The sequence below is a fragment of the Pseudomonas fluorescens genome (genome assembly GCF_003732425.1).
GTDB lineage: Bacteria > Pseudomonadota > Gammaproteobacteria > Pseudomonadales > Pseudomonadaceae > Aquipseudomonas > Aquipseudomonas fluorescens_BE.
The window spans coordinates 870,026-982,345 of sequence record NZ_MOBX01000013.1 but is presented as its reverse complement, the minus strand read 5'-3'; the positions used below and the strand labels follow the sequence as shown (position 1 = coordinate 982,345).

108 protein-coding genes and 3 pseudogenes (2 of these 111 only partly in view) are annotated in these 112,320 nt (G+C 60.2%); 46 read left to right on the top strand and 65 right to left on the bottom strand.

Annotated elements, in window-relative coordinates; translation table 11 throughout:
- Positions 1-689, bottom strand: the 5' portion of a protein-coding gene (locus BK670_RS14820) for a hypothetical protein (protein ID WP_123450634.1). It extends 88 nt beyond the left edge of the window; only the first 689 of its 777 coding nucleotides appear in the window; it begins with the start codon at positions 687-689; its stop codon lies off the left edge, out of view.
- A gap of 147 nt (positions 690-836) precedes the next feature.
- On the opposite strand from BK670_RS14820, the gene BK670_RS14815 reads away from it, so the two are divergent.
- Positions 837-1,373, top strand: a complete 537-nt coding sequence (locus tag BK670_RS14815; protein ID WP_123450632.1) for a chalcone isomerase family protein — start codon at positions 837-839, stop codon at positions 1,371-1,373.
- Positions 1,374-1,517: 144 nt separating this feature from the next.
- Complete coding sequence (locus BK670_RS14810; protein ID WP_077573596.1) at positions 1,518-2,837, top strand: Nramp family divalent metal transporter; 1,320 nt, start codon at positions 1,518-1,520, stop codon at positions 2,835-2,837.
- Positions 2,838-2,965: 128 nt separating this feature from the next.
- Here BK670_RS14810 and BK670_RS14805 read toward each other — a convergent pair whose 3' ends face one another.
- The gene (locus tag BK670_RS14805) at positions 2,966-4,069 is read right to left on the bottom strand and encodes a cytochrome P450 (protein WP_123450630.1); all 1,104 of its coding nucleotides are present in this window, start codon (positions 4,067-4,069) and stop codon (positions 2,966-2,968) included.
- Between the two features lie 79 nt (positions 4,070-4,148).
- On the opposite strand from BK670_RS14805, the gene BK670_RS14800 reads away from it, so the two are divergent.
- The 3 genes from BK670_RS14800 to BK670_RS14790 all read left to right on the top strand — a co-directional run bounded on the left by BK670_RS14800 (position 4,149) and on the right by BK670_RS14790 (position 7,103).
- Complete coding sequence (locus BK670_RS14800) at positions 4,149-4,898, top strand: ArsR/SmtB family transcription factor (RefSeq protein ID WP_123450627.1); 750 nt, start codon at positions 4,149-4,151, stop codon at positions 4,896-4,898.
- A gap of 154 nt (positions 4,899-5,052) precedes the next feature.
- The gene (locus BK670_RS14795; protein WP_123450625.1) at positions 5,053-6,273 is read left to right on the top strand and encodes a putative DNA modification/repair radical SAM protein; all 1,221 of its coding nucleotides are present in this window, start codon (positions 5,053-5,055) and stop codon (positions 6,271-6,273) included.
- The gene (locus tag BK670_RS14790; RefSeq protein ID WP_123450623.1) at positions 6,270-7,103 is read left to right on the top strand and encodes a TIGR03915 family putative DNA repair protein; all 834 of its coding nucleotides are present in this window, start codon (positions 6,270-6,272) and stop codon (positions 7,101-7,103) included. Before BK670_RS14795 ends, BK670_RS14790 begins: the two co-directional genes overlap by 4 nt.
- 263 nt (positions 7,104-7,366) lie before the next feature.
- On the opposite strand, the gene BK670_RS14785 is transcribed toward BK670_RS14790, so the two are convergent.
- The 5 genes from BK670_RS14785 to BK670_RS14765 form a co-directional block, all read right to left on the bottom strand.
- Positions 7,367-8,386: a branched-chain amino acid aminotransferase gene (locus BK670_RS14785; RefSeq protein WP_123450621.1), complete on the bottom strand. Its 1,020-nt coding sequence runs from the start codon at positions 8,384-8,386 to the stop codon at positions 7,367-7,369.
- Between the two features lie 316 nt (positions 8,387-8,702).
- Complete coding sequence (gene lpdA, locus BK670_RS14780; RefSeq protein WP_123450619.1) at positions 8,703-10,076, bottom strand: dihydrolipoyl dehydrogenase; 1,374 nt, start codon at positions 10,074-10,076, stop codon at positions 8,703-8,705.
- A gap of 7 nt (positions 10,077-10,083) precedes the next feature.
- Positions 10,084-11,358 carry a dihydrolipoamide acetyltransferase family protein gene (locus BK670_RS14775; protein WP_123450617.1) on the bottom strand — a complete coding sequence of 425 codons (1,275 nt, stop codon included), beginning with the start codon at positions 11,356-11,358 and terminating at the stop codon, positions 10,084-10,086.
- Positions 11,359-12,417 (bottom strand): alpha-ketoacid dehydrogenase subunit beta, encoded by a 1,059-nt coding sequence (locus BK670_RS14770; protein WP_003224000.1) that lies wholly within the window; start codon positions 12,415-12,417, stop codon positions 11,359-11,361.
- Between the two features lies 1 nt (position 12,418).
- The gene (locus BK670_RS14765) at positions 12,419-13,654 is read right to left on the bottom strand and encodes a 3-methyl-2-oxobutanoate dehydrogenase (2-methylpropanoyl-transferring) subunit alpha (protein WP_003224001.1); all 1,236 of its coding nucleotides are present in this window, start codon (positions 13,652-13,654) and stop codon (positions 12,419-12,421) included.
- 185 nt (positions 13,655-13,839) lie between these two features.
- Here BK670_RS14765 and bkdR point away from each other — a divergent pair, with 185 nt between their 5' ends.
- Positions 13,840-14,328, top strand: a complete 489-nt coding sequence (gene bkdR, locus BK670_RS14760) for a Bkd operon transcriptional regulator BkdR (RefSeq protein WP_007915088.1) — start codon at positions 13,840-13,842, stop codon at positions 14,326-14,328.
- 3 nt (positions 14,329-14,331) lie between these two features.
- Here the strand turns inward: bkdR and BK670_RS14755 are convergent, their stop codons facing one another.
- A complete protein-coding gene (locus tag BK670_RS14755) occupies positions 14,332-15,189 on the bottom strand; it encodes a tyrosinase family protein (protein WP_123450615.1) in 858 nt (285 codons plus the stop codon).
- A gap of 125 nt (positions 15,190-15,314) precedes the next feature.
- Positions 15,315-16,178, bottom strand: a complete 864-nt coding sequence (locus BK670_RS14750) for an MBL fold metallo-hydrolase (RefSeq protein ID WP_123450613.1) — start codon at positions 16,176-16,178, stop codon at positions 15,315-15,317.
- Positions 16,179-16,269: 91 nt separating this feature from the next.
- Here BK670_RS14750 and BK670_RS14745 point away from each other — a divergent pair, with 91 nt between their 5' ends.
- From BK670_RS14745 to BK670_RS14735, 3 genes are all read left to right on the top strand, one after another.
- Entirely contained in the window at positions 16,270-16,611 is a 342-nt protein-coding gene (locus BK670_RS14745) for an ArsR/SmtB family transcription factor (RefSeq protein ID WP_007915092.1), read from the top strand.
- 169 nt (positions 16,612-16,780) lie between these two features.
- Positions 16,781-18,025: an NAD(P)/FAD-dependent oxidoreductase gene (locus tag BK670_RS14740; protein WP_123450611.1), complete on the top strand. Its 1,245-nt coding sequence runs from the start codon at positions 16,781-16,783 to the stop codon at positions 18,023-18,025.
- Between the two features lie 9 nt (positions 18,026-18,034).
- Entirely contained in the window at positions 18,035-18,835 is an 801-nt protein-coding gene (locus tag BK670_RS14735) for a sulfite exporter TauE/SafE family protein (protein ID WP_123450609.1), read from the top strand.
- Positions 18,836-18,949: 114 nt separating this feature from the next.
- Here the strand turns inward: BK670_RS14735 and BK670_RS14730 are convergent, their stop codons facing one another.
- The 6 genes from BK670_RS14730 to BK670_RS14705 form a co-directional block, all read right to left on the bottom strand.
- Positions 18,950-20,230, bottom strand: coding sequence for a TRAP transporter large permease (locus BK670_RS14730; protein WP_123450607.1), 1,281 nt, complete (start codon positions 20,228-20,230; stop codon positions 18,950-18,952).
- Entirely contained in the window at positions 20,230-20,757 is a 528-nt protein-coding gene (locus BK670_RS14725) for a TRAP transporter small permease (RefSeq protein ID WP_123450605.1), read from the bottom strand. The genes BK670_RS14730 and BK670_RS14725 overlap by 1 nt, the downstream gene beginning before the upstream one ends.
- A 76-nt stretch (positions 20,758-20,833) precedes the next feature.
- Positions 20,834-21,805 (bottom strand): TRAP transporter substrate-binding protein, encoded by a 972-nt coding sequence (locus BK670_RS14720; RefSeq protein ID WP_123450603.1) that lies wholly within the window; start codon positions 21,803-21,805, stop codon positions 20,834-20,836.
- Positions 21,806-21,869: 64 nt separating this feature from the next.
- Positions 21,870-22,763, bottom strand: a complete 894-nt coding sequence (locus tag BK670_RS14715; RefSeq protein ID WP_123450601.1) for an SMP-30/gluconolactonase/LRE family protein — start codon at positions 22,761-22,763, stop codon at positions 21,870-21,872.
- A gap of 30 nt (positions 22,764-22,793) precedes the next feature.
- Positions 22,794-23,618: an NAD-dependent epimerase/dehydratase family protein gene (locus BK670_RS14710; protein WP_123450599.1), complete on the bottom strand. Its 825-nt coding sequence runs from the start codon at positions 23,616-23,618 to the stop codon at positions 22,794-22,796.
- A 294-nt stretch (positions 23,619-23,912) separates the two neighbouring features.
- Entirely contained in the window at positions 23,913-25,208 is a 1,296-nt protein-coding gene (locus tag BK670_RS14705) for an OprD family porin (RefSeq protein ID WP_123450597.1), read from the bottom strand.
- A 315-nt stretch (positions 25,209-25,523) separates the two neighbouring features.
- Between BK670_RS14705 and BK670_RS14700 the strand changes: the two genes are divergently transcribed.
- Together BK670_RS14700 and BK670_RS14695 are read left to right on the top strand one after the other, a co-directional pair.
- Positions 25,524-27,179 (top strand): MFS transporter, encoded by a 1,656-nt coding sequence (locus tag BK670_RS14700; protein ID WP_123450595.1) that lies wholly within the window; start codon positions 25,524-25,526, stop codon positions 27,177-27,179.
- Positions 27,176-28,318, top strand: a complete 1,143-nt coding sequence (locus BK670_RS14695; RefSeq protein ID WP_123450593.1) for an HlyD family secretion protein — start codon at positions 27,176-27,178, stop codon at positions 28,316-28,318. Before BK670_RS14700 ends, BK670_RS14695 begins: the two co-directional genes overlap by 4 nt.
- Positions 28,319-28,433: 115 nt before the next feature.
- Here BK670_RS14695 and copD read toward each other — a convergent pair whose 3' ends face one another.
- Positions 28,434-29,291 (bottom strand): copper homeostasis membrane protein CopD, encoded by an 858-nt coding sequence (copD, locus tag BK670_RS14690; protein WP_123450591.1) that lies wholly within the window; start codon positions 29,289-29,291, stop codon positions 28,434-28,436.
- A 3-nt stretch (positions 29,292-29,294) separates the two neighbouring features.
- Positions 29,295-29,657: a copper homeostasis periplasmic binding protein CopC gene (gene copC / locus BK670_RS14685; RefSeq protein WP_123450589.1), complete on the bottom strand. Its 363-nt coding sequence runs from the start codon at positions 29,655-29,657 to the stop codon at positions 29,295-29,297.
- A 139-nt stretch (positions 29,658-29,796) separates the two neighbouring features.
- Between copC and BK670_RS14680 the strand changes: the two genes are divergently transcribed.
- Positions 29,797-30,417 carry a TetR/AcrR family transcriptional regulator gene (locus tag BK670_RS14680; RefSeq protein WP_123450587.1) on the top strand — a complete coding sequence of 207 codons (621 nt, stop codon included), beginning with the start codon at positions 29,797-29,799 and terminating at the stop codon, positions 30,415-30,417.
- A 99-nt stretch (positions 30,418-30,516) separates the two neighbouring features.
- On the opposite strand, the gene preA is transcribed toward BK670_RS14680, so the two are convergent.
- The 3 genes from preA to hydA all read right to left on the bottom strand — a co-directional run bounded on the left by preA (position 30,517) and on the right by hydA (position 34,803).
- A complete protein-coding gene (gene preA / locus BK670_RS14675; RefSeq protein ID WP_027613200.1) occupies positions 30,517-31,791 on the bottom strand; it encodes an NAD-dependent dihydropyrimidine dehydrogenase subunit PreA in 1,275 nt (424 codons plus the stop codon).
- Entirely contained in the window at positions 31,792-33,159 is a 1,368-nt protein-coding gene (locus BK670_RS14670; protein WP_123450584.1) for an NAD(P)-dependent oxidoreductase, read from the bottom strand.
- Positions 33,160-33,363: 204 nt separating this feature from the next.
- Complete coding sequence (hydA, locus tag BK670_RS14665) at positions 33,364-34,803, bottom strand: dihydropyrimidinase (RefSeq protein ID WP_077573435.1); 1,440 nt, start codon at positions 34,801-34,803, stop codon at positions 33,364-33,366.
- A 624-nt stretch (positions 34,804-35,427) separates the two neighbouring features.
- Between hydA and BK670_RS14660 the strand changes: the two genes are divergently transcribed.
- From BK670_RS14660 to BK670_RS14650, 3 genes are all read left to right on the top strand, one after another.
- On the top strand, positions 35,428-36,912 hold the full coding sequence (locus BK670_RS14660) for an NCS1 family nucleobase:cation symporter-1 (RefSeq protein ID WP_123450582.1): 1,485 nt from the start codon (positions 35,428-35,430) through the stop codon (positions 36,910-36,912).
- A gap of 159 nt (positions 36,913-37,071) precedes the next feature.
- Positions 37,072-38,355 (top strand): Zn-dependent hydrolase, encoded by a 1,284-nt coding sequence (locus BK670_RS14655; RefSeq protein ID WP_123450580.1) that lies wholly within the window; start codon positions 37,072-37,074, stop codon positions 38,353-38,355.
- Between the two features lie 101 nt (positions 38,356-38,456).
- Positions 38,457-39,398: a DHH family phosphoesterase gene (locus BK670_RS14650; protein WP_123450578.1), complete on the top strand. Its 942-nt coding sequence runs from the start codon at positions 38,457-38,459 to the stop codon at positions 39,396-39,398.
- On the opposite strand, the gene BK670_RS14645 is transcribed toward BK670_RS14650, so the two are convergent.
- Entirely contained in the window at positions 39,368-40,234 is an 867-nt protein-coding gene (locus tag BK670_RS14645; protein WP_123450576.1) for a CAP domain-containing protein, read from the bottom strand. The two genes, BK670_RS14650 and BK670_RS14645, sit on opposite strands and share 31 nt — an antisense overlap.
- A 209-nt stretch (positions 40,235-40,443) precedes the next feature.
- Positions 40,444-41,214: an alpha/beta hydrolase gene (locus BK670_RS14640; RefSeq protein ID WP_123450574.1), complete on the bottom strand. Its 771-nt coding sequence runs from the start codon at positions 41,212-41,214 to the stop codon at positions 40,444-40,446.
- 111 nt (positions 41,215-41,325) lie between these two features.
- Here BK670_RS14640 and BK670_RS14635 point away from each other — a divergent pair, with 111 nt between their 5' ends.
- Positions 41,326-42,270, top strand: coding sequence for an aldo/keto reductase (locus tag BK670_RS14635; RefSeq protein WP_185036773.1), 945 nt, complete (start codon positions 41,326-41,328; stop codon positions 42,268-42,270).
- A 19-nt stretch (positions 42,271-42,289) separates the two neighbouring features.
- Here BK670_RS14635 and BK670_RS14630 read toward each other — a convergent pair whose 3' ends face one another.
- Positions 42,290-43,183: a LysR family transcriptional regulator gene (locus BK670_RS14630; RefSeq protein WP_123450572.1), complete on the bottom strand. Its 894-nt coding sequence runs from the start codon at positions 43,181-43,183 to the stop codon at positions 42,290-42,292.
- A 183-nt stretch (positions 43,184-43,366) separates the two neighbouring features.
- Between BK670_RS14630 and BK670_RS14625 the strand changes: the two genes are divergently transcribed.
- Positions 43,367-43,843 (top strand): (R)-mandelonitrile lyase, encoded by a 477-nt coding sequence (locus tag BK670_RS14625; RefSeq protein ID WP_123450570.1) that lies wholly within the window; start codon positions 43,367-43,369, stop codon positions 43,841-43,843.
- Between the two features lie 249 nt (positions 43,844-44,092).
- Here the strand turns inward: BK670_RS14625 and paoC are convergent, their stop codons facing one another.
- The 4 genes from paoC to BK670_RS14600 all read right to left on the bottom strand — a co-directional run bounded on the left by paoC (position 44,093) and on the right by BK670_RS14600 (position 49,910).
- On the bottom strand, positions 44,093-46,291 hold the full coding sequence (gene paoC, locus BK670_RS14620) for an aldehyde oxidoreductase molybdenum-binding subunit PaoC (RefSeq protein ID WP_123450568.1): 2,199 nt from the start codon (positions 46,289-46,291) through the stop codon (positions 44,093-44,095).
- Positions 46,288-47,244, bottom strand: coding sequence for an FAD binding domain-containing protein (locus tag BK670_RS14615; protein WP_123450566.1), 957 nt, complete (start codon positions 47,242-47,244; stop codon positions 46,288-46,290). The genes paoC and BK670_RS14615 overlap by 4 nt, the downstream gene beginning before the upstream one ends.
- A complete protein-coding gene (gene paoA / locus BK670_RS14610; RefSeq protein WP_123450564.1) occupies positions 47,241-47,864 on the bottom strand; it encodes an aldehyde dehydrogenase iron-sulfur subunit PaoA in 624 nt (207 codons plus the stop codon). The genes BK670_RS14615 and paoA overlap by 4 nt, the downstream gene beginning before the upstream one ends.
- Before the next feature lie 291 nt (positions 47,865-48,155).
- Positions 48,156-49,910: an L-lactate permease gene (locus tag BK670_RS14600; RefSeq protein ID WP_123450560.1), complete on the bottom strand. Its 1,755-nt coding sequence runs from the start codon at positions 49,908-49,910 to the stop codon at positions 48,156-48,158.
- Positions 49,911-50,153: 243 nt separating this feature from the next.
- On the opposite strand from BK670_RS14600, the gene BK670_RS14595 reads away from it, so the two are divergent.
- Both BK670_RS14595 and BK670_RS14590 read left to right on the top strand, forming a co-directional pair.
- Positions 50,154-50,357, top strand: coding sequence for a hypothetical protein (locus BK670_RS14595; RefSeq protein ID WP_123450559.1), 204 nt, complete (start codon positions 50,154-50,156; stop codon positions 50,355-50,357).
- Between the two features lie 110 nt (positions 50,358-50,467).
- Complete coding sequence (locus BK670_RS14590) at positions 50,468-51,535, top strand: hypothetical protein (protein ID WP_259697567.1); 1,068 nt, start codon at positions 50,468-50,470, stop codon at positions 51,533-51,535.
- Positions 51,536-51,631: 96 nt separating this feature from the next.
- Here the strand turns inward: BK670_RS14590 and BK670_RS14585 are convergent, their stop codons facing one another.
- Positions 51,632-51,907 (bottom strand): hypothetical protein, encoded by a 276-nt coding sequence (locus BK670_RS14585; protein ID WP_123450555.1) that lies wholly within the window; start codon positions 51,905-51,907, stop codon positions 51,632-51,634.
- A 287-nt stretch (positions 51,908-52,194) separates the two neighbouring features.
- Here BK670_RS14585 and BK670_RS14580 point away from each other — a divergent pair, with 287 nt between their 5' ends.
- Positions 52,195-53,277, top strand: coding sequence for a hypothetical protein (locus BK670_RS14580; protein ID WP_123450553.1), 1,083 nt, complete (start codon positions 52,195-52,197; stop codon positions 53,275-53,277).
- A gap of 2 nt (positions 53,278-53,279) precedes the next feature.
- The gene (locus BK670_RS14575) at positions 53,280-53,633 is read left to right on the top strand and encodes a DUF1428 domain-containing protein (RefSeq protein ID WP_123450551.1); all 354 of its coding nucleotides are present in this window, start codon (positions 53,280-53,282) and stop codon (positions 53,631-53,633) included.
- A 110-nt stretch (positions 53,634-53,743) separates the two neighbouring features.
- Here BK670_RS14575 and BK670_RS14570 read toward each other — a convergent pair whose 3' ends face one another.
- Positions 53,744-53,938, bottom strand: a complete 195-nt coding sequence (locus BK670_RS14570; protein WP_123450549.1) for a PIN domain-containing protein — start codon at positions 53,936-53,938, stop codon at positions 53,744-53,746.
- A 107-nt stretch (positions 53,939-54,045) separates the two neighbouring features.
- Here BK670_RS14570 and thpR point away from each other — a divergent pair, with 107 nt between their 5' ends.
- Positions 54,046-54,585, top strand: coding sequence for an RNA 2',3'-cyclic phosphodiesterase (gene thpR / locus BK670_RS14565; RefSeq protein ID WP_123450547.1), 540 nt, complete (start codon positions 54,046-54,048; stop codon positions 54,583-54,585).
- Between the two features lie 244 nt (positions 54,586-54,829).
- Here thpR and BK670_RS14555 read toward each other — a convergent pair whose 3' ends face one another.
- The 5 genes from BK670_RS14555 to BK670_RS14535 form a co-directional block, all read right to left on the bottom strand.
- Positions 54,830-55,927, bottom strand: coding sequence for a polyamine ABC transporter substrate-binding protein (locus tag BK670_RS14555; protein ID WP_034155530.1), 1,098 nt, complete (start codon positions 55,925-55,927; stop codon positions 54,830-54,832).
- A gap of 169 nt (positions 55,928-56,096) precedes the next feature.
- Positions 56,097-56,972, bottom strand: a complete 876-nt coding sequence (locus BK670_RS14550) for an ABC transporter permease subunit (protein WP_038365610.1) — start codon at positions 56,970-56,972, stop codon at positions 56,097-56,099.
- Entirely contained in the window at positions 56,969-57,883 is a 915-nt protein-coding gene (locus BK670_RS14545; RefSeq protein WP_123450543.1) for an ABC transporter permease subunit, read from the bottom strand. The genes BK670_RS14550 and BK670_RS14545 overlap by 4 nt, the downstream gene beginning before the upstream one ends.
- Entirely contained in the window at positions 57,880-59,022 is a 1,143-nt protein-coding gene (locus BK670_RS14540) for an ABC transporter ATP-binding protein (RefSeq protein WP_007919249.1), read from the bottom strand. The genes BK670_RS14545 and BK670_RS14540 overlap by 4 nt, the downstream gene beginning before the upstream one ends.
- A gap of 349 nt (positions 59,023-59,371) precedes the next feature.
- Positions 59,372-60,133: a gamma-glutamyl-gamma-aminobutyrate hydrolase family protein gene (locus BK670_RS14535; protein WP_123450541.1), complete on the bottom strand. Its 762-nt coding sequence runs from the start codon at positions 60,131-60,133 to the stop codon at positions 59,372-59,374.
- A gap of 282 nt (positions 60,134-60,415) precedes the next feature.
- On the opposite strand from BK670_RS14535, the gene BK670_RS14530 reads away from it, so the two are divergent.
- The 7 genes and pseudogenes from BK670_RS14530 (at position 60,416) to BK670_RS29505 (ending at position 67,443) form a co-directional block, all read left to right on the top strand.
- A complete protein-coding gene (locus tag BK670_RS14530; RefSeq protein ID WP_123450539.1) occupies positions 60,416-61,792 on the top strand; it encodes a glutamine synthetase family protein in 1,377 nt (458 codons plus the stop codon).
- 221 nt (positions 61,793-62,013) lie between these two features.
- Positions 62,014-63,504: an aldehyde dehydrogenase gene (locus tag BK670_RS14525; RefSeq protein WP_123450537.1), complete on the top strand. Its 1,491-nt coding sequence runs from the start codon at positions 62,014-62,016 to the stop codon at positions 63,502-63,504.
- Positions 63,505-63,555: 51 nt separating this feature from the next.
- Entirely contained in the window at positions 63,556-64,839 is a 1,284-nt protein-coding gene (locus BK670_RS14520; protein ID WP_123450535.1) for an NAD(P)/FAD-dependent oxidoreductase, read from the top strand.
- Between the two features lie 490 nt (positions 64,840-65,329).
- Positions 65,330-65,878: a cupin domain-containing protein gene (locus BK670_RS14515; RefSeq protein WP_042558757.1), complete on the top strand. Its 549-nt coding sequence runs from the start codon at positions 65,330-65,332 to the stop codon at positions 65,876-65,878.
- A 279-nt stretch (positions 65,879-66,157) separates the two neighbouring features.
- Positions 66,158-66,583, top strand: coding sequence for a hypothetical protein (locus tag BK670_RS14510; protein ID WP_123450533.1), 426 nt, complete (start codon positions 66,158-66,160; stop codon positions 66,581-66,583).
- A 93-nt stretch (positions 66,584-66,676) separates the two neighbouring features.
- A pseudogene (locus BK670_RS14505) lies at positions 66,677-66,751 on the top strand (XRE family transcriptional regulator); the annotation flags it as partial.
- Between the two features lie 260 nt (positions 66,752-67,011).
- Entirely contained in the window at positions 67,012-67,443 is a 432-nt protein-coding gene (locus BK670_RS29505; RefSeq protein ID WP_148047030.1) for a hypothetical protein, read from the top strand.
- A 16-nt stretch (positions 67,444-67,459) separates the two neighbouring features.
- On the opposite strand, the gene BK670_RS14500 is transcribed toward BK670_RS29505, so the two are convergent.
- From BK670_RS14500 to BK670_RS14490, 3 genes are all read right to left on the bottom strand, one after another.
- A complete protein-coding gene (locus tag BK670_RS14500; protein ID WP_123450531.1) occupies positions 67,460-68,143 on the bottom strand; it encodes a DUF4225 domain-containing protein in 684 nt (227 codons plus the stop codon).
- Positions 68,136-68,636: an Hcp family type VI secretion system effector gene (locus tag BK670_RS14495; protein ID WP_123450529.1), complete on the bottom strand. Its 501-nt coding sequence runs from the start codon at positions 68,634-68,636 to the stop codon at positions 68,136-68,138. Before BK670_RS14495 ends, BK670_RS14500 begins: the two co-directional genes overlap by 8 nt.
- A gap of 217 nt (positions 68,637-68,853) precedes the next feature.
- Entirely contained in the window at positions 68,854-69,141 is a 288-nt protein-coding gene (locus tag BK670_RS14490) for a fructose-bisphosphate aldolase (protein WP_123450527.1), read from the bottom strand.
- Between the two features lie 603 nt (positions 69,142-69,744).
- Here BK670_RS14490 and BK670_RS14485 point away from each other — a divergent pair.
- Entirely contained in the window at positions 69,745-70,158 is a 414-nt protein-coding gene (locus BK670_RS14485) for a hypothetical protein (RefSeq protein WP_123450525.1), read from the top strand.
- Between the two features lie 113 nt (positions 70,159-70,271).
- Here BK670_RS14485 and BK670_RS14480 read toward each other — a convergent pair whose 3' ends face one another.
- A complete protein-coding gene (locus BK670_RS14480; protein ID WP_123451393.1) occupies positions 70,272-70,703 on the bottom strand; it encodes a hypothetical protein in 432 nt (143 codons plus the stop codon).
- A 164-nt stretch (positions 70,704-70,867) separates the two neighbouring features.
- Here BK670_RS14480 and BK670_RS14475 point away from each other — a divergent pair, with 164 nt between their 5' ends.
- From BK670_RS14475 to BK670_RS14455, 4 genes are all read left to right on the top strand, one after another.
- Positions 70,868-71,257 (top strand): hypothetical protein, encoded by a 390-nt coding sequence (locus BK670_RS14475; RefSeq protein WP_123450523.1) that lies wholly within the window; start codon positions 70,868-70,870, stop codon positions 71,255-71,257.
- Positions 71,258-71,272: 15 nt separating this feature from the next.
- Positions 71,273-71,695 (top strand): HD domain-containing protein, encoded by a 423-nt coding sequence (locus tag BK670_RS14470; RefSeq protein ID WP_123450521.1) that lies wholly within the window; start codon positions 71,273-71,275, stop codon positions 71,693-71,695.
- A 141-nt stretch (positions 71,696-71,836) separates the two neighbouring features.
- Positions 71,837-72,853, top strand: a complete 1,017-nt coding sequence (locus BK670_RS14460; RefSeq protein WP_123450519.1) for an AbrB family transcriptional regulator — start codon at positions 71,837-71,839, stop codon at positions 72,851-72,853.
- 87 nt (positions 72,854-72,940) lie between these two features.
- The gene (locus BK670_RS14455) at positions 72,941-73,387 is read left to right on the top strand and encodes a YMGG-like glycine zipper-containing protein (protein WP_123450517.1); all 447 of its coding nucleotides are present in this window, start codon (positions 72,941-72,943) and stop codon (positions 73,385-73,387) included.
- Here BK670_RS14455 and BK670_RS14450 read toward each other — a convergent pair.
- The 3 genes from BK670_RS14450 to BK670_RS14440 are packed head-to-tail and all read right to left on the bottom strand — an operon-like array spanning position 73,372 to position 77,060.
- The gene (locus tag BK670_RS14450) at positions 73,372-74,397 is read right to left on the bottom strand and encodes a DUF2955 domain-containing protein (protein ID WP_123450515.1); all 1,026 of its coding nucleotides are present in this window, start codon (positions 74,395-74,397) and stop codon (positions 73,372-73,374) included. The genes BK670_RS14455 and BK670_RS14450 overlap by 16 nt on opposite strands.
- Positions 74,387-75,514 carry an HlyD family secretion protein gene (locus BK670_RS14445; protein ID WP_123450513.1) on the bottom strand — a complete coding sequence of 376 codons (1,128 nt, stop codon included), beginning with the start codon at positions 75,512-75,514 and terminating at the stop codon, positions 74,387-74,389. The genes BK670_RS14450 and BK670_RS14445 overlap by 11 nt, the downstream gene beginning before the upstream one ends.
- A complete protein-coding gene (locus BK670_RS14440) occupies positions 75,507-77,060 on the bottom strand; it encodes an efflux transporter outer membrane subunit (RefSeq protein WP_259697566.1) in 1,554 nt (517 codons plus the stop codon). Before BK670_RS14440 ends, BK670_RS14445 begins: the two co-directional genes overlap by 8 nt.
- A gap of 121 nt (positions 77,061-77,181) precedes the next feature.
- Between BK670_RS14440 and BK670_RS14435 the strand changes: the two genes are divergently transcribed.
- The gene (locus BK670_RS14435; RefSeq protein ID WP_123450511.1) at positions 77,182-77,700 is read left to right on the top strand and encodes a transporter suffix domain-containing protein; all 519 of its coding nucleotides are present in this window, start codon (positions 77,182-77,184) and stop codon (positions 77,698-77,700) included.
- A 593-nt stretch (positions 77,701-78,293) separates the two neighbouring features.
- Here BK670_RS14435 and BK670_RS29640 read toward each other — a convergent pair.
- Entirely contained in the window at positions 78,294-78,452 is a 159-nt protein-coding gene (locus tag BK670_RS29640) for a hypothetical protein (RefSeq protein WP_185036791.1), read from the bottom strand.
- A 14-nt stretch (positions 78,453-78,466) separates the two neighbouring features.
- On the opposite strand from BK670_RS29640, the gene BK670_RS14430 reads away from it, so the two are divergent.
- Positions 78,467-79,252, top strand: a complete 786-nt coding sequence (locus BK670_RS14430; RefSeq protein ID WP_123450510.1) for a DeoR/GlpR family DNA-binding transcription regulator — start codon at positions 78,467-78,469, stop codon at positions 79,250-79,252.
- A gap of 174 nt (positions 79,253-79,426) precedes the next feature.
- On the opposite strand, the gene BK670_RS14420 is transcribed toward BK670_RS14430, so the two are convergent.
- The 5 genes and pseudogenes from BK670_RS14420 to BK670_RS14400 form a co-directional block, all read right to left on the bottom strand.
- Positions 79,427-80,710 (bottom strand): NAD(P)/FAD-dependent oxidoreductase, encoded by a 1,284-nt coding sequence (locus tag BK670_RS14420; protein ID WP_123450508.1) that lies wholly within the window; start codon positions 80,708-80,710, stop codon positions 79,427-79,429.
- Between the two features lie 156 nt (positions 80,711-80,866).
- On the bottom strand, positions 80,867-82,231 hold the full coding sequence (locus tag BK670_RS14415; protein WP_123450505.1) for a glutamine synthetase family protein: 1,365 nt from the start codon (positions 82,229-82,231) through the stop codon (positions 80,867-80,869).
- Positions 82,232-82,746: 515 nt separating this feature from the next.
- On the bottom strand, positions 82,747-84,090 hold the full coding sequence (gene chrA / locus BK670_RS14410; protein ID WP_123450494.1) for a chromate efflux transporter: 1,344 nt from the start codon (positions 84,088-84,090) through the stop codon (positions 82,747-82,749).
- 83 nt (positions 84,091-84,173) lie between these two features.
- Positions 84,174-84,272, bottom strand: a pseudogene (locus BK670_RS29950) (molybdenum cofactor biosynthesis protein MoaE); the annotation flags it as partial.
- A gap of 17 nt (positions 84,273-84,289) precedes the next feature.
- Positions 84,290-85,189: a LysR family transcriptional regulator gene (locus BK670_RS14400; protein WP_123450492.1), complete on the bottom strand. Its 900-nt coding sequence runs from the start codon at positions 85,187-85,189 to the stop codon at positions 84,290-84,292.
- A 289-nt stretch (positions 85,190-85,478) separates the two neighbouring features.
- On the opposite strand from BK670_RS14400, the gene moaB reads away from it, so the two are divergent.
- Together moaB and BK670_RS14390 are read left to right on the top strand one after the other, a co-directional pair.
- Positions 85,479-86,018, top strand: coding sequence for a molybdenum cofactor biosynthesis protein B (moaB, locus tag BK670_RS14395; RefSeq protein WP_123450490.1), 540 nt, complete (start codon positions 85,479-85,481; stop codon positions 86,016-86,018).
- A complete protein-coding gene (locus BK670_RS14390; RefSeq protein ID WP_123450488.1) occupies positions 86,015-87,220 on the top strand; it encodes a molybdopterin molybdotransferase MoeA in 1,206 nt (401 codons plus the stop codon). The genes moaB and BK670_RS14390 overlap by 4 nt, the downstream gene beginning before the upstream one ends.
- A gap of 1,078 nt (positions 87,221-88,298) precedes the next feature.
- On the opposite strand, the gene BK670_RS14365 is transcribed toward BK670_RS14390, so the two are convergent.
- The 3 genes from BK670_RS14365 to BK670_RS14355 form a co-directional block, all read right to left on the bottom strand.
- On the bottom strand, positions 88,299-89,195 hold the full coding sequence (locus tag BK670_RS14365; protein WP_123450482.1) for a bestrophin family protein: 897 nt from the start codon (positions 89,193-89,195) through the stop codon (positions 88,299-88,301).
- Positions 89,196-89,230: 35 nt separating this feature from the next.
- Positions 89,231-90,229 (bottom strand): GTP 3',8-cyclase MoaA, encoded by a 999-nt coding sequence (moaA, locus tag BK670_RS14360; protein ID WP_123450480.1) that lies wholly within the window; start codon positions 90,227-90,229, stop codon positions 89,231-89,233.
- A gap of 197 nt (positions 90,230-90,426) precedes the next feature.
- The gene (locus tag BK670_RS14355) at positions 90,427-91,278 is read right to left on the bottom strand and encodes a CAP domain-containing protein (RefSeq protein ID WP_123450478.1); all 852 of its coding nucleotides are present in this window, start codon (positions 91,276-91,278) and stop codon (positions 90,427-90,429) included.
- A gap of 199 nt (positions 91,279-91,477) precedes the next feature.
- On the opposite strand from BK670_RS14355, the gene BK670_RS14350 reads away from it, so the two are divergent.
- Positions 91,478-92,098 (top strand): cell wall hydrolase, encoded by a 621-nt coding sequence (locus BK670_RS14350; RefSeq protein ID WP_123450476.1) that lies wholly within the window; start codon positions 91,478-91,480, stop codon positions 92,096-92,098.
- On the opposite strand, the gene BK670_RS14345 is transcribed toward BK670_RS14350, so the two are convergent.
- A complete protein-coding gene (locus BK670_RS14345) occupies positions 92,095-92,982 on the bottom strand; it encodes a LysR family transcriptional regulator (RefSeq protein ID WP_123450474.1) in 888 nt (295 codons plus the stop codon). The genes BK670_RS14350 and BK670_RS14345 overlap by 4 nt on opposite strands.
- Before the next feature lie 103 nt (positions 92,983-93,085).
- On the opposite strand from BK670_RS14345, the gene BK670_RS14340 reads away from it, so the two are divergent.
- Positions 93,086-94,498 (top strand): MFS transporter, encoded by a 1,413-nt coding sequence (locus BK670_RS14340; RefSeq protein WP_123450472.1) that lies wholly within the window; start codon positions 93,086-93,088, stop codon positions 94,496-94,498.
- 185 nt (positions 94,499-94,683) lie between these two features.
- Here the strand turns inward: BK670_RS14340 and BK670_RS14330 are convergent, their stop codons facing one another.
- The 4 genes from BK670_RS14330 to BK670_RS14310 all read right to left on the bottom strand — a co-directional run bounded on the left by BK670_RS14330 (position 94,684) and on the right by BK670_RS14310 (position 97,967).
- Positions 94,684-96,090, bottom strand: coding sequence for a heavy metal sensor histidine kinase (locus BK670_RS14330; protein WP_123450470.1), 1,407 nt, complete (start codon positions 96,088-96,090; stop codon positions 94,684-94,686).
- Positions 96,087-96,758, bottom strand: coding sequence for a heavy metal response regulator transcription factor (locus BK670_RS14325; protein ID WP_016985270.1), 672 nt, complete (start codon positions 96,756-96,758; stop codon positions 96,087-96,089). The genes BK670_RS14330 and BK670_RS14325 overlap by 4 nt, the downstream gene beginning before the upstream one ends.
- A 9-nt stretch (positions 96,759-96,767) precedes the next feature.
- Positions 96,768-97,025, bottom strand: coding sequence for a DUF2790 domain-containing protein (locus BK670_RS14320; RefSeq protein ID WP_123450468.1), 258 nt, complete (start codon positions 97,023-97,025; stop codon positions 96,768-96,770).
- A gap of 231 nt (positions 97,026-97,256) precedes the next feature.
- The gene (locus BK670_RS14310; RefSeq protein WP_123450466.1) at positions 97,257-97,967 is read right to left on the bottom strand and encodes a murein L,D-transpeptidase catalytic domain family protein; all 711 of its coding nucleotides are present in this window, start codon (positions 97,965-97,967) and stop codon (positions 97,257-97,259) included.
- A gap of 150 nt (positions 97,968-98,117) precedes the next feature.
- Between BK670_RS14310 and BK670_RS14305 the strand changes: the two genes are divergently transcribed.
- Positions 98,118-99,734 carry a L,D-transpeptidase family protein gene (locus tag BK670_RS14305; protein ID WP_123450464.1) on the top strand — a complete coding sequence of 539 codons (1,617 nt, stop codon included), beginning with the start codon at positions 98,118-98,120 and terminating at the stop codon, positions 99,732-99,734.
- A gap of 3 nt (positions 99,735-99,737) precedes the next feature.
- Here BK670_RS14305 and BK670_RS14300 read toward each other — a convergent pair whose 3' ends face one another.
- The 4 genes from BK670_RS14300 to BK670_RS14285 all read right to left on the bottom strand — a co-directional run bounded on the left by BK670_RS14300 (position 99,738) and on the right by BK670_RS14285 (position 103,117).
- Positions 99,738-100,253, bottom strand: coding sequence for an HvfX family Cu-binding RiPP maturation protein (locus BK670_RS14300; RefSeq protein ID WP_123450462.1), 516 nt, complete (start codon positions 100,251-100,253; stop codon positions 99,738-99,740).
- 320 nt (positions 100,254-100,573) lie between these two features.
- Positions 100,574-101,203, bottom strand: coding sequence for a DNA-3-methyladenine glycosylase family protein (locus tag BK670_RS14295; RefSeq protein ID WP_123450460.1), 630 nt, complete (start codon positions 101,201-101,203; stop codon positions 100,574-100,576).
- A gap of 1 nt (position 101,204) precedes the next feature.
- Positions 101,205-102,002: an isocitrate lyase/PEP mutase family protein gene (locus tag BK670_RS14290; RefSeq protein ID WP_123450458.1), complete on the bottom strand. Its 798-nt coding sequence runs from the start codon at positions 102,000-102,002 to the stop codon at positions 101,205-101,207.
- 32 nt (positions 102,003-102,034) lie between these two features.
- The gene (locus BK670_RS14285; RefSeq protein WP_123450456.1) at positions 102,035-103,117 is read right to left on the bottom strand and encodes a bifunctional transcriptional activator/DNA repair enzyme AdaA; all 1,083 of its coding nucleotides are present in this window, start codon (positions 103,115-103,117) and stop codon (positions 102,035-102,037) included.
- A 181-nt stretch (positions 103,118-103,298) separates the two neighbouring features.
- Here BK670_RS14285 and BK670_RS14280 point away from each other — a divergent pair, with 181 nt between their 5' ends.
- On the top strand, positions 103,299-103,712 hold the full coding sequence (locus BK670_RS14280; protein ID WP_123450454.1) for a VOC family protein: 414 nt from the start codon (positions 103,299-103,301) through the stop codon (positions 103,710-103,712).
- On the opposite strand, the gene BK670_RS14275 is transcribed toward BK670_RS14280, so the two are convergent.
- Complete coding sequence (locus BK670_RS14275; RefSeq protein ID WP_123450452.1) at positions 103,709-104,329, bottom strand: LysE family translocator; 621 nt, start codon at positions 104,327-104,329, stop codon at positions 103,709-103,711. The two genes, BK670_RS14280 and BK670_RS14275, sit on opposite strands and share 4 nt — an antisense overlap.
- A 275-nt stretch (positions 104,330-104,604) precedes the next feature.
- On the opposite strand from BK670_RS14275, the gene BK670_RS14270 reads away from it, so the two are divergent.
- The 3 genes from BK670_RS14270 (at position 104,605) to BK670_RS14260 (ending at position 108,240) form a co-directional block, all read left to right on the top strand.
- Entirely contained in the window at positions 104,605-105,219 is a 615-nt protein-coding gene (locus BK670_RS14270) for a biliverdin-producing heme oxygenase (protein ID WP_123450450.1), read from the top strand.
- On the top strand, positions 105,216-107,453 hold the full coding sequence (locus BK670_RS14265) for an ATP-binding protein (protein ID WP_123450448.1): 2,238 nt from the start codon (positions 105,216-105,218) through the stop codon (positions 107,451-107,453). Before BK670_RS14270 ends, BK670_RS14265 begins: the two co-directional genes overlap by 4 nt.
- Positions 107,454-107,652: 199 nt before the next feature.
- The gene (locus BK670_RS14260) at positions 107,653-108,240 is read left to right on the top strand and encodes a LysE family translocator (RefSeq protein WP_123450446.1); all 588 of its coding nucleotides are present in this window, start codon (positions 107,653-107,655) and stop codon (positions 108,238-108,240) included.
- Between the two features lie 168 nt (positions 108,241-108,408).
- Here the strand turns inward: BK670_RS14260 and BK670_RS14255 are convergent, their stop codons facing one another.
- The 4 genes and pseudogenes from BK670_RS14255 to BK670_RS14240 all read right to left on the bottom strand — a co-directional run.
- Positions 108,409-109,242: a helix-turn-helix transcriptional regulator gene (locus tag BK670_RS14255; protein ID WP_123450444.1), complete on the bottom strand. Its 834-nt coding sequence runs from the start codon at positions 109,240-109,242 to the stop codon at positions 108,409-108,411.
- A 35-nt stretch (positions 109,243-109,277) separates the two neighbouring features.
- A complete protein-coding gene (locus tag BK670_RS14250) occupies positions 109,278-109,781 on the bottom strand; it encodes a VOC family protein (protein WP_038366082.1) in 504 nt (167 codons plus the stop codon).
- 267 nt (positions 109,782-110,048) lie between these two features.
- Positions 110,049-110,717: a class I SAM-dependent methyltransferase gene (locus BK670_RS14245; protein WP_123450442.1), complete on the bottom strand. Its 669-nt coding sequence runs from the start codon at positions 110,715-110,717 to the stop codon at positions 110,049-110,051.
- A 58-nt stretch (positions 110,718-110,775) separates the two neighbouring features.
- Positions 110,776-110,868, bottom strand: a pseudogene (locus BK670_RS14240) (LysR family transcriptional regulator); the annotation flags it as partial.
- Positions 110,869-110,971: 103 nt separating this feature from the next.
- Between BK670_RS14240 and BK670_RS14235 the strand changes: the two are divergent.
- Complete coding sequence (locus BK670_RS14235; protein ID WP_123450440.1) at positions 110,972-111,364, top strand: GFA family protein; 393 nt, start codon at positions 110,972-110,974, stop codon at positions 111,362-111,364.
- A gap of 143 nt (positions 111,365-111,507) precedes the next feature.
- Here BK670_RS14235 and BK670_RS14230 read toward each other — a convergent pair whose 3' ends face one another.
- On the bottom strand, positions 111,508-112,320 hold the 3' portion of the coding sequence (locus BK670_RS14230; protein WP_123450438.1) for an alpha/beta fold hydrolase. The gene runs 21 nt beyond the window's last position; 813 of the gene's 834 nt are visible here — the last part of the coding sequence; its start codon lies off the right edge, out of view; its stop codon occupies positions 111,508-111,510.

Sequence of the window (112,320 nt, the reverse complement as noted above, 5' to 3'; positions counted from 1 at the left end):
GCAAATCCGCTCAGACCCATGGTCGGCAAGGTCAGTGCCGACACCAGACAAAACGCCGAAAACGAATACATCCCGGTTGCCGTCGCCCGCAACAATGCGGCGGTAAACGCCGGGCCGCGGGTCTGTTGCGAGAACACCGCCATCACACTGCCGAGCACCGGGAACACCGCGAGCAAACCGCTCCAGCGCTCGCCGACGGTGCTGGCGAGCATGGTCACCACCAGCGTCAACGCGGCGCCGGCGATCATCCGCCAGATCAGCTTGTCCGACTTCGGCGCCGGGCCGCTGAGCACCGGTTGCACCGTGGGAAACAGGTACGGCGATGCCAACAGCGCAACCGCCGCTGCTGCCACCGAGAACGGCAGCGACGCCGGGATCAGCGACAACACCCAAGCGATCACGGCCCACACTGACAGCGACACCGTCAGCGCCAACGGCCAGTTCGCCCGCTGCGCCATCTGCGCGTAGGTGATGCAGAACGCAATCATCGCGAACATCGCCGATAACGCGGCCACCGCCGATTGTGCGGCAAACGCGGGACCCTGCTCGATGGCGAGGAAAAACAGAATCGGCCCGACCACCACCGGCAATCCAGACAGCCATCCGGCCACGCTTGGTCCCCAGCGTTTGCCCGCCAGGGAAATCAGCAGCAGAAATCCGGGAATCAGCAGCAGTTTGAGGATCAGCACGCAGGTGTCTCCGTCCGTTGAGGGTAGGCCACGTTAGCATTGTCGATCGGCGATTGCTGCCTATGTACGCAGTTTTTGTATACAAAGTATCGAGAGCGATACCCGGCTATGATGTGTGTATCAGGGTTTACCGGAGTCGATGCTGCGATGAGAAGAACACCGAAGCTGTTGCGGGGATGCTGCGGTATCGGCTTGTGGGCGCTGTTGCTGACGCCGACCTGGGCCAACTGGCAGGATGCAGTGCCCGGCGCGCAGATCATTGGCACCGGTGATTTCAGCGTGTTCGGGTTCGATGTCTACAACGCGCGGCTGTGGAGCGCCGCGCGTCCCCTGGTCGACGGTCAGCCGTTTGCGCTGGAGCTGATCTACCGTCGCAACATCTCCCGCGACGACCTGGTCAAGGCCAGTGTCGACGAAATCAAACGTCTGGCTGGTGCCCGCGTCAGCCCGGCGCAATTGGCCGGCTGGCAGGCACAGATGCAGCAATCGTTCGTCGATGTGCAGGCCGGCACGCGGATTACCGGCGTGTATCTGCCGGGGCAGGGCGCGCGTTTTTTTGTTGGTCAGCAATTGCAGCACGAGATCAATGACCCGCTGTTTGCCCGGGCGTTTTTTGATATCTGGCTCGATCCGCGCACGCGCAATCCCGCTTTGCGCGAACAGTTGTTGGGGGTAAATCGATAAGAGCAAAAGATCGCAGCCTTCGGCAGCTCCTACATTGGAACGCATTCTCCTGTAGGAGCTGCCGAAGGCTGCGATCTTTTGCGCTTCAAGGCTGTGGCGGAAACCTCTAAGCTGCGTCTTTCCGACTTGTTTCTGGATGTGTGCGTGAAATTCAGTTTGCCCAAAATCGCCACCGCGCCGTTTTGCCCGCCGGAAGTGGCCGGCAGTGTTGCGGTGGATCCCAATGCCTCGTTCTTCAAACGCGTGCTGCGTTTCGCCGGCCCCGGCTTGCTGGTGTCGATCGGCTACATGGACCCGGGCAACTGGGCCACCGCCATTGAGGCCGGTTCACGCTTTGGCTACAGCCTGTTGTTTGTGGTGTTGCTGGCGAGTCTGGCGGGGATGGTCGTGCAGTGCCTGTGCTCGCGGCTGGGCATCGCCACCGGACGCGATCTGGCGCAACTGTCCCGCGAGCGCTACAGCACGCCGACCGCGCGCCTACAGTGGGTGCTGGCGGAAATCTCGATCATCGCCACCGATCTGGCCGAAGTGCTCGGCTGCGCGCTGGCGTTTCACTTGCTGCTCGGCTGTTCGCTGACCTTCGGCATTGCCCTGACGGCGTTCGACACCTTGCTCGTGCTGGCCTTGCAGAATCGAGGCTTCCGCCGTTTGGAAGCGATCATGCTGGTGCTGGTTGCGACCATCGGTGTGTGTTTCTTCGTTGAACTGCTGCTGATCAAACCCTATTGGCCGGACGTCGCCCAAGGTTTCAAACCGTCGCTGGCGGCGATTGGCGAAGCGGCGCCGTTGTACCTGGCCATCGGTATTCTCGGCGCGACGGTGATGCCGCATAACCTCTATCTGCACACCTCGATCGTGCAGACGCGGATGATCGGCAAGGACCTCGCGAGCAAGCAGGACGCGGTGAAACTGGCGCGCATCGACACCATCGGTTCGCTGGCGCTGGCGTTGCTGGTCAACGCGGCAATCCTGATCCTCGCCGCTGCGGCGTTTCACCAGTCCGGGCACACCGACGTGGTGGACATTCAGGATGCCTACCACTTGCTCGATCCGCTGGTGGGCGGCGCGCTGGCCAGTGTGTTGTTCGGCGTCGCGCTGCTGGCGTCGGGGCAGAGCTCGACTTTCACCGGCACCATCGCCGGCCAGGTGATCATGGAGGGCTATCTGAACCTGCGGATTCCGTGCTGGCAGCGGCGCTTGATTACTCGCGGACTGGCGTTGATTCCGGCGTTTATCGGCGTGTGGCTGATGGGCGATAACGCGATCGGCAAATTGCTGGTGTTGAGTCAGGTGGTGTTGAGTCTGCAATTGCCGTTTGCCTTGTATCCATTGATCCGCATGACCAATGATAAAAAGCTGATGGGGCCGTTTGTGAACCGTTGGCCAACCCGGGTGTTGGCGTGGGGCTTGTTTGTGGTGATCAGCGGCGCCAACAGCTGGTTGATTTTGCAGTGGGCGGCTTGAGCCATATTTTGCAGTGACTGGGCTGGCCTCTTCGCGAGCAGGCTCGCTCCCACAGTTTTCAAGGTGATTTCAACAGTCTGTACACCCCGTAATCCTGTGGGAGCGAGCCTGCTCGCGAAGACGGATTATCAGGTGCCAACGTCGCTGAACACGGGAATGCGCCCGTTGAGCGAAGGCTTGTAGTGCCAGTTCAGGCGATTCAGGTCGATGTCATGCCTGATTATTTCCCTGACCGTTGCGCTGGCAATACTCATCGCCAGCGCTTGCCCCGGACACTGATGCCGGCCACTGCCAAAACTGAAACTGCGACGGTTGGCGCGCTGTGGCAGAAACTGCTCCGGCCGTTCGTTGAGCGCCGGATCACGATTGGCCGAGGCCAACAAAACCAGAATCACATCGCCTGCTTCGACCCGCACACCGGCAATCTCGCACGGCGTGGCGACAAAGCGCCGGCTGTTCTGCACGGGCGGATCGAAGCGCTGCACTTCGCTGAGCAGCGCTTCGACAGATTCGCCGCGCAACGCCGGCTGCCGACGTAGCGCCAACAGCGTGTTGCCGATCAGTCCGGCGCAGGCTTCGAATGTCTGCGAGCAGAGGCCGATCAGGTTGGCGATCAGGGGTTCCTCGTCGCTGGTGAAGCGCTGCTGGATTGCACTGAGCAACGGGCTGGCCGGCTCGGCGAGCAGTTCGATGAAGTCGCCGCGCAGTTGTTCGGCTGCCGCATCGGCTGCGGCCAATTGCAGGTCATTGCTCAACGGCGAAAGGCAGGCGACGAAGTCCGCCGTCAGCTCACTGATGACCCGCGCCTGCGCCGGGGTGAAGCCCAGCAGCGCCGCGACCACGCACACCGGGCCACGAAACATCGCCTTATACACACCGTCGGCGTCCGCTGTGATCAGCCGCGCGGCGACCAGTCTGTCGACGGCCCCAAGTTCGAGCGCGGCCAACTCAGGCTCAATCGCAGAACGCGGACAGCGCTGGCGCTCACCGTCATTCATGCGCATCAGTTGGCCGAAGACTTTGCCGGCCATGCCCCCGGCAATCGCCGTGGGCACTGGCTCCTGCGCCGGACGCACCCGGCAATCGGCGTGGGCCAACACCGCACACACCGCCCGGGCGCTGCTGGCGACCCACAATTTCAGCTCGGGATGAAACGTCAGTCCACCTTCTGTGCGCAATTGGGCGTAGTAGGGATAAGGATCGGCGTGCGTTGCTGCGCTGATCGGGTTCATGGTTTGCATCCTTGTCGGAGGGGAAAGTGTTGCTACTATCTCCACTGCGCAACGACGACGATTCGTCCGGGAGCGAACTATGCACGCAGAACATCAAGACATCGGCGTTTCCCAAGTGGCCGCCGCCATCGCCGAGCCGGCGCGAACGAAAATCCTTTGTTCGCTGATGGACGGCCACGCCCGCACCAGCACCGAGTTGGCAACGATTGCCGAAGTCAGCGCCTCGACCGCCAGTGTGCACCTGGCGAAACTCAAGGACCTGGCCCTGGTGCGCCTGCATGTGCAGGGCCGTCATCGCTATTACAGCCTCGCCGATCAGCGGGTGGCGCAAGCGCTGGAAGCGCTGATGGTGATTGGCCAGAACGCCGCGCCGACGTTCAAGGCGCACACCCCGGATCGCCTGCAATTCGCGCGCACCTGCTATGACCACATGGCCGGGACGCTGGCGGTGTTGCTGCACGACCGTTTGCTCGAGGCCGGTTGGCTGGTGGCAACCGACGAGCAGGCGTATCGCTTGAGCGACAGTGGCGAGGCGTTGTTTCTCGCGCTGGGCATCGACGTGCAGGACTTGACGACCCTGCGCCGCAAGTTTGCCTGCCCATGCCTGGACTGGAGCATGCGCCGGCCGCATCTCGGAGGTTCGCTGGGCGCGGCGCTGTTGCGAACGGCGTTGCAGCGCAAGTGGGTGACGCAGGATCTGGACAGTCGGGCACTGGCGTTGACGGCGACGGGGCGCAAGGAGATCGGTGTGCGGTTTGGCGTTGAGTGGCCGGTCGACGGGCAGATCAAAAGATCGCAGCCTTCGGCAGCTCCTACATGGATTGGGTAAGGCTGAAATTTATTGGGTGTACGCGACTCCTGTAGGAGCTGCCGAAGGCTGCGATCTTTTGATCTATGCCTTGCCCCGACGAGGGGTCATTGCCGATCTTGTGCACGCGCGCCTGACTCTATACTGTATATGCAAACAGTATAGAGCCCGCGCCATGCAAATCATCGACAAGCTGAGCATCCTCGCCGACGCCGCCAAGTACGACGCCTCGTGCGCGAGCAGCGGTGCGCCCAAGCGCAGCTCCGAAGGCAAGAGCGGTTTGGGCTCGACCGATGGCATGGGCATCTGCCACAGCTACACGCCGGACGGGCGCTGCGTGTCGTTGTTGAAGATTCTGCTGACCAACTTCTGTCTTTACGATTGCCAGTACTGCGTCAACCGTCGCTCCAGCGATGTCCCGCGTGCCCGCTTTACGCCTGAAGAGGTCGTGGCGCTGACCATGGACTTCTACCGGCGCAACTGCGTCAGCGGGCTGTTTCTCAGTTCCGGCATCATTCGCTCGGCGGACTACACCATGGAGCAACTGGTGCGGGTGGCGAAGCTGCTGCGCGAAGAGCATGAATTTCGTGGGTACATCCATCTCAAGACCATTCCCGAAGCCGATCCGGCATTAATTGAAGAAGCGGGGCGCTACGCCGATCGCCTGAGCGTCAACATCGAACTGCCCACCGATGCCAGCCTGCAAGTGCTGGCGCCGGAGAAAGACATCACATCGATCAAGCAGGCGATGAACACCATCTACACCGGCGTGCAGACTGTTTTAAACGAACCGCGCTCGGCGAAGTTCGCCCCGGCCGGGCAGAGCACGCAATTGATTGTCGGCGCCGACGACACCGACGACAGCACCATCCTCCACAGCGCTCAGGCCTTGTATGGCAACTTTCGTTTGCGCCGGGTCTATTACTCGGCCTTCAGTCCGATCCCCGACAGCCCGAAAAGCGTGCCGCTGGCCGCGCCGCCGCTGATGCGCGAACACCGTTTGTATCAGGCCGATTTTCTCCTGCGCAGCTACGGCTACAGCGCCGATGAATTGCTTAAGGGGCCGGGTAATCTGGCGCTGGACATCGACCCGAAACTGGCCTGGGCGCTGCAGAATCGCGAGGTGTTCCCGCTGGATCTGAACCGTGCCGAAGCGTCGTTGATTGCGCGTATTCCCGGCATTGGTTTGCGCACCACCGAACGTCTGGTCGAGCTGCGCCGCCAGCGGCGCATCCGTTACGAAGACGTCGCGCGCATGCGCTGCGTGCTGGCCAAGGCCAAGCCGTTCATCATCACCAGCGACTATCACCCGCAGCAGGCCGAGGTCACCAGCCATATGCTCTATCAGCAATTGCGCGACCGGCCGATACCGCAGCAGATGGGACTGTGGGGATGATCAATCTTGATTGCGACGACCTGTTCGACACGTGGCGCCAGCAGGCGCGCTGGCTGCTGAGCCATGAGGTCGATCCGAGTCTGGTGAGCTGGGCTTCGCAAGGTGTGGGTGATCTATTTGCCAATGATGATCCGGTGCCTGAAGGGCAGGGGCCGTTTCAGGCACGTATTCCGCGAGCGCTGCTCGACACCCTGGAACAGGCCTCGCGTTATCGCGGTGATCAGCGCTGGAGTTTGCTGTATGAAGTGTTGTGGCGCGTCAGCCACGGTGACCGTACGGCGATGATGGCCGGTGACAAACTCGGTAGCGAGTTGCAGCGACGGATCAAACAAGTGCATCGGGAAGCCCATCATCTGCATGCGTTTGTGCGTTTCATCGAGCGCCCGTCCTCCAGCGCGGGTCCGCAGTATGTGGCGTGGCACGAACCGGCCCACGACATCCTGCACAGCGCCAGCGAGCATTTCATCGGGCGGATGGGCCGCCATCGCTGGTTGATCGCCACCCCGCGTGACGGGGTCTATTACGATGGCGAGCAACTGATCCATCAGCGGCAATGCCCGCTGGAATGGCAGCAACTGGCACAGAACGTCGATGATCCCCACGGCGATCTGTGGCTGACCTATTACAGCCACATTTTCAATCCGGCTCGGTTGAACCCGAAGGTCATGCAGGGGCATTTACCGGCGCGGTTCTGGAAGAACCTGCCGGAGGGGGAGTTGATTCCCGGGCTGATTACGCAGGCGCGGATGGGTAAGCAGCAGAATGGGCAGGCGAGCGGGATTGCCGGACGACTTGGTAAACGGATAACGCTGAAAAGCCCCTCACCCTAACCCTCTCCCAGAGGGAGAGGGGACTGACCGAGGTGTTCGGACTTGATCCATCGACCTGAAAGCCCGAGTCGACCCCAGGTTTTGAATAGCACAAAGATCGTCCCCCTTTTCCCCTCGCTCCCCTGGGGCGGTCCGACGTTTCGGGAGGGCTGGGATGAGGGGGCGAGGATCTCCAGCACGACATAAAAATCCAGATCCAGCACAATAAAAAGCCCCCCACCAATCACTCGGTGGAGGGCTTTTATGCATCAGCAGCCGTCAGATCAAACCTTGACGATCCAGCCCGCTGGCGCTTCGATGTCGCCGGTTTGCACGCCGGTCAGCTCTTTGTAGAGCTTCTGGGTGACCGGGCCGACTTCGGTTTCGCTGTGGAATACGTGCAGGTGGTCGTTGTAGCTGATGCCACCGATCGGGGTGATCACGGCTGCTGTGCCGCAAGCACCGGCTTCCTTGAAGTCCGACAGTTTGTCGATCAGCACGTCGCCTTCCACCACTTCCAGGCCCAGGCGGGTCTTGGCCAGTTCGATCAGCGACAGGCGGGTGATGCCTGGCAGGACCGACGGCGAGTTCGGGGTGATGAACTTGTTGTCGTGGGTGATCCCGAAGAAGTTGGCCGAACCGACTTCCTCGATCTTCTTGTGGGTCAGCGGATCCAGGTAGATGGCGTCAGCGAAGTGCGCTTTCTTGGCCTGGGAGCCCGGCATCAGGCTGGCGGCGTAGTTGCCACCGACCTTGGCCGCACCGGTGCCTTGTGGGGCGGCGCGGTCGAAGCTGGAAATCTGGAAGTTGTGCGGGGTCAGGCCGCCCTTGAAGTAGGCGCCAACCGGGATCGCGAACACCGAGAAGATGAACTCCGGCGCGGTACGCACGCCGATGTTGTCACCCACGCCGATCACGAACGGACGCAGGTACAGCGCGCCACCGGTGCCGTATGGCGGGATGAAGCGCTCGTTGGCGCGAACCACTTGCTTGCACGCTTCGATGAACTGCTCGGTGGACACGTGCGGCATCAGCAGGCGGGCGCAGCTGCGTTGCATGCGCGCGGCGTTCTGATCCGGGCGGAACAGGTTGATCGAGCCGTCCTTGCAACGATAGGCCTTCAGGCCTTCGAAGCACTGCTGGCCATAGTGAAGGGCCGTCGAGCCTTCGCTGATGTGCAGCACGTTATCTTCGGTCAGGGTGCCTTTGTCCCACTCGCCATCGCGAAAGTACGACAGATAGCGTTTGTCGGTCTTGATGTAGTCAAAACCCAGCTTGTCCCAATTGATGCTTTCGTTACCCATGACACCCTCTATCACTGAACAACCGCCGAAACGGTTCAAGGCTTCTGACGTTTTTTGGATGGGCACAACAATACTTCATTCTTGAGCGGTTTCGCAGCCCGGACGATGGAGGGATGGCAAAAATAGTAGCCTGCTTACTAAATCCCCATCATTCCTGCATGTTTCACCTCTTTTGTGGCGAGGGAGCTTGCTCCCGCTCCAGTGCGCAGCACTGGTACAACCGGACACCGCGGTGCTTCAGGTGCACAGAGGTGGCTGGGTTTGGGGCCGCTTCGCAGCCCAGCGGGAGCAAGCTCCCTCGCCACAGGGTTTTGCTTTACAGGTGGAGTGCGTGGCCGAGGGCACGCAACGCCGCTTCCTGCACCGCTTCACCCAAGGTCGGGTGTGCATGAATGGTGCCGCCGATGTCTTCCAGTCGCGCGCCCATTTCCAGGCTTTGCGCGAATGCCGTGGACAACTCCGAAACACCCACGCCCACCGCTTGCCAGCCGACAATCACATGGTTATCCCGACGAGCGACCACACGAACGAAGCCGCTTTTCGATTCCAGGGTCATCGCCCGGCCGTTGGCGGCGAACGGGAAGCTTGCAACGATGCAGTCCAGTCCCGCAGCCTTGGCTTCGTCCGGGGTCTGGCCGACCACCACCAGTTCCGGGTCGGTGAAGCACACGGCGGCGATGGCGGTCGGGTTGAACTCGCGGGTTTTGCCGCTAATCAGCTCGGCGACCATTTCGCCTTGGGCCATGGCGCGGTGGGCGAGCATCGGCTCTCCGCTCAGGTCACCGATGGCGTAAACGTTGCGCATGCTGGTCTGGCAGCGGCTGTCGATTTTGATCGCCGAACCGTTCATGTCCAGATTCAGCACTTCGAGGTTCCAGCCCTGGGTATTCGGTTTGCGACCGACGGCGACCAGCACCTGATCGGTTTCCAGATTCAAGGTTTCGCCCTCGGGATCGCGCACCTGCAAAGTGCCGTCGAAACCCTGCACGCTGTGCTTGAGGTACAGCTTCACGCCCAGTTGCTTCAACGCGTCATGCACCGGTTGCGTCAGCTCGGCATCGTAGGCCGGCAAGATACGATCCTGCGCCTCGACCACGCTGACCTCGGCGCCGAGCTTGCGGTAAGCAATGCCCAGTTCCAGACCGATGTAACCGCCGCCGACTACCACCAGACGTTTTGGCACGGATTTCGGTGCCAGCGCTTCGGTGGAGGAGATGATCGGCCCGCCAATCGGCAGGATCGGCAAGTTGACGCTGGTCGAACCGGTGGCCAAAACCAAGTGCTCGCACTGGATTCGCGTGTCGCCGACATCGACGGTTTTGCCGTCGATGACTTTGGCCCAGCCATTGATGACCTGAACCTTGTTCTTTTTCAGCAGCGCCGCGACGCCAGTGGTCAGGCGATCAACGATGCCGTCCTTCCACTCGACGCTTTTAGTAATGTCGAGGGTTGGCGCGGAAACGCTGATGCCCAACGCCGAGTGCTGGTTGTGATGCTGGGTCTGGTGAAACTGTTCAGCCACATGAATCAGCGCTTTCGACGGGATGCAGCCGATGTTCAGGCAGGTGCCGCCCAGCGACTGGCCTTCGACCAGAATGGTCGGGATGCCCAGTTGCCCGGCGCGAATTGCCGTGACATAACCGCCGGGGCCGCCGCCGATGATCAGCAGCGTAGTGTTCAGAGATTGCATGCGCGCCTTACTCCACAAACAAAGTGGCGGGTTGTTCGATCAAGCCACGAATGGCCTGGATGAAGAGCGCCGCGTCCATGCCGTCGACCACGCGGTGATCGAACGAGCTGGAGAGGTTCATCATCTTGCGGATCACCACCTGGCCTTTGACGACCATCGGCCGTTCGACGATTTTGTTCACACCGACGATGGCCACTTCCGGCAGGTTCAGCACTGGCGTGCTGACGATGCCGCCCAGCGCACCGAGGCTGGTCAGGGTGATGGTCGAGCCGGACAGTTCATCGCGACTGGCCTTGCCATTGCGCGCGGCGTTGGCCAGGCGCGAGATCTCCGCGGCGCTGTCCCACAGGCTGCGCGCCTCGGCGTGACGCACCACCGGCACCATCAGGCCGACATCGCTTTGCGTGGCGACGCCGACATGCACCGCGCCGAGACGGGTAATCACCTGGGCTTCGTCGTCGTAACGGGCGTTCATCTGCGGGAAGTCGCGCAGAGCGACAACCAAGGCGCGGACGAGGAACGGCAGCAAGGTCAACTTGCCACGGCTGGCGCCGTGTTTTTCATTCAGATGCGCGCGCAGCTCTTCAATCGCTGTGACGTCGATTTCCTCGACGTAGCTGAAGTGCGCGGCGCGCTGGGTGGCGTCCTGCATGCGCTGGGCGATCTTGCGACGCATGCCGATGACTTGAATCTGTTCTTCGTCGTTACGCTGGGCGTACGCGGCGGCAATCGGTGCCGAAGCGTTCGACTGACCTTGCGCCAGATAGGCCTCGAGGTCTTCGTGCAGCACGCGACCGGCCGGACCAGTGCCGCGCACCAGACGCAATTGAATACCCAGATCCAGTGCATGTTTGCGCACGGCCGGTGAGGCCAGCGGACGCTCATCGGCTTCACGGGCAACCATCGGGCCTTGGCAAGCAGCAGCCGGACGCGGGGCGGCGGCTGCCGCGGGTTTGCTTTCGACGGCTGCTTCAACTTTCGGCGCAACCGGTGCTTCTTTGACCGGGGCTGGTGCGGCGGACTCTTTCAAGTTACCGGCACCTTCCACCTCGATGCTGATCAACACACTGCCAACGGCCATGACTTCACCCGGCTGACCGCCGAGGGCAATCACCTTGCCGTGCACCGGCGAGGGAATATCGACCATGGCCTTGTCGGTCATCACGTCCGCCAGCACCTGGTCTTCAACCACCAGATCGCCAACCTTGACGTGCCACTGCGACAGTTCGACTTCTGCGATGCCTTCGCCGATGTCCGGCATCTTGATAACGTGCGTGCCCATTCAGACCTCCATGACCCGTTTCAACGCTGCGCCCACTCGGGACGGCCCAGGGAAATACGCCCACTCTTGCGCGTGCGGGTAGGGGGTGTCCCAACCGGTGACGCGTTCGATCGGCGCTTCCAGGTGATGGAAGCAATGCTCTTGCACCAGCGACACCAGTTCGGCGCCGAACCCGCAGGTGCGGGTGGCCTCGTGAACCACCACGCAACGGCCGGTTTTCTTCACCGATTTGACGATGGTTTCCAGGTCCAGCGGCCACAGGCTGCGCAGGTCGATGACTTCGGCATCGACGCCGGATTCTTCAGCCGCAACTTGCGAGACGTACACGGTGGTGCCGTAGGTCAGCACGGTGACGTCCTTGCCCGGACGGGTGATCGCGGCGACGTCCAGCGGCACGGTGTAGTAACCGTCCGGCACCTGGGCTTGCGGGTGTTTCGACCACGGCGTTACCGGGCGGTCGTGGTGGCCGTCGAACGGGCCGTTGTACAGGCGTTTCGGCTCAAGGAAGATCACCGGGTCATCGTTTTCAATGGAGGCGATCAGCAGGCCTTTGGCGTCATACGGGTTGGACGGCATGACCGTGCGCAAACCACAGACCTGAGTGAACATCGCCTCGATGCTCTGGCTGTGGGTCTGGCCGCCATAGATGCCGCCGCCGCATGGCATGCGCAGGGTCATTGGCGCGGTGAACTCGCCGGCCGAGCGATAACGCAGGCGCGCCGCTTCGGAAATGATCTGGTCAGAGGCCGGGTAGACGTAGTCGGCGAACTGGATCTCGGCGACCGGACGCAGGCCGTAGGCGCCCATGCCGACGGCGACGCCGACGATGCCGCTTTCAGAAATCGGTGCGTCGAAGACGCGCGAGGTGCCGTATTTGGTCTGCAGGCCTTCGGTGCAGCGGAATACGCCGCCGAAGTAGCCGACGTCCTGACCGAACACCACGACATTGTCATCACGCTCAAGCATCACATCCATGGCCGAGCGCAGGGCCTGGATCATGGTCATGGTGGTCGTGGTCATGGCGGTTTCCAACTGAATATTGTTGTTGTGGTCGTTCATGTCAGATCCCCAACTGCTGACGCTGGCGCTTCAAGTGCTCCGGCATCTCTTTGTAGACGTCTTCGAACATGGTCGCGGCGCTCGGAATCTGACCGCCGGCGAGGGTGCCGTACTGTTCGGCCTGTTTCTGTGCGGCAATCACTTCAGCCTCAAGCTCGGCGCTGACTGCGGCGTGCTCTTCTTCCGACCAGTGGCCGACTTTGATCAGGTGCTGTTTGAGACGGGCAATCGGGTCGCCGAGCGGGAAGTGGCTCCAGTCATCGGCAGGGCGGTATTTCGATGGATCGTCGGAGGTCGAGTGCGGGCCGGCGCGGTAGGTGACCCATTCGATCATGGTCGGGCCGAGGTTGCGGCGGGCGCGTTCGGCAGCCCAGGCAGATGCCGCATAAACCGCATAGAAGTCGTTGCCATCCACGCGCAGCGAGGCGATGCCGCAACCGACGCCGCGTCCGGCGAAGGTGGTGGCTTCACCACCGGCGATGGCCTGGAAGGTCGAAATCGCCCACTGGTTGTTCACGACGTTGAGGATTACCGGCGCGCGGTAAACGTGGGCGAAGGTGAGGGCGGTGTGGAAGTCCGATTCGGCGGTGGCGCCGTCGCCAATCCATGCCGAAGCGATTTTCGTGTCGCCCTTGATCGCCGAGGCCATGCCCCAGCCGACGGCCTGAATGAACTGGGTGGCGAGGTTGCCGGAAATGGTGAAGAAACCAGCGTCCTTGACCGAGTACATGATCGGCAACTGGCGGCCCTTGAGCGGATCGCGCTCGTTGGACAGCAACTGGCAGATCAGGTCGACCAGCGGCACTTCGCGGGCCATCAGAATGCTTTGCTGGCGATAAGTCGGGAAGCACATGTCGTCGATGTTCAAGGCCAGGGCCTGAGCACTGCCGATGGCTTCTTCGCCGAGGCTCTGCATGTAGAACGACATTTTTTTCTGGCGCTGGGCGACCACCATGCGGTTGTCGTAGATCCGCGTCTTGAGCATGGCGCGCATGCCCTTGCGCAGGATCTCGACCGGCACGTTTTCAGCCCATGGGCCAAGTGCGTTGCCCTGATCGTCGAGCACGCGAATCAGCCCGCGCGCCAGGTCGGCGGTGTCGGCAGGTTCGACGTCGATGGAAGGTTTGCGCACCGTACCGGCATCGGTCAGATGCAGGTAGGAAAAGTCGGTTTTACAGCCGGGACGGCCCGAGGGTTCAGGGACGTGCAGGCGCAGCGGTTCATACGCTTGGGTCATGGCTTCTACGCTCGATCTTGTGAATTTCTTGTAGTGAGCTGGCAGTCGTTCTTCGGTAGAAGAAATCTTGTCCTACAACAATCATAGGCCCGGGCAAGAAGAATATTTATCTCTGTTTCGTTGCGCTGGAGACGATTTGCAGATAGAAATTCTGCATAAACATAAAAAACAGGTGGTTTTGTCTCATGCGCAAACTGGACCGTACCGACATCGGCATTCTCAACAGCCTTCAGGAGAATGCGCGCATCACCAACGCCGACCTCGCACGCTCGGTCAATCTGTCGCCGACGCCGTGCTTCAACCGGGTCAAGGCGATGGAGGAATTGGGCCTGATTCGCGAACAGGTCACGTTGCTGGATGCCGACCTGCTGGGGCTGCATGTGAACGTGTTCATCCATGTCAGCCTGGAGAAACAGGTCGAGGAGGCGTTGCAGCATTTCGAAGAGGCGATTTCCGATCGCCCGGAAGTAATGGAGTGTTACCTGATGGCCGGAGACCCGGATTACCTCATCCGGGTCCTGGTGCCGACGATTCAGTCGCTGGAACGCTTCATGATGGACTTCCTCACCAAGGTTCCCGGTGTGGCGAATATCCGATCCAGCTTTGCGCTCAAGCAGGTGCGCTACAAGACTGCGTTGCCGTTGCCAGCGAACGGCTTGACGCTAGGTAACTGAACGTCAGATGTAGTCATACCGGTAATCGAGTTCTGCGGTATAGAGGGTTTGTTGGACGGTAAAGCTTTGCTCCCAGGGCGCCGGTTCATTGGCGGGATGAAAGATCAGCACGGTGTCGTTCATGGCTTCCGAGCCGGCCTCGTCGGTAAAGCCCGGAATATCACGATGCTGATGCTTCCAGCGCTCCCACAACAGATCGAGGTGGCAGTGGTGCAGAAAGAATATCGGGTCATTGGGTGAGGCGGCTTGCGCCATGCTCCCGCCCATCCAGGCATGTACCGGATTGTGCAGAAGGGTTTCCGAGACGTTCTCCCAACCGCTTTCATCCCCCCAGTAAGGCGTTCTGTTCAGGGCCGAAATAACATCCAGCGGCGTGGGCAGTGCGCCGCTTGCCCCCAGATTTCGACGAATGCCGGTGTTGCCGATGCTTTCGTCCCAGACCCTGACATCAAATTGTGACTGCTCTCTGGAAAACGGGCCGTTGGTGACGCGTTGATCCTGCAGATTGTCGCCGTTTGAACCCATGAAATCCGAGGTGAAGGGGTTGTCTGCTCCGGTCAGTTGCCAGTTCCAATAGGGCAGAGTGATGGTCGGATCATTGCTGGCGGACTGCAGGGCCAGTTCGAACTGGCGAATCAGAATCCGATGCCACGGATAGAACAAAGGGCTGCGATGCGGATTGGGTACCAGCGGATTGCCCCGGCCCATCGAATTTTTGTGGATCTGCACAAAGTCATCGTAGCGACTTTGCTGCCCGGGGCGCAGGACGCTGTCGACGTTGTTTTTAAGTCTCAGGATGGCGTCGATGAATGCGGCTTTCTGTTGCGTGGTCATGTCACGGTGATTACGGCGAATATCCATATTGCGAAAACTCCATTGAATGTTTGCCCAATGGAGTCTGATCGCTGAGGGGATTTTCACCAGTTCATCACTATCGCCAGCGTCCGTAGGAAAAATAATCCGGCGATGTTTCGAACGACTTTTTCCTATAGAGAGTTGAGCGGAATCTTCAGGTACACGACACCGTTTTCCTCAGCGGGTGGCAGATTCCCCGCCCGCACATTGACCTGAATCGCCGGCAGCAACAGCGTCGGCATGCCCAGCCCGGCATCACGCTTGGTACGCATCTCGACGAACGCCGCCTCATCAATGCCGTCATGCACATGGATATTGCTTTTGCGCTGTTCACCGACGGTGGTCTGGCACTGCGAGGCGCGCCCTTCGGGTGGATAGTCGTGACAAACGTAAAGTTTCACGCTGGCCGGGAAGGCCAGCAGTTTATGAATCGAGTTGAACAACTGATGGGCGTTGCCGCCGGGAAAATCGCAGCGCGCGGTGCCGACGTCGGGCATGAACAGCGTGTCACCGACCAGAATCTGTTCGCCGTCGATCAAGTAGGCCATGTCCGCCGGGGTATGCCCGGGGACGTGCAGGGCGGTGGCTTTGAGGTTGCCGATGCGGAATGACTCGTTCGGCGCGAACAGGTGATCGAACTGCGAGCCGTCGACGCAGAACTCCGACTCCAGATTGAACAGCGCCTTGAATACGTTCTGCACTTTGCTGATCGATTCGCCGATGGCGATTTTCCCACCCAGTTCCCGGCGCAAGTACGGCGCGGCGGACAGGTGATCGGCGTGGGCGTGGGTTTCCAGCAGCCACTGCACTTGCAGGTGGTGCGCGCGGACGAAGGCGATGATTTTGTCGGCCTGGGCGGTGCAGGTGCGGCCGGCGGCGCCGTCGTAATCGAGCACCGGATCAACGATCGCACATTGCCCGCCATTGGTTTCATAGACCACATAGCTGTAGGTCGAGGAGGCGGGGTCGAGGAAAGCTTCAATCTGCGCGGGCATGGACACCAACCTGTACAAGGAAAATGGGTTGCAACACTTTATCTAAAAACATAATGTTCGCAGCTTAAGTGACCTTGAAGGCATCGTGCAAATGCAATCCAGTCTGACCGAATGTGAAGTCGCCCAACTGCGCGCCTCGGCCTCCAAGGCCTGCGCCTTGCTCAAGGCCATGGCCAATGAGGATCGCCTGTTGATCCTGTGTCAACTGACCCAGGGCGAACGCAACGTTGGCGAACTGGAAAAGATGACCGGCGTACGCCAGCCGACGCTGTCGCAGCAACTGGGCATCTTGCGGGATGAAGGGCTGGTCGCGACCCGTCGTGAAGGCAAGTACATTTTTTATGGCCTCGCCAGTCCGGAAGTGATTCAGGTGATGAAAACCCTGTCCGGACTGTATTGCGGGGCCGTGCTGAAAAGTCTCGGCCATCAATAAATGCCAGCCATGACACTGGTTCAATGTGGGAGCGAGCCTGCTCGCGAAAGCGCTAGGTCAGGCAATACTTGCATCGACTGATACGCCGCCTTCGCGAGCAGGCTCGCTCCCACATTGGGATTTGTGGTTTGGCTCGAACAATCCTTGCGTGCAGCAAAAGGAACAAGCAATGAACGATCAACACTGGGGCCCATCCATCAGTGCAGACATCGTGGTCATCGGCGGCGGTACGGCCGGTATCGGTTTTGTCGCCAGTCTGCTCAAGCGTGATCCGGCGCTGAACATCACCGTGATCGAACCCGGCGCCCAGCATTACTACCAACCCGCGTGGACGCTGGTCGGCGGTGGCGCCTACGACGTTAAAGACACCGCCCGGCCGATGAACAAGGTCATGCCCCGGCAAGCGAACTGGCTGCAAGCGGCGGTCACCGCGATCGACCCGGACAAACGCCAACTCACCCTCAACGATCAACGCACGGTCAGCTATCAGAACCTGATCGTCTGCCCCGGCCTGCGTCTGGCCTGGGAAAAGATCGAAGGCTTGCAAGAGAGCCTTGGCCAACACGGCGTCACTTCCAATTACAGCTATCAGCACGCGCAGTACACCTGGGATCAGGTGCAGAAACTGCGCGGCGGCAAGGCGCTGTTTACGCAGCCGGCGATGCCGATCAAATGCGCTGGAGCACCGCAAAAAGCGCTGTATCTGTCTTGCGATCACTGGCGTAAAAGCGCTGTGCTGAACAACATCAATGTCGAATTCAACCTGGCCGGCGCCGCGCTGTTCGGCGTGGCGACGTTTGTGCCGCCGTTGATGAAGTACATCGAGAAATACAACGCACGGTTGGCGTTCAACTCGAATCTGGTCAAGGTCGACGGCCCGGCGAAAACCGCGTGGTTCGAGGTCAAGGGTGCTGACGGCAATGTCAGCCTCGAGGCGAAAACCTTCGATCTGCTCCACGTCGTGCCACCGCAGGTATCGCCGGATTTCATCGCGCAAAGTCCTCTGGCTGACGCGGCTGGCTGGTGTGAAGTCAACCCACACAGCCTGCAGCACCCGCGGTATCCCGAGGTGTTCGCACTCGGTGACATCTGCGGCACCAGCAACGCGAAAACCGCCGCAGCGGTGCGCAAACAAATCGTTGTGGTCGCGGAAAACCTGCTGGCCCTGCGCAAGCAGCAACCGCTGCCGCTGAAGTACGACGGTTATGGTTCCTGCCCGCTGACGGTGGAGAAGGGCAAGGTGATTCTTGCCGAGTTCGGCTATGCCGGTAAGTTGCTGCCGACCTTCCCGATGGACCCGACCGTGGCGCGGCGTTCGGCGTGGTTTCTCAAGGCGACGCTGCTGCCGTGGTTCTACTGGAACGGCATGCTCAAGGGCCGCGAGTGGCTGACACGTCTGTCCAAGGTCGACTGAGAAAACCCTATGTTGCTGGCAAGCCTGTTTGGTGTGGTGATGGGGTTGGTCCTCGGTTTGACCGGGGCCGGCGGTGGGATTCTCGCGGTGCCAGCGTTGGTTCTCGGCCTCGGCTGGACGATGACCCAAGCAGCGCCGGTGGCGTTGTTTGCGGTGGGCAGTGCGGCGGCGGTCGGCGCTATCGATGGCCTGCGTCATGGCCTGGTGCGTTATCGCGCGGCGTTATTGATTGCCGCGTTGGGTGCGGTGTTTTCTCCGTTGGGCATTTACTTCGCGCATCAGTTGCCGGAGAAAATCCTGATGATCCTGTTCAGTCTGCTGATGGTCATGGTGGCCTGGCGCATGCTGCGCCGCGAGCGTCAGCAAGAAGGGCCGAGCGACCATGGTCACGCCAGTTGGGGCCAGAAGAATTGCATGCTCAATGCCGAAACCGGGCGCTTCGACTGGACTGCCAAGTGCACCGCGACGTTGGCGGCATTGGGTGCGATTACCGGCGTGGTGTCCGGTTTGCTCGGCGTCGGTGGCGGCTTCTTGATCGTGCCGGCGTTCAAGCAACTGACCGATGTGCAGATGCGCGGGATTGTCGCCACGTCGTTGATGGTGATCAGTCTGATTTCGGCGATTGGCGTGGCTGGATCGTTTCACGCAGGCGTGCGGATTGATGCGCAGGGTGCGGCGTTTATCGTTGCCAGCATTGTCGGCATGATCATCGGGCGCAAGCTCTGTACGCGAGTGCCGGCGCGGGCGTTGCAGGTGGGGTTTGCCAGTGTGTGCCTGGTGGTGGCGGGGTATATGTTACTTCGGGCTTGAGGCAACCCTGTGGCGAGGGAGCTTGCTCCCGCTCGGGCGCGCAGCGGCCGTTCTTTTAAAAAGGGCCTGCTGCGCAGTCCAGCGGGAGCAAGCTCCCTCGCCACAGAGATGGGTTTACAACACCAGATGCGGCAACCACAGCGAAATTGCCGGAACGTAGGTGACCAGCATCAGCACCAGAAACAGCACCGCGTAAAACGGCAGCAGCGCTTTCACAGTGCTTTCGATACTGACCTTGCCCACCGCCGAACCGACAAACAGCACCGCGCCCACCGGCGGTGTTATCAGTCCGATCCCGAGGTTGACCAGCATGATCATGCCGAACTGCACCGGATCCACGCCGATGCCGAGAATCACCGGCATCAGGATCGGCGTCAGAATCAGGATCAGCGGCGCCATGTCCATCACCGTGCCGAGCAACAGCAGCATGACGTTGATGCACATCAGGATTACGTAGCGGTTGTCCGACAGGGTCAGGAACAGCGTAGTGATCTTCGCCGGGATCTGCATCAGGGTCATGATGTAGCCGAAGCTCGCGGCAAAACCGATCAGGATCATCACGATCGAAATCGTCCGCACGGTGCGGTGCATCAGTTTCGGCAGTTCGCTCCACTTGTAGTCGCGGTAGATGAACATGGTGACGAAGAACGACCACAGCACGGCGATGGCCGCCGACTCTGTAGCCGTGAAGATCCCCGAGAGAATGCCGCCGAGGATGATCACCATCGCCATCATGCCCCAGAGGGCTTCGCCGACGATTTTCAACGCCTGGCGCATCGGGATCACTTCACCCTTGGGGTAGTTGCGCTTTTTCGCGAAGATCAGGCACAGCACCATCAGGCAGGCGCTCATCATCAGGCCCGGGACGATGCCGGCCATGAACAGCGAGGCAATCGAAACCGTACCACCGGCAGCCAGCGAGTAGAGCACCGAGTTATGGCTTGGCGGGGTCAGCAGGGCCTGCACCGAACCGCTGACGGTTACGGCGGTGGAGAAATCCCGTGGATAGCCCTTGCGTTCCATTTCCGGAATCAGCACCGAACCCACCGACGCGGTGTCGGCCACCGACGATCCGGAGATCGCGCCGAAAAAGGTCGAGGCGACAATGTTGACCAGTGACAGGCCGCCGCGGACAAAGCCCACCAGCACCCCGGCACAGGCCACCAACCGACGGGACATGCCGCCCTCGGCCATGATTGCACCGGCCAGCACGAAGAACGGAATGGCCAGCAGCGAGAATTTGTTCACCCCCGAAGCGACCTGAATCATCACCGCCTGGAAAGGAATGTCGATCCACCATGCACCGATCAGGGCGGCGGCGCCCAGCGCGTAGGCGACCGGCATGCCGATCAGGATCAATACGATAAAACTGCCCAGCAGTATCAGAGCGTCCATTAGGCGGCACCTTCACTTTCTTCAACCAGGTCGAACTGCACGACCCGTCGTTTGCTCTGGTCACCGAGCAAGAGTTTTTCCAGGACAAAAATCAGCGTCAGCAAGCCGCCCACGGGAATCGGCAGATAGGTCACGCCAACTCGCAGATCGGGCAGGGCGGCCATGAACTGGTTCCAGGTGGACATGCACAGCTTGGCGCCCCAGATCGTCATGAAAATGCAGATCGCGGCCATGAGCAGTTGCGAAAAAATCGCCGCCGCGGATCTCAGCTGCGGCGGCATGCGATCGGTGAGCATGGCCACGGCCATGTGCGCGCCGGCGCGGTAACTGGCGGCGGCGCCAATGAAGGTAAAAACCATCATCAGCAGGATCGCCGTGGGCTCGGGCCAGCTCGAGCCGGTGCCCAGCACGTAGCGGGCGAACACCCCCCAGGGAATCATCAGGGAAATCGCCAGGACTGAAAGGCCGGCGACCCAGATACACGTCATGTAGATCTTGTCGTTGATACGCAGCACTAGATTCTTCATCGGGTTCCACCGTAACCGGGCGCGCCTGAGTCATCAGGTGCGCCGGGCCTTTTTCAAAATTACGGAGCGGGAGGCGTTACTGAACGGCTTCGATTTTCTTGATCAGGTCGGCATATTTCGCGCCGTACTTTTCCCGCACCGGTGCGGTGGCGTCGTAGAAGGGCTTTTTATCGACCTGGATGAACTCGACGCCGGCGGCCTTGAGTTTTTCTTCACTGGCAGCGGACTTCTTGTCCCACAGCACACGCTCTTCAGCCTGGGCAGCCTTGGCGGCGGTCTTGACCAGCGCCTGTTGATCCGGAGTCAGTTTTTCCCAGGTGATTTTCGACATCACGATCGGCTCTGGCAGGATCAGGTGTCCGGTGAGGCTGTAGTACTTCGCGTTCTGGAAGTGGTTATGTTCGAGCAGGGTCGGCGGGTTGTTTTCCGCGCCGTCGATCACGCCGGTCTGCAGGGCACTGAAGATTTCGCCGGTGTCCATGGCGATACCGTTGCCGCCCATGGCGTTCATCATGTCGATGAACATTGGGTTGCCTTGCACGCGGATTTTCATGCCCTTGAGGTCTTCGAGCTTGCGGACCGGTTTCTTGGTGTAGACGTTTCGCGTGCCGCCATCCATCCAGGCCAGGGCCACCAGGCCGAATTCGGAGTGGGTGATTTTGTCGAGGATTTCGTCGCCCACCGGGCCGTCGATGACGTTACGCATGTGTTGATGGTCGCGGAAGATGAACGGCATGTTGAACACGTTCACGTCCGGTACCACCGGGCCGACGATACCCAGGCTGACGCGAGACAGCTGTACTGCGCCGACCTGCATCTGCTCGATGACTTCCTTTTCGGAACCCAGCACACCGCCGGGGAAGTACTGAAAGGTCAGCTCGCCGTTGGTTTCCTTGGTCAGGGTCTTGCCCATGTTTTCTTCGGCCACCACGGTTGGATAACCGGCGGGATGGATGTCAGCGAATTTGAGTTGCAGTGCCTGAGCGGCGCCAGTGAAGGTGAACATCAGCGGGAGTGCAGCGGCCAGCAAGGTGCGTTTGAAGTTCATGGGGGTGAGTCTCCAGTCTTGTTATTGTTGTGTTCAAGGCACAGCGGTGCAGCAGAGGCGGGTGTTACAGCAAAGCGTTGAGCATCGGCTCCGGCAGGCCTTTGACGTTGGGGTTCAGGGCGAACACGCCGCCTGCGAGAGATTGCGGATCGTGGTCGTCGCCGGGACGAATCGAGGTGACGAACAAGGTGTCCATCCGGTTGCCGCCGAAGGCGCACATGGTCGGTTTTTTCACCGGTACGGCCAGTGAGAAGTCGAGTCGGCCGTCCGGCGCGAAGCGGTGAATCAGGCCGGCGTCGTTGGCGCAGATCCAGTAAAAACCTTCAGCATCCACGGTAGCGCCATCGGGCCGCCCGGGGAAATGGTTCATGTCGACGAACACGCGACGGTTCGACGGCGTGCCGCTATCGGTGTCGTAATCGAACGCCCAGATCAGTTGTACGTCGGGGTGCGAATCGGACAGGTACATGGTCTTGCCGTCAGGGCTGAAACCGAGGCCGTTGGGCACGATGAAGCCGTCGAGCTGCGCTTCGATCACGCCAGATTGCCCGGCGCCGTAGCGGTAGAGTCTGCCTTCGGGCGCACTCAGGCCCATGTTCAGCACCATGCTGCCGGCCCAGAAACGCCCTTGGCGGTCGCAGCGACCATCGTTCAGGCGCATGTCTGCGCGGCTGTGCGCCACGGTGGCAAGCAACTCACTGTCGAGGCTGCCGTCGCTGTGCGGGTGCAGATGAAAAAAGCCGCTCTCCATGCCGGCAACCCAGCCGCCATCGCTGTGACGAGCGATGCAGGCGAGCATTTCCGGGGTTGTCCAGGCATGCACATGGCCGGTGTCAGCGCTCCAGCGTTGCAGCCCGCCGTTGGGAATATCCACCCAATACAGCGCGTTTTCCTGCGGCACCCAGACCGGGCTTTCGCCCACGGCGTTGCGGGCATCGACGATCAGTTCGGCTTGCATACTCATTCCTTTGCGTCGTTGTCAGAGTGATCAGTCGCCGAACGGCCCTGCCGCGACGAACGTGCCGCCCTGATAGATCCGCGCCGGGTCATCGGCGGCCGGCATGGGTTGTGCCTCGACTTTTTCGCGGAACACTTCGGAGCTGTCCTTGGCCGAAAACCCGAGGTGGCTGGCGAAGCGGTTGTCCCACCACACGTCCTTGTTGGCGGACATGCCATAGACCACGGTGTGGCCGACGTTCGGCGTGTACAGCGCGCGTTCAAGCAATTGCGTGAGGTCGTCGAAGCTCAGCCAGGTGTGCATCATTCGGCGGTTCTGCGGCTCGGGGAACGAGGAGCCGATGCGGATGCTGACGGTCTCGATGCCGTAGCGATCGAAGTAGAAACTGGCCATGTCTTCGCCGTAGGACTTGGACAGTCCGTAGTAGCCGTCGGGGCGGCGGGCCGAGGTGGCGTCGAGTTTTTCGTCCTGTTTGTAGAAGCCGATGACGTGGTTGGAACTGGCGAAGATCACCCGTTTTACGCCATGCCGGCGCGCGGCTTCGTAGATGTGAAACACGCCGCAGATATTGGCACCGAGGATTTCTTCGAACGGCCGCTCGACGGAGACGCCGCCGAAATGCAGGATCGCGTCGACGCCTTCGACCAGTTGGTGCACGGCGTGTTTGTCGGCCAGATCGCAAGGAACGATTTCTTCGCGATCATCGACGGCCGGGGCGAGGGCGGCAATGTCTGACAAGCGCAGGACATTGGCATAAGGGCGCATACGTTCGCGCAGGACTTTGCCCAGGCCACCGGCGGCGCCGGTCAGTAGCAGACGGTTAAACGGGGCGCGGGGAGTAGAGGTAGACGTCATGGCAAGCCCTTACACGTTGTTATTAGGTTTGTTGTAGGTTGTCGTATGACTTCGCTGAAGTATCGGTAGGGTTTCCGGGACTTGTCAACGCGACTTTTGGTGTAGATGACGGAAGGCCTGCGAGGATTTCCAGCCTTGCCCGTTCCTGTGGCGAGGGAGCTTGCTCCCGCTCGGCTGCGCAGCAGTCGTCGCTTTTTGCGGAAAATTGCCGGGGGCGGCTTCGCCACCCAGCGGGAGCAAGCTCCCTCGCCACAGGTCATCGGTTCGCCAATGGGTTCTTAATTGAATCAGCGGTTACAACAACGAAATCGGATAACTGATAAAGATCCGGTTCTCGTCAAACTCGTTGGTGCTGAAGTCCCGGCGTATCGTCGCGTTGCGCCATTTCACGTTGAGGTTTTTCAGCGGGCCGCTTTGCACGGTGTAAGCCAGCTCCGACTCGCGGCCCCATTCCTTGCCGTCAGTGACGGTGCCGGTGTGCACGTTATCGCCGCTGATATAGCGGTTCATCAGGGTCAGGCCGGGGATGCCGAGGGCGACGAAGTTGTAGTCGTGGCGCAACTGCCAGGAGCGCTCTTTGGCGTTGTCGTAACTGGCGTTGTAACTGTCGTTGGCGAGGGTGCCGCCGCTGGTGCCGTTGACCCGCATCCACGCGTCGTCGCCGCTGAGTTTTTGCAGGCCGACATAGAAGGTGTTGCCGCCGTAGCGGGCCGAGAGCAGGGCGAACGCGGTCTTGTTGTCGAGGTCGCCGGCCTGGGCGCTGCCGTCCTCCTTGCCGGTGAAGAAACCGAGGTTGGCACCCAGCGTCCAGTCGCCCAGCGGCTGGCTATGGCTGAGGTTGAAATACTGCTGCTGGTAGATGTCGCTGAGTTCGGCGTACCACACGCCGACCAGGGTGCGCTTGTCGTTGAAGGTGTATTCGCCGCCGCCGAAGTTGAAGCGATCGGAAGTGAACGCGCCACGGCCGTTCATTGACATGTCTTCCATGCTCGCATCGTTGCGCGGGCTGTTGCCACGGAACTGGCCGCCGTAGACGGTCAGGCCGTTGATCTCGGTAGAGGTGATCTGGCCGCCGCGAAAGGTTTGCGGCAGCGAGCGGCCATCGTCGGAGCGCAGGATCGGCAGCACCGGCATCCATTCGCCGACCTTCAATTCAGTCTTCGAGACCTTGGCCTTCAGCGCCACACCGAGGCGACCGAAGTTGTCTGCCGGGCGCCCGTCATCGTGGATCGGCAACAGTTGCGTGCCGCCCGTGCCTTTGCCGCCATCAAGCTTTTGCGAATACATCCCCAGCACATCGAGCCCAAAACCGACGGTGCCCTGAGTGAAGCCGGATTTGGCATCGAGAATGAAGTTTTGCGTCCATTCTTCAGCCTTGCCCTGTGGGTTGGCCGGGTTGACGAAGTTGCGGTTGAAGTAGGCGTTGCGCAGGTTCAGCGTGGCTTTGCTGTCTTCGAGAAAGCCTTCGGCATCGGCGCTCATCGGCAGGGCCAGGGCCAGGCTGCTGCAGCCGATCAGGCTAAGGGTGGTGCGCGGAGAAAGCGTGGCAATGCGGGAAGGGCGGACGGAACTGCAGACGAGTGTGCTCACTGTGACGCTCCCTGTATCGTTTGTTGTTTTTATTATTTGTTATACGTCGTCGTACAACATGGGTGCGGATATTTCCTCGGTTTTCCGGGAATGTCAACAGCAAGTTATACGATGACTTGCCGTCGCGACGCAGATCACTTTGTAGGAGCTGCGGCACGCTGCGATCTTTTGATCTGGCTTTTAAAAAAAACAGGATCAAAAGATCGCAGCCTCGTTTCACTCGACAGCTCCTACAAGGATTTGTGTTGTCCATGGGATGTGTGTTGCCGGTGAATTTGCGGCAAACTTCACCCACGTTCTGCACAAGGCCTTTCCATGGATCAATACGCCCCGCGCAACTGGCAGCCCCACGAAAAGCCCAGTCTGCCCGGTTCCCCTTCAACACCATTGCACTCCAACCCCAAGCGCCTGGCCTATGCGCTGGTCGGCGTGCTGGTGGCGGTAACCGGTGGCTTGGGCAACTCGCTGGTGGTGGCCAACCTGCCTTATCTGCAAGGCGCACTGGGCGCGACCACGGCGGAAATGGCCTGGCTGCCGGCGGCGTTCGTGATGACCAACGTGTCGATGAACCTGCTGCTGGTGAAGTTCCGCCAGCAATTCGGTTTGCGTGCATTCACCGAAGTGTTTCTGGTGCTGTATGCGCTGGTGACCTTCGGCCATCTGTTCGTCAACGACCTGAACTCTGCGGTGGCGGTGCGCGCAGCCCACGGTATGGTCGGCGCGGCGCTGAGTTCGCTGGGCCTGTATTACATGATCCAGGCATTCCCGGCGAAGTGGCGCATGAAAGCGCTGGTGCTCGGCCTCGGCACTTCACAACTCGCGCTACCGCTGGCGCGATTATTCTCGGAGGATTTGCTGCAGATCGCCGAATGGCGCGGCTTGTACCTGTTCGAGCTGGGCATGGCGCTGCTGTCGCTGGGCTGCGTATTGATGCTCAAGTTGCCGCCGGGCGACCGTTTCAAAACCTTCGAAAAACTCGACTTCCTCACCTTCGCCATTCTCGCCACGGGCGTGGCGTTGTTGTGCGCGGTGTTGTCGCTGGGGCGGATTGACTGGTGGCTGGAGGCCAACTGGATCGGCTATGCGCTGGCCGCCTCGATTGCGTTGATCCTCGCCGGTCTGGCCATCGAACATAACCGCAGCAACCCGCTGCTGATGACCCGTTGGCTTGGCAGCGGAACGATGATCCGCCTGGCGCTGGCGGTGACCCTGATTCGCATGGTCACCTCGGAGCAGTCCACCGGTGCGGTCGGTTTCATGCAGAACCTGAACATGGGTTATGAGCAACTGCACAGCCTCTACGTGGTGATGCTGATCGGCAGTGTCGCGGGGCTGGTGACCAGCGCGCTGACGATCGACCCCAAGCACCTGCTGATGCCGCTGATCATCTCGCTGGGTCTGATGGCCACCGGGTCGGTGATGGACAGCTTTTCCAACAACCTGACCCGCCCGGAAAACCTCTACCTCAGTCAGTTTCTGCTGGCCTTCGGCAGCACGTTTTTCCTCGGCCCGACCATGGTCTTTGGTACGCGCAACGTGCTGACCAATCCGCGCAATCTGGTGAGCTTTTCCGTGCTGTTCGGGATCTGCAACAACCTCGGCGGCCTGCTGGGCGCGGCGCTGCTGGGCACTTTCCAGATCGTCCGGGAAAAATTTCATTCCAGTCACATCGTTGAGCACCTGACGCTGTCTGACCCGTTGGTGGCTGCACGCGTGCAGAGCGGCGGCTCGGCGTACGGCTCGTTGCTGGCCGACCCGAGCCTGCGCAACCTTGCGGGTATTCGCAGTCTGTCCAACGCCGCTACCCGCGAGGCCAACGTGCTGGCCTACAACGATGTGTTCATGTTGATCGCCGTGATTGCGGTGCTGACCATGATCTGGCTGTCCATCCGTGCGCTGTGGCTGATGAGCACCACCAAAGCCGTCGCCCCTGCGCCATCCACACCTTCGAGCGGTGCCACTTCTTCATGACCGAACCGACCACCACAACTACTAACGCCATTGCTGCCACGCCTGAGGGTGTGGCGCCGCCGTCATCGCCGAACACCGAGCCGCGCTCGCTGCGGGTGCGGATCATCTCGTCGCTGGGCTTTGCCGCGATTGCCATTGTCGGCGTGTTGATCGTGCTCTATGCGTGGCAATTGCCGCCGTTCAGCAGTGCAGTGGAGACCACGGAAAACGCATTGGTGCGCGGACAGGTGACGATCATCGGCCCGCAACTCGCAGGTTATGTTTACGAGGTGCCGGTACAGGATTTTCAGTACGTGAAGGCGGGGGATTTGCTGGTGCGCCTGGACGACCGCATCTATCAGCAGCGTCTCGACCAGGCACTGGCGCAACTGGCGGTGCAGAAGGCCGCATTGGCCAATGTGGTGCAGCAACGCAACAGCGCCGAGGCGACGATCAAGTTGCGTCAGGCGGTGCAAGCCGACAGCGAAGCGCAGTTGCGCAAGAGCGAGGCGGATCTGCGCCGCAACAAGGAATTGGTTGGCGACGGTTCGGTGTCCAAGCGCGAGATGGACGTCGCGCTGGCGGCCAATGCGCAAAGTGTCGCGGCGGTCGCGCAAGCCAAGGCCAATCTGGAAATCGCCCGTCAGGATCTGCAAACGGTGATCGTCAATCGTGGCTCGCTGGAAGCGGCGGTGGCCAGCGCTGAAGCAGCGGTGCAACTGGCGCGGATCGACCTGTCGAATACGCGCATCGTTGCCCCGCGTGACGGCCAGCTCGGGCAGATCGGCGTGCGCCTCGGCGCCTACGTCAACTCCGGTGCGCAGTTGATGGCGTTGGTGCCGAACCAGAAATGGGTGATCGCCAACTTGAAGGAAACCCAGATGGATAACGTCCGCGTCGGGCAACCGGTGCGTTTCACCGTCGATGCGCTGAACCACCGCAAATTCACCGGGTATGTGCAGCATATTTCGCCGGGTACGGGCTCGGAATTTGCCCTGTTGCAGGCGGACAACGCCACCGGCAATTTCGTGAAAATTGCCCAGCGGGTGCCGGTGCGGATCACCATCGATCCGGATCAGCAGGAAGAGGAGCGGTTGCGGCCGGGGATGTCGGTGGTGGTCAGCATCGACACCGCGGCGGGCGACACCCAACCCCACTGACACAATGCATAACCCTGTGGGAGCGAGCCTGCTCGCGAAAGCGTCGTATCAGTAACATTTCTTTATCTGACACACCGCTTTCGCGAGCAGGCTCGCTCCCACATTTGAACTGTGTTTATCCAGTGATCATTGGCGGCAGGGTACCGAGCAGCGAGACGGCCGCCACCGCGCCAATGCCGAGCAGCCACTCCAGCATCACACTGCGCCTGATTGCGCCCATCCGTTGTTCGCAATCATCCATGCGCAAACGGTTGAACAGCGCCAGCCCCAGCATCCCCAGCACGACCAGCGCCTTGATCAGCAGAATCAACGCAAACCCGCTGAACAACGGCGTCGGCCACCATTGGCCGGTCAGCACGCGGACATTGATCAATCCTGTCATGAGCAGCCCGGCGACTAGCACATAACCGATCCCGCTGAAGCGTCGCAAAACTTCATGCATCGGCTCCGTCGGCTGACGCAAAATCATCACCAGCACCCACAACCCGCCGAGCCAGGCCGCCACGCAGGTCAGATGCACGATCTGGTTGAGAATCAGCAATTGCCCACTCAAACCATCGAGCATGGCGCCGTGTCCGACCGGAGCGAGAGTCGCCAGCAGCAGGGCACTCAAGCCAAGTCGCAACGGCATGTTTGAACGCCAAGGTGTGAACAACAGCGCCAACAGCACAGCATTGATCAGCAGATGCCAACGCCAGACCTGACCAAAAAACGTATGGCCCAGCACCCGCGCAACCGTGTCCGGATCAAACGCCGCTGTAGCCGAACCGGCCATGCTTGCAGTAATCAAAAGTGCCCAGGCAATCCCGCTGAACAGCGCCACTGCAGCCAGCCAGCGCGCCAGTCGCGCCAGGTGCCGATCCACTTGTGACGCTTCATCCTTGAGCAGCAACGGCCTGAACAGCCAGACCCCGAACAGCATCAACACCACGATGAAATGCACAAAGCGGCACAGCACCAGCGCTTCATTCATGAATTACTGGCCCACCTTGAACTGGTAGGCGCCTTCGCTTTTATGTGTATCGACCGACACTGCGTGCCATTCGACTTTGTACTCGCCAGCGGTCAGCGGAGCACTAGGGGTGACGATCAGGGTTTTCTTGTCGCCCTCGGTGGTCAGCGGCTTGACCGCGACCGGTGCGCCATCCTTGGTCAACGTGACTTTGGTGAAACTGGCCTCGACACCTTCGGAAAACGTCAGGCGCAAATCCGCCGGAGCAGCGACGGTGCTGTCGGCCGCCGGGGTCTGACTTTTCAGGTGGGCATGGGCAAATACGGAAGATGCGGCGAACAGCGAAGCGAGCAGGGCAGTGGTGGTCAGGACGTTCTTGAACAGCATCGCGGATACCTCTGAGACAGGATCGAAGAAGCGTCAGTTTAGCCATCCGCTCACGCCAGTACGAAGTTTTGTTTGCAGCGGTCGCCCGCAGACCAGAGCGGATGCTAGTCTTGGCCAACGCTGCTGTCAGGGAGCCCTTATGGGCAATCACAAGATCGAGATTCGTCGCAGTAACGTCGAGAAAATCCTTCTGGCGGCGGAAAAGGTTTTCGCCGAAAAAGGCTTCGGCGGCACCGCCATGGCTGACATCGCCGCCGAAGTACAACTGCCGCGCTCCAACCTGCATTACTACTTCAGCACCAAGAGCGAGCTGTACAGCGCGGTGCTGTTCGACCTGCTGGAAGTGTGGAAACAGGACGCGCTGTGCTTCGAGATGTTCGACGATCCGCGCGTGGTACTGAGCAGCTACATCCGCGCCAAGATGAACCACTCACGCAGCCGGCCGTATGGCTCGAAAGTCTGGGCCAACGAGATCATCCACGGCGCACCGACATTAGGCGAGGCACTGGATGTCAGCCTGTATGACTGGGCGAAGATGAAGGAAGCGAAGATTCGTCAGTGGGTCGAGGACAAGCGGATTCTGCCGGTGGAACCGTCGAGCCTGCTGTACATGATCTGGGCGTCGACGCAGCACTACGCCGACTTTGATCATCAGGTGAATATCCTCAATGATCACCAGCCGTTGTCGGACATGCAGTTCGAGCGGGCGGTGCAAACGGTGACCAGTGTGATCTTGCGCGGGATCGGGCTGGAGCCCTGAGTTTTGTGGTGTGGCTACCGACCTCATCGCTAGCAGGCTGGCTCCCACAGAGGATCGCATTTCAACTGTGGGAGCTAGCCTGCTAGCGATGGCGGTGATTCAGGCACTTACATGGTAGGGATTCCGCGGATCATGATTCCAGTCCAGAAACGGCTTCCCAGTCTCCATCGGCACCATCTCGATGCAGTCCGCCACCGGGCAAGTGATCTGGCACAAGTTACAACCCACACACTCCTCATCAATCACTTCATATTTATGCGTCCCGTCAGCCTGCTTGAGACTGCTGATTGCCTGGTGTGACGTGTCCTCGCAAGCAATGTGGCAACGCCCGCAACCAATGCATGCGTCCTGATCTATCTTCGCGATCACCTGATAGTTGATGTCGAGATACTTCCAGTCCGTGGTATTGCCCACCGCGCGCCCGGAAAACTCGGCGATGTTGGCGTAACCCTGACTGTCCATCCACCGCGACAGCCCGTCCTTCATTTCTTCGACAATGCGGAAACCGTGCAGCATCGCCGCCGTGCACACCTGCACCGCGCCGCTGCCCAACGCCATGAATTCCGCCGCATCACGCCAACTGCCGATGCCGCCAATCCCGCAGATCGGCAAGCCCTGGGTCTGCGGATCGCGGGCAATCTCGGCGACCATGTTCAGCGCAATCGGCTTCACCGCCGAGCCACAGTAACCGCCGTGGGTGCTTTTGCTGCCGACGGTGGGCAGGGCGACCATGTGCTCCAGATCGACGCTGGTGATCGAGTTGATCGTATTGATCAGCGACACCGCATCGGCGCCACCGCGATGCGCCGCGCGGGCGGCGACGCGGATGTCGGTGATGTTCGGCGTCAGTTTGACGATCACCGGCAGCGAGCAATAGGTCTTGCACCAGCGCGTGACCTGCTCGACATATTCCGGCACCTGACCGACTGCCGCACCCATGCCGCGCTCGGGCATGCCGTGCGGGCAGCCGAAGTTCAGCTCGATGCCGTCAGCGCCGGTGGCTTCCACCAGCGGCAGGATGTGTTTCCACGACTCCTCGACGCACGGCACCATCAGCGAGACGATCAGCGCACGATCCGGCCAGTCCTTCTTCACCTGAGTGATTTCGCGCAGGTTGATCTCCAGCGAACGGTCGGTGATCAGCTCGATATTGTTGATGCCCAGCACTTCACGGTTATTGCCGTAGTGCGCCGAGTAACGCGACGACACGTTGACCGCCGCCGGGTCCTCACCGAGGGTTTTCCAGACCACGCCACCCCAGCCCGCTTCAAAGGCGCGAACGACGTTGTAGGCTTTGTCAGTCGGCGGCGCAGAGGCCAGCCAGAACGGATTGGGGGCTTTGATGCCAGCGAAGACAATCGACAGATCGGCCATTTACGCAGCCTCCACGTTAAGCATCAGTTGAGCGTTGATCGCCTCGGCGGCGCGTTTGCCGTGCTGCACGGCTTGCACGGTGAGGTCCTGATCGAGGCTGGTGCAATCGCCGCCGGCATACACGCCGGGGATGCTGGTGCGCAGGTTGTCATCGACGTAGATGCGTTCGCCCTGACGCTTGAGTTCACGCGCCAACGGGTCGGCGAGGGCGCTGCCGTCGAAGGCCTGGCCGATGGCTTTGAAGATCGCGTCAGCGGCCAGCTCGAAGGTCTCGCCGGTGGTTTGCAGACGACCGTCGACCAGATCGGTGCGGGCGAAACGCATGCCGCGCACCTGGCCCTGATCGTCGAGCAGCACTTCCTCCGGTTGCGCCCAGGTCAGCAGGCGCACCTGATTGGCCTTGGCGATGTCCTGTTCATGGCCGGTGGCGCCCATGTCGGCGGCGCCACGGCGATACACCAGATTGACGTCGCGGGCACCGAGGCGGGCCATTTGCACGGCCATGTCGATCGCGGTGTTGCCGGCGCCGAGCACGATGCAGCGTTCGGCCAGCGGCAGTTGCGTGAGGTCATCGGCCTGGCGCAGTTCGCGGATGTAATCGGTGGCGGCGAGCAGGCCGGGGGCATCTTCGTGAGCCAGGCCGAGTTGCTTGCTGGCGTTGAGGCCGAGGCCGAGGAACACCGCGTCGAACTGCTGATGCAGTTCGCTCAGCGTCAGGTTGTCACCGAGTTTCTGCCCGTGACGAATCTCGATGCCGCCGATCTGCAGGAGGAAATCCAGTTCCTTCTGCGCGTAATCATCGACCAGTTTGTACTTGGCAATTCCGTATTCATTGAGGCCGCCAGCCTTCTCCCGCGCTTCGAAAATCACCACGTCATGCCCGTGCATGGCGCTGCGGTGAGCGCAGGACAAACCGGCCGGCCCGGCACCGACCACGGCGATGCGTTTGCCGCTGGCGGCGGCGCGCTGGAACGGGTGCTCGGTGAAATGCGCATTGTCCACGGCGTAGCGTTGCAGCAGGCCGATCAGCACCGGCGCGCATTCCTGAGCGTTATTGCGCACGCAGGCTTGCTGGCAGAGGATTTCCGTCGGACACACCCGCGCGCAACTGCCGCCGAGGATGTTCGCCGAGAGGATTTTCTGCGCCGCACCGGGCACGTTGTCTTGATGGATGTTGCGGATGAACGACGGGATGTCGATCTCGCTCGGGCACGCATTGACGCACGGCGCGTCGTAGCAATACAGGCAGCGCGAGGCTTCCAGATGCGCCTGCCGGGCGTTGAGCGGCGGCGCCAGATCGGTGAAATGCCCGGCGAGGGCGGCCGCGCTTTCGTGCGGATGGGGGAGATGGTTCAGGGTCTCGATCACGGTTTTGTGCCTCACGGTTATTTGAGGTTCTCTGCCTCTGATGGGCAGTGGTTTTCGTATTTCTCTGTGGCGAGGGAGCTTGCTCCCGCTGGGTGGCGAAGCCGCCCCAAAACCAGGTAATGCGGTCATCCTGATACTCAGGAGTAAATGGTTTTGGGCCTGCTGCGCAGTCCAGCGGTAGCAAGCTCCCTCGCCACAGGGGGATCAGCGCTTGACGGCAGTCGGACGATGTTGCTCAGCCCGCTTGCTCAGCAAATCAAACACCGCCGGATACGCCGGCCGTTCGATGTACCGCCCGGCCCCGCGCTCGGCGCGCAGGTCGCCGTCGGCCCAGACCACCCGGCCCTGGCTGACGGTATGGCTCGGTACACCGCGCACGGTCTTGCCTTCGAAGATGTTGAAATCCACCTGCTGATGGTGGGTCTTGGCGGAAATGGTGCGGGTGCCTTGCGGGTCCCACAGCACCAGATCGGCATCGGCACCCACACGAATCGCGCCTTTACGTGGGTAGAGATTGAAGATTTTCGCGGTGTTGGTAGAGGTGAGGGCGACGAAATCCTGCATCGACAAACGTCCACTGTTGACGCCTTCGTCCCACAACACCGCCATGCGATCTTCGATGCCGGCCGTGCCGTTGGGAATCTTGCTGAAGTCATCGCGGCCGGCGGCTTTTTGCTCGGCGCAGAAGCAGCAATGGTCAGTCGCGGTGGTGTGCAGATTGCCGTTTTGCAGTCCGTGCCACAGCGCCTCTTGGTGGCCGCGCGGACGGAACGGCGGGCTCATCACGTAACCGGCAGCGGTCTGCCAGTCCGGGTGCTGATAGACGCTGTCGTCGAGCAGCAAATGCCCGGCCAGCACTTCGCCGTACACCGGCTGGCCCTTGCTGCGCGCATAGGTGATTTCGTCGAGGGCTTCCTTGGTCGAAACGTGCACCAGGTACAGCGGCGTGCCAATGGTTTCAGCAATACGAATCGCTCGACTCGCCGCCTCTCCTTCAACCTGCGACGGCCGCGACAGCGGATGCGCCTCCGGCCCGGTGATGCCTTGGGCCATCAACTTGCGTTGCAAGTGATAAACCAGCTCGCCGTTTTCCGCGTGCACGGTCGGCACCGCACCGAGTTCCAGGCAGCGCTCGAAACTCGCCACCAGCGTGTCGTCGGCGGCCATGATCGCGTTCTTGTAGGCCATGAAATGCTTGAAACTGTTGATGCCGTGATGGCTGACCAACTCGGCCATTTCCTCACGCACCTGCTCGCTCCACCAAGTAATGGCGACGTGGAAGCCATAGTCGGAGGCGGACTTTTCCGCCCAGCCGCGCCACTGATGAAACGCTTCCATCAGTGACTGCTGCGGATTGGGAATCACAAAATCGATGATTGACGTGGTGCCGCCAGCCAGTCCGGCCGCCGTGCCACTATAGAAATCCTCACTGGCCACGGTGCCCATGAACGGCAGTTGCATGTGGGTGTGCGGATCGATGCCGCCGGGCATCAGGTATTGGCCGCTGCCGTCGAGGACTTCGGCGCCGGCGGGAATATCAAGGTTTTCACCGATGGCTTTGATCACGCCGTCGGCGCAATAGACGTCGGCGCGATAACTTTCATCATGGGTAACAACGGTGGCGCCACGGATCAACAGAGACATTCCGAGTTCCTCGCAGGCATGACCGACTTGTGCCGGTTCTAGATGTTTTATTGATGTACGGCACAGCAGGTCGTATTCCTGTCAGCGCTGTCAGGAATAGAAACTAGTCGCAGATTTGCAATAGAGCAAGATTATTTTTTATAAGCTTATGACTGTTTTAAGTGTATGAAAAATAACGATAAAAACATGAAATCACCAAAATGGTGAGGCTGCTCACCATTTTGACGCACTTGACAGGATGGAAATATGAGCAAGATTTCCTATGTGAAATCAGCCGCTTGAAGTTGAGCTGCGGTTGCTCGCTCACGATGAAAAAAAGTGCAGTGCACCAGATTGAGTCCTGACAGTTCGGACAACTTGCCCGGCGTTTAGCCTGAGCGTTCAGACAAGTTTCCACGGGCTCATCAGATAAATAATTAAAACTGATGAATATCAGAAAGTTACAAAGCGTTTAACCCTCGGCCCGATGCGTAAGCGGGGCACCCGGCACGTTTATTGATGCCGCCGCTGACACCATGGCCGGTGCACGAAAGTTGTCAGTTCCTCCGGCCATCGTCCGGCTCGCACCCGCGTGTGCCAGCCGCCTGATGAGCAAAAAATAATCAGAAGAACAGTGGAGCGGCCATGCAACAGAACAGATCGCAAGTGACCGAGCGCGACGGCTTGTTCGAACTCGAAGCCGGCAGCGACGTCCTCGACAGTCCCCGTTACAACCACGATATGGCACCGACCAAGGTGCGCGAACGAACCTGGAACAAATGGCACATCACCGCGCTGTGGGTCGGCATGTCGATCTGCGTGCCGACCTACACCCTCGGCGGTGTACTCACCGCCTACTTTGGCCTGACGGTCGGTGAAGCGCTGCTGGCGATTCTGTTCGCTAACGTCATCGTCCTGATTCCGCTCACGCTCAACGCCTTTCCCGGCACCAAGTACGGCATTCCGTTTCCGGTATTGCTGCGCTCGTCGTTCGGCATTCTCGGTTCCAACGTGCCGTGCCTGATCCGCGCGCTGGTGGCGTGTGGCTGGTTCGGCATTCAAACGATGTTTGGCGGATTGGCGATTCACCTGTTTCTCGGCTCGGTGTTCGAGGGCTGGAAATCCCTCGGCGGTACGGGGGAGGTGATTGGTTTCATGATTTTCTGGGCGCTGAACCTCTGGGTGGTGATCCGTGGCGCCGAGTCGATCAAGTGGCTGGAAACCCTGTCCGCGCCGTTGCTGGTGGCGGTCGGCATCGGCCTGTTGGTGTGGGCGATGCCGAATGTGTCGATGACCGAGCTGCTGGCGATTCCGGCCAAGCGTCCGGAGGGCGCCAGTGTGGTCAGTTACTTTGCGGCGGGACTGACAGCGATGGTCGGCTTTTGGGCGACGTTGTCGCTGAATATTCCTGACTTCAGCCGTTACGCCAAGAGCCAGAAAGATCAGATTCTCGGGCAGATTTTTGGCCTGCCGCTGACGATGTTTCTGTTCGCTTCGCTCGGCGTGATCATGACGGCCGCGTCGGTGAAACTGGTCGGTGTCACCGTCTCCGATCCGGTCAGCCTGATCGGTCACATCCAGAGCCCGGTGTGGGTGGCGGTGGCGATGGCGCTGATCATCATCGCCACGCTGTCGACCAACACCGCCGCCAATATCGTCTCCCCGACCAACGACTTCCAGAACATCGCACCGAAGGTGATCAACCGTACCAAAGCCGTGTTGCTGACAGGCTTTGTCGGACTGCTGTTGATGGGCCATGAGCTGCTGAAAAAACTCGGTTTGATCGTCTCCGATGTCAGCCTCGAAACTGTGTATTCCAACTGGCTGCTGGGCTATTCGAGCCTGCTCGGGCCGATCGCCGGGATCATGGTGGTGGACTATTTCCTGATCAAGAAACAGCAACTGGACCTGGCCGGGTTGTACCGCGACGACGTGTATCCGGCGTGGAACTGGGCCGGGTTTGTTGCCTTTGGGGTGCCGGTGGTGCTGACCTTGCTGTCGCTGGGCAGCGACGCGTTCAGCTGGTTTTACAGCTACGGCTGGTTCACCGGCTCGGCACTGGGCGGGATTATTTATTACGGGTTGTGCGTGATGCGTGCGCAGCCCTCGGTCGTGAAATCGGCGGTGTAGCGGATGGCCTCATCGCTAGCAGGCTAGCTCCCACAGTGGGCCGTATTCCAATTCAGCAATCTGGAATGCGTTTCCCCTGTGGGAGCCAGCCTGCTGGCGATGAGGGCATTACAGGCACCAGAGAAATATCCATAAGAAAAGCAGCCTGAGGAGATCCCCATGAACGCAGCCGTAGACGTTCTGCAATCGACCCATCAGCACATCAACCGCGATCGCCTGTGGGCCTCGCTCATGGAACTCGCCAAACTCGGCGCCACAGTCAAGGGCGGTGTCTGTCGCCTGGCCCTGACCGATCTCGACCGCCAGGCCCGTGACCTCTTCGTGCAATGGTGCAAGGACGCCGGGTGCAGTGTCACGGTCGATGCCGTCGGCAACATCTTCGCCCGTCGCCCAGGGCGCAATCCCGACCTGCCGCCGGTGATGACCGGTAGCCACATCGATACCCAGCCTACCGGCGGCAAGTTCGACGGCTGCTTCGGCGTACTCGCCGGCGTCGAAGTCCTGCGCACCCTCAACGACCTGAAAGTGGAAACCGAAGCGCCGCTGGAAGTGGTGGTCTGGACCAACGAAGAAGGCTCGCGCTTCGCCCCGTGCATGATGGGCTCCGGGGTGTTCGCGGAAAAATTCACCCTCGAAGAAACCCTGGCCAAAGTCGATGCCGATGGTGTGACCGTTGGTGAAGCGCTCAACGCCATCGGCTATGCCGGCCCGCGCAAGGTCAGCGGGCATAAGGTCGGCGCCTATTTCGAGGCGCACATCGAACAAGGCCCGATCCTCGAAGACGAACAGAAAACCATCGGCGTTGTGCTGGGCGCGCTGGGGCAGAAGTGGTTCGACCTCAAGCTGCGCGGCGTCGAAGCGCATGCCGGCCCAACGCCGATGCACCTGCGCAAGGACGCCCTGGTCGGCGCCTCGGTAATCGTCGGTGCGGTCAACCGCGCGGCTCTCGGCCATCAACCCCACGCTTGTGGCACGGTCGGTTGCCTGCAAGCCTATCCCGGCTCGCGCAACGTCATCCCCGGCGAAGTGCGCATGACCCTCGATTTCCGTCACCTGGAGCCGGCGCGCCTCGACTCGATGATTGCCGAGGTGAAGCAAGTCATCGACGCCACCTGCGAAGAACATGGCCTGACCTACGAACTGACCCCGACTGCTGACTTCCCGCCGCTGTACTTCGAAAAAGGTTGCGTGGAAGCCGTGCGCGGTGCGGCAAAAGGCCTTGGCTTGTCGAATATGGACATCGTCAGCGGCGCCGGGCATGACGCGATTTTCCTCGCCGAACTCGGCCCGGCCGGGATGATCTTCGTGCCGTGCGAAGGCGGCATCAGCCACAACGAAATCGAGAACGCCGCGCCGGATGACCTGGCAGCGGGTTGTGCGGTGTTGTTGCGGGCGATGCTGGCGGCTTCGGCGATGGTGGCGGGAGGACAGCGGGCGGCTTGAAGATCAAAAGATCGCAGCCTTGTAGGAGCTGTCGAGTGAAACGAGGCTGCGATCTTTTCCTGTCACCCAAACGTCACATACCTGTGCGATGTTGCCGGCCCATGAAAATCATCACCTCCGGCGCGTCCTATCTGGATATCGACGCCTACGCCTGTTGCATCGCCTACGCCGAACTGCTCAACCTGCAAGGCATTGCCGCCCGCGCCGTCAGCAGCGCGCCAGCCAATGCCAGCGTTGCGCCAACCGTGCTCGGCTGGCCTGGCGCTTTTGACGATTACCCGCCGACGCCAAACGATGAATTTGTCCTGGTCGATGTCTCGGACTATCACCATTTCGACCCGTTGGTGGTGCTCGAACGGGTGGTAGAAGTTATCGATCATCATCCAGGGTACGAGCATTACTGGGCGCAGAAGCTTGGGGCTGGCGCCGATATTCGTCCGATCGGTGCGGCGGCAACCCAGGTTTATCAGCGCTGGCAAGGCGCAGGTTTGCTATCCGCCATCAGCCGGCACAGTGCGGCATTGCTGGCCACTGCGATTCTCGACAACACGCTGAATTTCAGCGGACAGATGACCACTGCAGCGGACATCGAGGCCTACGCCGACCTCGCTTCACGGGCACAACTGCCGGCAGACTGGCCCCGGCAGTATTTTCTCGAATGCCAGGCCAGTATCGAATCGGACCTGGCCGCGGCATTGGCAGCCGACTCGAAACAGATGAAACCCGAGAGCAACCTGCCAGGCTTCTTCGCCCAAATGACCGTGTGGGATGCCGACGCCTTGCTGCAAAAACACCGGCCGATGATCAAGCGCTGGATGGCAGAGCAGGGCGATGACTGGCTGCTGAATGTGATCAGTATCCGCGACCGCAAGAGCTGTTTCCTGGCGCCAGCCGAGGTCAGCCAGCAAAAGCTCAATCACTTATTGCCACTCGACTGGCAGGCCGGACTGGCCGTTCGCGCGCCGTCAATGCTGCGCAAGGAACTGTTGAAATTGGCGCTGGACGCTGCCAGTTACTGCGCGCCAAACACCATCGTCCAGTAAACCCCTTCATCACTGCGCGCCTCACTGGCAAACCCGGCGCCGACCTGGGTAAACATCGGGTTCATCAGGTTGGCGCAATGCCCGGGGCTGGCCAGCCATCCGGCCATGGCTTTGCCCGGTGAACTCTGCCCGGCCGCAATGTTTTCGCCGATTTGCCGACCACGGTAGCCGGCCGCGCGGGCGCGATCGGCGGGCAGGTCACCGTCCGGATCGCGGTGGGCGAAGTAGTTGCCGTAAGCCATGGCTTTACTGTGCCCCTGGGCGGCGGCGCCTAGCGCTGCGTTCCAGCTCAACGGCCGGGCGGCGGCGAATCGCTGGCGTCCGCACATCCGTGGTCGGGCACGCGCGGCATTGACCTCGGCGAGCAAGGCCTTGCCGACGCTGCGGTTATCGCCGACACGGCTGTCGAGCACTGGTTGTGCCAACACCACTTGCCATTCATTGCGCGAACGACTGACGCCGATGTCGGCGTAGCCCGCATCCAGCAGCGCGGCGCAGTGGTCGTTCTGCAGCAGGTCGAAGGCTTCTTCAGCGTCCTCGGCCCCGATCACGCGAATACTGCGCACCGCCACGGCGGAATACCCGGATGACTTCAACGCCTCGCGCATACCCCCGGCGTAGCGATAACCGATCGGCAAGGCCAGGTTCGACTTCAGCGCCAACGGTGCCAGGCGCTGCGCCGGGCGCCGATCACAGCGCTGCGGATGGGCGCGATAGTCGTTGATGGCGGCCACCAGTTGCCGCTCCGCACCGGCGTGGGCGGTTTCGGCGAACAATGGCGAGAGGATCAGCAGACACAGCGAAACGAAGCGAGACGAACGAACGGCGTGGCGCATGAGACGGGCAGCTCTGAAGGAGGACGGCGCATAAGTTGGGTGAACCGCAGAATGCGGCGCGAGTAGGACTGGGCTTTTTGGACTTGGTTCAAGGGGCGGTGAGGGGTTTTACGGTGGAGCGACGAACAGTGGAATCAAGCAGAGCGCTATGTTGCGCCGGATGACGCTATCGCGAGCAGGCTCACTCCTACATTTGGAATGCGTTCCCCTCACCGATTCAACACATCCCCCATCCACTGCAAATACTGCGCACGGTCGGAAATCGAGTTATGCCCCGAATCCGGTACCACCCGGAGCACTGCCACGCCTGGCGGGAAGTTCTCCAGCAAACGCTGAGTGCTGGCACGCGGAATCACCTCATCGTCACTCGCGGCGAGCAACATTGTCGGTACGCGGATATGCGCGGCGTACTTGCCGGATTCGAAGCGTTCCTTGAGCAACCACTGCACCGGTACCCACGCGTATTGCCGCGCCGCGATTTCTTCGAGGCTGTTGTAAGGCGTCACCAGAACCAGCTGTTGCACCGGCCGCTGACTGGCCAAGCGTATCGCCACGCCGGAACCGAGACTGCGCCCGACCACAGCAACCTGCGGATGACTGGCATAGACCTGATCGAACAGCGCCAGCGCATCCTCGGCAATCGCCGCTTCCGACGGTGAGCCGCTGCTGCCACCGAAGCCGCGGTAGTTGAGCAGATACACTGCGTAATCGGGAAACGCCTCGGCAAACTCCGGCAGATTGCGCGACACGTCTTCGGCATTGCCGCCGAAATAGATCAGCGCCCGTGGCCCGACGCGCTCGCGGGTGATCACTGAAACCTGCGCATCCGGCATCGACAAGGTCAGTTGAGAGTCGGCGCTGTTGACGGCATTGGGCTGCGGAAAATAGATCAGCGAGCGCTGAAAAAAGAACAGCGCCGCGCACAGCACCAGGTACACGGCAACGATCAATGCGACGAGTGACATCAGGGTTCGGGACATTCGGCTACTTTTAACGGTGTGTGAAGGATGGCTGTCGCAGTGTAGTCCAGCGCTGCAACCGGGCCGCTCAATCACACAACCGGCAACCGATCACGCAGCAGGGGAACCAGCATGAGCCACACTGAGGGTTACTCCCGTCGCCGATTGCTCACGCTGGCTGCCGGGGTTTCGGCGGTCTTTACCTTTGATCGGGCGTTGGCCACCGCCACCACGCCCGCGACCACCGGAGGCCACGCCATGCAGACCCGCGCCATCCCATCCAGCGCTGAATCGCTGCCCATCGTCGGCCTGGGCACCTATCGCGGTTTTGACGTAGGCCCCGGCGACCCGGCCTATAAACAGCTGCCGGCAGTGCTCGACGAACTGTTCAAAAAGGGTGGCACATTGATCGACAGTTCACCGATGTATGGCCGCGCCGAGCAAACCACCGGCGAACTGCTGTCGATCCACGAACCGCGTTCGCCGGCGTTTCTGGCGACCAAGGTGTGGACGCGCGGGCGCGCGGAGGGCATCGCGCAGATGGAGCAGTCGTTCAGCCTGCTGCGCACCGAGCGCATCGACCTGATGCAGATCCACAACCTGCTCGACTGGCAAACCCACCTGCCGACCCTGCGTGAATGGAAAGCTCAGGGCCGCATCCGTTACATCGGCATCACCCATTACACGCCCTCGGCGTATGAGGAAGTCGAAGCGGTGCTGAAGGCCGAGCCACTGGACTTCCTGCAAATCAATTACGCCCTCGATGACCGAGGCGTGGAGAAGCGCATCCTGCCGTTGTGCCGCGAACGCGGCGTCGCGGTGATCTGCAATCGGCCGTTCGGTGGCGGGGGGCTGCTGGCGCGGCTCAAAGATAAACCGCTGCCGGGCTGGGTGTCGGATGTGCAAGTCAACAGTTGGCCACAATTGGCATTGAAGTTTCTGCTGTCACATTCGGCGGTGACTTGCGTGATCCCGGGTACAGGCAACCCGCGCTACATGGCCGATAACGCCAAGGCCGGGTTCGGGCCGATGCTCACTGATGCGCAGCGGCATCAGTTGATTGCGTTGGCGGGGTAATCGGTCGGGTAGACGGCGCTCATCCGCGATAGCGCAACGCCTCCAGCAACAACGCAAACGCCGGCGCAGCCTGGCGTCGGCTCGGGTAGTAGAGGTGATAACCGGCAAACGCCGGGCACCAGTCTTCCAGCACTTGCCGCAAACGGCCGTCGGCCAGATATGGCGCGACGATATTCTCCGGGATGTAGCTCAGGCCGAAACCGTCCAGCGCCGCGTCGAGCAACGGGTAGACGCCGTTCAGGGTGACCTGCCCGGACACCCGCACTTTCAGGCTTTCGCCATCCTTCTCGAACTCCCAACTGTACAAACCGCCGTTGGTGGGCAGGCGCAGGTTGTTGCAGGCGTGGTCGGTCAGGTCGCGTGGCGTTTGCGGCGGAGGGCGTTTGGTGAAGTAGGCGGGCGAGCCAACCACGGCCATGCGCATGTCGGGGCCGATGCGAGTGGCGATCATGCCTTGCGCGACGTCTTCGCCCAGACGCACACCCGCGTCGAAACCCTGGCCGGCGATGTCGACGAAACCATAATCGCAGCTCACCTCGACGCTGATATCCGGGTACTTCGGCAAAAAGTCCTTGAGCACCGGGCGCAGCAGCCAGTCCAGCGAATGATCGGTGGCGTTGAGGCGGATCTTGCCTGCCGGGGTGTCGCGCAGGTTGCTCAGGGCGGCGAGCTCCACTTCGATTTCTTCGAAGCGCGGGCCGATGGTGTGCAACAGGTGTTCGCCGGCCTCGGTGGGCGAGACGCTGCGAGTGGTGCGAGTTAGCAGACGCAGGCCCAAACGGGCTTCGAGTGCGCGAATCGTGTGACTGAGCGCCGATTGCGAAACGCCGAGTTTGGCCGCCGCTTTGGTGAAACTGCGTTCGCGGGCGACGGCGAGGAAAGCGAGAAGATCGGTGGCGTTTTCCCGAAGCATTGATGAGTGTCCTGCATAAGTTTTTTCGAATTCTAGTTGATTATCTGAAGAGTGCGCCTCGGTAAAGTGACTCAACCCCTGTAGGAACTGCCGAAGGCTGCGATCTTTGATCTTGCTCTAAAAATCAAAGTCCAAAGATCTCTGCCTTCGGCAGCTCCTACATTCATCTGTTCGGAGAAAGTCATGAACCCGATTGCCGCTTCTGCACTGACCCTTTCCCTGCTGGCGGGTGAGGTGCAGGCCAATGAAATTCCACGAGTGAGCGTCACACCGAATGGCTCGCAACCTTCAGCCAAGGGCCCGGCGGATTGGTTCACCGGCACTGTGCGGGTCGATGCGCCGTTCAAAGGCACGGAAGCAGCGCGGGTCAGTGGCGCGACGGTGACGTTTGAGCCAGGCGCGCGTACCGCTTGGCATACGCATCCGTTGGGGCAGACCTTGATCGTCACGGCCGGTTCCGGTTTTGTGCAGGAGTGGGGGCAGCCGGTTCGTGAAATTCGTCCTGGCGACACGGTGTGGATCGCGCCGGGGGCCAAGCATTGGCACGGGGCGGCGCCCGGCACGGCGATGACGCATATCGCCATTGCTGAAGTGCTTGATGGCAAAGTCGTGGACTGGATGGAGCAGGTGAGTGCCGAGCAATATCCGCTTTCCGAGTGAAGAGCTTCCCTCACCCCAGCCCTCTCCCGGTGGGAGAGGGGGCCGACCTAGGTGTCTTGTGTCATACATCGACCTGAGAGACCGAGTCGATTATGGATTCACAGCAAAGCGATATCCATCGAACTGAAAGTGCTGTGTCGATTATGGATTCACAGCAAAACGTTCAGGTCGGGGCTGATCCCGAATATCCCCGGATCGGTTCCCTCTCCCGCTGGGAGAGGGCTAGGGTGAGGGGCTTTTCAGGGGCGCTCAGATCATCTCCGGCAACGACGAAAGAATCTTGTCCAGCGTAACCGGATACTCCCGCACCCGTGCCCCGGTGGCGTTGTAGATCGCATTGGCCACCGCCGCACTGACCCCGCAAATGCCCAATTCGCCGACACCCTTGGCCTTCATCGGCGAAGACACCGGATCGGTCTCATCGAGGAAAATCACCTCCTGATGCGGAATGTCGGCATGCACCGGCACCTCATACCCGGCCAGGTCATGGTTGACGAAAAACCCAAGTTTCTTGTCCACCGCCAACTCTTCCATCAACGCCGCACCGACGCCCATGGTCATCGCACCGATCACTTGGCTGCGCGCCGAAGTCGGGTTGAGAATCCGTCCCGCCGCGCATACCGCGAGCATGCGGCGCACGCTTACTTCACCGGTGGCAGCGTCGACGGCGACTTCGACGAAATGCGCGCCGAACGTCGACTGCTGATACTTCTCGGCCAGATCACCGAATTCGATGCTGTCCTCGCCGACCAGCGCGCCGCCTTCAGCCGCGTTGCGCAACGGTACGCTCTTGCTGCCGACGCGCACCTGACCGTCGACGAATTCGGCCTGGTCCGCCGCCAGCCCCAGCTTGCCCGCCACCGCTTCGCGCAGTTTTACGCACGCGGCGTAGACGCCGGAAGTCGAGCAGTTACCGCCGAACTGGCCGCCGGAGCCGGCCGACACGGGGAAGTTCGAATCACCCAGCCGCACCACCACCGCGTCGAGGTTTACGCCCATCATCTCGGCGGCAGTCTGCGCGATGATCGTATAGCTGCCGGTGCCGATATCGGTCATGTCGGTTTCCACAACAATCTTGCCGTCACGCTCCAAACGAACGCGGGCGCCGGACTTGACCAACAGGTTGTTGCGAAACGCCGCCGCCACGCCCATGCCGATCAGCCAGCGACCTTCACGACGGCTGCCCGGCTGAGCCTTGCGCTGATCCCAGCCGAATTTCTCGGCCCCTGTCTGCAGGCATTTGATCAATTGACGCTGGGAAAACGGCCGCTCGGTCTTTACCGGATCGACTTGCGTGTCGTTGAGAATGCGAAACTGCACCGGGTCCATCTTCAGTTGCTCGGCCATCTCGTCCATGGCGATTTCCAGCACCATCAACCCCGGCGCTTCACCCGGCGCACGCATGGAGTTGCCCTCGGGCAAATCGAGCGGCGCGAGGCGCATGCTCACGCGACGGTTTTCGGCGGCGTACAGCAACTGGCTCGGTTGTGCGGCGAGTTCGACCTTGCCGTCGGCGAGGTTGCCCGACCAGCCCTCGTGGGCGATGGCAGTGAGCTTGCCGTCGGCGGTGGCGCCCATGCGGATGCGCTGAATCGTCGCCGGACGGTGCGTGGTGTTGTTGGCCATCTGCGGGCGGGCGAGGGCCACTTTCACCGGTCGGCCAGCCATGCGCGCACCGAGGGCGGCGAGGATCGCGTCGGCGCGGATGAACAGCTTGCCGCCGAAACCGCCACCGATGTACGGCGAGACCAGACGCACATTTTCCTTCGGTAGACCGAGGGTTTTCGCAATGTCGCCGACACTCCAGGCGACCATCTGGTTGGAGGTCCACAAGGTCAGTTGATCACCTTTCCACGCCGCCAAGGTTGCGTGGGGTTCCATCATCGCGTGGGACTGGTCCGGGGTGGTGTAAGTCTGATCGAACTGCACCGGGGCGGCGGCGAAGGCCTTGTCGAAGTCACCATGATTGACGTCGGGCAACTCATCTTTTGGCTCGACGCCCAGCGCTTTCACACTAGCCAGATCGAACTTGCCTTCGACGGTTTCGTAATCGACCTTGACCCGTTGCGCGGCGGCGCGGGCCTGCTCGAATGTCTCCGCGACGACCAGCGCGACGGCCTGCTGATAATGCTGCACTTCGGGACCGGCGAGCAGGTGGGCGGCGTTGTATTGACCCTTGTCGAGCTTGCCGGCGTTAGCGGCGGTGACAATCGCCAGCACGCCCGGCGCGGCTTTCGCCGCGTCCAGATGAATGGCTTTGATCCGCCCTTTGGCGATGGCCGCATCGACCATGACACCGTAAGCCTGATTGGCGGCCGCTTCATGTTGCTCGTAGGCATACGTGGCCTGACCGCTGGTTTTCAACGGGCCTTCAATGCGTTCGGTGGGTTGGCCGACGACCTTCAACTGGTCGATCGGGTTGGTGGTGGCGGGCGTGTCGAATTTCATGCGTCTTCCCTCGCTTGCGCCAACACCGAGCCGAGCGTGCGCTCGACCAGGGTCAGTTTGAACTCGTTGTCGTGGGTCGGCGTGGCGCCGTCGAGCAGGCGTTCGCTGACGGCTTTGGCGCCTTTTGGCAGCAGCGCTTCGGCCTCTTCAATCCGCCATGGTTTCGGCGCGATACCGCCGACCGCAACGCGGCCGCTGCCGTCCGTTTGCAGGATCAGGCCGACCGAGACCAGCGCGAATGCGTAGGACGAACGATCACGCACCTTGTGATAAATGTGGGTGCCGCCGACGGGCGCGGGCAGTGTCACCGAGGTGATGAACTCGCCGGGCGTCAGGCTGGTTTCGATGTTCGGCGTGGTGCCGGGCAACTGGTGAAAGTCGGCCATGGCAATGCTGCGGGTGCTGCCGTCGGGTTTCACCGTTTCAATCTGCGCATCGAGCGCACGCATGGCAATCGCCATGTCGCTCGGGTGCGTGGCGATGCACGCGTCGCTGACGCCGATGATGCCCAATTGCCGACTGACCCCGCCAATCGCTGCGCAGCCGCTGCCGGGATTGCGTTTATTGCAGGCCTGATGGGTGTCGTAGAAGTATGGGCAGCGCGTGCGTTGCAGCAGGTTACCGGCGGTGCTCGCCATGTTGCGCAACTGCCCGGACGCCCCGGCGAGCAAGGCGCGGGAGAGCAGGGCGTAGTCCTTTCTGACGCGCGCGTCGGCGGCCAGATCGGTATTGCGCACCAGCGCACCAATGCGCAAGCCGCCCTCGGGCGTGGCGTCGATCTGATCCAGGCCGAGGTGATTGACGTCGATCAGGTGCAGCGGGGTTTCGATGTCGAGTTTCATCAGGTCGAGCAGGTTGGTGCCGCCAGCGATGAAGCGTGCGCCTTCGACGTGTGCGGCTTGCGCAGCGGCAGCGGCGGGGGAGTCGACGCGGCTGTAATTGAACGGTCTCATGTCGGCACCTCCGCGACTTCAGTGATGGCTTCGATGATGTTCGAGTAGGCGCCGCAGCGGCAGATATTGCCGCTCATGCGTTCCTGAAACTCTCTGGCGATCAACTGCGGCGCTTCGGTGAGGCTTTCACTGACATGGCTGGGAATGCCGTCGCGGATTTCCTTGATGACCGCCACCGCCGAGCAAATCTGCCCGGGCGTGCAATAGCCGCACTGATAGCCGTCATGCTTGATGAACGCGGCCTGCATCGGGTGCAGATTGTCGGGCATGCCGAGGCCTTCAATGGTGGTGATCTCGCTGCCTTCATGCATCACCGCCAGGGTCAGGCAAGCGTTGATGCGGCGGCCATCGGCGATCACCGTGCAGGCGCCGCACTGGCCGTGGTCGCAGCCTTTTTTGCTGCCGGTCAGGTGCAGGTGCTCGCGCAAGGCATCGAGCAGGGTGGTGCGGGTGTCGACGTCAAGCGCACGCGGCTTGCCGTTGACGTTGATCGTCACTTTGCTCATGGCCGGTTGCTCCAGATTGGCCGCGTAGGCCTTCAGGCTGATAAACGGCGGCATCGCGAACGCGGTGGCGGTCACGGCGCCGAGGATCAGAAATCCGCGTCGGGAAATCGTCATGGTTCGATTCCTTTTCTCTCTTCATCAGGGCAGCAGGGTCGTGTATGGCCCAAGCGGGCAGCCAGCGTCATCGCCGGTCTCGTTAAGGAATGACTGCTGGAGAGAGGAAAAGGTTTTGTCGGATTTGCGCTATAGAGTTATGCGTGTGGCTCATCAATCCAGTGATCGACATCAAACCATTGTGGGAGCGAGCCTGCTCGCGAAGGGGCCGGCACAGCCAACATCTTCATTGCCTGACCGGCCGCTTTCGCGAGCAGGCTCGCTCCCACATTTGAAATGTGTTCTGCCGGACTAATGCCCGCCGACCACCATTGAGGTAAACGGCGCCACATACGCCTGCAATGTCACCAGCCCGCCGACCAGAATCGCCAGCACAATCGAGTGGAAGAACACGTAGCGCAGAATCTCGCCCTCATGCCCGTACCAACGGGTCGCGGTGGAGGCGACCACAATCGATTGCGCATCGACCATCTTGCCCATGACTCCGCCGGAGCTGTTCGCTGCCGCCATCAATACCGGACTGATCCCGAGTTGTTCCGAGGTCACCCGCTGCAAGCCGCCAAACAGCACGTTCGACGCGGTATCGGAACCGGTCAGCGCGACACCCAGCCACCCGAGCAACGTGCCAAACATCGGGTAGAAAATCCCCGTCGCGGCAAACGCCAGGCCCATGGTCGCGTCGAGTCCGGAGTAGCGCGTAAGAAAACCCAGCGCCAGCATTGCGGCAATGGTGATCAACGAAAACCGCACCACCCATAACGTGCGCAGGTATTGCTTGATCAGTTGCGGGATCGAATAGCCCATCAGCAAACCACCGACAATTGCAGCCAGCAAAATCCCGCTGCCGGTGGCGGTGAGCCAGGTGAATTTGTACACCGCTTCTTCAGCCTTCGGTGCCGCGACCACCGGCGGTACTTTTTCGATTTGCAGGTGCAGGGTGGTGAAGGTCACCGCCGGGGCGAAAATCGGGTTGGCCTCGCGCAGCGGCTTGCCCTGCGGGTCTAGTTTGGCCGAGTGGGTGACCGGATCAATGGCGGGCCGGGTGTCGAACATATTCTTGAAGCCCTGAGTGCCCCAGGCAAACACGAATACGGTGAGGATGATCCACGGCATCCACGCGCGCATCACCGCCGGGCGCGCCTGATCGCTGAACGCGGCGCTGGCGGTGACTTTTTCTTCCTCGACTTTGGAGTTGTCGACTCGCCCTGAAAGAGCTGCCGAGGTGTGAATGGTCGCCGGTTTCCACACCTTCAAAAACAGCGTCAGGCAGGCCATGGAAATCAGCGCGGCAATCACGTCCACCAGCATCGGCCCGTGGTAGTTCGACACCAGAAACTGCGGCACGGCGAAGCTCACCCCAGCCACCAGAATCGCCGGCCAGATCTCCAGCATTTTGCGCCACCCGGCGAATGCCCAGATCAGCCAGAACGGCACCAGTACCGAGAAGAACGGCAACTGTCGACCGACCATCATCGACAGTTCCATTTCATCCAGCCCGGTGACTTTGGCCAGCGTGATGATCGGCGTACCCAGTGCGCCGAATGCCACCGGCGCGGTGTTGGCGATCAGCGCCAGGCCCGACGCGGCCAACGGCGAGAACCCCAGCCCGATCAGGATCGCCCCGGTTACCGCGACCGGCGTGCCGAACCCCGCCGCACCTTCGAAAAACGCACCGAAGCAGAACGCAATCAGCAGCAGCTGCAAACGGCGGTCATCGGTGATCCGTGCGAGGGAATCCTGCAGCACTTTGAACGAGCCGTTTTCGGTGGTCAGGCGATGCAGAAAGATGATGTTGAGGACGATCCAGCCGATCGGCAGCAAGCCATTCGCTGCGCCGAACAACGCCGCAGAACCGGCCATGCTCGCCGGCATGCCGAAGGCGAAGATCGAAATCAGCAGGGCGGACGCCAGCGCCAGCAGTGCCGCCAAATGCGCCTTGACGTGGAAGAACGCCAGTGCCGCAAGCATCACCACCACCGGCACCGCTGCCATGAGGGTGGAAATCACCGGGTTGCCGAACGGGTCGTAGATTTGCTGCCAGACCATGGTCCACCTCTGCTTGTTGTTATTGAGGGCGCAGATCCATTGCGTCGGGCTAGGTTGCAAGCAGTATAGGTGGCATTTCGCCGCCGCTCGGGCAGTGCGGGCGGGGCGACAAACGGTCGATAGTGGCCATTGAATCAACGCGGATTTGCCCGGTCGTATCTGCGGCTGCGCGCACCGCGTCCTGAAGGCGCGGGCAGCGTGGCCGATTCCGTCGTCAAGACCTTGGTTTTAGGGAAGTGTTGAATGAAGCGCGCAACAACGATGCTGCTGACAGTGACCGCCGCCGTATTGCTCGGTGGCTGTGTCGCGGACTTTGATGATGACCACCGCCATGGCCGGCATTACGACCGTGATCATGGCCGCGATTACGACCACGACCGGCGCTGGGATGATCGCGATGATCGCCGCGACGGGCGTCGCTACTATCGCGACCGGGATGATGACTGAGCCGTGGCGTAATCGGCTGCCACCCGAGCGAGCAGGCATGACAGAGATGGACGCAATAGTGGCAATTCAGTAGCATTGCCGCTTTTTCGCGCCTTTCTCCAAGGATGATCATGTCTGTCGCTTCTTTTTTGCGCGGTTCGCCTGCGCTGTTCAGCTCGGTCGTAGCCGCTTTTGTACTCGTTGGCTGCACGCAGACGGGGACTTATCAGGACGCCAGCGAGCCTGACGCCGCCAAATTGCGCTTCGTCGCTAACATGTCCAATGCCACCATCAATTATTTCGACGCCGAGCATTGCGATGGCATGAGCACCGGTCCGCTGAACAATCTGTTTATCGCCGAAAGCCAGCGCCGGGTCGGCATGAACGTCGCCGCACCCAAAGACGCCCGTGGGTATCTGGAAATCAAATTGCCACCGGAAAAGGATCTGTATCTCCAGGTCATGACTCAGTTGGGGCACGGCACCTGTGGTACCGGATTCAACTTGAAGCCGGAGCGCGGCGCCGAATATGAGGTGACCTTCGGCTTTAGCGGACGTGGCCAGTGTTCGACGTTGGTGGAGCGCTTGCAGCGGGTGAACGGCACGGATGTGCGCACGCCACTGACCGTCAAGCGTGGTGGTTTTCCTGCCTGTTACGGGCGCAATCCACTTTTCCCGCAACCGCCGAAGCTGCTGCCGGACACACCAGAGCGTGCTGCGCTGATCGAACAGATTGTTAATGGCAGCGTGATTGTCATGATCAAGCCCGACCCGGCCAAAGAGCCGGCTGCCAGCATGACGCCTGAGAAACTCGAATCGCTGATCAGCGAGCGCAAGGGCAAACTCGGTTTTGCCATGCCAGACGAGTATTGGACGCTGTACCGTCAGAACCTTATTGAATTCGAAAAAGAGGCTGGCACTAACGGGACGCGGGCGCTGCAAGTGGCTACCGATGAATATCGGCAGCGCCTGCGCAGCGTTGACGACAAGCAGTTGAAAGAGTGGACGCACAGCGAAGACACGTCCGGCAAACGCGGTAATTCGGCCCCGGCCGAGCAGGAAAAACTGGCGATCATGGATTATTTCCAGGCCACCAATAAGGTGATGGCCGAGACCATCAATCATCATCTCGATCGCATGGCGCAAATGGATAAGCAGTACGACGTCTGCTCGCGTTATTCCGAATGCTGGAAACGCTGACTGCGTTTATCGCTGATGTAAAAAAGCCCACTGAGCCGTCATGGCCAGTGGGCTTTTTCGTGGCGCTCGTTTTGTCGAGACGCCCAATTGCAGCAATTAAAAGTGAGCGCTCGCCCGGACGCTGGATCGCGCAGGCACGGAGGCCTCGATGTCCAGCAAATGGGTGGCGAGAATGTCGCTCAGAAAACGGAACTGATCGTTGATGCCGACCACTTCATTACTGAAGTGATTGGTTGCGGCAGGCATCAGCAAATCTTCGAAATCTTCGTTGAACACCAGCGCCTGCGTTTTGTGCGATACGGCGTGCTGGTCGTAATAGTTGCTGCCGAACACCGGGAAACTCACGCAGAGTGTGACGTGGGTGTGAATCATGTTGTGAACTCCTCGTTGTGTTTCGGATGGGTTAATCGTGCCTTTCATGGACGGCGGGCGGAAGGCAATCGTGGCGATGGTGAATATCGATGGCAGTGATGGTTCGGGTTGTGTGGTGTTGCTGATGGCGCCTTCGCGAGCAGGCTCGCTCCCACAGGGGGAGTGCGATTCAAAGTGGGAGCGAACCTGCTCGCGAAGGCGCCAGTCCAGCCACAACCGGACAAACGGCCCGATACACACACCTATACTCAAATCTGCTTCCTCCCTGTTTAAAGGAAACCTCAACCGTGAACCCGCGTGCGCTGCTCGTCGTCGCACTGTTGTTGCTGGCCGGCTGCGCCACCTCGGCGCGGGCGCCAGTGACCGCGCCGCAAGCCGTGGTGGTCTCGCCGGCGACCTGGCAGCAGATCGACCGGGAAATCGTCAGCGCTTCGCAGCAGTCCACCGAGCAAGTCAAAGTCTTTGCCCGTGGCTCGATGGAACATTGGCGCACTCGCGTCTATCAGCAAACTGAAGAAAATTTCATTCCGTGGTTCAGCAGCTACTGGACCCAGGAATGGCTGTCGATGAAGGTCAGTTGGTACACGATCAATGCCGGTGGCGAGCAGGACGCCTCGGCCAAGCGGCTGGCGGCGTATCTGCTTGAGCAATATCAGGAAAGGGTGCTGGCGCCGGTGGCGGTGGAGATCGATCCGGACGCCATTCTCGGGCAGGCGACGGCGTTCTATGCGCAGTTGATGGCGCAGCAGATGCCGCTCATCGCCCAGCGCCATGGTGTACCCGTTGGTCAGCTCAATGGGCGTTTGCAGAAAGTCCCGGCCATTGCGTTAGGGCCGCCGCCGGCGCGGGACGCGTCGCTGTTTCAAGTGATCAGCACGGAACCGTTGAACACCTTGCCGGCCTACGCCGCGTTGATCGACAAGATCCACACCGAGGGCGGCGCCAAGGGCATTGCCTCGACCGATGCCGGCATGGCCCCGGTGGCCAAACGTGCCAGTCAGCGAATGGAAGCGGAAATGGCCCCACGCGGCGCTGCCAGTGCGGTCGCCGCTGCCGCAGGAAAACTGGCCGGCGGGTTGATTTCGGTGGGTGTAGCGGGCATTCGCGCCATTATCCAGGCCAACGACCGGCCCGACAGCGAAGCACTGATCCGCAGCAGCCTGGGCGGCACCTTCGACAAGGCCTGGCTGAAACTGGTGCAGAACCCGAACACCGGCGTTATGGCCGGCACGCTGCACATGGCCGGGCAGGTCGAGCGCAATCTGGGTGGGGTCGATGAACCGTCAGTCGGCTTGGGTGTGAATCGTGTCGAATGGCAGCCGCCGCAATCGACTAACCAGCAGATCGAACCCAACGTGCAAGGAGAGTGATCATGGCTTACATCGATATTTTTGTAGCGCCGGTGCCGAACGCCAATCGTGAACAGTACAAAAAACACTGTGAGATCGCCGCCAGGCTGTTCAAGGAGTACGGTGCAAAAGACGTCGTTCAATGCTGGGGCGATGACGTGCCGGAGGGCAAAGTCACCTCATTCCCGATGGCGGTCAAACTCAAGGAGGGCGAGACGGTGTCGTCCGGCTGGCTGATCTGGCCAGACAAAGCCACCCGCGATGCCGGCATGGCCAAAATGATGGAAGACCCGCGCATGCAACCGGACGTCAACCCGATGGGGTTTGATGGCCAGCGCATGATCTTTGGCGGCTTCAAGAACATCCTTGAATCCTGAAGCTCCCACATATCCCCGTAGGAGCTGCCGAAGGCTGCGATCTTTTGATGTTGATTGTAAAAAAACAAGATCAAAAGATCGCAGCCTTCGGCAGCTCCTACAGGGGGGCGTCACTCGGCTGAGGGGGTGATACGGCAACTTTTGCGGTGGCGGATCTGCTCGTCGGTCGGGCGTTCCCGGACGAATTCGAAGCGCGGCTCACCCTCGCTGTAATGCACCAGCCAGCCCCATTCCAGCTCGCTTTCATCCTGCCCGGGATTGGGTGGACGGGCCCACCACGGTTCTTTGCTGAGGATCTCGCGCATGACGGCCTCCGGTTAATGGCAATCCTTGAACTATAGCCAGCTGTCACGAGACGTCCGGTCAGGCTGTGTAGAATCAGGCCGATCATGATCAACAAGGGAGCAGGGCGATGACCGATGACGCGCGCAGGGATGAACCGTTCAAACGGCTGTTTTTTGCCCTCGATTGCCCGCCAGCGCAGCGCAAGGCCATTGCGCAATGGCGCGCGGAGTTGGGCTTGAGAACCGGTAAACCGGTGCCAGCGGACAATTTTCATCTGACGCTGTTGTTTCTCGGGGCGGTGCCTTTGGCGCAAATCAATGAGGTCTGCGAAGCCGCTGGTAACGTGCGCACATCGGGTGAACCGCTGAAGATTGCACTGGATCGCCTGCAGGTCTGGCATCGCGCCGGGGTGCTGTCGCTCGCACCCGAGCAGGCACCGCCGGCGTTGTTGCGCCTGGTCTACGCGCTGGAACAGGCAATGTTGCCGTTCGGCTTTGAAGAAACACCGCGTGAGTTTCGCCCGCATCTGACTCTGGCGCGGGACTACCGCGCGCCGGAACCGGAATCCGCTACGCTGCCGGAGTTCTTCCTGCGGGCCGAGCGCTTTGCCTTGTTCGAATCACACAAGGGGCGCTATCGAGTCCTGCAAGACTGGCCGCTGATTTGAGGCACAAAAAAAGGCGCCCGAGGGCGCCTGAAATTCACCTGAACCGAGGAAGCCAGGTGAGGCCGTTCATTGCAGGGTGCAGCGGTGGTAAGGCGCTGCGTGAACGGGAATTTTTTCAGCACTGCATTGCTTTACTGTGGGAGCGAGCCTGCTCGCGAAGGCGTCGGCAGATCCAACATTTCCATCGCCTGTCCTACCGCTTTCGCGAGCAGGCTCGCTCCCACATTTTTGATCTCCGGTGTTTTTACTTACCGAGTTTCACCCGGGTCCAGCCACGGGTCATGATTCGCTGCGTGGCAATCGGCTGATCCGGCACCGCATACAGCGTCGCCATCACCGCTTGCGACGGGTACGAGCCCGGGTCGTTGCGGATCGCTTCGTCCACCAGTGGCGTGGCCGCCGCGTTGGCGTTGCTGTAGCCGTTGCTGTTGGTGATCTCGGCGATGATGTCCGGGCGCATCAGGAAGTCCATGAACAGGTAGGCGTTCTCGACGTTCGCCGCATCGCGCGGGATGGCGACCATGTCGTAGAAGCTGCCGGCGCCTTCCTTGGGAATGCTGTAGTCGATTACCACGTTGTTGCCTGATTCCACCGCGCGGGCCTTGGCCTGCAGCACGTCGCCGGAGTAACCGACCGCTACGCAGATGTTGCCGTTGGCCAGATCGGAGATGTATTTCGAGGAGTGGAAGTACGCCACGTTCGGGCGGATCTTCATGAACAGCGCCTCGGCTTCCTTGATGTGCGCGGTGTCCTTATCGTTCACCGGATAGCCCAGGTAGTGCAGGGCGGCCGGGATCATTTCGGTCGGCGAGTCGAGGAAACTGATGCCGCAGGCTTTCAGCTTTTCAGCGTTTTCCGGCTTGAACAGCAAGTCCCAGGAGTTGGTCGGGGCGTTGGCGCCGAGCACTTCCTTGACCTTGGCCGGGTTGAAACCGATGCCGATCGAACCCCACATGTACGGAAACGCGTGGGCGTTGTCCGGATCACTGGCGGCGGCGTTTTTCAGCAGCACCGGGTTGAGATTCTTCCAGTTCGGCAGCTTCGATTTGTCCAGGGTCTGATAGACGCCGGCCTTGATCTGCTTGGCCAGGAAACTGTTCGACGGCACGACCAGGTCGTAACCGGATTTGCCCGCGAGCAAACGTGCCTCAAGGGTTTCGTTGCTGTCGAAGACGTCATAGGTCACGCGGATGCCGGTCTCGTCTTCGAACTTTTTGACGGTATCCGGCGCGATGTAATCGGACCAGTTGTAAACACGCAGCACCTTGTCGTTGGCCTGGGCGCCCATGACCATCGCGCCCATTAAGGACAGTGTCAGCAGAGTCCTGCCAAACATTTTCATCGGTACAACTCCATTCTTCTTATTCAAAAACACAACACACAACCTGATGTACACACATCTCTGTGGCGAGGGAGCTTGCTCCCGCTTGAGCGCGCAGCGCTCACAAGCTTTTGGGTCTGCTGCGCAGCCCAGCGGGAGCAAGCTCCCTCGCCACAAGAGCAATCTTGCATTAAGCAGTCGCTGCGGATTGCTGAGGTTGCCACGACTCATTCGCCGTCTGATCCATCGCTTCCTGAATCGCACGCTTGCGGTTGGCTTCTGCCTTGCGGCCGAAGTACCAGACGAGGAAGGTCACCAGCGACACCGCCAACAGAATCAGACTGGCCACGGCGTTGATCTCAGGCTTCACCCCCAGACGCACCGCCGAGAACACTTCCATCGGCAGCGTCGTCGAGCCCGGTCCGGAAACGAAGCTCGCCAACACCAGGTCATCCAGCGACAAGGCAAACGACATCATGCCGCCCGCCGCCAGTGACGGCGCGATCATTGGAATGGTGATCAGGAAAAACACCTTGAACGGCTTCGCGCCGAGATCCATCGCCGCTTCTTCGATCGACAGGTCCAGTTCGCGCAGGCGGGCGGAGACTACCACCGCCACATAGGCGGCACAAAACGTGGTGTGGGCGATCCAGATGGTGACGATGCCACGCTCCTGCGGCCAGCCGATCAACTGCGCCATGGCCACAAACAGCAGCAACAGCGACAGACCAGTGATCACCTCAGGCATCACCAACGGCGCAGTCACCAGACCACCAAACAACGTGCGGCCCTTGAAGCGCGTGACGCGAGTCAGCACGAAAGCGGCGAGGGTGCCAAGTGCAACAGCGGCAATCGCGGTGTAGCAGGCGATTTCCAGCGAGCGCACCACCGAGCCCATCAGCTGCGTGTTGTCGAGCAAACCGACGTACCACTTCACCGACCAGCCGCCCCACACCGTCACCAGTTTCGAGGCGTTGAACGAGTAGATCACCAGAATCAGCATCGGCAGATAAATGAACATCAGGCCGAAGATCAACATGAACTTGGAAAAACCGAAGCGTTTCATCCCCGTGCCTCCATCTCTTTGGCCTGGCTGCGGTTGAACAGCAGAATCGGCACAATCAGGATCAACAGCATCACCACCGCCAGCGCAGACGCCACCGGCCAGTCGCGGTTATTGAAGAACTCTTGCCACAGCACGCGACCGATCATCAGCGTCTCCGGGCCACCCAGCAGTTCCGGAATCACGAACTCACCGACCACCGGAATGAACACCAGCATGCAGCCGGCGATAATGCCGTTTTTGGCCAGCGGTACGGTGATTTTCCAGAAGTTGTTGAAGTTGCTCGAACCCAGATCCTGCGCGGCTTCCAGCAGGCTGCCGTCGTGCTTGACGAGGTTGGCGTACAGCGGCAACACCATGAACGGCAAGTACGCGTAAACCACGCCGATGTACACGGCCGTGTTGGTGTTGAGGATCTCGATCGGGTGATCGGTCAGCCCCGTCCACATCAGAAACCCGTTCAGCAGACCGTTGTTGCTGAGGATGCCCATCCACGCATAAACGCGGATCAGGATCGCCGTCCAGGTCGGCATCATGATCAACAGCAGCAGGACGTTTTGCGTTTCCTTGCCGGTCTTGGTGATGGCGTAGGCCATCGGGAAGCCGATCAGCAGGCACATCATCGTGCTCAGCGCCGCGACCTTGAGCGAACCGAGGTAGGCCGACAGGTACAACTCGTCTTCGCCGAGCATGGTGTAGTTGCCGATGTTGAGCATCAGCTGGAATTTCTGTTCGGCGTAGGTGTAGATCTCCGAGTACGGCGGGATCGACAGCGCAGCTTCCGAGAAGCTGATCTTCATCACCAGGAAGAACGGCAGCATGAAGAACAGGAACAGCCAGATGAACGGAATGCCGATCACCAGTTTTCGCCCGCTGGGCACCAGGCGCAGGAATTGCTGATTGAAGGTTCTCATGAGCGCAGTACCACGCCGCTGTCGTCTTCCCACCACACGTAGACCTTGTCGTCCCAGGTCGGCCGCGCGCCACGGCGTTCGGCGTTGGCCATGAACGACTGGACGATTTTGCCGCCGGGCAATTCGACGTAGAACACCGAGTGACCGCCGAGGTAGGCGATGTCATGCACTTTGCCTTCGGACCAGTTGTAGCGGAACTCAGGTTGAGTGGTGCTGACGAGCATTTTTTCCGGACGGATCGCGTAGGTGACCGACTTGTCCTGCACCGAAGTGCTGACGCCGTGACCGACGTAAATCTTCTGCTGCAAGTCCGGGCTGTGGATGATCGCGTGACCTTCAAGGTCTTCCACCACGGTGCCGTCGAAGGCGTTCACGTTGCCGATGAATTCGCAGACCATGCGGCTGACCGGTGCTTCATAGATGTCGACCGGGCTGCCGATTTGCGCGATCCAGCCCAGGTGCATGATCGCGATGCGCTCGGCCATGGTCATGGCTTCTTCCTGGTCGTGGGTCACCATCACGCAGGTCACACCGACGCGCTCGATGATCTGCACCAGCTCAAGCTGCATCTGCGAACGCAGCTTTTTATCCAGCGCACCCATCGGCTCGTCGAGCAGCAACAGCTTCGGACGCTTGGCCAGCGAGCGGGCGAGGGCGACGCGCTGACGCTGACCGCCGGACAACTGGTGCGGGCGGCGTTTGGCGTATTGGGTCATGTGCACCAGACGCAGCATTTCATCGACACGGGCATCGATTTCGCTGGCCGGCAAACGGTCCTGCTTGAGGCCGAAAGCGATGTTCTGCGCGACGGTCATGTGTGGGAACAGCGCGTAGGACTGGAACATCATGTTGATCGGCCGCTCGTACGGCGGCATGTCGGTGATGTCCACGCCGTCGAGCAGAATCCGCCCTTCGGTCGGGCGCTCGAAACCGGCGAGCATGCGCAGCAGGGTCGATTTGCCCGAACCGGAGCCACCGAGCAGGGCGAAGATTTCGCCCTGATGGATCTCCAGGGACACGTCGTCCACTGCCACGGTTTCGTCGAACTTCTTGGTGACACGGTCGACTTTCACCAGAACCTTTTTCGGTTGCTGATGACCTTCAAGTGCCTTCCTGTAAGTGCTGGAGGCGTTTGCCATGTGAAACTCCCAACAGGTTTCGTTCGCCTGGCCAATGTGGCCTGGCTTAAGTGGATTGCAAGCCTGGAAAAACAATTCCCGTCATCACACGGTCCCTGTAGGAGCTGCCGAAGGCTGCGATCTTTGGATCTTGATCTTTAACAACAAAGTCAAAAGATCGCAGCCTTCGGCAGCTCCTACAGGGGACTGCGTCTGTGGCAGGTTGCTCCGGCTTGTTCGGCGCCGCCGTCCTGGCTGCCTGGGTCGTACTTGTTGTTATTACGGGTGTTGTTGTTCACGGAGGACGGATGTGCGCAGGCACACCCGACCTCCGAGGGGGCAGTCAATCGTTACGTATTCTTGGGTTGAGTCAGCGTTTGTTGCGCCGCGCCGCCCGTTGCCGGCAAGCCTCGCCGAATGCCTGGAAAATCTTCAGGTAGTTCGGGTTGTCCAGTACTTGCCATTCCGGGTGCCATTGCACGCCGAGGGCGAAGGTCGGGCTGTGCTCGACCGAGACCGCCTCGATCAAGCCGTCCGGTGCCACCGCTTCGGCACGCAGGCCGGGCGCGAGGCGATCGATACCCTGGCTGTGAATCGAGTTGACCTGAAACTCGCCGGGCAGCTCCAGCGCTTCGAACACGCCGCCAGCGAGCACGGTTACCGCGTGCGCCGGTGCGTATTGCACGGCGACATCCGGGCTGTCGGCTTCACGGTGATCAAGCATGCCCGGCAGCTCATGCACCTTCTGATGCAGGCTGCCGCCGAACGCCACGTTCATCTCCTGGAAGCCACGGCAAATGCCGAGCACCGGAACGCCCGCCGCGATGGCTGCACGTAATAAAGGAAGGGTGGTGGCATCCCGCGCCGGATCGTGATCCGTGCCGGGAGCGCTGGCCGGGCCTTGATAGTGGAAAGGCTCCACGTTCGAGGGCGAGCCGGTCAGCAGCAGACCGTCGAGTTGACCGAGCAGGTCTTCGATTTCAGTCAGATTGCCAAGGGAAGGAATGACCACGGGTAACCCTTCAGCGCCAACGCTGACAGCACGTACGTACTTGTCGCCGCTGATGTGATAGGGGTGCAGGCCAATCTGTTTGACGCACGCAGTAACGCCGATCAATGGCTTGAATGCCATTTTTATTCACCTCGAAGTTTGACACTTGAACGAGCTTTTCCGGAGCTTAGCCTCGTTGATTTTAATTAACAACTGCCATGTAAAAAATTCTAAACGCCGTTCATCATTTCTTCATGATTCTCGGGGTTGTCACGCCTGTATTGGCACATAGATGTTAAAAAAAGCCCGAAAAATAAACCCTGAGCGGCCATCTGTTCGCTATTGACTTCACTTTGCCGTTCGGGTTGACTGGCTGCGTGAAAGGGCAGTGAACATAATAATTAACAGCTAAATAGGTGCATCATGTCGGTCCCTCTGCGTACCGTTCAACTCAACGAAGCAAACGCATTCCTTAAGAAATATCCTGAGGTTTTGTACGTCGACCTTCTGATTGCGGATATGAACGGTGTGGTGCGCGGCAAGCGCATCGAACGCACCAGTCTTCATAAGGTTTACGAGAAAGGCATCAATCTGCCGGCCTCGCTTTTCGCCCTCGACATCAATGGTTCCACGGTGGAAAGCACCGGCCTGGGTCTGGACATCGGCGACGCTGACCGCATCTGCTACCCGATCCCTGGCACCCTGAGCATCGAGCCGTGGCAGAAGCGCCCAACCGCACAACTCTTGATGACCATGCACGAACTGGAAGGCCAGCCGTTCTTCGCTGACCCGCGTGAAGTGCTGGCTAACGTCGTACGCAAATTCGACGAGATGGGTCTGACCATCTGCGCGGCGTTTGAACTCGAGTTCTATCTGATCGATCAAGACAACGTGAACGGCCGTCCGCAGTCGCCACGTTCGCCGGTGTCCGGCAAGCGTCCGGTGTCGACTCAGGTGTACCTGATCGATGACCTCGACGAGTACGTCGATTGCCTGCAAGACATCCTCGAAGGCGCGAAAGAGCAGGGCATCCCGGCTGACGCCATCGTCAAGGAAAGCGCCCCGGCGCAGTTCGAAGTCAACCTGCATCACGTCTCCGACCCAATCAAGGCGTGCGACTACGCGGTCCTGCTCAAGCGTCTGGTGAAGAACATCGCCTATGACCACGAGATGGACACCACCTTCATGGCCAAGCCGTATCCGGGTCAGGCGGGCAACGGTCTGCACGTGCACATTTCGATCCTGGACAAAGAGGGCAACAACATCTTCGCCAGCGAGGATCCCGAGCAGAACGCCGCGCTGCGACACGCGATCGGCGGTGTGCTGGAGACCCTGCCTGCGCAAATGGCCTTCCTCTGCCCGAACGTCAACTCGTACCGCCGCTTCGGCGCGCAGTTCTACGTACCGAACTCGCCGAGCTGGGGCATCGACAACCGCACCGTTGCGGTCCGTGTGCCAACCGGTTCGGCCGACGCCGTACGTATCGAGCATCGCGTCGCCGGTGCCGACGCCAACCCGTACCTGCTGATGGCTTCGGTGCTGGCCGGTATTCACCACGGTCTGACCCATCAGATCGAACCGGGCGCCCCGGTGGAAGGCAACAGCTACGAGCAGAACGAACAGAGCCTGCCGAACAACCTGCGCGACGCACTGCGCGAGCTGGACGACAGCGAAGTCATGGCCCGCTACATCGACCCGATGTACATCGACGTGTTTGTCGCGTGCAAGGAAAGCGAGCTGGCCGAGTTCGAGAACTCGATCTCTGACCTTGAGTACAACTGGTATCTGCATACGGTCTAAAGACCTGCTGTGCGACACCTGCGGTGACTGATCCGCCACCTTTACCCTGTAGGAGCTGCCGAAGGCTGCGATCTTTTGATCTTGATCTTGAAAAACAAAGTCAAAAGATCGTCCGATCGCGGCCCGAGCCTTCGGCAGCTCCTACAGGGGATCGGGTTACCAAATTTTGATTAGTGGGCGATCGCCCGCCACTCCCAATTCCCCCTTGTCGAGCCACAACAATGACAACGACCCGCAACGACTGGGAACAACGCTTCCAGTCCCTGACCATCGAAGCCCGCGCGTTCATCAACGGTGAATACCGCCCGGCCATCAGTGGCGATACGTTCGAATGCCTGAGCCCCGTCGACGGCCGTTTCCTCGCCTCCGTGGCCAGCACCGATGAAGCCGACGCCAACCTCGCCGTTGAAGTCGCGCGCCAGTCTTTCGAATCCGGCATCTGGGCGAAAAAAGCCCCCGCCGAGCGCAAGCGTATCCTGATCCGCTTCGCCGATCTGATCCTGCAACACCAGGAAGAACTGGCGCTGCTGGAAACCCTCGACATGGGTAAACCGATCAGCGATTCGATGAGCATCGACATCCCGGCGACCGCCAACGCGATCCGCTGGAGCGCCGAAGCGATCGACAAGATCTACGACGAAGTTGCCGCCACGCCGCACGATCAACTCGGCCTCGTGACTCGCGAGCCATCCGGCGTGGTCGCGGCGATCGTGCCGTGGAATTTCCCGCTGATCATGGCCAGCTGGAAATTCGCTCCAGCACTGGCGGCGGGCAACTCGTTCATCCTTAAACCGTCGGAAAAGTCGCCACTGACGGCGATCCGTATTGCGCAACTGGCGCTGGATGCCGGTATTCCGAAAGGCGTGTTCAACGTCCTGCCGGGCTTCGGCCACACCGTCGGCAAGGCGCTGGCGTTGCACATGGACGTCGACGTGCTGGCCTTCACCGGCTCCACGGCGATTGCCAAACAGCTGATGATTTACGCCGGCCAAAGCAACATGAAACGCGTCTGGCTCGAAGCCGGGGGCAAGAGCCCGAACGTGGTGTTTGCCGACGCACCGGATTTGCGCGCGGCAGCACAAGCAGCGGCCGGCGCTATTGCCTTCAATCAGGGTGAAGTCTGCACCGCCGGTTCGCGTCTGCTGGTCGAGCGCTCGATTCGCGAGCAGTTCATTCCGCTGCTGGTGGAAGCACTGCAGGCGTGGAAACCGGGTCACGCACTGGATCCGGCTACCACGGTCGGTGCCGTGGTCGATCAGCGTCAACTCGACAACGTGCTGCGCTATATCAGCATCGGTCGTGAGCAGGGCGCCGAGCTGATTGCCGGCGGCCAACGCACCCTCGAAGAAACCGGTGGCCTCTATGTGCAACCAGCGATCTTCGACGGCGTGACCAACGCCATGACCATCGCCAGGGAAGAAATCTTCGGCCCGGTGCTGTCGCTGATCACCTTCGACACCGCTGAAGAAGCGCTGCAGATCGCCAACGACAGCATCTTCGGCCTCGCCGCCGGCGTCTGGACCAGCAACCTCAGCAAAGCGCACACCTTCGCCCGTGGTCTGCGTGCCGGCAGCGTCTGGGTCAACCAGTACGACGGCGGCGACATGACCGCACCGTTCGGTGGATTCAAACAGTCGGGCAACGGTCGCGACAAATCGCTGCACGCGTTCGACAAGTACACCGAGCTGAAAGCGACCTGGATCAAGCTCTGATTTTCTACAGCGGTGGTCGCCTTCAATGGGCGACCCTCGGAGAACAATAAAATGAAACAGCAACACGTAAACAGCTACTACGCCGCCACCCGCAACGAAGTCATCGACTTTCCGGTTCTGGAAGAATCGGTCGAGTGCGACGTCTGCATCATTGGCGCCGGCTACACCGGCCTGTCCTCGGCGCTGTTCCTGACTGAAGCCGGCTACAAAGTGGCGGTGCTCGAAGCGGCCAAAGTCGGCTACGGCGCCAGCGGTCGCAACGGCGGTCAACTGGTCAACTCCTACAGCCGCGACGTCGATGTGATCGAAGAACGCTACGGCGACAAGACCGCAGAAATCCTCGGCAGCATGATCTTCGAAGGCGCCGACATCATCCGTTCGCGCATCAAGGATTACGACATCAAATGCGACTACCGCCCGGGCGGCATCTTCGCAGCGATGAACAAGAAACAACTCAACGGTCTGGCTGAGCAAAAACGCAGCTGGGAGCGTTACGGCAACCGCAATCTGAAGATGCTCGACGCAGCCGACATTCGTCGCGAAGTCGGCTCCGACGCTTACGTCGGTGGTCTGCTCGACATGCAGGGCGGTCACGTTCATCCGCTGAACCTGGCGCTGGGTGAAGCAGCTGCGATAACGCGTCTGGGCGGCAAGATCTACGAGCAGTCAGCTGCCGTGGAAATCAAATACGGCGAGCCGAACGTCGTGCGCACCGCCAAAGGCCAGGTTCGCGCCAAGTACTTGTTGATCGCCGGCAACGCCTACCTGCCGCAAGGTCTGGACAATCGCGTGACCGCGAAGAGCATGCCATGCGGCTCGCAGATCGTCGTCACCGAACCGTTGACCGAGAAGCAGGCGCGCAGCCTGATCACCAATAATTACTGCGTCGAAGACTGCAATTACCTGCTGGATTACTACCGCCTGACTGCCGACAACCGTCTGCTCTACGGCGGCGGCGTGGTCTACGGCGCGCGTGAACCGGACGACATCGAACAACTGATCCGCCCGAAGATCCTCAAGACCTTCCCGCAGCTCAAAGACGTCAAGATCGACTACCGCTGGACCGGCAACTTCCTGCTGACCATGTCACGCATGCCGCAATTCGGCCGCATCGAGAAAAACGCCTACTACATGCAAGGCTACAGCGGCCACGGCGTTACCTGCTCGCACCTGGCCGGCAAATTGATCTCGGAAATGATCCGTGGCGATGCCGAGCGTTTCGACGCCTTCGCGTCCTTGCCGCACATGCCAATGCTAGGCGGCCGCACCTTCTCGGCGCCGCTAACCGCCCTTGGCGCCGTCTACTACTCGCTGCGCGACCGCTTCGGCATCTAAGTTACCTCCCCGGCGGCGGCCCCCAAGACCCCGCCGGTTTTTTACCTGACACACCGAAGCTCCAACTGTAGGCCTTCGCCTGCTCGCGATGAGGCCAGCCCAGTCATCCTCCCTCCCACAGAAACACCTGGAACCCTGTGGGAGTCTGGCTTGCCAGCGATGACGGCCTGACAACCGCCACTAAGTCAACTGACAAAAAAGAGATCCAACTGTGGGAGCGAGCCTGCTCGCGAGGAGGCCATGTCAGCCACCATCCCCGTCGTCTGACACACCGCTTTCGCGAGCAGGCTCGCTCCCACAGTGCCTGCATTACCAAGGCAAGAAGGACTTTTACCTCACCGTCCATCGAACCTGCTGAGCAACACCGGCAAACGTGATTTAATAGCCGCCTTTCACGGTTCCGGGACACGGGAGCAACGTGATCCGCGCCCCGGCGCGGCACCCGCCACCCACCCCCATTACCCTTAAGTACTACTCACATAAGGCTGTCATGGATACGGGTTCTCGACTCAAACTAGTACGCGAAAGCTACAAACTCTCCCAGCGCGAGCTGGCCCGGCGTAGCGGCGTGACCAATGCCACCATCTCCCTGATCGAACAGAATCGCGTCAGCCCCTCCGTCAGCTCCCTGAAAAAGCTGCTCGAAGGCATCCCGATGTCCCTGGCCGACTTCTTCACCTTCGACCAACCGCCGCGCGAACACCAATACGTGTTCCGCGCCAACGAACAACCCGACCTCGGCCGCCACGGCCTGCGCCTGCTGCTGATCGGCGCCTCCGTCCCAAGCCGCCAGATGCGCTTGCTGCGCGAGCAATACGCACCGGGCGCGAGCTCCGGGGAAGAGCCGATTGTTCACTCGGAAGGTGAGGAGTGTGGGTTGGTGACGCGGGGAACTGTTGAGTTGACCGTGGATGGCTCGGTGAGTGTTTTGAATGCGGGGGATGGGTATTACTTTCCTACCACGCTGCCGCATAAGTTCCGCAATATTGGGGCAGATGAGGCTGAGATTATTAGTGCGAATACGCCGGCTAACTTCTGATTGATGCTTTAGGTAAAAACCATACGCTGTAAGTAAATCCGACGCCTTGTTGAAGGACGTCGGGTTTTTTTTGAGTCGAGGAAAGGTTTGTAGGTTTGATGGTTTTCATTTGTAGGGAAACTCTGAATTGATGCGTGATGATGCAAGGTTTATGACGTTATGACTTTTTGGGCATGTTTACATTGATTTTGATATTTGTGCGCTTCTTTCTTGGTTGATCAGGGCTTTGTTTTTTTTGAACTCAATTAGTTGTTTTAATGGTTTGATGCGGGTGGCGTCGTGAAGTTGAGTATTCGATTTCTGTGTCAGGTTGTCCTTCTGTTCTTTTTAACTGTCGCATTTGGTTTTATTTTTACGTTGGTTCTAATAAATTTTTTGAGTCAGATTTTACCGCTGGAAGGACTGGTCAGGGAATTTACTGAGGGCTTCATGCTTCTGGTTTATCTGTATGTAAGTTTCTTCTACTGCTTTCCCGATCAGGTAGCTGAGTTGCGAGGTCGGTATGCCGGGTCTAGACGCTATCCTGCCTGGGTAAGGCATTTCATCGCTGGCAGTTGCGCACTTATATTTGAAGAGGTCGCTTATTACTTTATTAGCGATACTTGGAGCTTGTCAGAAGTACTGTATAGGTTGCTGAGTTTTTCGGTGTTCTTCGCTTTTTACGGATATTTTATGTCCGGGAAAGAATTTAAAGGTGGGCGGTGATTTTTGTTTTTGGTTTGTTGTGTGGCTTCGTTGTCAATGTTTCTAATAGTGATGCCGTCAATCAAGGCCTCAAAAGCGAGCGATACTTTCCCCATTCCGCATAAGTTCCGGAATATCGGGGCGGATGAGGCTGAGATTATTAGTGCGAATACGCCGGCTAACTTCTGATCGCTGTTTAAATTAGGCGCGCGTTGTGAATAAATCCGACACCTTTTACTGGGTTTCGTATTTTTTTGCGTGGATGAAATGTTTGTAGGGTGCAGGGTTTTGATTTGTAGGAAGTTTCTGAATGGGTGCGTGATGAGGCGAGGTTAAGGATGTTATGGCTCTTCGGGCATGTTTACATTCGTGGTGGTTGATCGTAAGCCGTTTTTGATTGTCCGTAGAGCTTGATTTTTGGGTGTTATAGCTATGTGAGGGAGCGGGCTGTGCAATTAAATGATCTTCGGTGTTTATCTCGTGTTTATTGTCTAGTTCTTGCTTCTTCACTATTTTGGAGTGTGATGGTCTTAAACTGTATTGGTCAGTTTATAAAGCTTGAGGGAGATCTGGTTTGGGTAGTGTTTTTTGTTGTTTTTGCTCTATTTGCTTTGCATGGTTTTATTTTTTCTGTTCCATCGCTTCGCAATATATTCGATGGAAAAGTGATTGAAGAAAAGCACTATAATTTACGGTGGGTGTTAATTGAAATAGTCTTTTTATCTGGAATATTGGCCATTGCTTTTGTTCCTTTTATGATGGGATTTGATTTTTTTAATGGTGTTTCGTACTGGGTAGTAGCGTCTTTTCTGTTTGTTTCTTTTCTTGGGTCGTTTTGCTATTTAAGCTTTTTTCAGCGTTCGTTTCGCTCTCGCCGTTGACGGGCTGGTTTTGTGACTACTGTTCAAGGCCTGATTCTCTGATTGAGTTCAGCGTGAAGCTGTCGGTTAAAGCTTCGAATGCTAGGGTTAGTGTTCCCATTTGCTTGAGGGCCCGTTCGTAGTTTATAGGGTCTCTATTGAAGAGTTGCACCGAGTCTGGCTTTCTAACGAGATGTATCATGCCTCGAATAGATAGATAGAGATCCACGCTGTAATAGGTAAGATTACCGTGTTTGATGCCAAAAACGTTCTGATAACCCATCCTGATAGGCCCGACAACACTTGGTTTATCGGGGCCGTTGAAGATGTTCCCCACACCCTCAAAAATGTTGTTGACGCCGTGCCCGATTAAGGCGATGCCCGTAACGCCAGCTTTACCTCGGGTGGCTCCAATCGCTAAGGCGCCAGCCTGAAGTTGCATGCTTCCCGCAGCGATAGTCACTCCATTCTGAAAATAAAACATGGACTTTGAAGAAAGTTCTGAATACTCCTCCCAGAGCTCCTGCAATCCTTGCTTCGCACTAATAACACCTTCATCCACCGCCCGAATAACCTCATTCGCATAAGACGAAACGATCTCGCTAAATCGAAGTTGGCTGAAGCTGTCATACAACTGAGTCGCGCCGATCTGGCACCCGAATGCGACCAGATCGGAAGCAGCCCGGGTGACGTCGTTGATGTCACACGAATCCTCATTCATCGTTATTTCCCCAACTGCTGAAGCCGCTTGTGCCCGCCTGGATATGGGTCCAACTGATTTCGCGGTAAGTGAATGACACCAGTTCCTGTGGCTGAGCGTCGTTCAAATGGATGGCGTGAGGAACCTGGAGGTTGATGTGGGCGATTTTTGCGCCGCTTATGTGGATTTTGAAGTATTTGTCTTGCGTGCCAGCGGGGGAGGTTCGGTAGAAAAAGATGGTGCAGTCCAGCACTTCGCGGTCGTGAAGTGCGGCGGAGAGGAGGGGTGAGGATTTGTCGATGTTCTTGGTGATCATGATCGGCAAGTGCTTGCCACGGTCGGCGCTGACGCCGCCGTTATTGCCGGTAGTCATGTTGTGGGAGTAGGCCAGAACCATGATTTCGTCGAGGTGACCTAACTGGCATTTGTTGCCGATTGAATCGATATCGGAGCAGCCGGCCGAGATAAGCCCTTGACGGTTTCCGGTAATGCTCATGTAGCTGTGGTTGGCCATGGAAGCTCTGCTTTATTGACTGGAAAACTCTTGTTTGAAGAGTAACCGTCAACTAAAGCCAGACCGGTGGCGCGCCGGTTCGCTATTGGTGAAGTTCAGACGCGTCTTACAAGGGGCGCGGAAGTCAGGAGGTGATTATTCCCAAGTGCCAACTACGTTATCGCTGGTGGGATGACCGGGCGTTTATGAAGTTGGCACTTTGGCAATGTGTTGGTTATCAGGCTGGCGCGTCGAAACCTCGCTGTTCGATTACCCGAAACACATCACTCACATCCTGCACCATGATCCTGGCGATGTTGGTGACGGTGTTGATGTCATGTTCGGCGTAGTCGGGGAGGCTGGTGCAGGCGATGAGGTCGAGGTATTTGAGGACTGCGTTGAGGCGTTCGGCCAGGCAGGCGTGGAGGTCGCGTAGTGGGACGTCGGCGTTGATGAGGAGGACAGGGTTGTCGGTGGCTGGGTGGGACATGTGGGCGTAGTGGTGGAGCGGTTTTTTGATCGTCATAAGATTGCTCTTCAAATAATTAAGAAGTGCCACCTTTCTGCTGCGAAACAAAGGGGTGGCAGCTGTATGCGGGTTCGCAGACCGGAGAAGAGTCAAACCGGCAGACCCGAAGGTCTCCCACACACAGCCGCCATATAACGAAACGGCGGCGAATTTTGCCACAGTTGTCATCTAGCGGTGTGTGTCACTTCTGAGGGCTGCGAAACCCATCGCCAACTGCGGTCAGCGACAGCCCCACTCTAGGCAGCAATTCCCGCAGCCACAACCGACCTGTAGGACGCCAACCCACCCCTGTGGCGAGGGAGCTTGCTCCCGCTCGGCGACGCAGTCGTCGTAATCCGGCGCCCACGTTGTGTCAGGAGAATTCAGCTCGCGGGTTCGGGGCCACTTCGCAACCCATCGAGGATGAATCCCCTCACCACAAGGGGTGTTTTCCTACGCGTTTTTCAGACTTCAAATTCGGTCGAATCTCAAATCATGGCTTTGCATCCGGTTTGGAACTTTCCTTAAAAACGATGTCAATTTGATGGCGTGTCGCGACGCTCATTGAGAACGGATCAAGCAGTGCCAGGCTGTTTCCTGGTAAGCCCAAGGAAGTGTGAGATGAAGCTGATTCTTGCGATGTTGTTGATGTTCAGCGGTTACGTTTCCGCCAGTTGTGCCAGCATCAGTGATCCTGACAAACGCAATTATTGCCAGGCCACGCAGGAAGGCAGCAGCTGTTATTCCATTGGCGATTACGATTTACGCACGGCCTGCGAAGCGGAGAAGGGTGGTTCATGCGCAAGTATCGAGGATCGTAACCAGCGCGCCTATTGCGACGCCAAGAAGGGCAGTAGTTGTTATTCCATCGACAATTACGATTTGCGTACGGCCTGCGAAGCGGAGAAAGGCGGTTCATGCGCGGGTATCGGGGATCGTGACCAGCGCGCCTTCTGTGAAGCGAAGCAGGGCAGTAGCTGTGCGAGCATCGGCGATTGGGATCTGCGCAATCAGTGTGAAGCCATGAAGCGCTGATTGAGGGCTGCTTCGCAGCCCAGCGGGAGCAAGCTCCCTCGCCACAGTGGATGTGTTGATGCACGAAAAAGGGACACCCAGCGGTGTCCCTTTTTATGTGCGCTAAACAACCATTACTTCGCCTTCCAATGCCCACCGCCCCTTTCACAATCAATCTTCGCCTGCCCCAGATTCTCCGCACCGTAGTAATACGTGGTCACCTGCGCGCCATCGGGAATATTCAACGCTTTGGCGTTCTTGTCCTTGCTGGTGGAGTGCGGGTTGGCCAGGGATTCCTGGGTTAGGGTGGCGATGCACGTGGCTTGATAGTGGTCATCGCACTGCTGCACCTTTTTCTTGACGGCGTTGACCATGTCCTTGCTTTCGTTGCTGCATGACCAGTCGATGGAATTGACCGGCATGCCTTCGTATTCATAGCAGCTGTGGCCCGAAACGGTAGGCACGGAGGTGCTGGAGGAGCGGGTTTCGACGTCGCAGCCTTCGGCCATGACGCAGGTGGGGATGACGCAAAACGTGGCGAGCAGAAGCAGGAATCGAATGTTCATCGGGCTTTCCTCTTCAATGGCGCCGGTTTTGATCAATGAATTGGCGCTTATGGTTTCGAGATTGCGCAGGGGAAGGAGGTTCCATCAGGTTTTTGATTTGCGCTGTTCGCGTAGACTGCGAAACAATCGGACACATCTAGCGCCCAAGGATTGGAATATTGCCCATGATTGAAATCGGCAGTCGCAACAACGCCCCCACGTCGCAGCACCCAACCCACGACGTCTACATTTTCAACATCGACCTGTCCCGAGCGGCCACGCCTTTCTGTTTCGAACAGTCGACGGCCGGGGGGCATGGTGGGCAGGGCGGTGCGCGCTGGTTGGCGCTGGATGAGCTGGAAGCCTGGCCCGGTGAGTGGCGTGAGCATTTGAAGAAGTCTGATTGTGCCTGGGTCGCTGAGTTGATTGACGCGCATCCTGGTGCGGATCAAGTGACATTGGTGTCGATGATTCTCAAGCGTCACGCCGAGCCAGCGAAGCCTGTCGGTCGCTTGAAAGCCATTGGCGCCTGGCTCAAACGCAATATCCACGTTGGCGGCCGGTATGGCGTTTAACCCGAGGAAACCCCTATGACTCAAACACTCGAACGCGCCATTGCCATCGCCGCCACCGCGCACGCGGGGCAGGTGGACAAGGGCGGGGCGCCGTACATTCTGCATCCGCTGAAGGTGATGTTGCGCATGACCTCGCTGGAAGAACGCATCGTCGCGGTGCTGCACGATGTGGTCGAGGATTGCGATATCAGTCTTGATGACTTGCGCAAGGAAGGTTTCAGCGAAGAGGTGCTGACGGCCATTGCGTCGGTGACCAAAGTGCCGGGCGAGTCCTATGATGATTTCGTCGAACGCGCCGCGCAAAACCCGATTGGCCGGGTGGTGAAACTGGCGGATCTGGAAGAGAACAGCGACCTGTCACGGATCGCCTCGCCGAGTTGGGAGGATCTGGAACGGATCGAAAAATACCGACGCGCGATTGGACGGTTGCGCTCATAAAAATGGACACGCCCATGTAGGAGCTGCCGCAGGCTGCGATCTTTTGATCTTGTTTTTTAGATTCAAAGTCAAAAGATCGCAGCCTGCGGCAGCTCCTACACGGGATCGTGTTGGGTCAGTTGAATTGCCAGGAAGGCGAATATGAAATCCATTTTCTGTCTGTTGATCGCCGCCGTGTTTGGCGCGGTGCTGCAATCCCTCAGCGTGCCTCACGGCTTGCTGCTGGGCTCGATTCTCGTCACTGCGCTGATCGTGACGCGATCAGGCTTCGCACCGGCAACGCCTTATGGCTTGGGTTATATCCAGGTCACCTTGGGCATCGCTACCGGGCTGATGTTCGAAGCGTGGGACAGTGCGACGGCGTCGACCATGCTCCCAAGCCTTGGCGTGTTACTGCTGTGTCTGACGGTGCAGATTGCCCTGGCCGGTTGGTGGCTGACGCGTGGGGCAGGGTGGAATCGCACGGATGCGCTACTCGCGGTGTATCCGGGGGCACTGGCGGCGGTGTTTGATTTGCTCGAGTCGGAGAAGGCGTCGAGCAAAGTCATCATCGTGCACCTGATGCGGTTACTGCTGATCACGGTATTGGTGAGCTTTTTGATTCCGGGGCAGGTGTCGGTGGCTGCTGTTGAAAGCGATCCGTTGACCACCGGCATGGCGTTGACGGTTTTCTCGGTAATCGGCTTGAGCGTCGTGCTCGGTCGATTGCTGCTGGTGATCGGCGTGCCGGCGCCCTTCATGCTCACGGCGATCATCATCACCGCAGTCTTTGTAAAAGCAGGCTGGTTGCACGGTTTTCACATGCCCGACTGGAGCTTGAATCTGGCGGCGCTGATTCTCGGCGTGCGCATCGGCTCGCGGTTTCAGGGTTTGGGCGTCAGGGAATTGGGCCTGCATGGCCGCACGGCGCTGGTCTCGGTCGGGTTGATGATCGTGGTGGCGGCGGCATTTGCTGAAGTGGCGGCGCGATTGCTCGGCAGCGATCCGTTGTCGCTATGGCTGGCGTACATGCCGGGGGCGATCGAGACGATTGCGATTGTTGCGTTTGCGGGCGGGCTGAATGTGGTGTTTATCCTCACTCACCACTTGGCGCGGATGGTGCTGCTGCACTTTGCGCCGGCGTTGTTGGTGCAGGTGCGGCGGGTGCGGGAGGGCTAGGGTGAGGGGCTCTTGACCCTGCGTTTTGAACTAGACTTCCTGACTACCCCGCACCACCGCCAACCCCAGGCCCCGCCGGAGGTAATCATGAATCGCCTAACGTTCGTCCCACTCTTGATCGCTGCGATATTTACCACTCACGCCAGCGCCGAATCCATCGTCCCGCTCAAAGGCCAGACCTCGCAACAAACCCAGATCGACATCAACGATTGCCACTCCATCGCCTCGACTTCAACGACTTCAACACCCCAAGCGGGTGGTCGTCTCAAGGGTGCCGCTGTCGGTGCCGCCGCCGGAGCAGCAGGTTCTGAAGTCCGCGGTCGTCAACACGACGAGGTTTACGACCGCGTCGACGATGATCGCAAGCAGGATTACCGACAAAACCGTGCCCAGCAAACCGCCGCGGCCGGTGCGGTAGTCGGTGGCTCTCGACAGCGGCAAGAGCGTCGCGCGCAGAACAAGACCAATGCAGCGGCCAGTTCCAGTGCCTACACCGGGTGCCTGCAAGGGCGCGGCTATCAGGTCACGCCTTGACGGCTCGGTTTGTGCGCTTCGAGCAGGTGCATCATCAACGCACTATAGAGCGTCACCAGAATGAACAGGCCCATGCGCACGGCGAACGCAGTGTAAACGTCTTTGCCGGCAGCACTGTCCTGCACGGATTGGCCGAGCAGGATGATCATCGTCACCCACGTGTTGATCCAGAAACCAGGGCTGAACCGCGTCGGGCTCAGGCGATAGAGTTTGCGCGCCAGCCACAGCCCGAACAGCAGCATCCAGAGAAAGAACATCCACACATGCACGAACAGGCTCAACCCGCACCAGAGCAGTACCGCCAGCACGCCGGCGAGCAGGGTTGAGCCGAGCAGTTCACGGCCCGCGTGATGGGTCTGGGTGGTGGAGCTTTGTTGGCCGAGGCTGACGGCCTTGAGGATGATCGGCATGTAGCTGGCCGGGTCGCTCAGGGCCAGCAGAAACGTCGGCAGCACGATCAGCGTGGCGCGCAGGGCCACGCGCGGGACTTCGTCGGCAGGCATGGCGGGCGGCTTGGGCGGGACGGGGCTATCAGGCCGCTCAGGAAACACTGTGTGACTGACACCGACCACCGCGACCGCCAGTAACAGGCCTTTGACGAGGGCGCCGATGACCGCCATTGCCAGGTCGAATTCGGCAAACCCGGCGGCGGAGATCATGGTCATGCCGATCACCAAAAAGGTCACGATCAATGGGTTGCCGCCGCGCAAGCCAAAGCGAAACACCAGAAACAAACCGACGCCGATCAACAGCACGCCGCTCACCGGGTAATAGCGCAGCAGCGGCACCAATAGCAGGCCGATGCTCGTCGTCAGCGCCGCGACCAGTGCCAGCACCAACGCGCCTTTCAACGGCAATGGCCGCGGCAGGCTGGCCAGCAGCAACACCGCCAGCACCGGTGAGATAAACGCCAGCGGCAACGCCAGCGCATAACTCGCGGCAGTGCACAGCGCGGTGCCGAACGCCAGGCGCAAGGCCCGTTGCGCCGGGACGCTGCGCTCAGTAGGCATACGACAGCCAGCTCATCAGCCCGACAAACAGCCGCCCCAATGGATTGAGCAAATTGCCTTCGCTGGGAAACGCCATGACTTCAGCCTGACCGCCGGCACGGATCGCGCGGCTGTCGATCAGGCGTTTTTTCGCCTCGTCCGTGAACTCGATGATCACCGGAAAACGTTGCGCCGGGCGCAACCAGTCGCGGCTGTTCTGGATACTCGGCAGGGTGCCCGGCGCCGGTGTCTGGCCGACGCTGACGCCATAGCCAACGCTGCGCACCTGGCCGTCGAGGACTTGGCCGGGCAGCGCATCCAAAACGATCGAAACCGGCGTGCCGGGCTGCACGCGGCCGAGGTTGTTTTCGGTGAGGTCGGCGCTGATCCACACGTCGTGGATCGCGATCAAGGTCATCACCGGGCTGCCGGCGGCGGCGAACTGGCCGACGTCGGTGCGCAGGTCGGTGATCAACCCGGCCGAACGCGCGCCGATGCGGGTGTTGGCCAGATCCAGTTCGGCTTTGGCCAGTGCCGCAGCGGCGCTGCGCAGTTGCGCGTTGGTCTCGGTGTTGCCGCCTTCCTGTTCCTGCGCGCGTTGCACCTCCGCACGGGCGGCGGCGACTTGGGCGACGGCTTGTTCGCGGTTGGCTCGGGACACTTCCAGCAAGCGCACGGAGACGGTGCCGGGATCCTGTTTGTACAAACCTTCGAGACGTTGATTGTCCTGTCGCGCCTTGAGTTCGTTGGCTTGCGCGGCGCGCAACGACGCTTGCGCCGAGGCGATGCCGGCGGTGCTCGCGCCGACCTGACGGCGGGTCGATTCCAGATCGGCTTTGGCTCGGTCCACGGCGATTTGCAACGGCTGTGGATCGAGTTCGAAAAGGATGTCGCCGGCCTTCACGTCCTGATTGTTGCGCACGTTGACCCGGATCACCCGGCCGGCGACTTCTGCCGCCACCGGAATCACGAATGCCCCGACTCGCGCCTGCTGGGTGTAGGGCGTGTAGCGGTCGGCGAGCAGATACCAGGCCAGGCTCAACACGATCAACAGCAACACCCAGCGGATGCCTTTTTTCGCCGGATCGGGGGAGGCGGCGGGGGCTGGAGCGGGCGTTGGAAGTGCGGCGTCAGTCATGGCGGCTTACCTGCGAGGGAAGGGGATACGCCGGTTGGGCGGCTGGCGCGCTGAGCAAATCGCCCCAGTTAGTGCGTTGTTGCATCTGTTGTCGTGTCGGCTCATCGACCTGCGGCGCATTGCTTTGCCAGCCGCCACCGAGGGCTTTGTACAGCGCGATCAGGTTGCTCACGGCGTTGCTGCGGCTGACCAGATAGTTGTCCTGCAACTCGAGCAGCGCACGCTGCGCGTCGAGCACCCGCTGAAAGTCCGAATAGCCTTCGCGGTATTGCGTGTTGGCCAGCACCAGCGAACGTCGCGCAGCCCCTTCGGCCTCACGCAGAATGCGTTCGCGCTCCAACGCTTTGCTCAGGCCACTGGCGGCGTCGTCAGCCTCGCGTGCGGCCTGGCGAACCTTGTCGCGGTAGGCCTCGATCAGTTGCTGCAAACGCGCGTCCTGTACCCGCACGTTGTTGCGGATGCGACCGTAATCGAAGATGTTCCAGCGCAGGCTTGGGCCGCCTATCAGGTCGAGGCTGCGCGGCGTGGCGCCAAGGGTATCGCTGGACCAGACAATGCTGCCGAGCAAGGTCAGCGATGGGTACAGATCGGTTTCGGCGACCCCGACCAGCGCCGATTGCGCGGCGACATTCAGTTCCGCCGCACGCACGTCCGGGCGGCGCAGCAGCAGGTTGGCCGGAACGTCCTGCAGGACGGCGCGATCCGTCAGCGGGATCAGCCCGGTTTGCTCGGCCAGCAATGCTGCGCCCCCGGGGGGCTGGCCGACCAGCACCGCCAGAGCGTTGCGGGTGCGCAACAGTTGATCCTCGAAGGCCGGGATGCTGCTCAGCGTGTCGAGGTATTGGGTTTTTGCCTGCTGCAGATCGAGTTCGGCGCTCTGGCCGCTGGTGAAGAGTTTTTCGGTGATCTCGAAATTGCGTTTTTGCTGGCCGGCGTTTTCCCGGGCGACGCGCAGCCGCGCCTCGGTTGTGCGCAGGGAAAAATAGGTGTCGGCGACTTGCGCGCGCAGGAGTACGAGGGCGTCTTCGTAGTTGGCCTGTGCGGCGAAATAGCTGGCGTCCGAGGACTCGATGGCTCGGCTGAAACGGCCCCAGAAATCCAGCTCCCAACCGACATCGAACGCTGCGCTGTGCTGCCAGAAGTGCAGATCCTGTGGGTTGCTGCCGCCCGATTGATGGCGGTCGACGTACAGGCTGTCGACGCCAACCTGCTGCAGTTGCGGGTAGCGACCGCTCTCGGCGATACCCAGTTGGGCGCGGGCTTCGAGTACCCGCAGTCCGGCGATTTTCAGGCTGCTGTTATGCGTATCGGCTTCACTGATCAGGCGGTCGAGTATCGGGTCGGCGAACACCTGCCACCACTGACGAAGATCCGGTTGGGCCGCGCGCTCACTGGCCTGTTCCAGCGCCGTGCTGTTCCATTGCTGACTCCACGCCTCGGCGGGTGGCTGAAAATCTGGTCCCAGACGTATGCAACCGCCAAGGCCCAAGGCGCCAAGCAACAACAAGTAACCGGGCCGTGTCAGCAGGGCTGTCGTTGGAGGCATTGCGTTATGTCCCTGACCCGCAAATATCAGTGGAGCATAGACGTCGAATGGCAAGTTGTTCAGGTGAATCTGCTGCTACGCTTTGCAGGCGTCTGCACTCCACCCAAACAGGTACAAAACCATGGAAACTGTCCAAGATCCGGTGACACCGCCCCCCGCTGCCACCTGGCGCTTCAAGGTTGGCGTGGCGATCATCTGCCTGATGCTGGGCTCGTGGCTGATGGTGCCACTGGCCGCCGCCCTCGACGTGCCCGGTTCGAAAGTCGCGGCGCTGACCGGCGTGCTCTTTATCAGTAACAAGGTGCTGTTGCTGGTGGTCATCGCGGTGATGGGCAAGGCCGGATTTGCCGAGCTCAAACGCACCATTGGCCGGCATGTCTCGGGGATGCTTCCGACGCCGGTCGCCGAAGTCTCGCCGCTGCGGCATAGGGTGGGCGTGGTGATGTTTTGCCTGCCGTTGCTGACGTCGTTTCTGGAACCGTATTTCGATAACTTCTGGCCGGGGTTGCGCCCCAATCTATGGCAGTTGCAGATGCTTGGGGATCTGATGTTCATCGGCAGTTTCTTTGTGCTGGGCGGCAATTTCTGGGACAAGGCCCATGCGCTTTTTGTGCGTACAGCGAAAGTGGTGTCCGTTTGATTCTGATTAAAACTCATTGTGGCGAGGGAGCTTGCTCCCGCTGGGCTGCGCAGCAGACCCCAACCTGACGACCGGGACATTCTGATGTAACCGGGTTGGCAGGGTTTACGACGGCTTCGCCGCCGAGCGGGAGCAAGCTCCCTCGCCACAGGTTTGTGTGATGCATTAGATGATGTGCGCAGCAAATCCTTGTAGATCCGGCGCGGATAGACCAGAAAGGGCGGCAGCACGTCGAAACCAGAACGATTTCCGGGACAAGGTCTATTTGTGCGGTACGGCGAAAGTGGTGTCCGTTTGATTCTGATTACAACTCATTGTGGCGAGGGAGCTTGCTCCCGCTGGGCTGCGCAGCAGACCCAAACCTGACGACCGGGACATTCTGATGCAACCGGGTTGGCAGGGTTTACGACGGCTTCGCCGCCGAGCGGGAGCAAGCTCCCTCGCCACAGGTTTGTGTGATGCATTAGATGATGTGTGCAGCAAATCCTTGTAGATCCGGCGTCGGCCTGAGGTGTTGTCAGGCGTGGCCCAAGGCAATCGCAAACGACACGACGATCATGCACGCGAACGCAAAATTGAGATTCATGAGGTGTTCATCCTGAGCCTTTTAGAAGTGCTGCCATTCTGAACAGGTTGAAAGCAAAGAAAAAATGCGCCTTGTCGATTCCAATGATCGAAACAATTGATACCCCGACGGTTTGTGTTTGCTCAAGGCTTTCGCTACTCTCGCAAAAACCTGCAATTACAAGCATAAACAGGCATAACCATGCACGATCATTCCGCAGCTGAGCTGCCATCCCTGCGCCGACAGAAAATCCTTTTGCTCCTCGAACGTGACGGCAAGGTCATGGCCTCCGAGCTGAGCCAGCACTTCGCGGTGTCCGAAGACACCATCCGCCGCGACCTCGCCGAACTGGACACTGCCGGGCTGGTGCAACGCGTCCACGGCGGGGCGTTGCCGCGTCCGAAAGATTCCGGCAAGGATTACTTCACCCGGCTGGACGAGACGGATGAGGTCAAGATTCGCTTGGCGCAACGGGCGGCGCAGGAGGTTGAGGACGGGCAGATTGTGCTGTTCGATTCCGGTTCGACCACGTTGCAGGTGGCGCGCTCGCTGCGTGCAGATATCAGCATTACGGCAGTGACCGCTTCACCGATAACGGCGATTGCGCTCTCGGAGTTCAAGGGTGTGAAGGTGATTCTCGCCGGCGGCCAGCTGAACCCGCGAACGATGGCGGCGGGTGGGCATGAGGCCCTGCGGCTGCTGGCCGGGATCAGGGCAGATCTGGCGATTACCGGCGTCTGTGCGATTCATCCGGAAGTGGGGATTACCTCGCTGCACTTCGATGAGGTGCCGGTGAAGCAGGCGATGCTCGATGGCGCGACGCGGGTGATTGCGGTGACCACGGCGGACAAGCTCGGGGCGGTGGAGCCGTTTGTGGTGGCGCCATGTACGCGCCTGCACACGCTGATTACCGAGCAGCATGTAGCGTCGGGGAGTGTCGAGGATTATCGGCGGTTGGGGATTGTCGTCGAGCAGTTGCCGGATTGAGGTTTTGTGGTGGGTTTGAGGGCCTCTTTGCGAGCAGGCTCGCTCCCACAATGGATCTTCAGTGAATCGATGACCCTGTAGGAGCTGCCGAAGGCTGCGATCTTTTGATTTTGATTTTTAAAAACAAGATCAAAAGATCGCAGCCTTCGGCAGCTCCTACAAGTGGAGGGTGTGTCAGCGAAGGCGCTCAAGCATCTGGTAGTACCACATCCCGGCGGCAAGCAGTGGGTTACCGAGCAAATCCCCCATCGGCACGCGAATGTGCTGGCACTGGGCAAACGTATCGAACTGCTCCATCTGCCCGGTGATCGCGCGGCTCATGATTTCGCCCATGATGTGCGTCGTCGCGATGCCGTGCCCCGAGTAGCCCTGGCAATACCAGACGTTGTCCGAGAGCTTGCCCAGTTGCGGGATGCGGTTGATGACAATGCCCATCGCGCAGCTCCACTGGTAATCGATCTGCACGCCTTTGAGCGCCGGGAAGGTTTGCTCGATGCACGGGCGCAGTTCGGCGGCGATGTCGCGTGAATCCTTGCCGCTGTAGTTGGCACCGCCACCGAACAGCAAGCGGCCGTCGGCGGTGAGGCGGTAGTAGTCGAGGACGAAACGGCAGTCGTACACCGCAAGGTCCTCGGGGTTGATCTGTTTTGCCAGATCCCCCAGTGGCGCGGTGGTGACGATGCCGCCCATGGCCGGGAAAATCTTGCCCTTGAGCTGCCCCGGTTCGAGCTTGTGGTAGACGTCGCCGGCGAGCATCACCTGCTTGGCATCGATCTGCCCGTGAGCCGTGCGCACACCGGGCGTAGCGCCGTGAATGATCTCCAGCACTTCGCTGTTTTCAAAGATCAGCGCACCGAGACTTTCCGCCGCCCGCGCTTCACCGATGCACAGGTTGAGCGGGTGCAAATGCATGTTGCGGGTGTTCTTGATTGCACCGTGGTAGAGGTCGCTTTGCAGCAGGTCACGCACCTGGCTACGGTCGAGCAGGCTGACTTCATCATCCAATCCTCGGCGTACGGCTTCTTCATAATCCTTGCGCAAGTCAGTCATGTGGCTGGGCTTGTACGCGGCGTGCAAATGACCGTGTTTGAGATCGCACTGAATGCCATATTTCTCGACGCGTTGCTGGATGATTTCATGCCCGCGCCAGCGCAGGTGCCAGATGAAATCATCGACCTCATCGCCGAGTTTCGCGCGCATCTGTTTGCGCATCGCACCGTCGCCGGAAAGGCTGCCGGTGACTTGACCGCCATTGCGCCCGGTGGCGCCCCAGCCGATTTTGTGGCTTTCGACGATGGCGACTTTCAGGCCTTTTTCGGCGAGTTCGACAGCGGTGGCGACGCCGGTGAAACCGCCGCCGATGATCACCACGTCGACCCTGTGCCGGCCTTGCAGGGTCGGGTAGTCGGTGTCCTGGTTGAGGGTGGCGGTGTAGTAGGAATTGCAGCGTTCGGTCATGTCAGTGTCCACACAAAATTCGGGAGTCGGAATGCAATTCCCTGTGGGAGCTAGCCTGCTGGCGATGAGGCCGTATCAGTCACATCGTGGGTGAATGACACACCGCAATCGCTAGCAGGCTAGCTCCCACAGGGTTTAGGGGTGAGGCTTGAAACCTCAGGCCTCGGTGAGATACCACCGCCAATCCTGCTCACCCACCTCGGCCATGAACTGCCGGTACTCGGCACGCTTCACCGCCAGATACACCCCGAGAAATTCCTGCCCCAAGGCATCCCGCGCCCACACCGAATTTTCCAGTGCCTGCAGCGAGGTCAACCAATCGGTCGGCAGTAACTCCTTCGCTTGTGCATAACCATTGCCCTCGACCGGCGCCCCCGGATCAAGGTCTTCACGAATGCCGCGATGAATCCCGGCAAGGATCGCCGCTGCGGCCAGATACGGGTTGGCGTCCGCGCCGCAGATGCGGTGTTCGATGTGCCGGGTGTTGGCCGGGCCGCCAGGCACGCGCAGGCTCACGGTGCGGTTGTCGACGCCCCAGGTCGGCGCCAGCGGCGCGTAGCTGTTGGCCTGAAAGCGTCGGTAGGAGTTGGCGTTCGGGCAGAACAGCAACAACGTATCGAGCAGCGAGGCAAGCATGCCGCCAATCGCCGTGCGCAGCAGCGGCGTACCGGCCGGATCCTCCGAGGCGAACAGATTGTGTCCCGCGCCATCGGCCAGACTCACGTGCATGTGCATGCCTGTGCCCGCCAGATCATCGAACGGCTTGGCCATGAACGTTGCCTGCATGCCGTGCTGGTGGGCGATGGCTTTGACCAGACGTTTGTAGCGCACGGCCTGATCCATCGCCGCCAGCGCATCACCGTGTTCAAGGGTGATTTCCACCTGACCCGGCGCGTATTCGGAAATCGCCGTGCGTGCCGGAATACCGTGCAATTTGCAGGCGCTGTAGAGGTCGGCGAGGAACGGTTCGATCTGCTCCAGCTCGCGCAAACCATAAACCTGGGTATGTCGCGGTCGACCACCGTCAGCGTCCAGCGCCGGTTGCGGGCGGCCATTGTGATCGCGTTTGGCATCGAGCAGATAGAACTCCAGCTCGCAGGCCATCACCGGGTGATAACCCTCGGCCTTGAGGCCGTCGATGACCCTGATCAGCAAGTGTCGCGGGTCAGCGATGCTCGCCGGCAGGCCCTCGGTCGGGTGCATGCTGACCTGCACGGCGGCGGTCGGAATCTTGCGCCATGGCAGGCGCACCAGACTGCCTTCCAGCGGATAGGCACGGCAGTCGATATCGCCGACATCCCAGACCAGACCGGAGTTCTCGACGTCTTCACCCTGCACGGTCAGACCGAGAATAGTACTCGGCAACGGCCGGCCGCTTTGGTACACGGCGAGCAGTTCTTCGCGGTGCAACAGCTTGCCGCGTGGCACGCCGTTGGCGTCGAGGATGAACAACTCGATCATGTCGATATCGGGGTTCTGTTCAAGGAACAGGCGTGCGTCTTCGATGGCTGCGAATTTCATAATCAATCACTCACGATGGCGCCGCACAGGCGCGCAGATTCGGGCCGGACACACGGAAGGCGTCCCGGCAGGGATTTCAAATGGATATCAGTCAGAGGTGACACGGAACCTGTGGCGAGGGAGCTTGCTCCCGCTGAGGCGCGAAGCAGCTCTCGCTTTTTGATTCAAAGCCTGGGGACTGCCATGCAGTCCAGCGGGAGCAAGCTCCCTCGCCACAATGGATCTTTACTGACTGACAGAAATCAGCAGGCGATATCCGGCGGGCGTGCGGAGTGACGCAGCTTGGAGCGGCGCAAGGCCATGGGGAGATTGACGATACGATTCATACGCCGCCCCTGTGAGAGAGGGCGCGCAGGGTAGAGACGTTCAACGATTCTGGTTGTTGTGGTGACGTACTCATAACGCGTGTTTCCGTTGGCGGAAAACGTCGGTGGCGGGCTGACCCGCCGACCGGTGTGCCCGGATAGTAAGGGGGAATTCGCGGGCGTGTAAACGGGAGATTTGCAGGCCACACTTCAGCGCATCAGGTGAAAGCCCAGCCCGGCGAGGGCGCAAACGATCAACACGCTGATCACGCCGCGCTTGAAAACGAATAGCGCGAGTGCCGCCGCCACCGCCAGCATCAACGAAAACACATCCAGCGCCCCGGCAAAACCGTTTGGCCAGAACACGTGATAAGCGAAAAAACACGCCAGATTCAGAATCACCCCGACCACGGCCGCGGTGATCGCCGTCAGCGGCGCGGTGAACTTCAGTTCGTTGTGCGTCGATTCCACCAACGGCCCGCCGGCGAGAATGAACAGAAACGATGGCAGGAAGGTGAACCAGGTCACCAGCGTTGCTGCCAGCGCGCCGGCGGCAAAGGCATGTTCGGGGCCGAACGCCGGTTGCACGTAGGCACCGACGAAACCGACAAACGCCACCACCATGATCAGCGGCCCCGGGGTGGTTTCGCCGAGTGCGAGGCCGTCGATCATCTGCGTCGGCGTCAACCAGCCGTAATGCCCGACGGCGCCCTGATAGACATAAGGCAGCACCGCGTAGGCGCCGCCAAACGTGAGCAGGGCAGCTTTGGTGAAGAACCAGGCCATTTGCGTGAACGTGCCGTCCCGGCCAAACAGCGCCGCCAATAACGCCATGGGCAAACACCACAGCGCGGCGCCGACCGACAGCAGCCGCAGCAACTTCGTCAGGCTGAAACGGACATGTTCGGGGGCCGGCGTATCGTCGTCGATCAACGCCGGGCCGAAGGATTTCTCGCTGTTGCGCGCACCGCCGTGGCTGAACCGCTGCGGCGCGAATCGTCCGCCCAGATAGCCGATCAGCGCAGCCCCGAGGACGATCAAGGGGAAGGGCACGTTGAAGGCGAAAATCGCCACGAACGACGCCCCGGCAATCGCCCACAGCCAGGCATTCTTCAATGCGCGTGAGCCGATGCGATGCGCGGCGTGCAACACAATCGCGGTGATCGCCGGTTTGATCCCGTAAAACACCCCGGCCACCGCCGGCACATCACCGAAAGCGACGTACAGCCACGACAAGCCAATCAGAATGAACAACGACGGCAGCACAAACAGCGCGCCGGCGATAACACCGCCCCAAGTGCGATGCAGCAGCCAGCCGATGTACGTCGCCAATTGCTGAGCCTCGGGGCCAGGCAGCAACATGCAGTAGTTGAGCGCGTGCAGAAAACGCTTTTCAGAGATCCAGCGCCGGCGCTCGACCAGTTCCTGATGCATGATCGCGATCTGCCCGGCCGGGCCGCCGAAACCGATGCAGCCGAGTTTCAGCCAAAAGCGCCACGCCTGGCGCAGGGTGACGGGGTCGGGGCGGGGCAGGTTGTTTGGCTCGGTGCTCAAGCGAGACTCCGGAGTTGAATCCTGACGGAGCGGCTATCTAAGCAGATTTTTGTTTAGGCGTGGTGTCAGGCATGCGCCAGACTTCAGCGCAGCGCCGCATTCCGATCGCTCTCCCGCGCCTCGACCCAATGCGCAGCGTGCGCCGTGGTCTCGTGCTTCCAGAACGGTGCGCGGGTCTTGAGTTCGACGGGAATCGCGCTTATTCGGCTGGAACCTCAACCCCAAACAGCCTCCGCGCCTCGGCAAAACACTTCTCGGCAATCGCCGAACGCGGTTCAGTCTTGCGCATCACCAGGCCCAACGGCGCGAGCACGCTGGCATCCGGCAATTGCATGAACGACAGGTGCTCAATCGGTTCTTCCAGCCCACTGTCCAGCGGCATGATCGCGCAACAGAAGCCCTGGTGAATCGCCTGCAACAGCTGATAGGTCGAATCGCTTTCCATGATCGGCTGCGGACTGAGCCCACGGCTGCGGAAGCTCAAGTCGATGGATTTGCGGTAATGCATGCCGGCGGTGATCATCCCCAGCGGCAGTTCGGCGGCGTCTTCCCAGCTCATTTGAGAACCTTCGAACTGGAAGTGGCGGTTGTCGTAGAGCAGGCCGACACGGGTTTCGCCAATCTCGAAAAACTCGAAATAGCTCGGGTTGACGTGATCCAGATAGCACACGCCCAAGTCGAGCTGATTGTTGCCCAGCCCGGCGATGATCTCGTCGGAACTGAGCGACGACAGACTGAATTTCAGCTCTGGATACCTCCCCGACAAACCCTGAATGTAATTGACCGGGTTGAAGCTGCTCAGCGGCACCAGGCCCAACCGCAAGCTACCCACCAGTTGCCCGCGACACGCTGCTGCTTCAGCGAACAAACCGTCATGGGCTGCGAGCAAGGTGCGCGCCCAGGCCAGCACGCGCTCGCCGGCCTGGGTGAAGCCTTCAAAACGCTGGCCACGGTTGACCAGCACCAGATCCAGCTCGTCTTCCAGATTGCGCAGGCGCATCGACAACGTCGGTTGAGTGATGTGGCAGCGGGCGGCGGCCTGGCCGAAGTGGCGGGTTTCGTCCAGCGCGATCAGGAACTTGAGTTGTTTGATGTCCACGAAGGCACCTGCTCGATGGGGAATTTTTGAATGAGTCTTGACGCAGATGCGCGAGGCGCACGAAAAGCGCAGGGTGCGACGATCTCATCTGAATGGAAATTCGTCCAATCGGAAGTGCTCAAGGGACTATCGCTCAGCTCTATCAAGCCCGGTTTTACTGGCGTTTAGCGAGGTGAAAAACACCGATAGAGCCGGTCGATAATACGGTTGGCCAGAGTGATTAGACAGTCCTCATAAGTGGCACTTAGGCTGCTCGCCAATGTTGATTGACTGCTGCCGGAGAACTGCCATGAGCGCCAAAGCCGATGCCCTGTTTGTCCCCCTGAATATTGCCGTGCTGACGGTCAGCGATACGCGCGATTACGCCAGCGATACGTCCGGCCAGTTGCTGGTCAGTCGGTTGCTGGAAGCCGGGCACACGCTGAGCGCGCGCAACCTGCTCAAGGACGATCTGTACAAGATCCGCGCTCAGGTAGCGAACTGGATCGCCGACGAAGGCATTCAGGTGGTGCTGATCACCGGCGGCACGGGTTTCACCGGTCGCGACAGCACGCCGGAAGCGGTGGCCTGCTTGTTCGATAAGCAGATTGACGGGTTTGGTGAACTGTTCCGGGCGATTTCGATTCTGGATATCGGCACGTCCACCGTGCAAAGCCGTGCGCTGGCCGGGCTGTCGAACGGTACGCTGGTTTGCTGCCTGCCGGGCTCGACCGGCGCTTGCCGCACGGCGTGGGAAGGCATTCTGGCCGAGCAACTGGACAACCGTCATCGCCCGTGCAACTTCGTCCCGCACCTGAAAGCCGTGCAAGCCTGCGGACCACGCGGATGAGCAAGGCACCGTTGATGCCAGTCGAAGACGCCCTCGACCAATTGCTCGGCATGGCCAATGAGCAACGCTTGGCCGACAGCGAACTGCTGGCGCTCGACGAGGCGCGTGGGCGGGTGCTGGCCAGTGATCTGGTGGCGACACTCGACCTGCCGCCGTGGCCGAACAGCGCCATGGACGGTTACGCGCTCAATCTCGCCGATCTGCACCGACAGCCGCTGAAGGTCTCGCAAAAGGTCTACGCCGGGCTGGCGCCGGACACGTTGCTGCCCGGCACCTGCGCACGGATTTTCACCGGCGCACCGCTGCCGCCCGGCGCCACCTGCGTCGAGATGCAGGAGAACGTCGAAGTGCTGGAGGACGGCCGCGTGCGCTTCTTGCAGCCACTGAAAGCGGGGCAGAACATTCGCGCACAAGGTCAGGAAAATCGCGTTGGCGATATCCTGTTGTGTGCCGGCAAACGCCTGGGGCCGTTCGAACTGGCGGTCGCCGCCGGGCAAGGGTTGGCGCATTTGCACGTGGTGCGTCGCCCGCGTGTGGCGTTGCTGTCGACCGGTGACGAACTGGTCGAGCCGGGCCAGCCGCTGCGCCCCGGCAGCATCTACAACAGCAACCGCGTGTTGCTCGGCCACTGGTTGCGTGAGCTGGGCTGCGAAGTGATCGACGCCGGAATCCTCCCGGATCGCCCGGCGCAGACCCGGCTCAAGCTTGAGCAACTGCAAGTGCGCGCTGATCTGATTCTGACTACGGGCGGGGTGTCTGCCGGTGATGCCGATTGCCTCGGGCAGGTGCTGCGCGAAAGCGGCAAACCGCTGTTGTGGAAACTGGCGATCAAGCCTGGCAAACCACTGACCGTGGGCCATTTCGGCACGGTGCCGGTGATTGGTTTGCCGGGTAATCCGACTTCGGCACTGGTGACCTTCGGCCTGCTGGCGCGGCCGTATTTACTGCGCATACAAGGCGTGGCAGCGGTCACGCCGCTGAGCTTCACAGTCAACGCAGGCTTCGATTGGCACAAGGCCGGCAGCCGACGTGAATATCTGCGTGTGAAGCTGGAAGCAGGGCGTGCGGTGCTTTATCCGAATCAAAGCTCCGGCGTTCTGCTCGGCGCGACCTGGGCCGATGGCCTGGTGGAAATCCCGGAGAACAGCACCCACAACCTCGGCGACCCGCTGCGCTTTATCCCCTTCAACGAACTCTTCTGACCTCACCACCAATCAAACTGTGGGAGCGAGCCTGCTCGCGAAGGCCGTGGCCCAGTCAACATCTGCGTTGGCTGGTCAACCGCTATCGCGAGCAGGCTCACTCCTACAGTGGTTTTGTGGTGCTCAACAATATCCGCGGTGTACGCAAAAACTGTGGGAGTGAGCCTGCTCGCGAAGGCGGAGTGTCAGTCAACATCGATGTTGGCTGATACGGCCCCTTCGCGAGCAGGCTCGCTCCCACAATGGCTTTATGGCGCTCATCAATATCCGTGTGTGAATGCAAAACCTGTAGGAGTGAGCCTGCTCGCGATGACGGAGGGTCAGTCGACGAAGATGTTGACTGGGCCGGCGCCATCGCGAGCAGGCTCACTCCTACAATGGTTTTGTGGTGCTCAACAATATCCGCGGTGTACGCAAAAACTGTGGGAGCGAGCTTGCTCGCGAAGGCGGAGTGTCAGTCAACATTGATTTTGGCTGACACGGCCCCTTCGCGAGCAGGCTCGCTCCCACAATGGCTTTATGGCGCTCATCAATATCCGGGTGTGAATGCAAAACCTGTAGGAGTGAGCCTGCTCGCGATGACGGAGGGTTAGTCGACGAAGATGTTGACTGGGCCGGCGCCATCGCGAGCAGGCTCGCTCCTACAATGGTTTTGTGGTGCTCAACAATATCCGCGGTGTACACAAAACCTGTGGGAGCGAGCTTGCTCGCGAATGCGAAGTGTCAGTCAACATTGATTTTGGCTGATACGGCCCCTTCGCGAGCAGGCTCGCTCCCACAATGGCTTTATGGCGCTCATCAATATCCGGGTGTGAATGCAAAACCTGTAGGAGTGAGCCTGCTCGCGATGACGGAGGGTCAGTCGACGAAGATGTTGACTGGGCCGGCGCCATCGCGAGCAGGCTCACTCCTACAGTGGTTTTGTGGTGCTCAACAATATCCGCGGTGTACGCAAAAACTGTGGGAGCGAGCCTGCTCGCGAAGGCGGAGTGTCAGTCAACATCGATGTTGGCTGATACGGCCTCTTCGCGAGCAGGCTCGCTCCCACAGGGTTTTGAGGTGTCTGGAGAGCTAAGGATCAGCTCAGGACATAGTCCACAGGCTTCAGCGCCGGCGGCACTTCGGCGCCGAGTTCGCTGAGGATGTCGCGTTCGATGGTGCGCACCAGCGCATCGGTTGCCAAGTCGTTCTCGTCGCGGCCAAACGGGTCTTCCAGTTCATCGGCAATCGCATCCAGACCAAAGAACGTGTAGCTGACAATCGCCGTGAACAACGGTGTCAGCCAGCCCAGCGGTTCGGCCATTGCGAACGGCAGCAGGATGCAGAACAGATAAATCGTTCGGTGCAGCAACAGAGTGTAAGGAAACGGCAGTGGCGTGTTTTTGATCCGCTCGCACACCGCTTGCGCCTGGGTCAGGCTGGTCAAATGGTTGGCCAGCAGCATGTAGCGCCACTCTGTCAGTTCACCGTTCTGATGCAGATCGGAACACTGCTGGCCAACCGTCTGCAAAATGCGTCCGCTGTAATCCGGTGTCTGCGGATCGGGTTTCGGCATGATCCATTGGCTACTGGCGTCCGCTTCGCTTTCTTTACGCAACCGCGCGTTCAACGCATGAGCAAAACCACAAAGATTGAGCAGCAACGGCTTGCGCTGAGCCGACTCACGAATCACATGGGTTTCGCGAATCACCGAGCGAATGTGCACGATCACCTCGCCCCAGGCCTTGCGCGCCTCGTACCAACGGTCATAACAGGCGTTGTTGCGAAAACTCATAAAGATCGACAGCGACAAACCGAGCAAGGTAAACGGCGTGGCATTGACCTTGGTGAAGTTGCTCGGATGGAGGATTTCCACCAGCACGATGGCCGAAGCCAGCAGAGTGACCATCAACGTGCGCAGGGCGATGCGCTTGGCGATCGAACCCTTGAGGGTGAAGAGGATGGCGAACTGATTGACCTTGGGTCTGATGATCATGCTGTGCGGTTCCGATAACCCTTGGAAGGGGCGGTCTAGCCGCCTGTCATGTTCATGAAGCGCACGACTTGAACATCGTCGTTCACTTCGAAGTTATGCCGATACGGCTTGAGCTTCATCGCCTCGACAATGGCTTTCTCCAGCCGCTGCGGTTGCCCCGGATGGGCACGCAGCACTGCTTTTAGATCCACCGCATGCTCGTTACCCAGACACAGTAGCAGGCGACCCTCGACGGTGAGGCGTACGCGATTGCAGGTGCCGCAAAAGTTGTGGCTGTGCGGCGAAATAAAGCCCAGGCGAATCTCCGGCGCCTCCGCCAGCCGCCAGTAGCGCGACGGGCCTTGAGTCGACTCGGCCGAGTCAATCAAGGTGTAGCGTTCGGCAATCTTTTCCCGCACCTGGGCGCTGGAGAAAAACGACTCGGCGCGGCTGTGTTCGCTGATGATCCCCAGCGGCATTTCCTCGATGAAGGAGACGTCGAGCTGGCGGTCGATGGCGAAGCTGACCAGATCGTTGATCTCCTCATCGTTGCGGCCCTGCATCACCACCACGTTGAGTTTAGTGCGGGTAAAACCGGCCTTGCGCGCGGCATCGATGCCGTTGATCACCTGCGCCAGATCGCCGGTGCGGGTCATCTGTTTGAAGCGCTGCGCATCGAGGCTGTCGAGGCTGATGTTCAGACGTTTGACCCCGGCGTCGAACAGCGGCGCCGCGAGTTTGCCCAGTTGCGAGCCGTTGGTGGTCATGCACAACTCGCGCAGGCCGGGCAGGGCGGCGATTTGCTCGCAGAGCTTGACGACGCCCGGACGAATCAGCGGCTCGCCCCCGGTGAGGCGAATCTTGCGCGTGCCGAGCGCCACGAAGCTCTGCGCCAGTTGATAAATCTCTTCCAGGGTCAGCACTTGCTGACGCGGCAGAAACTGCATGTCTTCGGCCATGCAATAGACGCAGCGAAAGTCGCAGCGGTCGGTGACCGACATGCGCAGATAGTCGACGCGGCGGTTGTAACCATCGATCAAGACACGCTCTGACATGACAGCCTCGCAGGAATGAAAACCCCGGTTGAAGGGGGGCGGTGCAGGTTATGGCTAACTTTCAGTGCCGTCCAATCACTGTTAATGAACAGCTGATTGATCCCGTCGATGATGTACTTTTTTCGCCGAAGGTTTATTCGTCAGTTAAGCGAGGTCTTGTAAAGAAAGTAATTTTCTCCGCAGGGCAGGAGGGAGATTTATTGGGCGCCAAACATTGCGGTCCAGTAGATCCCCGCGCTGCTTTTCGGGTCGGTCGCGTAAGCGGCGCCGAGTTCCTGGTATTGCGGGTTCATCAGGTTGGCGCAGTGGCCGGGACTGGCGAGCCAGCCTTCGACGACTTTGTGCACGGTGTCTTGCCCGGCGGCGATGTTTTCGCCGACCTGTTGGCCGCTGTAACCGGCGAGTTCCGCGCGATCGCCCGGGGTGCGGCCGTCGCGGTCCTTGTGGTCGAAGTAATTGTTGTTGGCCATGTCGCGGCTGTGATCCTGCGCGATCGTGCCCAGCGTCGCGTTCCAGGCCAGCGGTGCGGCAGCGGCGAACGCCTGACCGCCACACTGACGCGCCTGACTGCGGGCGACGTTGAGTTCGCTCAGCAACTTCTGCCCCTCACTTTGCGCGTCCCCCAGCTTGGCCGACAGCAGCGGCCGCGCCAATACAATGCGCCAGTCGCGGTCATCGCGGCTGACCCCGACATCGACAAACTGCGGATCGAGCACCACCTGACAGAAACTTTCCTGAATCGCCTTCATCGCCGACGCTGCATCGCGCGGGCCGTTGAGCGTGATCGCCTGCACATTGACCATCGGATAACTGGCGCTGGCCATGGCTTGTTGCAGATCGACAGCTCCGGTGGCGCGTAATCGCAGCCGTGGATCAGCCGACAGCGGTGGCAATTCATTCGATGCCTGCGAACCGCAACGCTGCGGCTGGCTGCGGTAGCTGTTGATCGACTCGATCAGTTGCAACTCATCGGCGGCGAGGGCCGGGATGGCAAACATAACGCCCACGGACAACGCGGCAAGACGCAAAACAGATGGCATGAAGCGCATGGAAATCTCCCTTGAGCTGAGTGCGCCCATGATGCGCGAAAGGCCCCCGGTGAGTGCAATGTCTTTTTTCTTCATTCAGCGGTTTTTCTGCGCAACTTTGCCGCTGGATTTGCCGTCTACACTCACCGAAGACCCCGCAAACCGGGTGTCTCCCTGACGTAATACCTTGCCCGCATCGGGCGCTGCCGGAAGAACAGACATGGGATTGAAAGGCTGGGCGGGTTGTCTCGTATTCACCCTGTTGGCAGGCGCTGCATGGGCCACCGATCAGGCCCCGATCAAAGCGCAGGCTGAAGAAAAAGCCCAAGTGCTGGAAGAGAAAGCGGCAGACAAAGTCAGCGCCGCCCCGGCCCCGAAAGCCGAGGCCATCACCCCGACCGAAGTGCAAGCGGTCGACCCCGCCGGTGCCGCGCCGCTGGACGATCCGATCACTTGTCTGGCGCGCAGTATCTACTGGGAAGCCAAAGGCAAAGACACGCCGGAAATGGAAGCCGTGGCTAGCGTGGTGATGAATCGCCTCGGTCACGAAGGGTTTCCCGACACGGTGTGCGCTGTCGTCAAACAAGGTTCGGAAACCAAGAGTTGTCAGTTTTCCTGGTGGTGCGACGGGCGTCCGGATCAGGTCAAGGAAGATGCCGAATACACGCTGGCCAAGGATATCGCTCGCAAAGCGCTGAACCGCCAGCTCAAGGATCGCACCAATGGCGCGTTGTATTTCCATGACCGCAATGTGCATCCGAGCTGGGCCAAGGAGTACCGCAAGACCGCCGAAACGAAGAAATTTCTCTTCTACAAACCTGCCGGTGGCGACGCGCGTTAAGCGCAGACTTGCCGCACACACTCGCGCAACCAGCGATGCGCCGGGTCGGCGTCCATGCGCGGATGCCAGAGCATCGATACGCTGATGTCCGGCATCGCGAAGGGCAGGGCGAAACTGTGCAGGCCCGTGCGCAGTTTGCTCGTATGACGCTGCGGGACAGTGGCGATCAGGTCTGATTCACGCACCAGCGTCAGCGCCGCCGAGAATCCACCGAACGAGGTGACGATGTCTCGTGTCAGCCCTAGCGCGAGTAACGCTTCGTCTACCGGGCCACTGCTGCGCCCGCGTCGTGAAATGAGAATGTGCTCGCCGCCGGCAAAACGCTTGCTGGTGATTTTTCCCGAACTCAGTGGATGCCCCTCACGCACCACACCGATCCATTGATCCTGGAACAGGATGCGGCTGTGCAACGTCGGGTCGGTGCTGTCATCGACCACACCCGTTTCCAGATCGACGCGGCCTTCGCGCAGCGGCGTGCTGTCCTTGTCGGCTTTCTGCACAAAACGCAGACGCACGTCGGGCGCCTCTTCGGCGATGCGCGCGAGCAGGGCGGCGGCGAAGGTTTCAACAAAGCCGTCGGTGTTGCGCAGAGTGAAGGTGCGTTGCAAGCGGCGCGGGTCGAGCACTTCGGCAGGGCGCAAAACCGCCTCGGCTTCCTGCACCAGATGACTGACCCGTTCGCGCAATTCCAGTGCGCGCGTCGTTGGTACCAGGCCACGCCCCGCGCGCACCAGCAGCGGATCCCCGGTGGTTTCGCGCAGACGGGCGAGGGCGCGACTCATGGCCGACGGGCTCAACCGCAGGCATTTGGCGGCACGGGCGACGCTGCCTTCACGCAGCAATACGTCGAGGGTGATCAGCAGGTTCAGATCCGGAGTGGTCATGACATGGCGTTCCGTGCAGGTATTGAGTGCAAAGCATGCGTCTTGCGCCGTGTGTTGTCGAGGCTCAGGCTATGCCCGATCACCTTTGTACTGCGAGCCTGCCATGCCCCAAGAACCTCTGAGCACTCCCGCCCGCTGGGCGCTGACCAGTCTGGCCTTGTCGATGTTGATGCCGTCGCTGGACACCAGCATCGCCAACGCGGGGCTGCCGATTCTGGCGACGGCGTTCGAGGCGATGTTTCAACAGGTGCAATGGATCGTGCTCGCTTACCTGCTGGCAATCACCACTTTGATCGTCAGTGTCGGGCGTCTGGGCGATGGCTTCGGTCGGCGTCGATTGCTGTTGATCGGGATTGGCATTTTCACCAGCGCCTCGTTGGCCTGCGCGCTGGCGCCGGGACTTGGCTGGCTGATCGGCGCACGGGCGGTGCAAGGCGTCGGCGCGGCGATCATGTTCGCTTTGACGGTGGCGTTGGTCGCCGACGCGGTGCCGAAGACGCGGGCGGGCAGTGCGATGGGCTTGCTGGCAACGATGTCAGCCACCGGCACCACCCTCGGACCGTCGCTGGGTGGGCTGTTGATGGCGCATGTCGGCTGGCAGGCGATTTTTCTCCTCAACGTGCCGCTGGGCTTGCTCAATGCTTGGCTGGTGTACCGCTTTCTGCCGGCGGATCGGGCAGCAGGGGCGCGCATAGCGTTCGATTATGTTGGCAGCGCGGTGCTGGTCTTCACGCTGGGGGCCTATGCGTTGGCAATGACGGTTGAAGGTTTCTCGTGGCCATTGCTGCTGGCCAGCCTGTGCGGTGTCGGGTTGTTCGTCGTGGTCGAGATGAAGGCCAGGGCGCCGCTGATTCGCTTGTCACTGTTCAGCGATCCGCGACTGAGCAGCAGTCTGGCGCTGACGCTGTTGGTGACCACCGTGATGATGACCACGCTGGTGGTCGGGCCGTTTTACCTGAGCCGTGGGTTAGGCCTCAGCAGTACTGTGGTCGGTTTGGCGTTATCGGTGGGGCCTTTGTTGTCTGCGTTTGGTGGCGTGCCGGCCGGGCGTCTGGTGGACCGCTTTGGCGCGCGGCGGATCGTGCCGGGCGCGTTGTTCGCCATGGCCTGCGGTTGCGGTTTGTTGGCACTGTTGCCGATGCGTTTGGGGTTGCCGGGGTATTTGCTGCCGATAACCTTGGTTGCCCTCGGTTATGCGCTGTTTCAGGCGGCCAACAACACCGGATTGATGGCAGGTGTTCGTCAGGAGCAGCGCGGGGTGGTCTCGGCGATGCTCGGGCTGGCGCGCAACCTCGGCTTGATCACCGGGGCGGCGGTGATGGGCGCAGTGTTTGCGTTGGCGGCGGGCGATCCGACGCAGGCGCCGGCAACATCGATTGCCAGCGGCTTGCACATCACTTTCGGCGTCGCGGTGGCATTGATGGCTATGGCTTTGATCATAAGCCGAGCGCAGTTCAACTGTAGGAGTGAGCCTGCTCGCGAAGAGGCCGGCACAGGTAGCATCTCCGGTGACTGACACTCTGCTTTCGCGAGCAGGCTCGCTCCCACAGGGGGCGGGTTGATCAGTAGATCTTCGGCCGAACCGAGATCGAATGTGGGAGTGAGCCTGCTCGCGAAGAGGCCGGCACAGGTAACATCTCCGGTGACTGACACTCCGCTTTCGCGAGCAGGCTCGCTCCCACAGGGGAAAAGTGGTGATGTTCAGTCTCGAGGTTGACGCGCGGGGAAAAAGAGTTCGAAGCAGGTGATGCCATCGGCACTGCTGGCGCTATAACGGCCCTGATGCAACTGCATGATGGTCGCGACGATCGACAAACCCAAACCATTGGATTGCGCCGAGCGCTCACGGGACTGATCAACACGATAAAAACGTTCGAACAGCCGCGCCAGATGCTCAGGGGCAATGGTTTCGCCGTGATTGCGTACCCGCAGATAGGCGCCGTCGATCTCGGCAATCGCTTCCACCTGCACCGTCGAATCCGCTGTGCCGTACTTAATCGCATTGGCGCACAAATTGGCCAGTGCGCGGCGTAGCAGCATCGGTTCGGCCCAGATCACACCGCTGCCGCGTGCCTCGATGCAAACCCCGACATCCGCCGCGAGGCCTTCAAAGTAATCGGCAATGCGCTGCATTTCATCTGCCGCGTCCAGCTCCTGCCGCTGGCTCAGGGCACTGGCCGGATCGGTGCGGGCAAGAAACAGCATGTTGTCGAGCATGCGCGTCAGGCGCTCCAGCTCTTCGACATTGGAGGCGAGCAGTTGCTGGTAGGCCTCGATGCTGCGGTTCTGCTGCAGCGCAACCTGGGTTTCGCCGAGCAGGTTGTTGATCGGCGTGCGCAACTCATGGGCCATGTCGGTGGATACCTGGCTCAACTGCGCAAAACCCTTGGCGAGTCGATCGAGCATGGCGTTGAACGCTTCGATCATCGGTTGCAATTCCCGTGGGGCTCCGTGACTGGCGAGGCGTTCGCCAAGGTTGCCGACACCAATGCCATGCGCGTGTTTCGCCAGTCGCCGCAACGGCAGCAAACCGCGATACACCAGCAAACAGCCCACCACCGCCAGTAACAACGCCGCCAGCGAGGCGAGGCCATAGACACTCAAACGGTAATTGGCGAGCATCGCTGTGCGCTCGCTCATGAGGCGCCCGGTGGTGACTTGCAAATTGCCCAGTTCACCGGAATCAATACTCGCCGCCACCGCCGAAAACGGCACACCGTCGACACTTGGCAAATGCTGCACATCCTTGAGCGTCATCGCATGATCGACGGGGACTGCTGGCAACGTCGGCGTGCTCAGATTGCCCGGATTGACCACCAGCAACGGCGGCTGCCCCGGCGCACCAATGGTCAGCAGCGCTTCGCGATTGCCGAGCATGTTCTGGAACAGCGCCGGTTTGTTCTTGATCAATTCGAGGGTGTTGCTGTCGTTGAGGAAAGTGCGCAACTGGTCGACGCGGCTGACCAGCGAGATGTCGTCGCGGCGAATCAGTTGCGCTTCGAGTTCGCCATACAGCGCTGCGCCAAGACCGGCCAGCGAGGCGAACGCGAGCAGGGCGAAGACCAGCGCCAGGCGCAGGGTTAACGAATACGGCCGAGGGCTGCTCATGGTTGCGTATCGAAGCGATAGCCGATACCGCGCACGCTGTGGATCAGCTTGAGCTGGAACGGGTCATCGATCTTCGCCCGCAAACGGCGCACGGCGACATCAACCACATTAGTGTCGCTGTCGAAATTCATGTCCCAGACCCGCGAAGCGATCAGCGAACGCGCCAGCACCTGCCCGGTATGGGTGGCGAACAACTGCAGCAACGCGAACTCCTTGTTGGTCAGGGTGATGCGCACCCCGGCGCGGGTCACGCGGCGTTTGAGCACATCGATCTGCAGGTCGGCGACCTGCAATTGTTCGTCTTCATGAATCGGTCCGCGCCGGGTCAGGGTGCGCAGGCGCGCCACCAGTTCGGCGAAGGAAAACGGCTTGATCAGGTAATCGTCGGCACCCAGTTCGAGACCTTTGACGCGGTCAGCGATATCGTCGCGGGCGGTGAGAAACAGCACCGGTGTGTCGGCTTCCTTGCGCAGCCGGCGCAGGACTTCCCAGCCATCCATTTTCGGCATCATCACATCGAGCACGATCACATCGAAACTGTGTTCCAGCGCCAAGTGCAGCCCGTCGGCGCCGTCGCGGGCGAGGCTGACGCTGTAACCCAGTTCCTGCAAACCGTTGAGCAGGTAATTGCCGGCCTTGGGTTCGTCTTCGACAACCAGAATATTCATCGATCAGTCTCAATGGTCATTGATGCAGCCGCTGCCTTGTACCTGATAGTCCAGCACATGTTCGCGGCCCTGATGGTCGAGGTATTTCAATTGCGCCGGGACCACGCCACACGCTTGTGAAATATCGGTGCTGGACAGGACTTTGTCGACATCCAGATTGACGTAGAAACCGGATTTGTCATGGATCACGGAAGTGTCGGGCATGTTCGCGGCGAACGCGCTGCCGGTGGCGAGGAGGGCGGTGAAGGCGAGCAGGAGGCTTTTCATGGTCAGTCACTCAGTGGTCAAGGTTGATCGGCATTGGCGCCGGGACAACTTCAGGCTACCGAGCGATCCGCACGGCAAACCGACAGCTGAATGACAAAGTTGTAATGAAAGTGATTGCGAATCTCCCTGTAGGAGCTGCCGAAGGCTGCGATCTTTTGATCTTGCTTCTAAACGTCAAAGTCAAAAGATCGCAGCCTTCGGCAGCTCCTACAGGGGATTTGTGGTGGTCGGTCAGCTCGCGTGGGTATTGAGGATGCTCGCCACCTGCTGCGGCTGGCAGTTCAGGTACGGCGACGACTTCAGCCAGCGCTGATCCGGGTACCACGAAAACATGAACTGGCCGTTCTTCAGACGATCAATCACCTGTTTGGCAATCTGCGGCCGCACTGCCGGGCAGCCCTGGCTGCGGCCGATGCGTCCCTGTTTCTTGCTCCACAACGGATTCACATAACTGGCGGCGTGAATGACGATGGCGCGATCGCGGGCCATGTCATTGAAGCCCGGCTCAAGACCGTCCATGCGCAGCGAATAACCGTGGGTGCCGCTATAGCTTTCCTGGGTGCGGAACAGGCCAAGGCTGGATTGATAACTGCCTTCGACATTGGAAAACTGCGTGGCGAAGTTTTCCCCGGAATTCGAACCATGGGCGACCAGATCGCGCAGCACCAATTTCTGTTTGCTGAGGTCGAAGATCCACAGGCGGCGTTCGGTGGACGGTTGCGAATAGTCGATGATCGCCAGGTGGCGCGACGGTTTCGCACCGTTGTTGACCGCGCACTGCATGGCGCTCAACGCACCTTTCAGCGCTTGGGGATTGAGTTCTGGCGCGGCGTGCGCGAGGCTGGTGAAGAGAACCGGCGAGGGTTTGCCGGCGGCAAAAACGGGACTGGTCACGACGAGAGCGGTGGCAGTCAACAGAAGTCGGCGCAAAAACGTCAACATTTATAAAGTGTCCTCACTTGCTACTTATTTGGCACTTTGGCTCTTGACTCCCAGTCGTTACCCGCAAGCCCACAGATCGAGCCTGACTGTTCAGCGCACCTGATGTAAGGTTGGCCATCATCTAGACGGCCATGGATTGGAGTAAAGCAGTTGTTCAAAAAGTACGCATGCTACTTGAGCATTTGTTTGCTCGCTGCGCCGTTTGTCGCTTGTGCCGATGAGCCGTTGCCGCCGCTGGAGACATTGCCAACGCCACCGGCAGAAATGCCGGTAGAACCGCAAAGTCCGTTGCAGGCGGTTTTGATCAGCCTGGCGCAGTCGTGTCCGGCGATTGCCGCGCGTCTCAACGGCCCGGCGCTGACGCAATTGCAGGCGTTCTACCAGCAGCAGGACTGGATGCCGGTGTGGGCCAGCGAATCGGCACGATTGCCGGCTTTGCAGGCGCAATTGCAGCTGTTGGCCGACGATGGCCTCAATCCTAAACGCTATCCGATCGCGACCACCGTGCCCCAGGATGGCGAGTTGTGCGCGGACATCGATATCAGTCGCAACTACCTCCAGGCCCTGCAGGATTTGCACTACGGTCGCCTGTTGCAATCGCACTTCGAACCGCTGTGGCGCGCTGACGATCTCCCGCGCGACCGTCAGGCGGAATTGTTGGCCATCGCCGTACCGGGCATGCACGACATTCCCGCCGCGTTTGATCTGGCCCGTCCGCGCCTGGCGCAATATCAGGACCTGCGCCAGCTCTACGCGGCGCAACGGCTCAAAGCCCTGCCGCAGTGGCAGTCGGTGGGCAGCGGGCCGCTGTTGCGCCCGGCCATGGAAGACAAACGCGTGCCGGAACTGGCCCAGCGTTTGTACAGCGAAGGCTATCTGACCGACGCCATCGGGACTCTCGGGAATGCTTATGACGGCGTGCTGGTCGACGCCGTGAAGAGTTTCCAGGCCAACCATTCGCTGCAGGCTGACGGCGTGGTCGGGCCGGGAACGATTGCCGAACTCAACATCAGTCCGCTGAGCCGCCGTGAGCAACTGCGGGTCAACCTCGAACGTTTCCGCTGGATGGCCCAGGACATGGAGCCCAATGTCTTGCTGGTCAACGTCGCCGCTGCTGAACTGACGCTGTATCAGGGCGGTGTGGCGGTGTGGCAGACGCGTACTCAGGTGGGCCGCGCCGCACGCCAGACGCCGCTGCTGAAATCCCGGGTGACGCGCCTGACCCTGAACCCGACCTGGACCGTGCCACCGACCATCTGGAAGGAAGACAAACTCCCGGAAATCCGCAAGGACCAGACCTTCCTCAGCCGGCAGAACCTGCAAGTGCTCGACGCCAACGGGCAGCCGCTGGCGGCGGCGGACATCGATTGGGACAACCCCGGCAACATCATGCTGCGCCAGGACGCCGGGCCGCGTAATCCGCTGGGGCAAATGGTCATCCGCTTCCCCAACCCGTTCTCGGTGTACCTGCACGACACGCCAAGCAAGGCGCTGTTCGAGAAAGGCCCGCGCGCCTTCAGTTCCGGCTGCGTGCGGGTCGAGCACCCGATGCAACTGCGTGATCTGCTGCTCACGCCGGCGGAAAAGGCCCGCACCGAAACCCTGCTGGCCACCGGCACCACCCACGAATTTCGTCTGTCGGCGCCGGTGCCGATCCTGATGACTTACTGGACGGCACAGGTCGACAGCAGTGGCCGTGTGCGTTACGCGCCGGACATCTACAGCCGCGACAGCGCCTTGCTCGCCGGGCTTGATCGGGCGCATTGAGCATCAGCGGGTGCTGCTGTTCCAGAACACCCGCGCCAGCCACGCATCGACACTCAACTTGCCAGCCCCGGCGAACACCAGCGGTAGCAGCGCCGCCAGGTAAATCGCCGGCAGCTTGAAGTTGCCGAAGCCTTTGTTGGTGATCGCATACCCCTGCGCCAGCTCGCTCAGTGACGACCAGTCAGCGGGCCAATGCACGGCGGCGGTGGCCACGACGGTGACCACGATCAGCGAAACCGCCGCGATCCGCGTGCCGAAACCGAGCAGAATCGCCACACCGCAGATCAGCTCGGCCCACATCGACAGTTCCCAGTTCAGCGTTGCCGGCAGGTGATCGAACGGGAAGGGGAATCTGTCCTGGATGTCTTCGAACCAGTTCTGCCCGTTGAATTTCTCCAGCCCGGACTCGAAGAATTCCCAGGCGATGAACAGGCGCAGGGTCAGTGGCGCAAGCCAGGTGCCGGCGCGGTCGAGGTTCAGGTGCAGGCTTTTGACGGCGGTTGCAAGGGTGGCGGTCATGGTGCAGCTCCGGTGAGTTGAGTGAAGTCGACCGGGGTATTTCAGCGTTGGGGTGTATCGGGGATGTGTCGGCGAGGGTGGGGAATTGTGCTTTCGGTGTGTCTGCGGCTTCGGAATATACAGTGCGATACAGTCAAAGGCCCCTCACCCCAGCCCACTCCCAGAGGGGCCGACCGAGGTGTCTTGCATTAAACATCGACCTGAAAATCCGAGTCGATTATGGATCCAAGTCTTGGCGATCATGGATTCACAGACGCTATTTCAAGTCGGCGTCAATCTCCAATATCCGCCAATCAGTTCCTTCTCCCTCTGGGAGAGGGTCAGGGTGAGGGCAACGGTTTCGGCACCCGCCACAAATACCAAGCCGCCACCGTCCGAAAAGGACTCCAAACCAACCCGATCTCAACCATCTGCCTGCGCGTCGGCTGCACCTCCAGCCCCTTCAACCGCCGATACCCCTCGCGCACGCCAAAATCATCCGCCGGCAAAATATCCATGCGCTCCAGGCTGTAGATCAGCAACATCTCTACCGTCCAGCGACCTACCCCGCGCAGACTGATCAAACGCTCGATCAGCGCCTCGTCATCCATAGCCAGTGCCGTGGCGTAATCCGGCACCACGCCATCCAGTGTCGCCTGAGCAATCCCTTGAATCGTCGCAATCTTGCCCGCGGAAAACCCGCAACTGCGCAGACGATCAAACTCCGTCGCAAGCATCTGCTCGGGACGAGGAAATGTCTGACCGGGAAACAACCCCACCAAGCGCCCGATAATCGCATCGCCAGCCTTGGCATGCAGTTGCTGATAAGCAATCGCCCGCACCAGCGACTCGTACGGATCGCGCGCCGGATGCGGCTGATGCAGACACGGGCCGACCGCTGCGACATGGCGCTGCCAGTCCGGATCAAGCGCGGCCAGAAACGCACTGGCCGCCTGATAATCCTCAGCCATGTTACTTCAGCAAGCCGTTGACTTCGCCGTAGGTGAAGGCCTTGAGGTCATGGGTATCGAGTTTGCCGCTGGCCAGAAAGCTTTTCACCAGCCCGCCCATCGCGCCATAGAGGAATTCGGCGATGCCAGAGCCGGCGCTCAAGCGGCGTACGCCCAGCGCCTGCAGCTCTGCAGGCGACGGCAGGCAAGTGAAGCCCAGCACATTGACCGGCAGCGTCGTGCCTTTGCAGATTGCCTCGATCTCATAGGCACCCGTGACGCCCGCCGCGAACAGACCATCGGCGCCCGCCGCTTGATACAGCGCGGCGCGACGCAGGGTTTCGGCGACACGATCTTCGGCCGGTACCAGGCTTTTCAGATAGACATCGGTGCGCGCATTGATAAACAGCTTCACCTCGCGCTTGTTGGCCACCTGTCGCGCCACTTCGATCTTGCGCACCAGCAGTTCAGGATCGGCAGAACCGTCCTCGATATTGATGCCGACAGCACCCGCCGCAATCACCGCATCCAGCACTTCGGCCACGTGCCCGAGGTCATCGGAATAACCGGCCTCGACGTCCACGGTCAACGGCACGCTGATCACCCGCGCGATGGCTTGCACCGTCGACACCAGCCGTTCGAGGGGCAGGGCGTTGCCGTCCGGGTAGCCGTGGGCCCAGGCCACTGCCGCGCTGCTGGTGGCTACGGCTTTACCGCCCAGATGCTCGACCAGTCGCGCACCGGTGGCGTCGGCGACATTGGTCAGGATCAACAGACCTTGCTGGTGCAACTGGTGAAACTGCGTAGCGAGCGCGTTCATCAAAAATCCTTCTTGTCAGTTGCTTCGATTGGTCAGAATGCCAGTTGTTGTGTGAGCTGCACGGCGGCGTTTTCCAGTCGCAGCAGAAACGCTTTGCGCGGCTGCCCTCCACCATAGCCGGTCAACGAGCCATCCGCGCCAATCACCCGGTGGCAGGGCACCACGATCGACAATCGGTTGTGCCCGTTGGCCAGACCTACTGCGCGACTGGCCCCGGGTTTACCCAAGCCTGCGGCGATCGCGCCGTAGGTGCTGGTGTGGCCGTAAGGGATTTGCAGCAGCGCCGACCAGACCTGCCGGGCGAACTCACTGCCGGGCAAATGCAGCGGCACACTGAATTCGCTGAGCTTGCCGGCGAAGTACGCCGCCAGTTGCTCCTCGATCTGCTGCAAATGTGCGTTGTGCCCCGGAGCGACCGCGTAGCCATAGCGGCCCTGCAGTTCTTCGACTTCGCGGGTCAGCGCCGGGCGATCGAGAAACTCCAGCAACACCAGGCCACGACGTTCAGCCATGGCGATCATCGGCCCCAGCGGTGTGGTCAACCGGGTGAACAGCAGTGGCTCGCTGTGTTCGGCGCGGCCCGGAGTGATGTGAAACGACTTCTGGAAGGCATCCCGAAAACCGCTGAGCGATTCATAGCCGGAATCGAACGCGGCGTGATCAATCGAGGTGCCTTGTTTGATCCCGCCCAGCGCCATGCCTAGCCGACGCGTGCGCAGCCACGCATGGAAGGTCATGCCGAAATGCTGCTTGAACCAGCGCCGCAGCTTCAGCGGCTCGATGCCTTCAGCGAGCAATTGTGCGTCGCTCCAGCGCATCTCCGGATCGGCGTCCACGGCGTTGAGCAGCCGTTGCACCCAGTCCGGGGCGATGGCGGCGGCGTCCAGTGGTTTGCAGCGCAGGCAGGCGCGATAGCCCGCCGACAGGCAATCATCGGCATGGGCGAAGAACTCGACGTTCTCCGGTTTCGGCTTGCGCGCCGTGCAACTGGGGCGGCAGAAAATCCCGGTGGTTTTCACCGCCGTAAAGAACACGCCTTCATAGGCAGTGTCGCGTTCGAGCATGGCGCGAACCATTTCGGCGTGGGGCGGCAGGACAGCGGTTTGTATGTTCATGGGCTGAGAGTAAAACCAGTTTGTCGATGGCTCCACCGAAAAATCGACAGTGAATTTTCACCCCCCCTGAACTACCGTGTAGGGGCTGCCGCAGGCTGCGATCTTTTGACTTTGCCTCTAAAGAACAAGATCAAAAGATCGCAGCCTGCGGCAGCTCCTACCGTTTGTTGAGGTGTGTCCGATGCATCCGTTTTCCATCCAGCATATTGATCACATCGTCCTGCGCGTCGCCGATTTGTCACGCAGCATCGACTTCTACAGCCAGGTCTTCGGCGCCGAAGTGGTCAAGCGCAATGAACCGCTGGGCCTGGTGCACCTGCGCGCCGGCACTTCAATGATCGACCTCGTTGACCTGCAAGGCGAACTCGGCCGCAAGGGCGGCGGGGCGGCCGGCAACGAACGGCGTAACGTCGACCACTTCTGCCTGCGCATCGAACCGTTCGACGAAGAGGCGCTGAGTGCACACTTGCAATCCTTCGGCCTGAGCGTGGCAAAAGCCGAATCACGCTTCGGCGCCGAGGGCAAAGGGCTGTCGCTGTACTGCTTCGACCCGGACGGCAATCAGGTCGAACTCAAAGGTCCGTCCGAGGCTTAAGCGCGTTTGGCCAGTAACAGCACAGAAGCCGCTGCCGACAGCAGGCCCGCGCAGCAACGATTGAAGATCCGTTTGCCGCGCGGCTCGGCGAACCAGCGCCGCATGTGCAGGCCCATCCAGGCATAGGCGCTGATGGCGATCCATTCCAGCAGTAGAAACAGCACGCCGAGCACGGCAAATTGCGCCGGCACCGGACGCGCCGGGTCGATAAACTGCGGCAGAAACGCGGTGAACAGCAGAATCGCCTTGGGATTACCCGCCGCCACCAGAAATTCCTGCCGCGCCAAGGCAAAGAAGCCAACGGTTGCGCCTGTTACTTGCTGTTCAGCCTCGGGGTTGGCCCGCCACAACTGCCAGGCCAGGTACAACAGATACGCCGCGCCGACGATCTTGATCGCATGGAACAACCATTCCGAAGTCTGCAACACCACCGACAGGCCGGCACCGGCCAGCGCAATCATGCCGGCGAACGCCACAATTCGCCCGATACCTGCCGTGCAGGCGCGGCGAAAGCCATAGCGCGTAGCGTTGCTGACCGACAGCAGGTTGTTCGGCCCGGGGGCCATGTTCAGGGCGAAGCAGGCCGGGAGAAACAGGATGAGCGTGGCGAGATCCATGACGGCACTCCAGAAACGAGAGCGATATTTTTATCACAGCCCCCACGCGCCCAGACCCATACAGTCACGCGGCGCTGTCGCGGTACAGCGCCCGCCGCGATTGGGCAACGCGGTCGAACTTTTTGCAGATGCCTTGACTCTGAATCAATCAGAGGGTGATGGTTTCGTCAGAAATAACTATCCGGCCGGTCAGAAACCGCGATAGCCGTGTAAAATTTCGCCGACGTTGCACTCACCCCGTTTGGCCCCAGGCGGCCCCACCAAGAGCGATCTACATGCAAGCAAAGGCCCGTGAAGTTTATGTGCCACCGGTGCTGCAAGATCTGCGAGCCGGCACTGCCGAACTGCACATCGCACTGGAAAAACGCCTTCCCTTTTTCTCCGATACCCTCGATACCCAGGCTTTTGTGCGCTTGATGCAGGCTTATTACGGCTTCTATCTGCCGCTGGAAAACGCCTTGCTACGCAGCGATGCAATGCCTGCCGATTTTGATCTGACACCTCGTCTCAAAGCTTCAACCTTGCGCACTGATCTGCACGCACTGGGCGTGTCTGCCGAAGCGCTGCAGAATTTGCCGCAGTGCCAGCCGTTGCCGGTCATCGACTCAAGCGCTGCCTGCCTGGGCGTGCTCTACGTCCTCGAGGGTGCGACGCTCGGCGGGCAGATTCTGCGCCGGGAAATCGCCACCCGGTTAGGCCTGGAAGCCGATAACGGCGCGGCCTTTCTCGATATCTACGGCGCCGCCACGGGCCGGCGCTGGCGTGACTTCATCGAATACCTCGGCAGTCGGCCAATGAGCGCCGCCGAGCGCGCCGCGGTCGTCACCGCCGCACAAACCACATTCAGTTGTTTCGAGCGCTGGCTCGAAAGCCGGGAGGTACTGGCATGAACCCGCAAGACAAAGACGCCTTTGAAGAATTGCTGGCCAACTGTGCCGACGAGCCGATTCGTTTCCCCGGTGCGATCCAGCCCCACGGTTTGCTGCTGACCCTGAGCGAGCCTGCATTGGCGATCATTCAGGTCAGCGCCAACGTCGAAACCCTGCTGGCCCGGGCGCCGCAAAGCCTGATCGGCCAGCCTCTGGAAAGCCTGATCGGCGACGCCGAAGCGGCACAAGTGCGCGAAGCCTTGCTGCAACCGTCGCTGTCCGATGTGCAGCCGCTGCGCTTCAGGCTCAACGGCACGGCATTCGAGGGTTTGCTGCACCGCCATCAAGGGGTACTGATTCTGGAGCTGGAAATCCACGTGGAAAATTTCCAGCCGCGCAACGTCGCCGGCAACCAGACGCATCTGGGGCGCATGCTCCAGCGTCTGCAAGGGGCCACCACGTTGCAGGCGCTGTATGACATCAGCGTCAAGGAAATCCAGGCCATGACCGGTTACGACCGGGTGCTGATCTATCGTTTCGAGGAGGAGGGCCACGGTCAGGTCATCGCCGAAGCCTCCGACCCGTCGATGGAAGTGTTCAATGGCTTGTTTTTCCCGGCGTCGGACATCCCCGAACAGGCGCGCGAGCTGTATCGCACCAACTGGCTGCGGATCATCCCCAATGCCGATTACCAACCGGTGCCGCTGGTGCCGAAGTTGCGCCCGGACACGAACACGCCGCTGGACCTGAGTTTTGCCACCCTGCGCAGCGTGTCGCCGATTCACTGTCAGTACATGAAGAACATGGGCGTGCTGTCGTCGATGAGCATTTCCCTGCTCAAGGGCGACAAACTGTGGGGCTTGATCAGTTGCGGCAATCGTCAGCCGCTGCACGTGCCGCACGAGTTGCGCGCGGCGTGCCAGACCATCGGCCAGGTGCTGTCGCTGCAGATCAGCGCCATGGAAGCGCTCGAGATCAGCCGCCAGCGTGAAGAGAAAGTCGAAGCGCTGGCGTTGCTCAATCAGGCGATGATCGACTCGCCGCAAAATGTCTTCGACGGTCTAGCCAATCAGCCGCAGACGTTGATGGCGCTGACCAATGCCGGCGGCATCGCAATCATCGAAGACAAACAACTGCACCGTTACGGCAACTGCCCTGAGCCGGAAGAAATCCGCGCCTTGCACAAGTGGCTGCAGGACAGCGGCGAGGCGGTTTTTGCCAGTCATCACCTGGCCAGCGTCTACCCGCCGGCCGCGCAGTATCAGCAGGTGGCCAGCGGGGTGCTCGCCATGAGCCTGCCGAAACCGGTGGACAACGGCGTCTTCTGGTTCCGTCCGGAGGTCAAGGAAAACATCAATTGGAGCGGCGATCCGCGTAAACCGCTGGACCTGGAAAACTCCGATGCCGGCCTGCGTTTGCGCCCGCGTACCTCGTTCGAAATCTGGAAGGTCGAGATGGCCGGGATCTCCACCAAGTGGAGCCACGGCGATCTGTTTGCCGCCAACGATCTGCGCCGTTCAGCGCTGGAAAACGATCTGGCCCGGCAGGTGCGTCGCGAGCAGGAAGCGGTGCGCGCCCGTGATGAACTGGTAGCGGTGGTCTCCCACGATCTGCGCAACCCGATGACCGTGATTTCGATGCTCTGCGGCATGATGCAAAAGGCCTTCAGCTCCGACGGCCCGCACACCTCGCGACGCATCTCCACGGCGATCGACACCATGCAACAGGCCGCCGGACGTATGAACACGCTGCTGGAGGATTTGCTCGACACCTCGAAGATCGACGCCGGGCGCTACTCCATCACCCCGCAAAAGCTCGATGTCGGGCAAATGTTCGAGGAGGCGCAGGCGCTGCTCGCGCCGCTGGCGCTGGACAAGGACATCAGCATTTCCTTTGCCGCCGAACCCGATCTGCGCATCCATGCCGACCCGGAGCGACTGTTTCAGGTGCTGTCCAATCTGGTCGGCAATGCGATCAAGTTCACCCCGCGCCTGGGCACAGTGGGCGTGCAGGCCACGTCGGTCGGCGATCACATCGTCTTCACCGTGCGCGACAGCGGCGAGGGCATTCCCAAGGAGCATCTGCCGTACGTGTTCGACCGCTACTGGACGGTGAAAGAGGGCAATCCGACCGGCACTGGTCTGGGCTTGTACATCACCCAAGGCATCGTCGAAGCCCACGGCGGCCAGATCTTCGCCGAAAGCGAACCGGGGCAGGGCAGCGAGTTCCGCTTCACCGTGCCACGCCTGGACTGAGCGCAGCTTTAGTGTGGGAGCGAGCCTGCTCGCGAATGGGGTTGTTCTGTCAATGCAGCATTGAATGACCCACCGCTTTCGCGAGCAGGCTCGCTCCCACAGGGGAATCATCAGAATCGCAGGGGCATTTTCTTCAATACCGAGGATCGGACGCTCGATACCGTGAGCACCTTGTTCCTCGATTTGAAGCAGGTGTGCGATGAGTCTGATTGTTTCCATGGCGGCGTTTGCGCTGGCAGCATCCATTACGCCGGGGCCGGTGAATATCGTAGCGTTGAGTGCCGGGGCGCAGTTCGGCTTTCGCGCCAGTCAGCGGCATGTCGCCGGGGCCACGTTAGGGTTTGTGTTGCTGCTGGTGTTGATGGGCCTGGGTTTACACGAGGTGTTGAAACTCTGGCCGTTCATGACCCGTGTGGTGCAACTGGCGGGCGTGGCGTTTCTGCTGTTCATGGCCTGGAAACTCGCCGCCGATGATGGACAATTGAATGCCGGTGAGTCAGGGCGGGCGCCATCGATGCTGTATGGCGCGGTGATGCAATGGCTCAACCCGAAAGCCTGGCTGGCCTGCGTCGCGGGTATGGGCGCGTTTGTCGCCGATGGCGAGGCCCGGCTGGTCTGGCAGTTTGCGGCGGTGTATCTGGTGATTTGTTATCTGTCGGTCGGCTGCTGGGCGTATGCCGGGACGTTTCTGCGTGGGTATTTGAGCAATGCGGCGGGAATGCGCTGGTTCAATCGGGTGATGGCGGGGTTGTTGGCACTGAGCGCGATCTACCTGCTGTTCACATAAAGCAGGCTGGCAACTTTTGTGGCGAGGGAGCTTGCTCCCGCTGGGCTGCGAAGCAGCCCCACTCTCATGCGACTCGGTTATCCAGATGAACCGCATTCATCAGGTTTGGGAGTGCTTCGCCCTCCAGCGGGAGCAAGCTCCCTCGCCACAGGAATGAGTGCGGATCGGTCAGCCGCGATATTGGCCGGGTGTCGCCGCCAGATGCTGCTTGAACGCCCGCTGAAAATGCGCCTGGTCGGCAAACCCCGCCTCAAGCGCCACATCGGCAATCAACTGCCCGCCCCGCAAACGCTCGCGGGCGAACTGGATGCGCTGGTTGACCAGAAACGCGTGGGGCGTCATGCCGTAATGCTGTTTGAAGGCGCGGATCAGGTACGACGGTGACAGTTGTGCGGCCGCGCAGATGTCGTCAAGGTTCAGTGCCTCGGTGCAGTGCTCGCGGATGAAATCGGCGGCGCGTTCCAGCTTGAAGTTAGGCTCGCGAAGAGAGGGGCCGGCGGGGTTCAAGCCCAGTTGCAGATCGCTGAAAAACTCCACCGCTGCACTTTGTTTGCGCAATACGTCCTGTTGTTCGTCGACCAATGTTTCATAAAGTCCATTGAGGCCATTGAACAGCGCGGTGTCGTCGAGGTGAGTAGCGGAAAAGCGCCGAAACTCAAGATCACGGGCAAAGCCCATCTGATGCTGCAAATCCGTCAGCCATGGCGTCTCGACGTACAACATCACATACGACCATGGCTGATCATCGATCGGATTGCAGGCATGCACATCGCCGGGGTTCATCAACACGACAGTGCCCGCTGCTACTTCGAACTGTGCATGTTCATGCACATAAGTGCTGCGTCCGGTAGTAATCGCACCAATGGAAAAATGCGCGTGGGAATGCCGGGCGTAACAGACTTCGCGGCCATCGGCGATGGCCCGTGCTTCAATGAACGGCAGCGCCGCGTCGCGCCAGAAACGCGGGGCTTTTTCAGGGTTTTTGGCGGCAGCGTGTTTCATCGTTGTTATTCCCGGCAGGCCAGGGCGCCAGTGTATTAGCTCTGGCCGGCAAAGGCCCGTTCGAGTTCGGCAATGTCGAGTTTTTTCATCGTGAACATCGCCTGCATCGCGCGCTGCGATTTGCTGGTGTCGGCATCCAGCATCATGTGCATGAACGCCACCGGCACGATCTGCCATGACACCCCAAATTTGTCCTTGAGCCAGCCGCATTGCTGGGCTTCGACGGGGCCACCTTCGGACAGGTTGCCCCAGAAATGGTCGACTTCTTCCTGATTCTGGCAATTGACCTGAAACGAGATCGCCTCGCTGAATTTGAACATCGGCCCACCGTTGAGCCCGGTGAAGGTCTGGCCGTCGAGCTCGAAACTGACGGTCATCACCGCACCTTCCGGCTTGCCGTGAAATTCCTGGCCGACCTTGCTGTAGTGGGTCAGGCCGGTGATTTTCGAGTGATCGAAGATCGAGCAGTAGAACTTCGCGGCCGCTTCGGCCTGATCGTCGAACCACAGGCAGGGCGTAAGTTTTTGAAAGCGTTGCATGGCAGTCATCCTCGGCAGGTTAGACAAGCTGGAATAACAGCGTAGTCAGTCCTTGGTCGATTGCCGGTGCCGTAGATCGATCCACCACATCGCCAGCAGGCTGGCTCCCACATTGTGTGGTATTCACAGTATTCGGGTACGCCCAGAACCTATGTGGGAGCTTGCCTGCAAGCGATTGCGGTCTGACATTCACACCTTGATATGACCTGGCACACCGCTATCGAGAGCAGCCGAGGGCCTACAATGGATTGTGTTGATTCCTGGGGTTCAGCGGCGCTGCGCCGTTATCAGTAACGACTGCGGCACCAGACTTTGCGGGTGTTGTGGTTCTTGCAGGCCGACCAGTTGGAACCCAGCCATATCGAGGGCATTGACCCAGCTCGACAACGTGCGGAAATACCACGGCATCGGCTGCCATTGGCCCTTGAATCCGGCGAACGATTCTTCGCGCCAGCCATCCTGATAATCCCCAGCCGCGACCGCCCACGGATGCAAGGTCTGGATGACCAGAGCGCCACCAGGAATCAGCAACGCATTCATAGCGGCCAGCAGCGCAATAATGTCCTGATGCAGCAGTGAGAAATTGGCACAAATCAAATCGTAATCACGCCCCACGTCGACCTTCGCTTCGACAAGCGCTTCATAACTGGCGACATACACCTGCGTCGACCCCGCCAGACGCGCCGCTTCGACCAGCCGCGTATCACCATCCACACCCACGGCAGCCATCCCGCGATCCGCCAACGCTCGCAACAACCAGCCTTCGCCACACCCGAGGTCAAGCACACGCTGCGGCTGACGACTCATGATCGCCAGCAGAATCGCTTGATCGGTGACCTGCTGACGGCTTTCGATAGCACCGCTGCGGATCACTTCGATCCAGGCATCAGCGTTGTCGTGCCAGCTCTGCAAAAGGGTGGATTCGGGGGAGGGCATGGCGGTGTCCCAATTATTGAAAAGCCACAGTATGGACGCTGATCGCAGACGAGCCGCACTATGGCTTGTAGATCAGCGCATCCACCACAACACCGAACGCTGATGAATGCTCACGGCGATTCGGATAGTAGAGATAGTAGCCCGCGAAGGGTGGGCCCCCGTCATTTCTTGATGTTCGGAAAGCTGCGCGTGAAGGGCAAAAAGTTTTCAGAAAATTTGTGATCACTGGCAGGCTGCCTTAGAGGAGGTGCGACATGAATCTATTGACTGGCGGATGCCTGTGCGGCGATGTCCGTTTCGAAGTGACAGGTCAGCCATACCGCGTCGGCATCTGCCACTGCCTCGACTGCCGTAAACGCCACGGCACGCTCTTCCACACCTCGGCCATATTTCCCGAGGATGCGCTGAAAGTCATCGGCGAAACCCGCGACTATAACGGGCGCTTTTTCTGTCCGCGCTGCGGCTCTCCGGTGTTCACGCGTTCGGCAGATGAAGTTGAGGTCAATGTGGGTTCGCTCGATGAACCTAACCAGTGCAAACCCACTTATGAGCTCTGGACCATTCGCCGTGAGGCGTGGTTACCGGCGCTTCCACTGGCTCATCACTACGAGCGTGATCGTGAAAGCACAAGTCGCACAGAGGAATAATGGACGTGAGCCCAATCACATCCCCCTTGTGGGAGCGAGCCTGCTCGCGAAAGCGGTGGGTCATTCAGCTCGAGTTCAACTGACAGATTGCTTCGCGAGCAGGCTCGCTCCCACAGGGGGGAAGTGTATGGCTGCCAATGATCTCAGCCGCGAATGAACGCCAGCAGATCCGCATTAATCGTCTCGGCCTCCGTCGTCGGCATCCCATGTGGAAAGCCCGGATACGACTTCAGCGTGCCGTTCGGCAGTAACTTGGCCGACAACGGCCCCGAGTTCGCATACGGCACAATCTGGTCATCCTCGCCATGCATCACCAGCACCGGCACCGTGACCTTCTTCAAATCTTCAGTGAAATCCGTCTGCGAGAACGCGACGATCCCGTCGTAATGCGCCTTGGCGCCGCCGATCATCCCTTGCCGCCACCAGTTGGCAATGATCCCCTCCGAAGGTGTGGCGCCCGGCCGGTTGTAGCCATAAAACGGCCCGGTCGGGATATCGCGATAGAACTGCGCCCGGTTCGCCGCCAGTTGCGCCTGAAAATCATCGAACACCGCTTTCGGCAGCCCACCCGGATTGCTCTCGGTCTGCACCATCAACGGTGGCACGGCACTGATCAACACACCTTTGGCGACGTTGGCCTGACCATGCCGGGCAATGTAATGGATGACCTCACCGCCGCCGGTCGAATGGCCGACATGCACGACGTTCTTCAGACCCAGATGATTGACCACGGCCAGCGTATCGTCGGCGTAATGATCCATATCGTGCCCGTCCCAGACCTGGCTCGAACGCCCATGCCCACGGCGATCATGGGCAACTACCCGGAAGCCTTTGCCCAAGAAGAACAGCATCTGCGCATCCCAATCGTCCGAACTGAGCGGCCAGCCGTGGTGGAAGTGGATCACCGGCGCGTCTTTCGGGCCCCAGTCCTTGTAGAAAATCTCGACGCCGTCTTT

What these genes read in the sequence shown, in the direction of transcription:
- BK670_RS14815 (WP_123450632.1), top strand. Translation starts at nt 837, where the DNA reads ATGAGAAGAACACCGAAGCTGTTGCGGGGATGCTGCGGTATCGGCTTG.
- BK670_RS14805 (WP_123450630.1), bottom strand. Translation starts at nt 4,069, where the DNA reads ATGAACCCGATCAGCGCAGCAACGCACGCCGATCCTTATCCCTACTAC.
- BK670_RS14800 (WP_123450627.1), top strand. Translation starts at nt 4,149, where the DNA reads ATGCACGCAGAACATCAAGACATCGGCGTTTCCCAAGTGGCCGCCGCC.
- BK670_RS14795 (WP_123450625.1), top strand. Translation starts at nt 5,053, where the DNA reads ATGCAAATCATCGACAAGCTGAGCATCCTCGCCGACGCCGCCAAGTAC.
- BK670_RS14790 (WP_123450623.1), top strand. Translation starts at nt 6,270, where the DNA reads ATGATCAATCTTGATTGCGACGACCTGTTCGACACGTGGCGCCAGCAG.
- BK670_RS14785 (WP_123450621.1), bottom strand. Translation starts at nt 8,386, where the DNA reads ATGGGTAACGAAAGCATCAATTGGGACAAGCTGGGTTTTGACTACATC.
- lpdA (WP_123450619.1), bottom strand. Translation starts at nt 10,076, where the DNA reads ATGCAATCTCTGAACACTACGCTGCTGATCATCGGCGGCGGCCCCGGC.
- BK670_RS14775 (WP_123450617.1), bottom strand. Translation starts at nt 11,358, where the DNA reads ATGGGCACGCACGTTATCAAGATGCCGGACATCGGCGAAGGCATCGCA.
- BK670_RS14770 (WP_003224000.1), bottom strand. Translation starts at nt 12,417, where the DNA reads ATGAACGACCACAACAACAATATTCAGTTGGAAACCGCCATGACCACG.
- BK670_RS14765 (WP_003224001.1), bottom strand. Translation starts at nt 13,654, where the DNA reads ATGACCCAAGCGTATGAACCGCTGCGCCTGCACGTCCCTGAACCCTCG.
- bkdR (WP_007915088.1), top strand. Translation starts at nt 13,840, where the DNA reads ATGCGCAAACTGGACCGTACCGACATCGGCATTCTCAACAGCCTTCAG.
- BK670_RS14755 (WP_123450615.1), bottom strand. Translation starts at nt 15,189, where the DNA reads ATGGATATTCGCCGTAATCACCGTGACATGACCACGCAACAGAAAGCC.
- BK670_RS14750 (WP_123450613.1), bottom strand. Translation starts at nt 16,178, where the DNA reads ATGCCCGCGCAGATTGAAGCTTTCCTCGACCCCGCCTCCTCGACCTAC.
- BK670_RS14745 (WP_007915092.1), top strand. Translation starts at nt 16,270, where the DNA reads ATGCAATCCAGTCTGACCGAATGTGAAGTCGCCCAACTGCGCGCCTCG.
- BK670_RS14740 (WP_123450611.1), top strand. Translation starts at nt 16,781, where the DNA reads ATGAACGATCAACACTGGGGCCCATCCATCAGTGCAGACATCGTGGTC.
- BK670_RS14735 (WP_123450609.1), top strand. Translation starts at nt 18,035, where the DNA reads ATGTTGCTGGCAAGCCTGTTTGGTGTGGTGATGGGGTTGGTCCTCGGT.
- BK670_RS14730 (WP_123450607.1), bottom strand. Translation starts at nt 20,230, where the DNA reads ATGGACGCTCTGATACTGCTGGGCAGTTTTATCGTATTGATCCTGATC.
- BK670_RS14725 (WP_123450605.1), bottom strand. Translation starts at nt 20,757, where the DNA reads ATGAAGAATCTAGTGCTGCGTATCAACGACAAGATCTACATGACGTGT.
- BK670_RS14720 (WP_123450603.1), bottom strand. Translation starts at nt 21,805, where the DNA reads ATGAACTTCAAACGCACCTTGCTGGCCGCTGCACTCCCGCTGATGTTC.
- BK670_RS14715 (WP_123450601.1), bottom strand. Translation starts at nt 22,763, where the DNA reads ATGCAAGCCGAACTGATCGTCGATGCCCGCAACGCCGTGGGCGAAAGC.
- BK670_RS14710 (WP_123450599.1), bottom strand. Translation starts at nt 23,618, where the DNA reads ATGACGTCTACCTCTACTCCCCGCGCCCCGTTTAACCGTCTGCTACTG.
- BK670_RS14700 (WP_123450595.1), top strand. Translation starts at nt 25,524, where the DNA reads ATGGATCAATACGCCCCGCGCAACTGGCAGCCCCACGAAAAGCCCAGT.
- BK670_RS14695 (WP_123450593.1), top strand. Translation starts at nt 27,176, where the DNA reads ATGACCGAACCGACCACCACAACTACTAACGCCATTGCTGCCACGCCT.
- copD (WP_123450591.1), bottom strand. Translation starts at nt 29,291, where the DNA reads ATGAATGAAGCGCTGGTGCTGTGCCGCTTTGTGCATTTCATCGTGGTG.
- copC (WP_123450589.1), bottom strand. Translation starts at nt 29,657, where the DNA reads ATGCTGTTCAAGAACGTCCTGACCACCACTGCCCTGCTCGCTTCGCTG.
- BK670_RS14680 (WP_123450587.1), top strand. Translation starts at nt 29,797, where the DNA reads ATGGGCAATCACAAGATCGAGATTCGTCGCAGTAACGTCGAGAAAATC.
- preA (WP_027613200.1), bottom strand. Translation starts at nt 31,791, where the DNA reads ATGGCCGATCTGTCGATTGTCTTCGCTGGCATCAAAGCCCCCAATCCG.
- hydA (WP_077573435.1), bottom strand. Translation starts at nt 34,803, where the DNA reads ATGTCTCTGTTGATCCGTGGCGCCACCGTTGTTACCCATGATGAAAGT.
- BK670_RS14660 (WP_123450582.1), top strand. Translation starts at nt 35,428, where the DNA reads ATGCAACAGAACAGATCGCAAGTGACCGAGCGCGACGGCTTGTTCGAA.
- BK670_RS14655 (WP_123450580.1), top strand. Translation starts at nt 37,072, where the DNA reads ATGAACGCAGCCGTAGACGTTCTGCAATCGACCCATCAGCACATCAAC.
- BK670_RS14650 (WP_123450578.1), top strand. Translation starts at nt 38,457, where the DNA reads ATGAAAATCATCACCTCCGGCGCGTCCTATCTGGATATCGACGCCTAC.
- BK670_RS14645 (WP_123450576.1), bottom strand. Translation starts at nt 40,234, where the DNA reads ATGCGCCACGCCGTTCGTTCGTCTCGCTTCGTTTCGCTGTGTCTGCTG.
- BK670_RS14640 (WP_123450574.1), bottom strand. Translation starts at nt 41,214, where the DNA reads ATGTCCCGAACCCTGATGTCACTCGTCGCATTGATCGTTGCCGTGTAC.
- BK670_RS14635 (WP_185036773.1), top strand. Translation starts at nt 41,326, where the DNA reads ATGAGCCACACTGAGGGTTACTCCCGTCGCCGATTGCTCACGCTGGCT.
- BK670_RS14630 (WP_123450572.1), bottom strand. Translation starts at nt 43,183, where the DNA reads ATGCTTCGGGAAAACGCCACCGATCTTCTCGCTTTCCTCGCCGTCGCC.
- BK670_RS14625 (WP_123450570.1), top strand. Translation starts at nt 43,367, where the DNA reads ATGAACCCGATTGCCGCTTCTGCACTGACCCTTTCCCTGCTGGCGGGT.
- paoC (WP_123450568.1), bottom strand. Translation starts at nt 46,291, where the DNA reads ATGAAATTCGACACGCCCGCCACCACCAACCCGATCGACCAGTTGAAG.
- BK670_RS14615 (WP_123450566.1), bottom strand. Translation starts at nt 47,244, where the DNA reads ATGAGACCGTTCAATTACAGCCGCGTCGACTCCCCCGCCGCTGCCGCT.
- paoA (WP_123450564.1), bottom strand. Translation starts at nt 47,864, where the DNA reads ATGACGATTTCCCGACGCGGATTTCTGATCCTCGGCGCCGTGACCGCC.
- BK670_RS14600 (WP_123450560.1), bottom strand. Translation starts at nt 49,910, where the DNA reads ATGGTCTGGCAGCAAATCTACGACCCGTTCGGCAACCCGGTGATTTCC.
- BK670_RS14595 (WP_123450559.1), top strand. Translation starts at nt 50,154, where the DNA reads ATGAAGCGCGCAACAACGATGCTGCTGACAGTGACCGCCGCCGTATTG.
- BK670_RS14590 (WP_259697567.1), top strand. Translation starts at nt 50,468, where the DNA reads ATGTCTGTCGCTTCTTTTTTGCGCGGTTCGCCTGCGCTGTTCAGCTCG.
- BK670_RS14585 (WP_123450555.1), bottom strand. Translation starts at nt 51,907, where the DNA reads ATGATTCACACCCACGTCACACTCTGCGTGAGTTTCCCGGTGTTCGGC.
- BK670_RS14575 (WP_123450551.1), top strand. Translation starts at nt 53,280, where the DNA reads ATGGCTTACATCGATATTTTTGTAGCGCCGGTGCCGAACGCCAATCGT.
- BK670_RS14570 (WP_123450549.1), bottom strand. Translation starts at nt 53,938, where the DNA reads ATGCGCGAGATCCTCAGCAAAGAACCGTGGTGGGCCCGTCCACCCAAT.
- thpR (WP_123450547.1), top strand. Translation starts at nt 54,046, where the DNA reads ATGACCGATGACGCGCGCAGGGATGAACCGTTCAAACGGCTGTTTTTT.
- BK670_RS14555 (WP_034155530.1), bottom strand. Translation starts at nt 55,927, where the DNA reads ATGAAAATGTTTGGCAGGACTCTGCTGACACTGTCCTTAATGGGCGCG.
- BK670_RS14550 (WP_038365610.1), bottom strand. Translation starts at nt 56,972, where the DNA reads ATGAAACGCTTCGGTTTTTCCAAGTTCATGTTGATCTTCGGCCTGATG.
- BK670_RS14545 (WP_123450543.1), bottom strand. Translation starts at nt 57,883, where the DNA reads ATGAGAACCTTCAATCAGCAATTCCTGCGCCTGGTGCCCAGCGGGCGA.
- BK670_RS14540 (WP_007919249.1), bottom strand. Translation starts at nt 59,022, where the DNA reads ATGGCAAACGCCTCCAGCACTTACAGGAAGGCACTTGAAGGTCATCAG.
- BK670_RS14535 (WP_123450541.1), bottom strand. Translation starts at nt 60,133, where the DNA reads ATGGCATTCAAGCCATTGATCGGCGTTACTGCGTGCGTCAAACAGATT.
- BK670_RS14530 (WP_123450539.1), top strand. Translation starts at nt 60,416, where the DNA reads ATGTCGGTCCCTCTGCGTACCGTTCAACTCAACGAAGCAAACGCATTC.
- BK670_RS14525 (WP_123450537.1), top strand. Translation starts at nt 62,014, where the DNA reads ATGACAACGACCCGCAACGACTGGGAACAACGCTTCCAGTCCCTGACC.
- BK670_RS14520 (WP_123450535.1), top strand. Translation starts at nt 63,556, where the DNA reads ATGAAACAGCAACACGTAAACAGCTACTACGCCGCCACCCGCAACGAA.
- BK670_RS14515 (WP_042558757.1), top strand. Translation starts at nt 65,330, where the DNA reads ATGGATACGGGTTCTCGACTCAAACTAGTACGCGAAAGCTACAAACTC.
- BK670_RS14500 (WP_123450531.1), bottom strand. Translation starts at nt 68,143, where the DNA reads ATGAATGAGGATTCGTGTGACATCAACGACGTCACCCGGGCTGCTTCC.
- BK670_RS14495 (WP_123450529.1), bottom strand. Translation starts at nt 68,636, where the DNA reads ATGGCCAACCACAGCTACATGAGCATTACCGGAAACCGTCAAGGGCTT.
- BK670_RS14490 (WP_123450527.1), bottom strand. Translation starts at nt 69,141, where the DNA reads ATGACGATCAAAAAACCGCTCCACCACTACGCCCACATGTCCCACCCA.
- BK670_RS14485 (WP_123450525.1), top strand. Translation starts at nt 69,745, where the DNA reads ATGAAGCTGATTCTTGCGATGTTGTTGATGTTCAGCGGTTACGTTTCC.
- BK670_RS14480 (WP_123451393.1), bottom strand. Translation starts at nt 70,703, where the DNA reads ATGAACATTCGATTCCTGCTTCTGCTCGCCACGTTTTGCGTCATCCCC.
- BK670_RS14475 (WP_123450523.1), top strand. Translation starts at nt 70,868, where the DNA reads ATGATTGAAATCGGCAGTCGCAACAACGCCCCCACGTCGCAGCACCCA.
- BK670_RS14470 (WP_123450521.1), top strand. Translation starts at nt 71,273, where the DNA reads ATGACTCAAACACTCGAACGCGCCATTGCCATCGCCGCCACCGCGCAC.
- BK670_RS14460 (WP_123450519.1), top strand. Translation starts at nt 71,837, where the DNA reads ATGAAATCCATTTTCTGTCTGTTGATCGCCGCCGTGTTTGGCGCGGTG.
- BK670_RS14455 (WP_123450517.1), top strand. Translation starts at nt 72,941, where the DNA reads ATGAATCGCCTAACGTTCGTCCCACTCTTGATCGCTGCGATATTTACC.
- BK670_RS14450 (WP_123450515.1), bottom strand. Translation starts at nt 74,397, where the DNA reads ATGCCTACTGAGCGCAGCGTCCCGGCGCAACGGGCCTTGCGCCTGGCG.
- BK670_RS14445 (WP_123450513.1), bottom strand. Translation starts at nt 75,514, where the DNA reads ATGACTGACGCCGCACTTCCAACGCCCGCTCCAGCCCCCGCCGCCTCC.
- BK670_RS14440 (WP_259697566.1), bottom strand. Translation starts at nt 77,060, where the DNA reads ATGCCTCCAACGACAGCCCTGCTGACACGGCCCGGTTACTTGTTGTTG.
- BK670_RS14435 (WP_123450511.1), top strand. Translation starts at nt 77,182, where the DNA reads ATGGAAACTGTCCAAGATCCGGTGACACCGCCCCCCGCTGCCACCTGG.
- BK670_RS29640 (WP_185036791.1), bottom strand. Translation starts at nt 78,452, where the DNA reads ATGCTTGTAATTGCAGGTTTTTGCGAGAGTAGCGAAAGCCTTGAGCAA.
- BK670_RS14430 (WP_123450510.1), top strand. Translation starts at nt 78,467, where the DNA reads ATGCACGATCATTCCGCAGCTGAGCTGCCATCCCTGCGCCGACAGAAA.
- BK670_RS14420 (WP_123450508.1), bottom strand. Translation starts at nt 80,710, where the DNA reads ATGACCGAACGCTGCAATTCCTACTACACCGCCACCCTCAACCAGGAC.
- BK670_RS14415 (WP_123450505.1), bottom strand. Translation starts at nt 82,231, where the DNA reads ATGAAATTCGCAGCCATCGAAGACGCACGCCTGTTCCTTGAACAGAAC.
- moaB (WP_123450490.1), top strand. Translation starts at nt 85,479, where the DNA reads ATGAGCGCCAAAGCCGATGCCCTGTTTGTCCCCCTGAATATTGCCGTG.
- BK670_RS14390 (WP_123450488.1), top strand. Translation starts at nt 86,015, where the DNA reads ATGAGCAAGGCACCGTTGATGCCAGTCGAAGACGCCCTCGACCAATTG.
- BK670_RS14365 (WP_123450482.1), bottom strand. Translation starts at nt 89,195, where the DNA reads ATGATCATCAGACCCAAGGTCAATCAGTTCGCCATCCTCTTCACCCTC.
- moaA (WP_123450480.1), bottom strand. Translation starts at nt 90,229, where the DNA reads ATGTCAGAGCGTGTCTTGATCGATGGTTACAACCGCCGCGTCGACTAT.
- BK670_RS14355 (WP_123450478.1), bottom strand. Translation starts at nt 91,278, where the DNA reads ATGCGCTTCATGCCATCTGTTTTGCGTCTTGCCGCGTTGTCCGTGGGC.
- BK670_RS14350 (WP_123450476.1), top strand. Translation starts at nt 91,478, where the DNA reads ATGGGATTGAAAGGCTGGGCGGGTTGTCTCGTATTCACCCTGTTGGCA.
- BK670_RS14345 (WP_123450474.1), bottom strand. Translation starts at nt 92,982, where the DNA reads ATGACCACTCCGGATCTGAACCTGCTGATCACCCTCGACGTATTGCTG.
- BK670_RS14340 (WP_123450472.1), top strand. Translation starts at nt 93,086, where the DNA reads ATGCCCCAAGAACCTCTGAGCACTCCCGCCCGCTGGGCGCTGACCAGT.
- BK670_RS14330 (WP_123450470.1), bottom strand. Translation starts at nt 96,090, where the DNA reads ATGAGCAGCCCTCGGCCGTATTCGTTAACCCTGCGCCTGGCGCTGGTC.
- BK670_RS14325 (WP_016985270.1), bottom strand. Translation starts at nt 96,758, where the DNA reads ATGAATATTCTGGTTGTCGAAGACGAACCCAAGGCCGGCAATTACCTG.
- BK670_RS14320 (WP_123450468.1), bottom strand. Translation starts at nt 97,025, where the DNA reads ATGAAAAGCCTCCTGCTCGCCTTCACCGCCCTCCTCGCCACCGGCAGC.
- BK670_RS14310 (WP_123450466.1), bottom strand. Translation starts at nt 97,967, where the DNA reads ATGTTGACGTTTTTGCGCCGACTTCTGTTGACTGCCACCGCTCTCGTC.
- BK670_RS14300 (WP_123450462.1), bottom strand. Translation starts at nt 100,253, where the DNA reads ATGACCGCCACCCTTGCAACCGCCGTCAAAAGCCTGCACCTGAACCTC.
- BK670_RS14295 (WP_123450460.1), bottom strand. Translation starts at nt 101,203, where the DNA reads ATGGCTGAGGATTATCAGGCGGCCAGTGCGTTTCTGGCCGCGCTTGAT.
- BK670_RS14290 (WP_123450458.1), bottom strand. Translation starts at nt 102,002, where the DNA reads ATGAACGCGCTCGCTACGCAGTTTCACCAGTTGCACCAGCAAGGTCTG.
- BK670_RS14285 (WP_123450456.1), bottom strand. Translation starts at nt 103,117, where the DNA reads ATGAACATACAAACCGCTGTCCTGCCGCCCCACGCCGAAATGGTTCGC.
- BK670_RS14280 (WP_123450454.1), top strand. Translation starts at nt 103,299, where the DNA reads ATGCATCCGTTTTCCATCCAGCATATTGATCACATCGTCCTGCGCGTC.
- BK670_RS14275 (WP_123450452.1), bottom strand. Translation starts at nt 104,329, where the DNA reads ATGGATCTCGCCACGCTCATCCTGTTTCTCCCGGCCTGCTTCGCCCTG.
- BK670_RS14270 (WP_123450450.1), top strand. Translation starts at nt 104,605, where the DNA reads ATGCAAGCAAAGGCCCGTGAAGTTTATGTGCCACCGGTGCTGCAAGAT.
- BK670_RS14265 (WP_123450448.1), top strand. Translation starts at nt 105,216, where the DNA reads ATGAACCCGCAAGACAAAGACGCCTTTGAAGAATTGCTGGCCAACTGT.
- BK670_RS14260 (WP_123450446.1), top strand. Translation starts at nt 107,653, where the DNA reads ATGAGTCTGATTGTTTCCATGGCGGCGTTTGCGCTGGCAGCATCCATT.
- BK670_RS14255 (WP_123450444.1), bottom strand. Translation starts at nt 109,242, where the DNA reads ATGAAACACGCTGCCGCCAAAAACCCTGAAAAAGCCCCGCGTTTCTGG.
- BK670_RS14250 (WP_038366082.1), bottom strand. Translation starts at nt 109,781, where the DNA reads ATGCAACGCTTTCAAAAACTTACGCCCTGCCTGTGGTTCGACGATCAG.
- BK670_RS14245 (WP_123450442.1), bottom strand. Translation starts at nt 110,717, where the DNA reads ATGCCCTCCCCCGAATCCACCCTTTTGCAGAGCTGGCACGACAACGCT.
- BK670_RS14235 (WP_123450440.1), top strand. Translation starts at nt 110,972, where the DNA reads ATGAATCTATTGACTGGCGGATGCCTGTGCGGCGATGTCCGTTTCGAA.